This window comes from Pseudomonas sp. BF-RE-22, assembly GCF_019956155.1.
GTDB lineage: Bacteria > Pseudomonadota > Gammaproteobacteria > Pseudomonadales > Pseudomonadaceae > Aquipseudomonas > Aquipseudomonas migulae.
Genome location: NZ_JAHBDD010000044.1, coordinates 57672 through 173014, shown reverse-complemented (window position 1 = coordinate 173014; position 115343 = coordinate 57672). Strand labels below are relative to the sequence as shown.

91 protein-coding genes, 1 other RNA gene and 1 pseudogene (2 of these 93 cut by a window edge) are annotated in these 115343 nt (G+C 60.1%); 47 read left to right on the top strand and 46 right to left on the bottom strand.

Going from position 1 to position 115343, the window contains the following annotated elements:
* Together sthA and KGA82_RS20655 are read right to left on the bottom strand one after the other, a co-directional pair.
* Positions 1-643 carry the 5' end (the start) of a Si-specific NAD(P)(+) transhydrogenase gene (gene sthA / locus KGA82_RS20660; RefSeq protein ID WP_008028455.1) on the bottom strand. Its footprint begins 752 nt before the window's first position, so 643 of the gene's 1395 nt are visible here — the first part of the coding sequence; it begins with the start codon at positions 641-643; its stop codon lies off the left edge, out of view.
* Positions 644-850: 207 nt separating this feature from the next.
* A complete protein-coding gene (locus tag KGA82_RS20655; protein ID WP_008037702.1) occupies positions 851-1837 on the bottom strand; it encodes an FAD:protein FMN transferase in 987 nt (328 codons plus the stop codon).
* 118 nt (positions 1838-1955) lie between these two features.
* On the opposite strand from KGA82_RS20655, the gene KGA82_RS20650 reads away from it, so the two are divergent.
* Positions 1956-3254 (top strand): MFS transporter, encoded by a 1299-nt coding sequence (locus tag KGA82_RS20650; RefSeq protein ID WP_008028459.1) that lies wholly within the window; start codon positions 1956-1958, stop codon positions 3252-3254.
* A 171-nt stretch (positions 3255-3425) separates the two neighbouring features.
* On the opposite strand, the gene KGA82_RS20645 is transcribed toward KGA82_RS20650, so the two are convergent.
* Complete coding sequence (locus KGA82_RS20645; RefSeq protein ID WP_008028461.1) at positions 3426-4889, bottom strand: glyceraldehyde-3-phosphate dehydrogenase; 1464 nt, start codon at positions 4887-4889, stop codon at positions 3426-3428.
* Between the two features lie 363 nt (positions 4890-5252).
* Here KGA82_RS20645 and mfd point away from each other — a divergent pair, with 363 nt between their 5' ends.
* Genes mfd through KGA82_RS20630 form a run of 3 tightly spaced genes read left to right on the top strand, consistent with a single transcriptional unit; the run spans position 5253 to position 11981 of the window.
* Positions 5253-8702, top strand: a complete 3450-nt coding sequence (gene mfd, locus KGA82_RS20640; RefSeq protein ID WP_008028463.1) for a transcription-repair coupling factor — start codon at positions 5253-5255, stop codon at positions 8700-8702.
* A 10-nt stretch (positions 8703-8712) separates the two neighbouring features.
* Complete coding sequence (locus KGA82_RS20635; protein WP_008028464.1) at positions 8713-9279, top strand: CsiV family protein; 567 nt, start codon at positions 8713-8715, stop codon at positions 9277-9279.
* An 11-nt stretch (positions 9280-9290) separates the two neighbouring features.
* Positions 9291-11981, top strand: coding sequence for a DEAD/DEAH box helicase (locus tag KGA82_RS20630; protein ID WP_223452190.1), 2691 nt, complete (start codon positions 9291-9293; stop codon positions 11979-11981).
* Between the two features lie 136 nt (positions 11982-12117).
* On the opposite strand, the gene KGA82_RS20625 is transcribed toward KGA82_RS20630, so the two are convergent.
* From KGA82_RS20625 to KGA82_RS20615, 3 genes are all read right to left on the bottom strand, one after another.
* On the bottom strand, positions 12118-12855 hold the full coding sequence (locus tag KGA82_RS20625; protein WP_008028469.1) for an S-methyl-5'-thioinosine phosphorylase: 738 nt from the start codon (positions 12853-12855) through the stop codon (positions 12118-12120).
* Positions 12856-12867: 12 nt separating this feature from the next.
* Positions 12868-13878 carry a beta-N-acetylhexosaminidase gene (gene nagZ / locus KGA82_RS20620; RefSeq protein WP_223452188.1) on the bottom strand — a complete coding sequence of 337 codons (1011 nt, stop codon included), beginning with the start codon at positions 13876-13878 and terminating at the stop codon, positions 12868-12870.
* Positions 13879-14036: 158 nt separating this feature from the next.
* Positions 14037-14744 carry a TetR/AcrR family transcriptional regulator gene (locus tag KGA82_RS20615; RefSeq protein ID WP_008028474.1) on the bottom strand — a complete coding sequence of 236 codons (708 nt, stop codon included), beginning with the start codon at positions 14742-14744 and terminating at the stop codon, positions 14037-14039.
* 229 nt (positions 14745-14973) lie between these two features.
* Between KGA82_RS20615 and lexA the strand changes: the two genes are divergently transcribed.
* Together lexA and sulA are read left to right on the top strand one after the other, a co-directional pair.
* A complete protein-coding gene (gene lexA, locus KGA82_RS20610; protein WP_007944149.1) occupies positions 14974-15582 on the top strand; it encodes a transcriptional repressor LexA in 609 nt (202 codons plus the stop codon).
* Between the two features lie 10 nt (positions 15583-15592).
* Positions 15593-16066, top strand: coding sequence for an SOS-induced cell division inhibitor SulA (gene sulA, locus KGA82_RS20605; protein WP_008028477.1), 474 nt, complete (start codon positions 15593-15595; stop codon positions 16064-16066).
* Between the two features lie 86 nt (positions 16067-16152).
* Here the strand turns inward: sulA and KGA82_RS20600 are convergent, their stop codons facing one another.
* The 7 genes from KGA82_RS20600 to KGA82_RS20570 all read right to left on the bottom strand — a co-directional run bounded on the left by KGA82_RS20600 (position 16153) and on the right by KGA82_RS20570 (position 24679).
* A complete protein-coding gene (locus tag KGA82_RS20600; protein ID WP_008028479.1) occupies positions 16153-16386 on the bottom strand; it encodes a hypothetical protein in 234 nt (77 codons plus the stop codon).
* A 154-nt stretch (positions 16387-16540) separates the two neighbouring features.
* Positions 16541-17065 carry a DUF6586 family protein gene (locus KGA82_RS20595; protein WP_008028481.1) on the bottom strand — a complete coding sequence of 175 codons (525 nt, stop codon included), beginning with the start codon at positions 17063-17065 and terminating at the stop codon, positions 16541-16543.
* A gap of 141 nt (positions 17066-17206) precedes the next feature.
* A complete protein-coding gene (gene topA / locus KGA82_RS20590) occupies positions 17207-19834 on the bottom strand; it encodes a type I DNA topoisomerase (RefSeq protein WP_008037710.1) in 2628 nt (875 codons plus the stop codon).
* Positions 19835-19948: 114 nt separating this feature from the next.
* Positions 19949-20185 (bottom strand): DUF1653 domain-containing protein, encoded by a 237-nt coding sequence (locus tag KGA82_RS20585; RefSeq protein WP_008028485.1) that lies wholly within the window; start codon positions 20183-20185, stop codon positions 19949-19951.
* A gap of 98 nt (positions 20186-20283) precedes the next feature.
* Entirely contained in the window at positions 20284-21459 is a 1176-nt protein-coding gene (gene fadA, locus KGA82_RS20580) for an acetyl-CoA C-acyltransferase FadA (RefSeq protein ID WP_008028488.1), read from the bottom strand.
* A 32-nt stretch (positions 21460-21491) separates the two neighbouring features.
* A complete protein-coding gene (gene fadB, locus KGA82_RS20575; protein ID WP_207285084.1) occupies positions 21492-23639 on the bottom strand; it encodes a fatty acid oxidation complex subunit alpha FadB in 2148 nt (715 codons plus the stop codon).
* Between the two features lie 602 nt (positions 23640-24241).
* Positions 24242-24679 (bottom strand): hypothetical protein, encoded by a 438-nt coding sequence (locus KGA82_RS20570; protein ID WP_008028493.1) that lies wholly within the window; start codon positions 24677-24679, stop codon positions 24242-24244.
* Between the two features lie 104 nt (positions 24680-24783).
* On the opposite strand from KGA82_RS20570, the gene KGA82_RS20565 reads away from it, so the two are divergent.
* Positions 24784-25224 (top strand): universal stress protein, encoded by a 441-nt coding sequence (locus KGA82_RS20565; protein ID WP_008028495.1) that lies wholly within the window; start codon positions 24784-24786, stop codon positions 25222-25224.
* Positions 25225-25395: 171 nt separating this feature from the next.
* On the opposite strand, the gene KGA82_RS20560 is transcribed toward KGA82_RS20565, so the two are convergent.
* On the bottom strand, positions 25396-27315 hold the full coding sequence (locus KGA82_RS20560) for an ATP-binding cassette domain-containing protein (protein WP_008028498.1): 1920 nt from the start codon (positions 27313-27315) through the stop codon (positions 25396-25398).
* Positions 27316-27528: 213 nt separating this feature from the next.
* Between KGA82_RS20560 and KGA82_RS20555 the strand changes: the two genes are divergently transcribed.
* Positions 27529-29457, top strand: coding sequence for a transglycosylase SLT domain-containing protein (locus tag KGA82_RS20555; RefSeq protein ID WP_223413920.1), 1929 nt, complete (start codon positions 27529-27531; stop codon positions 29455-29457).
* Positions 29458-29520: 63 nt separating this feature from the next.
* On the opposite strand, the gene KGA82_RS20550 is transcribed toward KGA82_RS20555, so the two are convergent.
* Together KGA82_RS20550 and KGA82_RS20545 are read right to left on the bottom strand one after the other, a co-directional pair.
* Entirely contained in the window at positions 29521-30555 is a 1035-nt protein-coding gene (locus tag KGA82_RS20550; RefSeq protein ID WP_008037719.1) for a Fic family protein, read from the bottom strand.
* A 67-nt stretch (positions 30556-30622) separates the two neighbouring features.
* Positions 30623-32398, bottom strand: a complete 1776-nt coding sequence (locus KGA82_RS20545) for an ABC transporter transmembrane domain-containing protein (RefSeq protein ID WP_411737735.1) — start codon at positions 32396-32398, stop codon at positions 30623-30625.
* Positions 32399-32644: 246 nt separating this feature from the next.
* On the opposite strand from KGA82_RS20545, the gene KGA82_RS20540 reads away from it, so the two are divergent.
* Complete coding sequence (locus KGA82_RS20540; RefSeq protein ID WP_008037721.1) at positions 32645-32824, top strand: PA1571 family protein; 180 nt, start codon at positions 32645-32647, stop codon at positions 32822-32824.
* Positions 32825-33015: 191 nt separating this feature from the next.
* Here KGA82_RS20540 and pdxB read toward each other — a convergent pair whose 3' ends face one another.
* Entirely contained in the window at positions 33016-34158 is a 1143-nt protein-coding gene (pdxB, locus tag KGA82_RS20535; RefSeq protein WP_223452187.1) for a 4-phosphoerythronate dehydrogenase PdxB, read from the bottom strand.
* 272 nt (positions 34159-34430) lie between these two features.
* On the opposite strand from pdxB, the gene KGA82_RS20530 reads away from it, so the two are divergent.
* On the top strand, positions 34431-35840 hold the full coding sequence (locus tag KGA82_RS20530; RefSeq protein ID WP_223452185.1) for an MATE family efflux transporter: 1410 nt from the start codon (positions 34431-34433) through the stop codon (positions 35838-35840).
* A gap of 45 nt (positions 35841-35885) precedes the next feature.
* On the opposite strand, the gene tusA is transcribed toward KGA82_RS20530, so the two are convergent.
* Both tusA and rlmM read right to left on the bottom strand, forming a co-directional pair.
* Positions 35886-36137 carry a sulfurtransferase TusA gene (gene tusA / locus KGA82_RS20525; protein ID WP_008037724.1) on the bottom strand — a complete coding sequence of 84 codons (252 nt, stop codon included), beginning with the start codon at positions 36135-36137 and terminating at the stop codon, positions 35886-35888.
* A 175-nt stretch (positions 36138-36312) separates the two neighbouring features.
* Positions 36313-37386 carry a 23S rRNA (cytidine(2498)-2'-O)-methyltransferase RlmM gene (gene rlmM / locus KGA82_RS20520; RefSeq protein ID WP_008028511.1) on the bottom strand — a complete coding sequence of 358 codons (1074 nt, stop codon included), beginning with the start codon at positions 37384-37386 and terminating at the stop codon, positions 36313-36315.
* Positions 37387-37608: 222 nt separating this feature from the next.
* On the opposite strand from rlmM, the gene acnA reads away from it, so the two are divergent.
* The 4 genes from acnA to KGA82_RS20500 all read left to right on the top strand — a co-directional run bounded on the left by acnA (position 37609) and on the right by KGA82_RS20500 (position 43739).
* Entirely contained in the window at positions 37609-40350 is a 2742-nt protein-coding gene (acnA, locus tag KGA82_RS20515) for an aconitate hydratase AcnA (RefSeq protein ID WP_223452183.1), read from the top strand.
* A gap of 229 nt (positions 40351-40579) precedes the next feature.
* On the top strand, positions 40580-41371 hold the full coding sequence (locus KGA82_RS20510; protein ID WP_223452179.1) for a CPBP family intramembrane glutamic endopeptidase: 792 nt from the start codon (positions 40580-40582) through the stop codon (positions 41369-41371).
* Between the two features lie 106 nt (positions 41372-41477).
* Entirely contained in the window at positions 41478-43043 is a 1566-nt protein-coding gene (locus tag KGA82_RS20505) for a methyl-accepting chemotaxis protein (RefSeq protein ID WP_008028517.1), read from the top strand.
* A gap of 234 nt (positions 43044-43277) precedes the next feature.
* On the top strand, positions 43278-43739 hold the full coding sequence (locus KGA82_RS20500) for a hypothetical protein (protein WP_223452177.1): 462 nt from the start codon (positions 43278-43280) through the stop codon (positions 43737-43739).
* Between the two features lie 146 nt (positions 43740-43885).
* Here KGA82_RS20500 and KGA82_RS20495 read toward each other — a convergent pair whose 3' ends face one another.
* The gene (locus KGA82_RS20495) at positions 43886-44593 is read right to left on the bottom strand and encodes an alpha/beta family hydrolase (protein ID WP_223452175.1); all 708 of its coding nucleotides are present in this window, start codon (positions 44591-44593) and stop codon (positions 43886-43888) included.
* A gap of 93 nt (positions 44594-44686) precedes the next feature.
* On the opposite strand from KGA82_RS20495, the gene ccoN (KGA82_RS20490) reads away from it, so the two are divergent.
* The 8 genes from ccoN (KGA82_RS20490) to ccoP (KGA82_RS20455) all read left to right on the top strand — a co-directional run bounded on the left by ccoN (KGA82_RS20490) (position 44687) and on the right by ccoP (KGA82_RS20455) (position 51599).
* On the top strand, positions 44687-46111 hold the full coding sequence (ccoN, locus tag KGA82_RS20490; protein WP_008028521.1) for a cytochrome-c oxidase, cbb3-type subunit I: 1425 nt from the start codon (positions 44687-44689) through the stop codon (positions 46109-46111).
* Positions 46112-46121: 10 nt separating this feature from the next.
* Positions 46122-46730: a cytochrome-c oxidase, cbb3-type subunit II gene (ccoO, locus tag KGA82_RS20485; protein ID WP_008028522.1), complete on the top strand. Its 609-nt coding sequence runs from the start codon at positions 46122-46124 to the stop codon at positions 46728-46730.
* Positions 46731-46733: 3 nt separating this feature from the next.
* Complete coding sequence (locus KGA82_RS20480; RefSeq protein ID WP_008028524.1) at positions 46734-46943, top strand: cbb3-type cytochrome oxidase subunit 3; 210 nt, start codon at positions 46734-46736, stop codon at positions 46941-46943.
* A complete protein-coding gene (gene ccoP / locus KGA82_RS20475; RefSeq protein ID WP_207285065.1) occupies positions 46940-47893 on the top strand; it encodes a cytochrome-c oxidase, cbb3-type subunit III in 954 nt (317 codons plus the stop codon). Before KGA82_RS20480 ends, ccoP (KGA82_RS20475) begins: the two co-directional genes overlap by 4 nt.
* Positions 47894-48377: 484 nt before the next feature.
* The gene (ccoN, locus tag KGA82_RS20470) at positions 48378-49820 is read left to right on the top strand and encodes a cytochrome-c oxidase, cbb3-type subunit I (protein WP_008028528.1); all 1443 of its coding nucleotides are present in this window, start codon (positions 48378-48380) and stop codon (positions 49818-49820) included.
* Positions 49820-50428, top strand: a complete 609-nt coding sequence (ccoO, locus tag KGA82_RS20465; RefSeq protein ID WP_008028530.1) for a cytochrome-c oxidase, cbb3-type subunit II — start codon at positions 49820-49822, stop codon at positions 50426-50428. The genes ccoN (KGA82_RS20470) and ccoO (KGA82_RS20465) overlap by 1 nt, the downstream gene beginning before the upstream one ends.
* Positions 50429-50433: 5 nt before the next feature.
* Positions 50434-50619 (top strand): CcoQ/FixQ family Cbb3-type cytochrome c oxidase assembly chaperone, encoded by a 186-nt coding sequence (locus KGA82_RS20460; protein ID WP_003175465.1) that lies wholly within the window; start codon positions 50434-50436, stop codon positions 50617-50619.
* On the top strand, positions 50616-51599 hold the full coding sequence (ccoP, locus tag KGA82_RS20455) for a cytochrome-c oxidase, cbb3-type subunit III (protein WP_008037742.1): 984 nt from the start codon (positions 50616-50618) through the stop codon (positions 51597-51599). The genes KGA82_RS20460 and ccoP (KGA82_RS20455) overlap by 4 nt, the downstream gene beginning before the upstream one ends.
* A 54-nt stretch (positions 51600-51653) precedes the next feature.
* On the opposite strand, the gene KGA82_RS20450 is transcribed toward ccoP (KGA82_RS20455), so the two are convergent.
* Positions 51654-52661, bottom strand: coding sequence for a metallophosphoesterase family protein (locus KGA82_RS20450; protein ID WP_223452173.1), 1008 nt, complete (start codon positions 52659-52661; stop codon positions 51654-51656).
* A 302-nt stretch (positions 52662-52963) separates the two neighbouring features.
* On the opposite strand from KGA82_RS20450, the gene KGA82_RS20445 reads away from it, so the two are divergent.
* The 7 genes from KGA82_RS20445 (at position 52964) to hemN (ending at position 61189) form a co-directional block, all read left to right on the top strand.
* Positions 52964-53893 (top strand): metallophosphoesterase family protein, encoded by a 930-nt coding sequence (locus KGA82_RS20445; protein ID WP_223452167.1) that lies wholly within the window; start codon positions 52964-52966, stop codon positions 53891-53893.
* A gap of 257 nt (positions 53894-54150) precedes the next feature.
* Positions 54151-55566 (top strand): cytochrome c oxidase accessory protein CcoG, encoded by a 1416-nt coding sequence (gene ccoG, locus KGA82_RS20440; RefSeq protein WP_008028537.1) that lies wholly within the window; start codon positions 54151-54153, stop codon positions 55564-55566.
* An 11-nt stretch (positions 55567-55577) separates the two neighbouring features.
* Entirely contained in the window at positions 55578-56117 is a 540-nt protein-coding gene (locus KGA82_RS20435) for a FixH family protein (RefSeq protein ID WP_008028539.1), read from the top strand.
* Positions 56118-56228: 111 nt separating this feature from the next.
* A complete protein-coding gene (locus KGA82_RS20430; RefSeq protein WP_223452166.1) occupies positions 56229-58679 on the top strand; it encodes a heavy metal translocating P-type ATPase in 2451 nt (816 codons plus the stop codon).
* Between the two features lie 24 nt (positions 58680-58703).
* Positions 58704-58922 carry a cbb3-type cytochrome oxidase assembly protein CcoS gene (ccoS, locus tag KGA82_RS20425; protein WP_008028543.1) on the top strand — a complete coding sequence of 73 codons (219 nt, stop codon included), beginning with the start codon at positions 58704-58706 and terminating at the stop codon, positions 58920-58922.
* Positions 58915-59598, top strand: coding sequence for a sulfite exporter TauE/SafE family protein (locus KGA82_RS20420; protein ID WP_008028545.1), 684 nt, complete (start codon positions 58915-58917; stop codon positions 59596-59598). The genes ccoS and KGA82_RS20420 overlap by 8 nt, the downstream gene beginning before the upstream one ends.
* Positions 59599-59806: 208 nt before the next feature.
* Positions 59807-61189, top strand: coding sequence for an oxygen-independent coproporphyrinogen III oxidase (hemN, locus tag KGA82_RS20415; protein ID WP_192226574.1), 1383 nt, complete (start codon positions 59807-59809; stop codon positions 61187-61189).
* On the opposite strand, the gene KGA82_RS20410 is transcribed toward hemN, so the two are convergent.
* Positions 61186-61665, bottom strand: coding sequence for a hypothetical protein (locus KGA82_RS20410; RefSeq protein ID WP_223452160.1), 480 nt, complete (start codon positions 61663-61665; stop codon positions 61186-61188). The two genes, hemN and KGA82_RS20410, sit on opposite strands and share 4 nt — an antisense overlap.
* Before the next feature lie 154 nt (positions 61666-61819).
* Here KGA82_RS20410 and fnr point away from each other — a divergent pair, with 154 nt between their 5' ends.
* Positions 61820-62554, top strand: coding sequence for a fumarate/nitrate reduction transcriptional regulator Fnr (gene fnr, locus KGA82_RS20405; RefSeq protein ID WP_008028550.1), 735 nt, complete (start codon positions 61820-61822; stop codon positions 62552-62554).
* Between the two features lie 79 nt (positions 62555-62633).
* Positions 62634-63182 (top strand): adenine phosphoribosyltransferase, encoded by a 549-nt coding sequence (locus KGA82_RS20400; RefSeq protein WP_008057870.1) that lies wholly within the window; start codon positions 62634-62636, stop codon positions 63180-63182.
* Positions 63183-63293: 111 nt separating this feature from the next.
* Here KGA82_RS20400 and KGA82_RS20395 read toward each other — a convergent pair whose 3' ends face one another.
* The 5 genes from KGA82_RS20395 to dnaX all read right to left on the bottom strand — a co-directional run bounded on the left by KGA82_RS20395 (position 63294) and on the right by dnaX (position 69087).
* Positions 63294-64442 carry an acyl-CoA dehydrogenase family protein gene (locus KGA82_RS20395; RefSeq protein WP_223452158.1) on the bottom strand — a complete coding sequence of 383 codons (1149 nt, stop codon included), beginning with the start codon at positions 64440-64442 and terminating at the stop codon, positions 63294-63296.
* A 182-nt stretch (positions 64443-64624) separates the two neighbouring features.
* Positions 64625-65227 (bottom strand): recombination mediator RecR, encoded by a 603-nt coding sequence (gene recR / locus KGA82_RS20390; protein ID WP_008028557.1) that lies wholly within the window; start codon positions 65225-65227, stop codon positions 64625-64627.
* Positions 65228-65292: 65 nt separating this feature from the next.
* A complete protein-coding gene (locus KGA82_RS20385) occupies positions 65293-66327 on the bottom strand; it encodes an NADP-dependent oxidoreductase (protein ID WP_223452150.1) in 1035 nt (344 codons plus the stop codon).
* A gap of 264 nt (positions 66328-66591) precedes the next feature.
* Positions 66592-66930, bottom strand: coding sequence for a YbaB/EbfC family nucleoid-associated protein (locus tag KGA82_RS20380; RefSeq protein WP_008028561.1), 339 nt, complete (start codon positions 66928-66930; stop codon positions 66592-66594).
* 66 nt (positions 66931-66996) lie between these two features.
* Entirely contained in the window at positions 66997-69087 is a 2091-nt protein-coding gene (dnaX, locus tag KGA82_RS20375; RefSeq protein ID WP_223452147.1) for a DNA polymerase III subunit gamma/tau, read from the bottom strand.
* Between the two features lie 144 nt (positions 69088-69231).
* On the opposite strand from dnaX, the gene KGA82_RS20370 reads away from it, so the two are divergent.
* Entirely contained in the window at positions 69232-69969 is a 738-nt protein-coding gene (locus KGA82_RS20370) for a substrate-binding periplasmic protein (protein ID WP_223434377.1), read from the top strand.
* Positions 69970-70086: 117 nt separating this feature from the next.
* On the opposite strand, the gene KGA82_RS20365 is transcribed toward KGA82_RS20370, so the two are convergent.
* On the bottom strand, positions 70087-71787 hold the full coding sequence (locus KGA82_RS20365) for a putative bifunctional diguanylate cyclase/phosphodiesterase (protein WP_223452144.1): 1701 nt from the start codon (positions 71785-71787) through the stop codon (positions 70087-70089).
* Positions 71788-72203: 416 nt separating this feature from the next.
* Here KGA82_RS20365 and KGA82_RS20360 point away from each other — a divergent pair, with 416 nt between their 5' ends.
* Positions 72204-72518, top strand: coding sequence for a helix-turn-helix domain-containing protein (locus tag KGA82_RS20360; protein WP_008028568.1), 315 nt, complete (start codon positions 72204-72206; stop codon positions 72516-72518).
* Between the two features lie 183 nt (positions 72519-72701).
* On the opposite strand, the gene ffs is transcribed toward KGA82_RS20360, so the two are convergent.
* The 6 genes from ffs to KGA82_RS20330 form a co-directional block, all read right to left on the bottom strand.
* An RNA gene (gene ffs, locus KGA82_RS20355) (signal recognition particle sRNA small type) lies at positions 72702-72798 on the bottom strand.
* Positions 72799-72935: 137 nt separating this feature from the next.
* The gene (locus KGA82_RS20350) at positions 72936-74102 is read right to left on the bottom strand and encodes a putative zinc-binding metallopeptidase (RefSeq protein WP_223452143.1); all 1167 of its coding nucleotides are present in this window, start codon (positions 74100-74102) and stop codon (positions 72936-72938) included.
* A 172-nt stretch (positions 74103-74274) separates the two neighbouring features.
* Complete coding sequence (gene ligA, locus KGA82_RS20345; RefSeq protein ID WP_223452142.1) at positions 74275-76632, bottom strand: NAD-dependent DNA ligase LigA; 2358 nt, start codon at positions 76630-76632, stop codon at positions 74275-74277.
* A gap of 191 nt (positions 76633-76823) precedes the next feature.
* Positions 76824-77678, bottom strand: a complete 855-nt coding sequence (gene zipA, locus KGA82_RS20340; protein ID WP_008027358.1) for a cell division protein ZipA — start codon at positions 77676-77678, stop codon at positions 76824-76826.
* A gap of 258 nt (positions 77679-77936) precedes the next feature.
* Complete coding sequence (smc, locus tag KGA82_RS20335) at positions 77937-81425, bottom strand: chromosome segregation protein SMC (protein ID WP_223452141.1); 3489 nt, start codon at positions 81423-81425, stop codon at positions 77937-77939.
* 2 nt (positions 81426-81427) lie between these two features.
* Positions 81428-82087, bottom strand: a complete 660-nt coding sequence (locus tag KGA82_RS20330; protein WP_008037757.1) for a GntR family transcriptional regulator — start codon at positions 82085-82087, stop codon at positions 81428-81430.
* A 266-nt stretch (positions 82088-82353) separates the two neighbouring features.
* Here KGA82_RS20330 and xdhA point away from each other — a divergent pair, with 266 nt between their 5' ends.
* From xdhA to guaD, 4 genes are all read left to right on the top strand, one after another.
* Complete coding sequence (gene xdhA / locus KGA82_RS20325; RefSeq protein ID WP_008037760.1) at positions 82354-83808, top strand: xanthine dehydrogenase small subunit; 1455 nt, start codon at positions 82354-82356, stop codon at positions 83806-83808.
* Entirely contained in the window at positions 83801-86200 is a 2400-nt protein-coding gene (xdhB, locus tag KGA82_RS20320; RefSeq protein WP_008037762.1) for a xanthine dehydrogenase molybdopterin binding subunit, read from the top strand. Before xdhA ends, xdhB begins: the two co-directional genes overlap by 8 nt.
* Positions 86201-86317: 117 nt before the next feature.
* Positions 86318-87163: a xanthine dehydrogenase accessory protein XdhC gene (gene xdhC / locus KGA82_RS20315; RefSeq protein ID WP_008027370.1), complete on the top strand. Its 846-nt coding sequence runs from the start codon at positions 86318-86320 to the stop codon at positions 87161-87163.
* A gap of 8 nt (positions 87164-87171) precedes the next feature.
* A complete protein-coding gene (gene guaD, locus KGA82_RS20310) occupies positions 87172-88476 on the top strand; it encodes a guanine deaminase (protein ID WP_008027372.1) in 1305 nt (434 codons plus the stop codon).
* Between the two features lie 154 nt (positions 88477-88630).
* Here the strand turns inward: guaD and KGA82_RS20305 are convergent, their stop codons facing one another.
* Positions 88631-89395 carry a GntR family transcriptional regulator gene (locus KGA82_RS20305; protein WP_223452134.1) on the bottom strand — a complete coding sequence of 255 codons (765 nt, stop codon included), beginning with the start codon at positions 89393-89395 and terminating at the stop codon, positions 88631-88633.
* Positions 89396-89755: 360 nt separating this feature from the next.
* On the opposite strand from KGA82_RS20305, the gene KGA82_RS20300 reads away from it, so the two are divergent.
* Positions 89756-90949 (top strand): benzoate/H(+) symporter BenE family transporter, encoded by a 1194-nt coding sequence (locus KGA82_RS20300; protein ID WP_223452132.1) that lies wholly within the window; start codon positions 89756-89758, stop codon positions 90947-90949.
* A 185-nt stretch (positions 90950-91134) separates the two neighbouring features.
* On the opposite strand, the gene KGA82_RS20295 is transcribed toward KGA82_RS20300, so the two are convergent.
* On the bottom strand, positions 91135-91479 hold the full coding sequence (locus tag KGA82_RS20295; protein ID WP_008027379.1) for a YggL family protein: 345 nt from the start codon (positions 91477-91479) through the stop codon (positions 91135-91137).
* A gap of 234 nt (positions 91480-91713) precedes the next feature.
* Between KGA82_RS20295 and dacB the strand changes: the two genes are divergently transcribed.
* Entirely contained in the window at positions 91714-93174 is a 1461-nt protein-coding gene (gene dacB / locus KGA82_RS20290; protein WP_223452130.1) for a D-alanyl-D-alanine carboxypeptidase/D-alanyl-D-alanine-endopeptidase, read from the top strand.
* A 129-nt stretch (positions 93175-93303) separates the two neighbouring features.
* Here the strand turns inward: dacB and KGA82_RS20285 are convergent, their stop codons facing one another.
* A complete protein-coding gene (locus tag KGA82_RS20285) occupies positions 93304-95694 on the bottom strand; it encodes a GGDEF domain-containing protein (RefSeq protein WP_223452128.1) in 2391 nt (796 codons plus the stop codon).
* Between the two features lie 143 nt (positions 95695-95837).
* Complete coding sequence (gene rlmKL / locus KGA82_RS20280; protein WP_008027386.1) at positions 95838-98108, bottom strand: bifunctional 23S rRNA (guanine(2069)-N(7))-methyltransferase RlmK/23S rRNA (guanine(2445)-N(2))-methyltransferase RlmL; 2271 nt, start codon at positions 98106-98108, stop codon at positions 95838-95840.
* Positions 98109-98639: 531 nt separating this feature from the next.
* Here rlmKL and rmf point away from each other — a divergent pair.
* The gene (rmf, locus tag KGA82_RS20275; protein ID WP_003223300.1) at positions 98640-98855 is read left to right on the top strand and encodes a ribosome modulation factor; all 216 of its coding nucleotides are present in this window, start codon (positions 98640-98642) and stop codon (positions 98853-98855) included.
* Positions 98856-99098: 243 nt separating this feature from the next.
* Here rmf and KGA82_RS20270 read toward each other — a convergent pair whose 3' ends face one another.
* Positions 99099-100118 carry a quinone-dependent dihydroorotate dehydrogenase gene (locus KGA82_RS20270; RefSeq protein WP_032832392.1) on the bottom strand — a complete coding sequence of 340 codons (1020 nt, stop codon included), beginning with the start codon at positions 100116-100118 and terminating at the stop codon, positions 99099-99101.
* A gap of 229 nt (positions 100119-100347) precedes the next feature.
* Between KGA82_RS20270 and KGA82_RS20265 the strand changes: the two genes are divergently transcribed.
* From KGA82_RS20265 to cobA, 7 genes and pseudogenes are all read left to right on the top strand, one after another.
* Entirely contained in the window at positions 100348-101559 is a 1212-nt protein-coding gene (locus KGA82_RS20265) for a CmpA/NrtA family ABC transporter substrate-binding protein (protein WP_223452119.1), read from the top strand.
* Positions 101560-101574: 15 nt separating this feature from the next.
* On the top strand, positions 101575-102150 hold the full coding sequence (locus KGA82_RS20260; RefSeq protein WP_008027390.1) for an ANTAR domain-containing response regulator: 576 nt from the start codon (positions 101575-101577) through the stop codon (positions 102148-102150).
* 314 nt (positions 102151-102464) lie between these two features.
* Positions 102465-103676, top strand: a complete 1212-nt coding sequence (locus tag KGA82_RS20255) for a nitrate/nitrite transporter (RefSeq protein ID WP_008027395.1) — start codon at positions 102465-102467, stop codon at positions 103674-103676.
* A 7-nt stretch (positions 103677-103683) separates the two neighbouring features.
* A complete protein-coding gene (locus tag KGA82_RS20250; protein ID WP_008037772.1) occupies positions 103684-105354 on the top strand; it encodes a bifunctional protein-serine/threonine kinase/phosphatase in 1671 nt (556 codons plus the stop codon).
* A 413-nt stretch (positions 105355-105767) separates the two neighbouring features.
* Positions 105768-106967, top strand: a pseudogene (locus KGA82_RS20245) (NAD(P)/FAD-dependent oxidoreductase); the annotation flags it as partial.
* Positions 106968-106987: 20 nt separating this feature from the next.
* On the top strand, positions 106988-109705 hold the full coding sequence (locus tag KGA82_RS20240) for a nitrate reductase (RefSeq protein ID WP_223452116.1): 2718 nt from the start codon (positions 106988-106990) through the stop codon (positions 109703-109705).
* A gap of 10 nt (positions 109706-109715) precedes the next feature.
* Complete coding sequence (cobA, locus tag KGA82_RS20235) at positions 109716-110486, top strand: uroporphyrinogen-III C-methyltransferase (protein ID WP_223452110.1); 771 nt, start codon at positions 109716-109718, stop codon at positions 110484-110486.
* Between the two features lie 125 nt (positions 110487-110611).
* Here cobA and KGA82_RS20230 read toward each other — a convergent pair whose 3' ends face one another.
* From KGA82_RS20230 to KGA82_RS20200, 7 genes are all read right to left on the bottom strand, one after another.
* Entirely contained in the window at positions 110612-111646 is a 1035-nt protein-coding gene (locus KGA82_RS20230) for an OmpA family protein (RefSeq protein WP_008027405.1), read from the bottom strand.
* Positions 111647-111753: 107 nt separating this feature from the next.
* Positions 111754-112344, bottom strand: coding sequence for an RNA polymerase sigma factor SigX (gene sigX / locus KGA82_RS20225; protein ID WP_017337463.1), 591 nt, complete (start codon positions 112342-112344; stop codon positions 111754-111756).
* 86 nt (positions 112345-112430) lie between these two features.
* Complete coding sequence (locus tag KGA82_RS20220) at positions 112431-113255, bottom strand: mechanosensitive ion channel family protein (RefSeq protein WP_008027407.1); 825 nt, start codon at positions 113253-113255, stop codon at positions 112431-112433.
* 2 nt (positions 113256-113257) lie between these two features.
* Complete coding sequence (locus KGA82_RS20215; protein WP_007944521.1) at positions 113258-113506, bottom strand: hypothetical protein; 249 nt, start codon at positions 113504-113506, stop codon at positions 113258-113260.
* Between the two features lie 63 nt (positions 113507-113569).
* Positions 113570-114565: a zinc transporter ZntB gene (locus KGA82_RS20210; protein WP_008027409.1), complete on the bottom strand. Its 996-nt coding sequence runs from the start codon at positions 114563-114565 to the stop codon at positions 113570-113572.
* Positions 114566-114591: 26 nt separating this feature from the next.
* Positions 114592-115083 carry a ribonuclease E activity regulator RraA gene (rraA, locus tag KGA82_RS20205; RefSeq protein WP_008037775.1) on the bottom strand — a complete coding sequence of 164 codons (492 nt, stop codon included), beginning with the start codon at positions 115081-115083 and terminating at the stop codon, positions 114592-114594.
* Positions 115084-115204: 121 nt separating this feature from the next.
* Positions 115205-115343: the 3' end of an alpha/beta fold hydrolase gene (locus tag KGA82_RS20200; protein ID WP_223452109.1), read on the bottom strand. 851 nt of this gene lie beyond the right edge of the window; the window shows 139 of its 990 coding nt (coding positions 852-990); the start codon falls outside the window, past its right edge — the gene reads right to left on this strand; it ends in the stop codon at positions 115205-115207.

Sequence of the window (115343 nt, the reverse complement as noted above, 5' to 3'; positions counted from 1 at the left end):
CGAGGAAGCTCAACAACTGACCGCGGTTGTCTACCAGCTCAACCAGTACGCCCAGACCACTGAAGATCGACGCGTATTCGCAACCGATCACGCCGGCGCCGTAAACGATGAGTTTGCGCGGGGTGTGGCCGAGGCTGAGGATGGTGTCGCTATCGTAGATACGCGGGTGATGGAAATCGATGTCCGCCGGACGATAAGGACGCGAGCCGGTGGCGATGATGATGTGCTTGGCCACCAGTTTTTCAACTACACCGTTGGCGCAGACCACTTCGATGGTTTGCTCGTCGGCGAAGCTGCCGGTGCCGAAGAACACGTCGACGCGGTTACGGGCGTAGTAGCCGGTGCGCGAAGCGACTTGTTTGGAAATAACTTTCTCGGCGCTTTTCAGCACGTCCGGGAACGAGAACCAGCGCGGTTCACCAATGGCCCGGAACATCGGGTTGGTGTTGAACTGCATGATCTGCCGGACGGAGTGACGCAGTGCCTTGGACGGGATGGTGCCCAGGTGGGTGCAGTTGCCGCCAACCTGGCGACGACTATCGACCATCGCCACCTTGCGCCCTGCTTTGGCGGCGTTCATTGCCGCGCCTTCTCCCGCCGGGCCGGAACCCAGCACCACCACGTCGTAGTTGTAGACAGCCATGCATACTCCTCAGAACAGGCCGCGGCGCTCTCGGCACCTGCGGCTAAATCACGCCGATCTGCGGCGTGAAGGAACAATTTGGGGCCAGTGCAGAACCCGGACACAGTCTATAGAAGCGTCAACGCCGCGCACATTAACCCTTGGTCGCGTCGTAGGCTACTTTTGCCTGCACTACAACGCCAGTTTTCAATGCGTGCATCACCGTAATCATTCGGTTTTACCGCCACTGAGACGCTCAAAAGCCTGATTGGTACGTATGACGAAACCTGTATCGGCACGAATCACAAAGAATGCACCAATGTTGTGGGTTTCGGCATAGTCCCACCCCCGTTCAGGACCGAGAATCAGCAACAGCGTCGATAGTCCATCGGCCATCAACGCTGAAGGATGAATGACCGTGACTGACGCCAGCGTGTGTGAGACCGGCGTACCGGTGTGAGCATCGAAGGTGTGGGAATAACGCCGCCCGTCCTGCAGAAAATAGTTGCGATAGTCGCCGGAAGTGGAAACGCCGTAGCCGTCGACCGCGATGATGCGTTCTGCAACTTGCTGATCGTCTCGAGGTTGTTCAAGCGCGATGCGCCACGGCGAGCCATCAAGTTTCTTGCCGGCAGCCTTGAGCTCTCCGGTGGCTTCGGCGAGGTAGTTGTGAATGCCCATCGCGTCGAGTTTTGCGGCAATCGTATCGACGGCGTAGCCGGCGGCGATGCTATTGAAGTCGACTTCGACGGCGGCGTCCTTGCACAACTGTTCGCCTTCGATGCGCAGATGCTGATAACCGACTCGCTGCCGCACCTCGGCAAGCGCTTGGGCATTGGGCACTTTTTCTTCACGCGCCCGGGGGCCGAATCCCCAGAGATTGAGCAGTGGCTCCACGGTCAGGTCGTAGGATCCTTCGCTTTGCTCTGACAGTTGCTCACCAACGCGGATCAATTTGAGGATGGACGCGGGCATTTTCTGACAGCGATTGGCGGGCAGATCGTTGAAGCGTTCGATGTCCGAATCGCTGCGATAGGTAGACATTTGCTTGTCGACCTCGGCGAGGATCTTCTCCACCTCGCTGCGCACCTGTGCGGGCGCGGGCAGATTGGCATGGCGCACGTATTTGATTGAATAAGTGCTTCCCATAGTCGGGCCGCCGACGCTTTCCATGGAATCGCCATTGCCGCAGCCAGCCAAAACACCAGCCAGCATCACAACCACCTTCCAACGTCCAGTTAACAAATCTTCATCTCCCAGTAAAAGCACGCCAGCCATTATGGGACACACGCGAAACGCTTTCTTACAAGATTTAAAAAGTGAGTATCCAGACATGTCCTCCACGACCGGCAAAGGCAAAGCGATTTTTCGCGTTGTCAGCGGCAACTTTCTCGAAATGTTCGACTTCATGGTCTACGGCTTTTACGCCACAGCCATCGCCAAAACCTTCTTCCCCGCCGACAGCGCTTTCGCTTCCCTGATGCTGTCGCTGGCCACTTTCGGTGCCGGCTTCCTGATGCGCCCTTTGGGGGCGATTTTCCTCGGCGCCTACATCGACCGTCATGGCCGCCGCAAAGGCTTGATCATCACCCTCGCGATGATGGCGGCCGGCACGGTGCTGATTGCCTGCGTGCCGGGTTACGCCACGCTGGGCGTGGCCGCGCCGCTGATCGTGCTGTTCGGCCGACTGCTGCAAGGTTTCTCTGCCGGCGTGGAACTGGGCGGTGTGTCGGTCTATCTCGCGGAGATTTCCACACCGGGGCGCAAAGGGTTCTTCGTCAGTTGGCAGTCTGCCAGTCAGCAAGCGGCGGTGGTGTTTGCCGGCTTGCTGGGGGTGGGTTTGAACCACTGGCTCAGCCCGGAAGAAATGGGTGAATGGGGGTGGCGCGTGCCGTTCCTGATCGGCTGCATGATCGTGCCGGTGATCTTCGTGATTCGCCGTTCGCTGGAAGAAACGCCTGAGTTCCAGGCACGAAAACACCGCCCTACCCTGCGGGAAATCGTCCACTCGATCGGTCAGAACTTTGGCATTGTCATCGCCGGCATGGCGTTGGTGGTGATGACCACGGTGTCGTTCTACCTGATCACCGCCTACACCCCGACCTTCGGCAAGGCCGAACTGCACCTGTCGGATCTGGATGCGTTGCTGGTGACGGTCTGTATCGGCCTGTCGAACTTTTTCTGGCTGCCGGTGATGGGTGCTGTGTCCGACAGGATCGGGCGAAAACCCCTGCTTCTCGCGGCGACCATTCTGGCGATTCTCACCGCCTACCCTGCCCTGTCGTGGCTGGTGGCGAACCCGAGCTTCAGCCATTTGCTGATCGTCGAGTTGTGGTTGTCGTTCCTGTATGGCTCGTACAACGGCGCCATGGTCGTGGCGCTGACCGAGATCATGCCGGTGGAAGTTCGTACGACCGGTTTCTCTCTGGCCTACAGCCTGGCGACGGCAACCTTCGGCGGGTTTACGCCGGCAGCCTGTACGTACCTGATTCATGTGCTGGATAACAAGGCTGCGCCGGGGATCTGGCTCAGCGGCGCGGCAGTGCTGGGGTTGATTGCGACGCTGGTGTTGTTCCGTGGTAACCGGCATGAGTTGCGGACGGCGCAGGCGGCGGTGGTTGGCGGCGCCTGACAGACCGCTTTCGCGGGCAAGCCTCGCTCCTACATTGGATCTGTGTCGTTCACAAGTCCCCTGTGGGAGCTAGCCTGCTAGCGATGAGGCCCGACCTGGCGACACGGCTCAAAAGCCTGCACATGAAAACGCCCCGACCAAAGTCGGGGCGTTTTCATGTGCAGCTAAGGCTTAGCGCGGGAATGCTGGCGGGTTTACACCAGCCATGTCTTCCATCACGCGAACCACCTGGCAGCTGTAACCGAATTCGTTGTCGTACCAAACGTACAGAACAACGCGGTTGTCTTGGGTGATGGTTGCTTCAGCGTCCACAACGCCAGCGTGGCGCGAGCCAACGAAGTCGGTGGAGACCACTTCCTGCGAATTGACGAAGTCGATTTGCTTGTGCAGATCGGAGTGCAGCGCCATGTAGCGCAGGTACTCGTTCATCTCTTCACGGGTGGCGGCTTTCTCAAGGTTCAGGTTGAGAATGGCCATCGACACGTTTGGCGTCGGAACACGGATCGCGTTACCGGTCAGCTTGCCGGCCAGCTCAGGCAAAGCCTTGGCAGCAGCGGTGGCAGCACCGGTCTCGGTGATCACCATGTTCAACGCGGCGCTACGGCCACGGCGATCGCCCTTGTGGAAGTTGTCGATCAGGTTCTGGTCGTTGGTGTACGAGTGAACCGTTTCAACGTGACCGTTGACGATGCCGAACTTGTCGTTGACAGCCTTAAGCACCGGCACAATGGCGTTGGTGGTGCAGGAAGCAGCCGAAACGATCTTGTCGTCAGCGGTGATTTCGCCGTGGTTGATGCCGTGAACGATGTTCTTCAGCTTGCCTTTGCCAGGCGCGGTCAGAACAACGCGGTCGATACCCGGGCAGGCCAAGTGCTGGCCCAGGCCGTCGGCGTCACGCCATACACCGGTGTTGTCCACCAGCAGCGCGTCTTTGATGCCGTACTGGGTGTAATCCACTTCAGTCGGGTTCTTCGCGTAGATAACCTGGATCAGGTTGCCGTTGGCGGTGATGGTGTTGTTTTCTTCATCGATGGTGATGGTGCCGTTGAACGAACCATGTACCGAATCGCGGCGCAGCAGGCTGGCGCGCTTGGTCAGGTCGTTCTCGGCGCCCTTGCGCACCACGATGGCACGCAGACGCAGGCCGTCGCCGCCACCGGTTTTTTCGATCAGGATGCGCGCCAGCAGACGGCCGATACGACCGAAGCCGTACAGCACAACGTCGGTGCCTTTGCGAGCGGAGGCGTTTTGCTGGCCAACCACTTCAGCCATTTCTTCACGGACGAACTGCTCGGCAGTACGGCCATTGCCTTCGACGCGGAATTTGTACGCCAACTTGCCCAAATCTACCGAAGCCGCGCCGAGCTTGAGCTCGCTCATGGCTTTCAGCAGAGGGAATGTTTCGTGGACGGAGAGTTCGCTATCGTCGGAAGAACGATGGCGAGCAAAGCGGTGAGCTTTGAGAATCGCGATGACAGACTGGTTGATCAGGCTGCGGCCATAGATCGAGCTCACCACGTTGTTATTGCGGTAGAGCTGACCGATAAGCGGAATCATCGCTTCTGCGAGTGCTTCACGGTCGATCCATTCACCAAGACACTGGTCGGGCTTCTGAGTCACGGGAACCTTCCACATGTAGGGGCAGAAAAAAGGGGCTACATTATGCCGCCGAGTGTCTCTCGTAGCAATGCGCGCCTGTCGTGCGATCCGTAACAATTTCTTCTTCAAAAAAATTACGCACCGCCGAAGCCCAGTAAAACCGCGGCTTTCAGCGAAGTCAATTTTTTGGAGACATCGCCGCCTTATCCGTAACCCTCCGTAACACTCAGTCGTTTTGCCACTACATAATCAGTAATTTTCAGCAAAAAACCGGCGTTTTTTGTCTTTACCACTACATTTCGCCAAACCTGCGTAATAGACACAGTCAGCAACTGACAGGCGGCACCCGGGGCCGCTACAATTACCGACTTTGTCGCAACGCTTGGAGCTCAACCTTCCGTGCCCGTTCTGCGTCTACCGCTTCTCCCTGCCGCGGCAGGTAAACAGCACTGGGGCAACCTGCCCGGTGCCGCCCTGAGCCTGGCCATTGCCGAGGCTGCCAGCGCTGCCAAGCGCTTTACCCTGCTACTGACCGCCGACAGCCAAAGTGCCGAGCGGCTGGAGCAGGAGCTGGGTTTCTTCGCCCCGGATTTGCCGGTGCTGCATTTCCCGGACTGGGAAACCCTGCCCTACGATCTGTTTTCGCCACACCAGGACATCATTTCCCAGCGCATCGCTGCTCTATATAGATTGCCGGAGTTGAGCCATGGCGTGCTGGTGGTGCCGATCACCACGGCCCTGCACCGCCTGGCGCCGACCAAATTCCTGCTCGGCAGCAGCCTGGTGCTGGACGTTGGCCAGAAGCTCGACGTCGAGCAAATGCGCACCCGACTGGAGGCCAGCGGTTATCGCTACGTCGACACGGTGTACGAGCACGGCGAATTCACCGTCCGCGGCTCGCTGATCGATCTGTTCCCGATGGGCAGCAAACTGCCCTTCCGGATTGACCTGTTCGATGACGAAATCGAGACGCTGCGTACCTTCGATCCGGAAAACCAGCGCTCCATCGATAAAGTCGACACCGTCCGCTTGTTGCCTGCACGGGAATTCCCGCTGCAGAAAGATGCGGTCACCCGTTTCAAGGCACGCTTCCGTGAGCGCTTCGATGTCGATTTCCGCCGTTGCCCGATCTTTCAGGACTTAAGCAGCGGGATTACACCGGCGGGTATCGAGTACTACTTGCCGCTGTTCTTCGACGAAACCTCGACCCTGTTCGATTACCTGCCCCAGGACACCCAGGTGTTTTCCCTGCCGGGCATCGAGCAGGCGGCGGAAAATTTCTGGAACGACGTGCGCAATCGTTATGAAGAGCGCCGTGTCGATCCGTCCCGTCCTTTATTACCGCCAGCCGAATTGTTCCTGCCGGTGGAGGACTGCTTCGCACGCCTGAAGAACTGGCCGCGCGTCGTCGCCAGTCAACAGGACGTGGAAACCGGTGTCGGCCGCGAGCGCTTCCCGGCGCGAGAACTACCGAACCTGGCCATCGAAGCCAAAGCCACTCAACCGCTGGCCGCGCTGGCCGGTTTCCTCGACGAGTTCCCTGGTCGCGTGCTGTTCACCGCCGAATCTGCGGGCCGTCGTGAAGTGCTGCTGGAACTGCTGGAACGCCTGAAGCTGCGACCGAAAACCGTCGACAGCTGGCCCGACTTTGTCGCGAGCAAGGAGCGCCTGGCGATCACCATCGCACCGCTCGATGAAGGCCTGGTGCTCGACGATCCGGCCCTGGCGCTGGTCGCCGAAAGTCCGTTGTTCGGTCAGCGTGTTATGCAGCGTCGTCGCCGTGAAAAACGCGCCGACGCCAACAACGACGCCGTGATCAAAAACCTCACCGAACTGCGCGAAGGCGCCCCGGTGGTGCACATCGATCACGGCGTTGGCCGCTATCTGGGCCTGGCGACGCTGGAAATCGACGATCAAGCCGCCGAGTTCCTGACCCTGCAATACGCAGAAGGCGCCAAACTGTACGTGCCGGTGGCCAACCTGCACCTGATCGCCCGCTACACCGGCAGCGACGATGCCCTGGCCCCATTGCACCGTCTCGGCTCGGAAACCTGGCAGAAAGCCAAACGCAAAGCCGCCGAACAGGTGCGCGATGTGGCGGCGGAATTGCTCGACATCTATGCCCGCCGCGCTGCTCGCGAAGGTTATGCCTTCGAAGATCCGAAAGCCGATTACGCCACTTTCAGCGCCGGGTTCCCGTTCGAAGAAACCCCGGACCAGCAAACCACCATCGAAGCCGTGCGCGCCGACATGCTCGCACCGAAGCCGATGGACCGGCTGGTCTGCGGCGATGTCGGCTTCGGCAAGACCGAAGTGGCGATGCGCGCAGCGTTCATTGCGGTGCACGGCGGCCGTCAGGTGGCGATCCTGGTGCCGACCACCCTGCTCGCCCAACAGCACTACAACAGTTTCCGCGACCGCTTCGCCGACTGGCCGGTGACCGTGGAAGTGATGAGCCGCTTCAAGTCGGCCAAGGAAGTGAATGCCGCCGTCGCCGACCTCGCCGAAGGCAAGATCGACATCGTCATTGGCACGCACAAGCTGCTGCAAGACGACGTAAAAATCAAAAACCTCGGGCTGGTGATCATCGACGAAGAACACCGTTTCGGTGTCCGCCAGAAAGAACAGCTCAAGGCCCTGCGCAGTGAAGTCGACATCCTCACGCTGACCGCCACGCCGATTCCGCGCACGCTGAACATGGCAGTGTCCGGCATGCGCGACCTGTCGATCATCGCCACGCCGCCGGCCCGTCGCCTGTCGGTGCGGACGTTCGTCATGGAGCAGAACAAGAGCACGGTCAAAGAGGCGTTGCTGCGGGAGCTGCTGCGTGGCGGCCAGGTCTACTACCTGCACAACGACGTGAAGACCATCGAGAAATGCGCCGCCGACCTCGCCGAACTGGTGCCGGAAGCGCGAATCGGCATCGGCCACGGGCAGATGCGCGAGCGCGAACTCGAACAGGTGATGAGCGACTTCTACCACAAGCGCTTCAACGTACTGATCGCCTCGACCATCATCGAGACCGGCATCGACGTGCCGAGCGCCAACACCATCATCATCGAGCGCGCCGACAAATTCGGCCTGGCGCAGTTGCACCAGTTGCGCGGCCGCGTCGGTCGCAGTCACCACCAGGCCTATGCTTATCTGCTGACACCGCCGCGCCAGCAAATCACCCCAGATGCAGAAAAGCGCCTGGAAGCGATCGCCAATACCCAGGACCTCGGTGCGGGCTTCGTGCTCGCCACCAACGACCTGGAAATCCGTGGCGCCGGTGAACTGTTGGGCGACGGCCAGAGCGGGCAGATCCAGGCGGTCGGCTTCACCCTGTACATGGAGATGCTCGAGCGTGCGGTGAAGTCGATCCGCAAGGGCGAACAACCGAATCTCGATCAGCCGTTGGGCGGTGGCCCGGAAGTCAATTTGCGTGTTCCGGCGCTGATTCCCGAAGACTATCTGCCGGATGTCCACGCGCGGCTGATTCTCTACAAGCGCATTGCCTCGGCCACCGATGAGGATGGTCTCAAGGACCTGCAAGTCGAGATGATCGACCGTTTCGGCCTGCTGCCGGAGCCAACCAAGAACCTGATGCGCATCACAGGGCTGAAGCTGCAAGCCGAAGTGCTGGGGATCAAGAAAGTCGACGGTGGCCCGCAAGGCGGCCGAATCGAGTTCGCGGCGCAGACACCGGTCGATCCGCTGACCCTGATCAAACTGATTCAGGGCCAGCCTAAACGCTACAAATTCGAAGGGGCCACGATGTTTAAATTCATGGTCCCGATGGAGCGCCCGGAAGAGCGCTTTAATACTGTAGAGGCATTGCTTGAATGCCTCATTCCGAAAACTGCTTGAAGGACGCCGCATGCGCCTGTTTCGTTTACTGACTTTGCTGACCACCCTGGTCGCCCCAACGGCATTTGCCGATGACCTGTATCAGATCGAAATGATTCTGGTCCGGCAAAACGCCGTGCCCGCCATCGTCAGCCGCGCCGCGCCGGAAGACTGGGCCGCCGGCGCCCAGCAAATCCGCCCCGAGAGCCTGCGTACGCCGAGCCTGAATGGCGAAGTGGAAAAACTCACCGCCAGCAATGAATACACGGTGTTGCTGCACAAGGCCTGGCAGCAAAATCTCGGCGAAGAAGCCAGCAAAGTTGCGGTCAGCGACGGCAAGGAACAGTTCGGCCAATTCCCGATCGAGGGCACGCTGAACCTGAAACTGGGGCGTTTCACCGACGTTGACGCCGACTTCTGGGTCAACCAGATCGACGCCAACGGCATGGTGACCGCCAGCGAACGCCTCAAACAAGAAAGCCACACCAAGAACGGCCAGTTGAACTTCCTCGACAACGGTCACCTCGGCCTGCTGATCAAGATCACCTCGCTCACCGCCCCTGCGCCTCGGCCAGTCCCCGAACAAATTCCGGACTGATTGAAGTCCCTATGCCCGCGACCCTGAGCAAACCCCTGGCACCTTCATGGGTCAGTCGATTCAAGGAACAAAGCCTGGAGCGCGGCCGCCGCTATGCGCTGGAGAACCGCGTCAGGATCGTGGAAGTCGGCGACGCAACCATTACGGCCGCGTGCGAAGGTTCTGGCGGTAACGTTTACCGTCAGACCATTCGCCTGCGCGAGTCAGCCAAAAGCACGCTGCTGATGGTCGATGCCACGTGTACATGCCCGGTCCGCAGCAACTGCAAACATTGCGCAGCCGTGCTGTTGAAGGTGCAGGAAACCCTCGCCTACCCCGCCGCCGCTCAAGACGCCGAATTGCTGGAAAAACTTCAGGCCGTACTGGAAAATCGCAACCCGAAAGCACCGCCGCAAGTGCTGGTGGACAACGTGCAACCGGTGCCGCGCCTGTGGCTGGCAAGCATTGAGTTCAGCGCCTTCGAGCCGCGCAACGGCAAGATGCAGCGTTACATCCAGCATCGCGCTGCGTTGTCCTTCAGCTATCTGGATGAATACGTTTGCGGGCAGAAAAACGCCGACATCCTGATACGTCAGGAGGCGCAGACATTACGGATAAAACGCCACCCGGAAGTCGAACAGGCCTACAGGGAACAGTTACGAATCCTTGGCTTCAAGATCGCCACCCGGCAAAGTAAAGCCTTGCCGGAAAGTGCCGGCGAACTCTATGAAATGGTCAATGACAGTGCCTGGCTGACCTTCACGCTCAACGAGCTGCCGAAGCTGCGCACCCAAGGCTGGGAGTTGCAGATCGATGAGGATTTCGGTTTCGACCTGACCGCCGTGGACGACTGGTACGCCACCGTCGAACAGGCGCCGGAGCGCGACTGGTTTGATCTGGAACTGGGGATCATCGTCAATGGTGAGCGGTTGAGTCTGCTGCCCATCCTGTTGAACCTGATGCGCTCCCACACCGAGATCCTCAACCCGGAACGCCTCGCACGGCGTCGCGACGATGAATTGATTTTGGTGAACATCCCCCATCGCCCGAACTCCGAGCATGGGCCGTTGCAAGTCGCCCTGCCCTTTGGCCGATTGAAACCGGTGCTGGCGACCCTCGGCGAGTTCTATCTGCAAGAGCCCGGAGAAACCACGCTGCGCCTGAGCAAGGCCGACGCGACACGCCTGAATCCGCTGGAAGACCTGCCGCTGCTCTGGGAAGGTGGCGAACAGATGCGCAGCTTTGCCCAGCGTCTGCGGGACATCAAGGACTACACCGCGACAGCACCGGAAGGCTTGAACGCGACCTTGCGCCCCTACCAGCTGGAAGGCTTGAGCTGGATGCAGTCGCTGCGGCAACTGGAAGTTGGCGGGATTCTCGCGGATGACATGGGCCTGGGCAAAACCCTACAAACCCTGGCGCATGTTCTCAGTGAGAAAAACGCCGGGCGCCTCGATCGTCCGTGCATGGTGGTGATGCCCACCAGCCTGATTCCCAACTGGCTCGACGAAGCGGCGCACTTCACGCCGCAACTGAAGGTGCTGGCACTGTACGGCGCCAGTCGTAAAAAGCATTTCGACAGTCTGGCCGATTACGACCTGATCCTCACCACCTATGCGCTGCTGCCCAAGGACGTCGAACGCCTGGCCGCACAGCCACTGCACGTGTTGGTGCTGGACGAAGCGCAATACATCAAGAACCCCAACAGCAAAGCCGCCCACGCCGCGCGCGAACTGAATGCACGCCAGCGTTTGTGCCTGAGCGGTACGCCACTGGAAAACCACCTGGGTGAGCTGTGGTCGCTGTTTCACTTCCTGCTGCCCGGCTGGCTCGGCGATGTGAAGAGTTTCAACCGTGATTACCGCGTGCCGATTGAAAAGCGCGCCAGCGAAGTACGACTTCAACACCTCAACGGCAGGATCAAACCGTTCCTGCTGCGCAGGACAAAAGAGCAGGTAGCGACGGAGTTGCCGCCGAAAACTGAAATCATCCATTGGGTCGAGCTCAACGAAGCCCAGCGCGATGTGTACGAAACCATGCGCTTGGCGATGGACAAGAAAGTCCGCGACGAAATCACCCGCAAAGGTGTGGCACGCAGCCAGATCATCATCCTTGAGGCGCTGCTGAAGCTGCGTCAGGTCTGCTGCGACTTGCGCCTGGTCAACGACGCGGCCCTGCCGACGCGCGCAAGCACCTCGGGCAAGCTCGACAGCCTGATGGAAATGCTTGAGGAGTTGTTCGAGGAAGGCCGACGGATTCTGCTGTTTTCGCAGTTCACTTCGATGCTGGCGTTAATCGAGGTCGAACTGAAGAAGCGCGGCGTGGAGTATGCGTTGCTGACCGGACAGACTCGCGACCGACGCTCCCCGGTGAAAGACTTCCAGAGCGGCAAGCGTCAGATCTTTCTGATCAGCTTGAAGGCAGGTGGTGTTGGCTTGAACCTGACGGAAGCGGATACGGTGATTCACTACGACCCGTGGTGGAACCCGGCGACGGAAAACCAGGCAACCGACCGCGCATATCGCATCGGCCAGGAGAAACCGGTGTTCGTTTACAAGATGATTGCCCGGGGCACGGTGGAAGAGAAAATTCAGCACCTGCAGAAGGAAAAATCCGACTTGGCGGCAGGCGTGCTGGATGGGCGCAAGGCTGGGGACTGGAAGTTGCAGAGTGATGATATCGAGGCGTTGTTTGCGCCGCTGCCGGAGAAGATCGATAAGTAGTTGCCGGCTTGAAATCGCCTTCGCGGGCAAGCCTCGCTCCTACAGTCTTTGAGTCGATCGCAATATTTGCGATCTGCATAAAACCTGTAGGAGCGAGGCTTGCCCGCGAAGGGAGCGACTCGGCCTAAAGGCTATCTCAGCCCTTCAACACCCGCGCCAACGTCGACTTCACCTTGCCCATTCCGTCATGCAACGCCTGCTCGATCTCGGCCATGGTAATCACAGCCGTCGACTTGCCCGCCGCTGGGTTCACCACCAACGCCAGGCACGCGTAATCCAGCTCCAGCTCACGCGCCAATGCCGCTTCCGGCATACCGGTCATGCCGACGATGTCGCAACCATCGCGCTCCAGTCGCGCAATCTCCGCCACCGTTTCCAGACGCGGTCCCTGCGTGCAGGCGTACACGCCATGACTGCTGTAGCCAACGCCTTCAGCTGCCAATGCCGCGATCAATTGCTCGCGCAGCGGTTCGCTGTAGGGATAGCTGAAGTCGATGTGGGTGACCTGTTCCAGGTCATCGGCAAAATAGGTGTGTTCGCGACCGCTGGTGTAATCGATCAGTTGATGCGGCACGCAGAAATGCCCGGTGCCCATCGCGGCATGAATCCCACCGACTGCGTTGACCGCAAGAATCGCTTCGGCGCCGGCCTGCTTAAGTGCCCAGAGGTTGGCGCGGTAGTTCACCTGATGCGGTGGGAAACGGTGCGGGTGACCATGACGCGCGAGGAACAGCACTTCCTTGCCGGCGTACTCACCGATCTGCACCTCGGCCGAAGGCGTGCCATAAGGGGTGTCCACCGCCAGTGACTGACGAATGCTCAGGCCTTCCAGTTGAGTCAGGCCGGTGCCACCGATAATCGCGTAAACCGTCATAACGTAAAGTCCTTATTCAATCAGTTGAGCGTCTTTGAGCGCACCAATGGCCGTCAGCCAGCGCGGGTCTTGACGGTATTCAGTGCCGGCGTACGACTGGCCGCGCATCCGCGCAATGCGCTCGGACGGCTTGACCTTCAGACGCTGGGCGGCACTCAGCGCGAGCTCCGCAGCGGCGCGGTCGTTGCACACCAGGCCCATGTCGCAACCAGCGCTCAGCGCGGCTTCGATACGGCTGGCAGCATCGCCGACCACGTGAGCGCCGGCCATCGACAGGTCATCGCTGAAGATCACGCCGTCGAACTGCAACTCGCCGCGCAGGATGTCCTGCAACCAGCGGCGGGAGAAGCCGGCCGGCTGGGAATCGACTTGTGGATAAATGACATGGGCCGGCATCACGGCGGCCAGTTGCTTGCTCAATTTGGCAAACGGCACCAGGTCGTTGGCGCGGATTTCATCGAGGCTGCGCTCGTCATTCGGGATCGCGACGTGGGAATCGGCCTCCGCCCAGCCGTGGCCGGGGAAGTGTTTACCGGTGGCGGCCATGCCGGCGCTGTTCATGCCACGGATAAATGCACCCGCCAGCAGCGCGGCGCGTTCCGGGTCACCTTCGAAAGAACGGGTACCGACCACGGCGCTGCGCTGGTAATCCAGATCCAGCACCGGGGCAAAGCTCAGGTCGAGGCCGACGGCCAACACTTCGGTCGCCATGATCCAGCCGCACTGCTCGGCCAGGTATTCGGCGTTCGGGTTGTCGGCAATGGCGCGCATGGCCGGCAGTCGCACGAAGCCCTGGCGCAGGCGCTGCACCCGCCCGCCCTCCTGATCCACTGCCAGCAGCAGATCAGGTCGAACGGCGCGGATGGCGGCGCTCAGTTCGCGCACCTGACGCGGGTGTTCGATGTTGCGGGCAAAAATGATCAGGCCGCCCACTTCCGGTTGGCGTAACAATTGGCGATCTTCAGCCGTCAGCCAGGTACCGGCGACGTCCACCATCAACGAGCCTTGCAGGCCAGCAGTCATAGAGATTCCTTGATAACGATAAACCCGGCTCGCACGCGTTCGCCGCCGTGGGCTGTGCCCGGCAGGTCGGCGATATCTATGGGGAGCGGGTTCAGAACGAGAGTCGGCATGGGCGGCTAGCTTAGCGGATGTCAGCTGCCGCGCCCACCCGTGCGCGGTTAAACCTTAGCGGCAACCTGTGTCGATTTGCTGCGCGGACGCAATTGCGCGGTGGCCATGGCCGTGTCGGTCACGCCGGTTTCTGCGCGCATGCCAGCAGCCAGAAATGGCACCATCAGGCGCATCACTTGCTCAATGGAGGTGTTGACGCCGAAATCGGTCTCGGCAATCGCACGCAAGGCCTTGATACCGGACATGCTGAACGCTGCCGCACCCAGCATGAAGTGCACGCGCCAGAACAGCTCGATCGGTGGAATGCGTGGCGCGGCTTCGTTGACCAGCATCATGTAGCGACGGAATACCTTGCCGTACATGTCTTCCAGATAACGACGCAGGTGACCCTGGCTCTGACTGAACGCCAGCCCCAGCAAACGCATGAAAATCGAGAGATCGTTGCCGCTGCGTGGCTGTACCACCAGGGCTTGCTCGACGAGGATTTCGAGCAGCTCTTCAAGTGTCGGCTTGTTCTCGGGCTTGGCCTGACGCCGCTCCAGCTCTTTATCAAGGCTTAAACAGAATGGCCCGAGAAAACGCGAGAAGACGGCTTGAATCAGCGCCTTCTTCGACCCGAAGTGATAGTTCACCGCCGCCAGATTGACACCGGCCTTGCTGGTGATCAGACGCAACGAGGTTTCTGCGAAACCTTTTTCCGCGAACAACTGCTCGGCAGCATCAAGAATGCGTTCAACGGTTTCCGACTGGGCCATGGCTACTCCGCCTGACAAACACTTGTTTGAAACATACGTTTCAGTCCAGGCCTTGTCAAGTCTGGCGGTTCGTTTTGGGAATGGCCGGTCAGCTATTTAACCATACAACGACGACGCTTTAATCAGCCGGCTGATCGACCGTCTGGCGGCCGGTAAAAAAAGGGGCATTGCCAAGTCGCTTTCACTGTATATAATCCCAGTCACTGTATAAAAAGACAGAGCGATCAATATGCTAAAGCTGACGCCACGCCAAGCCGAGATTCTGGCCTTCATCAAACGCTGCCTGGAAGACAACGGCTACCCGCCGACCCGCGCGGAAATCGCTCAGGAACTGGGTTTCAAGTCGCCCAACGCAGCGGAAGAACACCTCAAGGCGCTGGCTCGCAAGGGTGCAATCGAGATGACGCCGGGCGCATCCCGCGGCATTCGCATCCCTGGTTTCGAAGCCAAGGCCGACGAATCCACCCTGCCCATCATTGGCCGAGTGGCTGCCGGCGCACCGATCCTTGCCCAGCAGCACATCGAAGAATCCTGCAACATCAACCCTGCCTTTTTCCATCCTCGCGCTGACTATTTACTGCGCGTTCATGGCATGAGCATGAAGGACGTGGGCATTTTCGACGGCGACCTGCTGGCTGTCCATACCACCCGTGAGGCCCGCAACGGCCAGATCGTGGTGGCGCGGATCGGCGACGAAGTAACGGTCAAACGCTTCAAGCGTGACGGCAGCAAAGTCTGGTTGATTGCAGAAAACCCTGAATTCGCCCCCATCGAAGTGAACCTGAAAGATCAGGAACTGGTGATCGAAGGCTTGAGTGTCGGCGTCATTCGCCGCTAAAGGAGGCTTTATGCAGTTCCCACACACATCACAGCAAGCCCAACTGCCGTTGTTCGAGGCGTTCATGGTGCAGCCGATGGCACCGATTCTGAAGGATGTGGTCGAGTCGCCCTGGAGCGCCGAACCTGAAGTTTTCAGTGAGCTGTCATTGCGTGGTGCGGCCGGGAACTGCCTGAGCCTTCTGGCACCGATCCTCAGGGAACTGAGCGAGGATCAGGACGCGCGCTGGCTGACATTGATCGCCCCGCCGGCCAGCCTGACACAAACCTGGCTTCGAGACGCCGGCCTGAATCGTGAACGCATTCTGTTGCTGCAACCGCGCGGCACCCAGAGTGCACAACAGCTGACCTGCGAAGCGTTGCGTCTGGGTCGCAGCCACACGGTCGTCAGCTGGCTCAATCCACTGAGCACCACTTCACGACAACAGTTGATCAGCGCCGCCCGGACCGGGGACGCACAAAGCCTGAACATTCGACTGGGTTAAACGAAGCACGCACTGAACTGCGCGGGGCTTCTCCAAGGATAGAGAAGCCGGTCTGTAGCGGTATCAGGAAAAAGCGACGAACGGGATCAATGAAGGACCCGTGAGCTCTCATCCGTATTGAAATCACCTTCAACCAAGCGGCCAGCCATCTGAACGCCGACGCTCAACATCGCCTTGGCGACTTCCACGTGTTGGCCCTGCAGGAACGCTTTGGCATCCTCAGAGAAATCCAAAGTAACCAGAGAACCCTCGTCCTCGGCCCTGCGCAGCTCGATTCGGCCGTCTGGTAACTCGACAATTTCTAGAAAGGACGTTGGCATAAAGGTCTGTTCTCCACGAAAGGCGGCGATTATATAGGCATCGGACAGGCTTCGCTCAGGATCTTGACCAGATGCCATTACGAAGAGACATTTCTCACAGCACTCATCCCTGAAACGGACAGCCCGTCGGCCCCTCCGTTAAACACTCAACCCTTCAACACTCGTTCAACCCTTCGCGAAAACGAATCGCCAGGCCTTTCAGGTTCTGACGCCAGCTCTCCAACTCCTCCCGGCTCAGCTCTTCCGGCGAATCTTCTTCATCCAGATTAACGGCCAGGATCAGCGGCTGCGTCACGTCGCCCTTGGGTTTGTGCGGTGCACGCGGCGGCTGGAACAACGCAGCATGAGCCGACAGCAGCTTGGCCAACCAGGTTTCCGGGTTTTGCGCCAACTCGACCATCTCGGCCATTTCGGGAATGGCAATGGCTTCCAGTACTTCCCGAGTCAGCAACATCTCTGCCCGAGGCGCATTGGCCTGAGGCAAGCGATAGAAACCGGCAATTTCATGGCACAGCCCCAGCAACGCACCGTACAAGTGAAACAACGCCGATTCGCGCCCGGCCTGAATCAGCGCCAGGGAGTTCATCGCCCGCCCCTCTTCAGCCTTGGCAAGCGCTTCCAGTGACAGGCCGGCGAAATAAATCTTCTGATTGGTACGGGTATAGAGTTCGTGGGCCATGACGGCAGCCTCCACAACGAAATAATTGCTTCACGCAGGTCAGACAGTGTCGTGGATCACCCAAGCACACCGCAAGCCCCAAACAAAAAGGCCGCATGAAAACCCGAGGGTTGTCATGCGGCCTTTCAAGTACAGCGCCGTTTAAGCTTTGGCTGCCGGGCGCTTGTCTTCAACCGTCCACTTGCCGCCGTCGTAATACGCTTTCCAGCCAGTCGGCTTACCGTCGACTTCCGTCTGCACGTACTGCTCTTTGGTCTTGCGGCTGTAACGGATCACGGCAGGGAGACCGTCCGGGTCCTTTTTCGGCGCTTCACAGAGGAAGTGGTACTTCGGATCGATCTCATCCTTGTGCGGGATGATTTCCATGACCAGCGGCGCACGGGTCTCGCGGTTTTTCGGGAACTGGCTGGCGGCCAGGAACAGGCCGGAAGCCCCGTCGCGCAGGATGTAGGTGTCGTTGACCTTTTCGCATTTCAGCTCAGGCATCTTCACCGGGTCCATCTTCGGCGGCGCCGCATCACCGCTTTTCAGCAGTTTGCGGGTGTTCTTGCACGTTGCGTTGGTGCAACCGAAGAACTTGCCGAAACGGCCCGTCTTGAGCTGCATCTCGCTGCCACACTTGTCGCATTCCAGGCTCGGACCTTCGTAGCCCTTGATGCGGTAAGTGCCCTCTTCGATTTCGTAGCCGTCGCAATCCGGGTTGTTGCCGCAGATGTGCAGCTTGCGCTTTTCGTCGAGCAGGTAAGCGTCCATCGCCGTGCTGCAGATCGGGCAACGATGCTTGCCACGCAGCACCAGCGATTCCGATTCACCCTCGTCGTCCGCGGCGATTTCATCACCCGGCACCAGGTTGACGGTGGCCTTGCAGCGCTCTTTCGGCGGCAGGCTGTAACCCGAGCAACCGAGGAAAACGCCGGTCGATGCGGTACGGATCTGCATCGGACGGCCACAGGTCAGGCACGGAATGTCGGTCATCACTGGCTGGTTGGCACGCATGCCGCTTTCCGGGCTTTCGGCCACTTCGAGCTTCTTCTTGAAGTCGCCGTAGAACTCGTCCAGCACGTTTTTCCAGTCGCGCTCGCCCTGGGCCACGTCATCGAGATTCTCTTCCATGCCGGCGGTGAAGCCGTAGTCCATGAGATTGGAGAAGCTCTCGGACAGACGCTCGGTGACGATGTCACCCATCTTTTCCGAGTAGAAACGACGGTTGTGCAGCGCTACATAACCACGGTCCTGGATGGTCGAAATGATCGCCGCGTAGGTCGAAGGACGACCGATACCGCGTTTTTCCATTTCTTTCACCAGGCTCGCTTCCGAGTAACGCGCCGGCGGCTTGGTGAAGTGCTGGGTCGGATCAAGCTTGATCAGCTTCATCGCGTCGCCCTGGGCCATGTCCGGCAGCACGTCGTCATCGCCAGGCTTGGCGATTTGCGGCATGACGCGGGTGTAACCGTCGAACTTGAGGATACGGCCCTTGGCGCGCAGCTCGAAATCGCCGGCACCGACGGTGACCGTGGTCGACAGGTATTGCGCCGGCAGCATCTGGCAGGCAAGGAACTGGCGCCAGATCAGCTCGTAAAGCCGCTCTGCATCACGCTCCATGCCCGACAGCTTGCTTGGCTCGGTGTTGGCGTCAGACGGACGAATCGCTTCGTGAGCCTCTTGTGCGCCTTCCTTGCTGCTGTAGACGTTCGGGGTTTCCGGCAGGTACTTCTTGCCGAATTCGCCTTCAATATACGTACGCGCCATCGTCACGGCATCGGCCGAGAGGTTGGTGGAGTCAGTACGCATATAAGTGATGTAGCCGGCTTCGTACAAGCGCTGGGCCATCATCATGGTTTTCTTCACGCCGAAGCCCAGGCGGTTGCTCGCAGCCTGCTGCAGGGTGGACGTGATGAACGGTGCCGACGGCTTGCTGCTGGTCGGTTTGTCTTCGCGCTTGACGATGCTGTAGCTGGAAGCCTTGAGCTTCTCCAGCGCAGCCATGGCCTGGGCTTCGTTCAGCGGCTTGAACGCTTCGCCCTTCTCGCGAGCGACGTCGAAACGCACGGTAGCGCCCTTGGCGGTGCCGAGGTCAGCGTGGACTTCCCAGTACTCTTCCGGGATAAACGCGCGGATTTCACGCTCACGCTCCACCACCAGCTTCACGGCAACCGACTGCACGCGACCGGCGGACAGGCCACGGGCGATCTTGGCCCACAGCAGCGGCGAAACCATGTAACCCACCACACGATCGAGGAAACGACGCGCCTGCTGGGCGTTGACGCGGTCGATGTCCAGTTCGCCTGGTTTGGAGAAGGCTTCCTGAATCGCTTTCTTGGTGATTTCGTTGAACACCACGCGCTTGTAGCGGCTGTCGTCACCACCGATGGCTTCGCGCAGGTGCCAGGCAATGGCTTCCCCCTCGCGATCCAAGTCGGTTGCGAGATAGATGGTGTCAGCATCCTTGGCGAGCCGGCGCAGCTCTTCGATAACCTTTTCCTTGCCCGGGAGGATCTCGTACTTGGCTTTCCAGCCATGATCGGGATCGACACCCATGCGCGAGACCAGCTGCTTGCGCGCTTTCTCTTTAGGCGAGAGCACCGGACCTTCACCCGCAGCGGCTTTGCCGCGCTTGGCGGCTGGCTCTTTGCTGGCGCTAGCCGAACCGCTGGTGGGCAGGTCTCGGATATGGCCGATACTCGACTTCACCACGTATTGGTTACCCAGATACTTGTTGATGGTCTTGGCCTTAGCCGGGGATTCCACAATGACCAGCGATTTGCCCATGGATCAGAAAATTCCTGAATTCTAGAAGTGAAAGGCGGTTGGCGCCTGACGCGGCACCGCTATATATAGTGGCTGCAAGGTGAGGTCAAGCGCAGGGTTCTGCGCGCTCTCAGCTTATGGCTTGGTAAAAAGGCTCGGTTCGGCTTGCACCAAAGCAAAGCGTGGCACCTGTTCACCGTCAACCTCGACCGACTCCAGGAACATGCTCAAGGGGCGCACCCAAAAGCCGTAATCGCCATACAGGGCTTGGTAGAAGACCACTTCTTCTTCCGTTTCCGAATGCCGCGCAATACTGAATACGCGGTACTGCGGACCTTTGTAATGTTGGTAGAGCCCAGGTTGTATCGGCATGGTTTGGCCCTCACTCAAATTTTTTCAAAATAAAAACAAAATAAATCCGGAAAAACAAAAACCGGGGCACTTGGCCCCGGCTTCCGTCATCGGAACGCTTAAACGCGTTCGAAGACGGTGGAGATGCCTTGGCCGAGACCAATGCACATGGTGGCTACCCCGAAGGTGCCGCCATTTTGCTTCATCACGTTCAGCAAAGTGCCGGAGATACGCGCACCGGAGCAACCGAACGGGTGACCCAGGGCGATCGCGCCGCCGTGCAGGTTAACCTTCTCGTTCATCTTGTCGAGCACTTTCAGATCTTTCAGCACTGGCAGGGCCTGTGCGGCGAAAGCTTCGTTGAGCTCGAAGAAGTCGATATCGTTGATGCCAAGGCCCGCGCGCTTCAGTGCTTTCTGTGTTGCCGGTACTGGACCATAGCCCATGATTGCCGGATCCACACCTGCCACTGCCATCGAACGAATCACCGCCAGAGGCTGGATACCCAGGTCCTGTGCACGCTGCGCCGACATCACGATCATGCACGAAGCACCATCGGTGATTTGCGACGAAGTACCGGCTGTCACGGTGCCACCCTTCGGGTTAAACGCTGGCTTCAACGCCGCCAGGCTTTCCAGGGTAGTTTCCGGACGAATGGTTTCGTCGTAGTCGAACAGTTTCAGGAAACCGTTCTCGTCGTAGCCCTGCATCGGGATGATTTCGTCTTTGAACTTGCCTTCCACAGTCGCCTTGTGGGCGAGCTGGTGGGAGCGCACGCCGAAAGCGTCCTGCTGTTCGCGAGTGATGCCGTGCATTTTGCCCAGCATTTCAGCGGTCAGGCCCATCATGCCCGAGGCTTTCGCCGCGTACAGCGACATGTGCGGGTTCGGATCGACACCGTGCATCATGCTCACGTGGCCCATATGCTCGACGCCGCCGACGACGAATACGTCACCGTTGCCGGTCATGATCGCTTGCGCAGCAGTGTGCAGAGCGCTCATCGACGAGCCGCACAGGCGGCTGACGGTCTGGCCGGCAGCGGTGTGCGGGATCTGAGTCATCAGCGACGCCATGCGAGCGATGTTCCAGCCCTGCTCCAGGGTCTGGTTCACACAGCCCCAGATCACGTCTTCGACTTCGTTCGGGTCGACCTTGACGTTGCGTTCCAGCAATTTGCTGATCAGGTGTGCCGACATATCTTCAGCACGGGTGTTGCGGTGCATGCCGCCCTTGGAGCGGCCCATCGGAGTACGACCGAAGTCGACAATCACGACGTCTCTTGGATTCAAGCTCATAAAATTTCACTCTCGCTCAAAAGTTGGGACGCTTAACCGAAGAACCGTTGGCCGGTTTTGGCCATTTCACGCAGTTTTGCGGTCGGGTGGTACAGCGCGCCCAAATCAGCGTACTGGTCAGCCAGGGCAACGAACTCGGCAACACCGATCGAATCGATGTAGCGCAGCGCACCGCCACGGAATGGAGGGAAACCAATACCGTAGACCAGACCCATGTCGGCTTCGGCAGCGGTTTCGACGATGCCGTCTTCCAGGCAGCGCACGGTTTCCAGGCACAGCGGGATCATCATCCAGTTGATGATGTCTTCGTCAGTCACTTCGCGCTGTTCAAAGACGATTGGCTTGAGCACTTCCAGTACCGACGGGTCGGCAACTTTCTTCTGCTTGCCCTTCTTGTCGGTCTCGTAGGCGTAGAAGCCCTTGCCATTCTTCTGGCCCAGGCGCTTGGCTTCGTAGAGCACGTCAACAGCCGAACGGCGGTCGTCTTTCATGCGGTCCGGGAAGCCTTCAGCCATAACGTCGCGACCGTGGTGGCCGGTGTCGATGCCGACCACGTCCATCAGGTACGCCGGGCCCATCGGCCAGCCGAATTTTTCCATGACCTTGTCGATACGGACGAAGTCCACACCGGCGCTGACCAGCTTGGCGAAACCGCCGAAGTACGGGAACAGGACGCGATTGACCAGGAAGCCCGGGCAGTCGTTGACGACGATCGGGTTCTTGCCCATTTTCTTGGCGTAGGCAACGGTAGTGGCAACGGCCAGCTCGCTGGACTTCTCGCCACGAATCACTTCAACCAGCGGCATCATGTGCACCGGGTTGAAGAAGTGCATGCCGACGAAGTTTTCCGGACGCTTGAGGGCTTTGGCCAGCAAGGTGATGGAAATGGTCGAGGTGTTGGACGCGAGGATGGTGTCCTCTTTGACCTTGTCTTCCACTTCAGCCAGCACAGCCTGCTTGACCTTAGGGTTCTCGACGACCGCTTCAACCACCAGATCCACGTGACCGAAGTCGCCGTAGGACAGGGTCGGACGAATGCCGTTGAGCACTTCGGCCATTTTCGCCGCGGTCATGCGACCTTTATCAACGCGACCGACCAGCAGCTTGGCGGCTTCAGCCAGGCCTTGCTCGATGCCGTGCTCGTTGATGTCTTTCATCAGGATCGGCGTGCCTTTGGAGGCCGACTGATAAGCGATACCGCCACCCATGATGCCGGCGCCCAATACGGCAGCCTGCTTCACGTCTTTGGCGATTTCGTCGTAGGCCTTGGCCTTTTTCTTCAGTTCCTGGTCGTTCAGGAACAGACCGATCAAGCTCTGCGCGGCAGAGGTCTTGGCCAGTTTGACGAAACCAGCGGCTTCGACTTCCAGCGCTTTGTCGCGACCGAAGTTCGCGGCTTTCTGGATGGTCTTGATCGCTTCGACCGGTGCCGGGTAGTTCGGGCCAGCCTGGCCTGCCACGAAACCTTTGGCGGTTTCGAAAGCCATCATTTGTTCGATGGCGTTCAGCTTCAGCTTTTCCAGCTTCGGTTGACGCTTGGCCTTGTAATCAAACTCGCCGGAGATGGCGCGCTTGATCAGTTCCAGAGCGGCTTCCTGCAGTTTCTCAGGTGCAACCACTGCATCGACGGCGCCGACTTTCAGCGCGTCTTCAGCACGGTTTTCCTTACCGGCGGCAATCCACTCGATGGCGTTGTCGGCACCGATCAGGCGCGGCAGGCGTACAGTGCCGCCGAAACCTGGGTAGATGCCCAGCTTGACTTCCGGCAGACCGATCTTGGCCGTGACGGACATGACGCGGTAGTCCGCCGCCAGGCACATTTCCAGACCGCCACCCAGGGCGATGCCGTTGATCGCGGCGACAGTCGGGACGTTGAGGTCTTCGAAATCGCTGAAAATCTTGTTGGCTTCGAGGTTGCCAGCGACAAGCTCTGCATCCGGCAGCTTGAAGTTCTCGACAAATTCGGTGATGTCGGCGCCGACGATGAACACGTCCTTGCCGCTGCTGACGATCACACCCTTGATCGAAGCATCTGCCTTGATGGTGTCTACGGCCTGACGCAGTTCGTTCAGGGTTAGACGGTTGAACTTGTTGACGGACTCACCCTTGAGGTCGAATTTCAATTCGACGATGCCACTTTCAAGAGCCTTAACCGTGATGGCTTTACCTTCGTAAATCATCAACTGATCTCCACGATATGGAAGCTGAACAGTACACGTCGGAAGCAGGCGAATGGCTTGGCAGTGACGTTTATCGTCGATGCTACGCCAATCCACCCGGCACACCCGCCAACGCGATAGTCGGGATTCTGTAGGAGCGATCTGAAATACAAACGCTCAATTCATACGCCCGTTTGATTTGGGTACGTCACCTTCACGGAATTTCCGACAATTGTCAATCGCCCAAAACACGGGTTGAAACGCGACTTTCCGGTCATTTCCGTAACACGAAGACCTGCAACACCCGGCTGCATGTGAGGCCATTCATAGAATCAATAGTTAGAAAAGTCGCCCTAATTCACGGCAGCCTTTGTTTAACGGGCTACGCTGGGCGGGAGGTTGAGGAAAAAATATGAACGCGTCGGCGAATGCCCGGCGTAAGATCAGCGCACAGCGAATTACCGGCCTGCCTGGCCAACTCCAGCCCGATGTTGAATGTCGGGCTTTTTATTGCCTGGACAATCGTAGGAGCGAGGCTTGCCCGCGAAAGCGGTGTGTCAGGTTGGACGCCTTCGCGGGCAAGTCGGATCGCCGCACCGCTCGCTCCTACAGGGGATCGAGAGTCAGGCTAATGCTTTGAGGGTTGCATCGATTTGTTGCAAAACTGTCGCTTCGCCCTTCTCGCCCCAGTACAACGTGATCATCTGCTTGTCCGCTTCGACCTTGTAGACGTTGGCCGGCAACTTTTCGAAATGAATCAGCAACGCCGGATCCTCGCAGACCTCCTGCCACTGATTCACCCAAACACCTGGCGACTTTTGCCAGTAACTCCAGCACGCAGGCTGATTGCCGCGACGCGGTCGATGGTACTGCGCGCAAGGGCTCGGCGGTTCCTGGCTCAGCCAGTGCGGCCACTCCTGAGGCGCCAGCTGCATGGCCAGCCCGATGCGTCGCGCCTCCATGCGCAGGGCCATGCGGCCGCTCTGCCCACGGGACGGACGCAACCACGCCAGCGGACTGAGAACCACCAACAGGATTGACACCACTATCCAGACCGTCATATCTGTACTCCCGATTCTTGATGAGCGCTTTGAGTCACTTTGAAAACACTGCGCTTGAAACCAGCCATACTTACCAATATTGCAATCCTCAGGAGGAGCACCTCATGCCCTACAACCACATTCTGGTCGCTGTAGACCTGACCGAAGAGTGCGACCCTGTCATCCACCGAGCTCGCGAACTGTCGGTGAGCAACGGCGCGAAACTGTCCCTGGTGCACATTGTCGAGCCGATGGCCATGGCCTTTGGCGGCGACGTGCCGATGGACCTTTCCCAGTTGCAGCAGCAACAGTTCGATCAGGCCAAGGAACGTCTTGACCGGCTGATCGTGAAGTACCCGGAACTCTCCAAAGAGTACAGCCACCTGACCTACGGCCAGCCACGCCAGGAGATTCATCACCTGGCCAAAGAGCAAACCTGCGACCTGATCGTGGTGGGCAGCCATGGCCGGCATGGCCTGGCATTGCTGCTGGGTTCCACCGCCAATGACGTACTGCACGGCGCACCTTGCGACGTACTTGCCGTGCGCCTGCAAAACAAAAGCTGATAACCGATCCTTGTAGGAGCCGGCTTGCTGGCGATCACGATGCATCAGTCGACATCAATGCCAGCTGACAAACCGCGATCGCCAGCAAGCCGGCTCCTACAGTAGATTGTGTTGCATACGAAAAGCCCGGCGTTCATCACTGAGCGCCGGGCTTTTTTATTGCAGGATCAATCAGGCATCCAGCTCGGCCCAACGCTCGACCATCACGTCGAGCTCAGCCTGCAACTGCTCCAACTGAGCGATCACCGCGGCCGTCTCGGCAGCAGGACGCTGATAGAAGCCAGCATCGGCCATCTGGGCCTCAACGACGGCGATCTGCTGCTCCATGGCTTCGATCTGGCTCGGCAACATTTCCAGCTCACGCTGCAACTTGTAGCTGAGTTTCTTCTTCGCCACCGGCGCTTCGACCGCCGCCGCAACCGGTGCAGGCTCAGCCGTCACGACCGCCGACGTCAGGTCGGCCTTGCCGGACTTGCTCTCGGTCACGCCCAGCAGGCGCGGCGAACCGCCCTGACGCAGCCAGTCCTGATAACCACCGACGTATTCGCGAACCTTGCCTTCACCTTCGAAGACCAGTGTGCTGGTGACCACGTTGTCGAGGAATGCCCGGTCGTGGCTGACCATCAGCACGGTGCCGTTGAAGGTCAGCAGGACCTCTTCCAGCAGTTCGAGTGTTTCCACGTCGAGGTCGTTGGTCGGTTCGTCGAGGACCAGCAGGTTGGCCGGCTTGCTGAACAGTTTCGCCAGCAACAGACGCGCACGCTCACCACCTGACAGCGCCTTGACCGGCGTGCGGGCACGCTGCGGGCTGAACAGGAAGTCGCCGAGGTAACTCAGCACGTGACGGCTCTGACCATCGATGTCGATGAAGTCGCGACCTTCGGCCACGTTGTCGATCACGGTCTTTTCCAGGTCCAGTTGGTGGCGCAACTGGTCGAAGTACGCCACGTCGATGCGCGTGCCCTCTTCCACTTTGCCGCTGGTCGGTTGCAGACCGCTGAGCATCAGCTTCAACAGCGTGGTCTTGCCGGTACCGTTGGCGCCAAGCAGACCGATACGGTCGCCGCGCGTCAGGACCATCGAGAAATCCTTGATCAGGAACGGACCGCCCGGGTGAGCGAAACTCACGTTCTCGAGGACCATCACCTGCTTGCCGGACTTGTCAGCGGTATCCAGCTGAATGTTGGCCTTGCCGGTGCGCTCACGACGCTCGCTACGTTCGACGCGCAATGCTTTCAGTGCACGGACGCGGCCTTCATTACGGGTGCGACGGGCCTTGATGCCCTGGCGGATCCAGACTTCTTCCTGGGCCAGTTTCTTGTCGAACAACGCGTTGGCGGTGGCCTCGGCGGCCAGTTCGGCTTCTTTGTGCACCAGGAAACTGGCGTAGTCGCCATTCCAGTCGATCAGGCCACCGCGATCCAGTTCAAGAATGCGGGTCGCGAGGTTTTGCAGGAAGGAACGGTCGTGCGTGATGAACAGCACGGCACCCTGAAAATCCTTCAGCGCTTCTTCGAGCCAGGCAATCGCACCGATGTCCAGGTGGTTGGTTGGTTCGTCGAGCAGCAGCAGATCGGGCTCGGACACCAGCGCCTGCGCCAGCAGGACGCGACGACGCCAGCCACCGGACAATTCGGCGAGGGTCTTGTCGGCCGGCAGTTGCAGGCGGCTGAGGGTGCTGTCGACCAGGGTTTGCAAACGCCAGCCGTCGCGGGCTTCAAGGTCGTGCTGGACGTGCATCAGCTTGTCCAGGTCGGCGTCGGTGACGATGTTCTGGCTCAGGTGGTGATACTCGGCAAGCAGCGCACCGACACCGTCCAGGCCTTCAGCCACTACGTCGAACACGGTCCGCTCGTCGGCTACCGGCAATTCTTGCGGCAATTCGCCAATCTTGAGGCCGGGTGCGCGCCACACGGAGCCGTCGTCAGGCTTCTGGTCGCCCTTGACGAGCTTCATCATGCTGGACTTGCCAGTGCCGTTGCGGCCGATGATGCACACCCGCTCACCACGGGCGATCTGCCAGGACACCTTGTCCAACAACGGCATAGCGCCGAAAGCAAGGGACACATCGCTGAATTTGAGCAGGGTCATGAGCTTCTCCAAAAACCGGGCGCGCATTCTACCTGACTTGAGGCTTCAGAAGGCCGGCAATTTCACCTTCGGGGCACTCTGCATGACAAATGTTGCGAACTGATGCTGACAGGCCCGCAAAGCTTTCGCCGGTTGCTGGCAAAAGGCTAAGCTACAGATTATTCAGTGCGGGCATGCCTCGCACTTGTCATGATTTCTCTGCCCGGACGTCTCATGCGCAGTCGCCTTTTCAGTCTTTTATCCTGTTTTCTTCTCTCTGCCGCTGCCGTTCAAACTGCCCAGGCGGTGGACCTGTCCACCCAACGCCAGTATTACGATGAAGCCAAGCGCGCCCTGGCCAAGGGTGATACCGGCCCGTACTTCCGTTACAGCAAGGCGCTCAGCGACTACCCGCTGGAGCCGTACCTGGCCTATGACGAACTGACCGCACGCCTGAAAACGGCGAGCAACGCCGAGATCGAAAAATTCCTCGCCGAACACGGTGACTTGCCGCAAGCCAACTGGATGAAATTGCGCTGGTTGCGCTGGCTGGCCGATCGCGGCGACTGGGCGACCTTCGTCAAGTACTACGATCCCAAGCTGAATTTCACCGAGCTGGACTGCCTGAACGCGCAGTACCAGATCGGGCACAACCTGAAATCCGAAGGCTACGCCAACGCCAACAAGCTCTGGCTGACTGGCAAATCCTTGCCTTCGGCGTGCGACGGCTTGTTCGGAGTCTGGGCTGCCGAAGGCCAACTGACTGAACAGAAACGCTGGGAACGCACCAAGCTTGCCGCCCAGGCGCGCAACTATCCGCTGGCCAACAGCCTGGTCAACGGCCTGACCACCCTCGCCCCTCGCGGCCGTTTGCTGGTGGACGTGGCGCAGAAACCCGAACTGCTCAACCAGCCGTCGCGCTTCACACCGGCCGACGAACCGATGTCCGACATCGTCAGCCTCGGCCTGCGCCGCCTGGCCAAGCAAGACCCGGACAAGGCCATGGCGTTGCTCGACGGTTACGCCAGCAGCATGCATTTCTCCCGTGACGAAAAAGTCGCGATCGCCCGGGAAATCGGCCTGACCCTCGCTCGCCGTTTCGACAGTCGCGCGCTGGATGTGATGACCAAGTACGACCCGGAATTGCGTGACAACACCGTGTCCGAGTGGCGCTTGCGCCTGCTGCTGCGCCTGGCCCGCTGGGACGATGCCTATCAGTTGACCCGCCGTTTGCCCCAGGACCTGGCGACCACCAACCGCTGGCGTTACTGGCAGGCCCGTAGCCTGGAACTGGCGCAACCGCAGAACCCGGAGGCGCAGACGCTTTATAAAGGCCTCGCTCGTGAACGTGACTTCTACGGTTTCCTCGCTGCCGACCGTTCGCAACTGCCTTACTCGCTGAACAACAAGCCGCTGGTATTGAGCCAGGCGCTGATCAACAAGGTTCGCAACACGCCGGGCGTGCGTCGCGCCCTGGAATTCCATGCGCGCGGGCAGATCGTCGATGGGCGTCGTGAGTGGTATCACGTCAGCCGCCACTTCAACCGTGACGAAATGGTCGCCCAGGCCAAACTGGCCTACGACCTGAAATGGTATTTCCCGGCGATTCGCACCATCAGCCAGGCGCAGTATTGGGACGATCTGGACATCCGCTTCCCGATGGCCCACCGCGAAACCCTCGTGCGTGAAGCCAAGGTTCGCGGCCTGCATTCGAGCTGGGTATTCGCCATTACTCGCCAGGAAAGCGCGTTCATGGCCGACGCCCGCTCAGGCGTAGGCGCCAGCGGCCTGATGCAACTGATGCCGGGCACCGCCAAGGAAACCGCACGCAAGTTCAGCATCCCATTGGCCTCGCCACAGCAGGTGTTCGATCCGGACAAGAACATCCAGCTCGGTGCCGCGTACCTCAGCCAGGTGCATAGCCAGTTCAACGGCAACCGCGTCCTCGCCTCCGCCGCCTACAACGCCGGCCCGGGGCGCGTGCGTCAGTGGCTGCGCGGTGCGGATCACCTGAGCTTCGACGTCTGGGTGGAAAGCATTCCGTTCGACGAAACCCGCCAGTACGTGCAAAACGTGCTGTCGTACTCGGTGATCTACGGCCAGAAGCTCAACTCGCCACAGCCGTTGGTGGATTGGCATGAGCGGTATTTTGATGATCAATAAGCCTGTCTGAGGCGAAAACGAAAATGCCCGCATTGAGAAATGCGGGCATTTTTTATGGCGCATCTACCTGGATCTGCACCGTGCTGCAACAAGCTCGCCCTGCGCGGTCAAGCGGTAGCGTTGCACCGGGCTACGGGGGGAATCAGGATCAGTCATCTCAATCAAGCCTTCTACCAATGCAGGCTTGAGGTAGTTGGCCCGAAATGTCGCCTTGTGAGCCAATCCGAGCTCGGCCATCAGATCGTTAACCTTCACAGGAGCGCTTCCGCAAAGAGCACGAAGCAGTTTCGCTACTTGGTCGGTTACTTGGTCGGCTACTTGGTCGGTTACCGGCTCGGTTCTAACCGCCTCATCAAGCGCAAGGCTCAACGCTTGCAGCATGAACTCGACAAAAGGCGTCGACTCGGCCATTTGGTCGGCTGCCGATAACGCCGCGTAATACGCATCCTGCTGCTCTCGAATCACGGCTTCGACCGGCAGATAAGCCAACACCGGGCGCCACCGACTGAGAATCAATGTCTGCCAAAGACGCCCCATACGTCCATTGCCGTCGGCGAAGGGATGGATGAACTCGAATTCATAGTGGAAGACACAACTGATAATCAACGGATGCCAATCAGAATCGCCGAGCCACGCCAGCAAATCATCCATCAAATGCGTAATGCGGCTCGGTGGCGGTGCCATATGAACCAATTTCTCGCCACGGTAAATGCCCACACCGGCTCGGCGAAACTGCCCACAGTCGTCAATCAAGCCGCCCATCAGTAACTCATGCGCCCGAAGCAGATCAACACGACTACTCGGCTGCCAATCCGGCATGGCTTCGTAAGCCGTGAAGGCATTACGCACCTCCTGGATTTCCCGAGGCAATCCCAGCACTCGCTGCCCTGCCAAAACAGCAGTCACCTGCTCGATGCTCAAGGTATTGTTCTCGATCGCCAATGAAGCCTGAATCGTGCGAATCCGATTACCCCGCCGCAGTTGAGGCGTCTGCCGTCGATCATCCACAGCCGAAAGCTGACCGATCCGCTCACTGATTTCGGCAATCAACGTGAGCATCTTAGTGGTCAGGGTCAACGGTGGTTGATAACGGCTCATATCCTCATCCATGCTTGCACTGAGCTCGACATAATGCCCGAACCCGGCAGTATTCAGCAGCGTTCATTCATGCTGCTTCATGCCCGTCGTTGAACTGCAACGCCGCCAACCGCGCATACAGCGCATTGCTCGCAATCAGCTCTTGGTGCGTGCCCACCGCCACCAGTTTCCCCTGGTCCATCACCGCAATCCGGTCGGCGTTTTTAACCGTGGCCAAACGATGAGCGATGACCAGGGTGGTGCGATTTTTCATCAGGCTGGGCAGGGCTTGCTGGATCAGGTGTTCGCTCTGGGCGTCGAGGGCGCTGGTGGCTTCGTCGAGCAGCAGGATGGGCGCATCCACCAGCAGCGCTCGGGCGATGGCCAGGCGTTGGCGCTGACCGCCGGACAAACCGAGGCCTGCGTCCCCCAAATGAGTCTGATAACCGTGGGGCATGGCCTCGATAAAGTCATGGGCGTAGGCGATTTTCGCCGCTTCCTGAACCTGTTCCAGCGTCGCTGTCGGGTTACCGTAGCGGATGTTCTCTTCAATGCTGCCGAAGAACAGCGCCGGGCTTTGTGAAACCAGCGCGAAGCAACGGCGCAAGTCCAATGGATCGAGTTGAGTCAGCGGCACACCGTCAAGCAGGATGCGCCCTTCGGCAGGATCGTAAAAACGCAGCAACAGATCGTACACCGTCGATTTGCCAGCACCGGACGGCCCGACCAGCGCGAGGGTTTCGCCAGCCTTGATGGTCAGATTCAAACCATCGACGGCGTAGCTTTCCGGGCGCGACGGGTAGGAAAAACGCACGTCCTGCAAAACGAGATTGCCCGTCACCCGCTCGGGCAACGTCACCAGGCCAGTCGCCGGTGGCTGGATGATGTTTTCCGAGCGCAGCAATTCGGCAATCCGCTCGGCGGCCCCGGCGGCGCGCTGCAACTCACCAATGACCTCACTCAAGGTGCCGAATGCACTGCCGACAATCAGGCTGTAGAAGACGAACGCCGCCAGTTCCCCCGCCGAAATTCGCCCGGCCATCACGTCCATGCCGCCCACCCAGAGCATCACGCCGACCGCCCCCAGCACCAGCACGATCACCAGGGTGATCAGCCAGGCCCGCTGGAAAATCCGTTTGCGTGCTGTGTTGAACGCCTCTTCCACGGTCACGGCAAAACGCTGTTCGTCCTGGGTCTGGTGGTTGTAGGCCTGCACGGTTTTGATCTGGCCCAGGGTTTCGGAAACATAACTGCCGATATCGGCAATCCGGTCCTGACTCAGGCGCGACAGGCTGCGCACCCGGCGACCGAAAATCAGGATCGGCGCAATCACCAGCGGCAAAGCCACAACGACGATGCTGGTGAGTTTCGGATTGGTGATAAACAGCAACACAATCCCGCCGATCACCATCAGCAGATTGCGCAGGAACAGGGACAGCGATGAACCGATCACTGATTGCAGCAACGTGGTATCGGCGGTCAACCGCGACTGGATTTCGGAGCTGCGGTTGTCTTCATAAAACCCGGGATGCAGATAAACCAGATGATTGAACACCTGACGGCGGATGTCGGCGACCACGCGTTCACCGATCCACGACACCAGGTAGAAACGCGCGAAGGTGCCAATCGCCAGGCCTATCACCAGCAACATGAACAAACCAATCGTCTGGTTGAGCAGGTGCGGGGACTGGGTCATGAACCCCTGGTCCACCAGCAGGCGAATCCCCTGCCCCATGGACAAGGTAATGCCGGCCGTGACGACCAGCGCGAGCAAGGCGCCGAAGGCCTGCCAACGATAGGGCGCGAGAAAAAGGCTGGTCAGGCGAATCGCGCGGCGGTGACGGGCAGAGAGCATCGGGTTCATCCAGTTACGCATTGATAGGGCCAGCCTGACGGTTCAATGGGGTTGAACGCTGTAAATCACAATGAGTCAGGTTAATTATGACCGCGATGACTAGCTCCTAGACGCTATTGGTCTAAAGTCCGGGTGGCAACGTCTGGGTATTTCTGGTGGACTGGTGTTGCCGCTCTGGAAAGATCGCAGGGAGTTGTCATAGCCCGGTCACCTGACGGTTCTACAGTAAGCACACACCTGAAGAGGAGACAGGCCATGTCCTTGCAAAATAGCAGCGATGACAAGATTCAAGTGATCCGCACACAGCCAGATCAGTCTCTGGGTTGCTCAATCATTGACGAAAAAGGCCGCGAAGTACCGATCACTGAGGGCATGATCCAGGACGCTTGCCGCGAACTGGAAAAGCGATTGGTCAAGCCTGCCAAACAAGATTGATATAGCCCCGTCTTCTTGACCCGGCCCTAATGGCCGGGTTTTTTGTGGGTGTTGATCCGGAATTGTGGTGTGACCATTCGCGGGCAAGTCGGGATGCCGCACCACTCGCTCCTACAGCGATCGGCGCCATTTTCAACATTACGCCTAACCTGTAGGAGCGAGGCTTGCCCGCGAATGGGCCAACTCGGTTTTCAGACAGCCGATGCGCCCAACGCCGCCACAATCTTCAGCAACTCAGGCGAATCCCCCTCAATCCGCACCTGCAACCCGTCAATCTCGCGCCGCGATGGATAATTCTTGCGCAGCGCATCAAACGCCGCGCGCTGCTCACTCACACTGCCCACAAGACTGCGGCGGAAATCCGCGTCGTCGCGGCGCGGGTCGTACACGCCACGACACAACATCGCCAGCGCCCAGGCAGGATCGCTCTCAGCGTTCAAGGTCACCTGCGACAACCACGGTGCCGGCAGCAAATCGCTCAAGCGGACCTGCGCCGGTTGCCCGAGAAAATCGCAGTAGGCCTGGTAGATCTGCGCCGTCCCGCGTTGCTTGCCGTCGAGGCTGTAACCGGCAATGTGCGGCGTGGCCAGCACACAGAGCTCGGCCAGTGCCACATCGACCTCAGGCTCGCCCTCCCAGACATCCAGCACCGCTTGCAGGTCTTCGCGTTGCAGCAGCACCTCGCACAGGGCGGCGTTGTCCACCACCGGGCCACGGCTGGCATTGATCAGCCAGGCACCGGGCTTGAGCTGGTTCAAACGGTTCTGGTCGAACAAATGCCAGGTCGAACCGGCCCCGTGTTTTTTCAGCGGTGTGTGCAGGCTAATGACATCGCACTGTTCGATGATCTTCTCAAGGCTGACGAAATCGCCCCCTTCAGCAGCTTGCCGTGGCGGATCGCAGACCAGCACGTTCCAGCCCAGCCCTTGCAGAACCTTGACCAACCGTCCGCCCACTTCACCGGCACCGACCACGCCGTACGTGCGCCGGGTGAGATCGGCGCCTTCGATTTCGGCGAGGGTCAGCAAACTGCCCAGCACGTAGTCGACCACGCCACGAGCATTGCAGCCGGGGGCGCTGGACCAGGTGATGCCGGCCTGTTGAAAGTAATCGAGGTCGAGGTGATCGGTGCCGATGGTGCAGGTGCCGACGAAGCGCACCTTGCTGCCTTCGAGCAACCCGCGATTGACGTTGGTCACCGAGCGCACCAGTAGCACATCGGCCTGCTCGACGGTGGCGCGGTCGATTGAACGTCCCGGCACCCGGCGGATTTCGCCGAAACCTTCGAAGAAGGCATCGAGCAGCGGAATATTTTCGTCGGCAACAATCAGCATGGCAGGCTCCTTTGGCGGATCGGCAGTGTAGGCGCAGATGACACTTCACGCCTAGCACACACAATTTGCAGGAGCGGGCCTGCTCGCGAAAAACGCACGAGCACTGCGGTGATTCAGGCAGCCCTCGTCATCGTTGACGTCCATCGCGAGCAGGCTCGCTCCTACAGGTTTTTGTGTGATTACAAATGGGTAACACAGGACTTTTCCTGACCGTTGCGTCAACGCGTAGAATGCGCCGCCTCGCGCATCAAAACCTTTTGGACGTTTTGCCTTTGAATTCCGTGACTGACCGCCCCGCCGCCATTTCCCTCAACCGCCCCGCCCGGGTTCGCCTCGAGCTGAAGAACCTGCTCGGCCTGGCGTTGCCGATCATGATCGCGCAACTGGCCACCACGGCGATGGGCTTCGTCGATGCGGTGATGGCCGGTCGCGTCGGGCCACGGGATCTGGCGGCGGTGGCATTGGGCAACTCGATCTGGGTCCCGGTGTTTCTGTTGATGACCGGCACGCTGCTGGCCACCACGCCAAAAGTCGCCCAGCGCTTTGGTGCCGGTACCCACAGCGAAATCGGCCCGATCGTGCGCCAGGCGTTGTGGCTGGCGCTGGTGGTGGGCGTGATGGCGACTGGCATGCTGTTCAGCGCCGAACCGATTTTGCACCTGATGAAGGTCGATCCCGAGCTGATCGGCCCGTGCATGCAATACCTGCACGGTATCGCCAGCGGACTGCCCGCCGTCGCGCTCTACCATGTGTTGCGCTGTTTCAGTGACGGCCTGGGACGCACGCGCCCGGCGATGGTCCTGGGGTTGTGCGGGCTCGCGCTGAACATTCCGCTGAACTATGTCTTCATTTATGGCCACTTCGGTGTGCCGGCCATGGGCGGCGTCGGTTGTGGCTGGGCCACGGCGATTGTGATGTGGGTGATGGCGCTGGGCATGGCCGGCTGGGAGCGCTGGGCGCCGGCGTATCAGTCGAGCCAGTTGTTCAGCCGTTTCGACTGGCCACAATGGGCGGTGATCAAACGCCTGCTGAGCATCGGCTTGCCGATCGGTATCGCGGTGTTTGCCGAATCGAGCATCTTCGCGGTGATTGCCCTGCTGATCGGCAGCCTCGGCGCCACGGTGGTGGCCGGGCATCAGATTGCCCTGAATGTCAGCTCGCTGGTGTTCATGATCCCTTACTCCCTGGGCATGGCCGTGACCGTGCGCGTCGGTCAGGCACTGGGACGTGAAGAGCCGCGCGAAGCGCGTTTTGCGGCGGGTGTCGGCATGGGCACCGCGCTGGCCTACGCCTGCCTGTCGGCAAGCATGATGTTGCTGATGCGCGAGCACATCGCAGCGATCTACACCGCAGACCCGACGGTGATCCATATCGCGGCGATGCTGATTGTGTACTCGGCGCTGTTCCAGTTTTCCGACGCCATCCAGGTGACAGCGGCCGGCGCCCTGCGCGGTTTTCAGGACACTCGGGTGACGATGATCCTCACCCTGTTCGCCTATTGGGGCATCGGTTTGCCGGTGGGTTACGCCCTCGGCCTGACCGACTGGTTCGGCGAACCCCGTGGCCCGAGCGGGCTGTGGCAGGGTTTGATCGTCGGCCTGAGCTGCGCCGCCCTGATGCTGTCGATTCGCCTGACGCGCAGTGCACGCAAGCGGATCCGCATCAGCCATTCGATGGGTTGACCGCACAAAAAAGGCCTGCAAATGCAGGCCTTTTTTTCGAATCGATTAATCCGATTTCTTGCGAATCCAGTACAGGTAAGTGCCGGCCTCTTCATGCTGCGCGATCAGCTCGTGGTCGAGGAACACGCAGAACTTGGGAATGTCGCGACGGGTCGACGGGTCGGTGGCGATCACCTTGAGCAGGCCGCCGGGCGCCAGGTCACGGATGTGCTGGTGCAGCATCATCACCGGTTCCGGGCAGTTGAGGCCGGTGGCGTCGAGGGTGCCGTCTACCGGCGTATCAAGCATTTCACTCATGATTCACTCCTGAAACTGGCCGGCATTGTCGCGCATTACCGGGTGTTCGGTCATCTGTGGCATGACGCCATCCCTGTAGGAGCGAGGCTTGCCCGCGAAGTTTTTGGCGTCCTTAAGGGCCTCTTCGCGGGCAAGTCGGATCGCCGCCCGCTCACTCCTACACGGTTTGTGTACATCAGCGGGACTTGGGTTTTTTCACGTCCAGGCGGCGCAGGTGGCACGTCACTTCTTCGCGGTCGTGATACAGCTGTTTGCAGCCGATCTCGACGCGAATCCCGCGCTCCTTGAAACCGTCGGCAATGCGCTCCAGCAAGCGTTTCACCTCGGCGTAACGCTGCTTCATCGGCAACTTGAGGTTGACCACCGCTTCGCGGCAATGCCCTTCACCAATCCACTCTTCCAGCATCGCCGCGTTGCGTGCCGGTTTCTCGACGATGTCGCAGACCATCCAGTCCACCGGCTGCCGTGGCTTGAAGGTGAAACCGTCGGCCATCAAATGCTGCACCAGACCAGTATCCATCAGGCTTTCAGCCATCGGGCCATTGTCGATGGCGGTCACCAGCATGCCACGATTGACCAGTTGCCAGGTCCAGCCGCCCGGCGCCGCGCCGAGGTCGACGCCGGTCATGTCGCTGTGCAGACGCTCGTCCCACTGATCGCGCGGGATGAAATGGTGCCACGCCTCTTCCAGCTTCAACGTCGAACGGCTCGGCGCCTCGCGCGGAAACTTCAGGCGTGGAATGCCCATCGGCCACATGGCCGAGTTGTTCGACTCGGCCAGGCCCATGAACACTTCGCGACCACTCTTGAACGTCAGCAACAAACGCGGCTTGTTCGCGTCTTCCACCAGTTTGCCGGCCGCCATCAGCGCCTTGCGCAGGTGCACTTCGAATTTCTTGCAGAAGTTCGACAGCTCTTTGCCGTCGTTGGTGTCGACCATTTCCAGCCACAGGCTGCCGCACAGCGGGAAGTCGGCCATGTGCGCAAGAATCACGCTGATACGGTCGGTTTCCGGCAGGTCGATGAAAATCCCCCGCGCCCATTGGCGCGGGAAGATCAGATCGGCGAAACGCTGACCGCGCATCAGGCGCTCGGCGCCGTCTTCTTCGGTGCAGATGAATTCGGCGCAGGCGCTGGCGGTTTTTGCCTTGGCATAACCGGCCACGTTCAGCCGTGCGGCGTGTTCGGAAATCTCGGAACAGACTTCGCCTTCGAAGCCCGGCCGGCAATGCATAAAGAGGGTGTTCATTCTTACTCCTGGGCAGTTGGCGAAGAATTCAGCCACTGCGCGATGCCCAGACTTGCGTTGAAGCAAAGCCTGTCACGAAAACCGGCGCATGATAGCCGAGTTCGGAACCTCGGACTTGCCCATAGAGTCCGGTTATTAGCTTTAACGTTCAAACGGGGCTAGGTTGAAAGCTCTGTCCGTCCCCTCAGTCCGTAGCCGTGCGGACTTTAAGGAGTGATCGTAATGCCGTCCCTCGATAGCCTGAAAACCCTTAAAACCCTGCAAGTCGACGACAAGACCTACCATTACTTCAGTCTGCCCGATGCCGCCAAAAGCCTCGGTGATCTCGACAAGCTACCGATGTCGTTGAAAGTGCTGCTGGAAAACCTGCTGCGCTGGGAAGACGAAAAAACCGTGACCGGCGCCGACCTGCGAGCGATTGCCGCCTGGCTCAAGGAGCGCCGCTCCGACCGCGAGATCCAGTACCGCCCCGCCCGCGTCTTGATGCAAGACTTTACCGGCGTTCCCGCCGTGGTCGACCTGGCCGCCATGCGCGCCGCCATGGCCAAGGCCGGCGGCGACCCGCAGCGGATCAATCCACTGTCGCCGGTGGACCTGGTGATCGACCACTCGGTGATGGTCGACAAGTTCGGCAGCGCCAGCGCCTTCGAACAGAACGTCGACATTGAAATGCAGCGCAACGGCGAGCGTTACGCCTTTCTGCGCTGGGGCCAGAGCGCCTTCGACAACTTCAGCGTGGTGCCGCCGGGCACCGGGATTTGCCATCAGGTGAACCTCGAATACCTCGGCCGCACGGTCTGGACCAAGGATGAAGACGGCCGCACCTACGCGTTCCCCGACACGCTGGTCGGCACCGATTCCCACACCACCATGATCAACGGCCTCGGCGTGCTCGGCTGGGGTGTCGGCGGGATCGAAGCGGAAGCGGCGATGCTCGGCCAACCGGTGTCGATGCTGATCCCGGAAGTGATCGGCTTCAAACTCACCGGCAAATTGAAGGAAGGCATCACCGCCACCGACCTGGTGCTGACCGTGACCCAGATGCTGCGCAAGAAAGGTGTGGTCGGCAAATTCGTCGAGTTCTACGGCGACGGCCTTGCCGACCTGCCGCTGGCCGACCGCGCGACCATCGCCAACATGGCCCCGGAATACGGCGCCACCTGCGGCTTTTTCCCGGTGGATGACATCACTCTGGATTATCTGCGCCTGTCCGGTCGTCCACTTGAAACGGTGAAACTGGTCGAGGCCTACAGCAAGGCGCAAGGCCTGTGGCGCCAGTCGGGCAAGGAACCGGTGTTCACCGACAGCCTGGCGCTGGACATGCGCAGCGTCGAAGCCAGCCTCGCCGGGCCGAAACGCCCACAGGACAGGGTGTCGTTGCCGAACGTCGCGCAAGCATTCAGTGACTTCACCGACCTGCAATTCAAACCTGCCAGCAAGGAAGAAGGTCGCCTCGAAAGTGAAGGCGGCGGTGGCGTTGCGGTGGGCAATGCCGACTTGGCCGGTGAAGCCGACTACGATTTTGAAGGTCAAACCTATCGCTTGAAAAACGGCGCGGTGGTCATCGCCGCAATCACCTCCTGCACCAACACCTCCAACCCGAGCGTAATGATGGCCGCCGGCCTGGTGGCGAAGAAAGCCGTGGAAAAAGGCCTCAAGCGCAAGCCGTGGGTGAAAAGCTCGCTCGCTCCCGGTTCCAAAGTGGTGACCGACTACTACAAGGCTGCCGGGCTGACGCAATACCTGGATCAACTCGGTTTCGACCTGGTCGGTTATGGCTGCACCACCTGCATCGGCAACTCCGGGCCGCTGCCGGAGCCGATCGAAAAAGCCATCCAGAAAGCCGACCTGACCGTCGCTTCGGTGCTGTCGGGCAACCGCAACTTCGAAGGCCGCGTGCATCCACTGGTGAAAACCAACTGGCTGGCCTCGCCGCCGCTGGTCGTCGCGTTTGCGCTGGCCGGCACGGTGCGCATTGATATCAGCAGTGAGCCATTGGGTGACGACAAGGACGGCAACCCGGTTTACTTGCGGGACATCTGGCCAAGCACCCAAGAAATCGCCGACGCGGTGAATCAGGTCAACACCGCGATGTTCCACAAGGAATACGCCGAAGTGTTTGCCGGCGATGAGCAATGGCAGGCGATTGAAGTGCCTCAAGCGGCGACTTATGTCTGGCAGAACGATTCGACTTACATCCAGCACCCACCGTTTTTCGACGACATCGGCGGACCGCCGCCCGTGGTCAAGGACGTCGCGGGCGCACGGGTCCTTGCGCTGCTCGGCGACTCGGTGACCACCGACCACATCTCCCCCGCCGGCAACATCAAGACCGAGAGCCCCGCCGGCCATTACCTGCGCGATAAAGGTGTGGAGCCGCGGGATTTCAACTCCTACGGTTCCCGTCGCGGCAACCATGAAGTGATGATGCGCGGCACCTTTGCCAACATCCGCATTCGCAACGAGATGCTCGGCGGCGAGGAAGGCGGCAATACGATTTACATTCCTACCGGGGAAAAACTGGCGATCTACGACGCGGCCATGCGTTACCAAGCCTCGGGCACGCCGCTGGTGGTGATTGCCGGGCAAGAATACGGCACCGGTTCGAGCCGCGACTGGGCGGCCAAGGGCACCAATCTGTTGGGCGTGAAAGCGGTCATCGCCGAAAGCTTCGAGCGGATTCACCGATCCAATCTGGTCGGCATGGGCGTGTTGCCCTTGCAGTTCAAGCTGGATCAGAACCGCAAGAGCCTCAATCTGACTGGCAAGGAGACCCTGGACATTCAGGGCCTGAGCGGCGTCGAGCTGACGCCGCGAATGAACCTGACGCTGATCATCACCCGTGAAAACGGCAGCCGCGAGAAGATCGAGGTGTTGTGCCGGATCGATACGCTGAATGAAGTCGAGTACTTCAAGTCAGGGGGGATTTTGCATTACGTGTTGCGGCAGTTGATTGCGTCGTAAGTGTTTGCAGAAAAAGACACCGCCTTCGGGCGGTGTTTTTGTTTGCGGACACGCCTCTATAATCGCCGCGCTTTTATAGCCCCACACAAGACCACTGTGGGAGCGAGCCTGCTCGCGATGGGGCCGTAACATCCAATATCAGTGCCGCCTGACACTCCGCCATCGCGAGCAAGCTTGCTCCTACAGTGGACCGAGGCGCCCCGCAGAATTTCGAACACAAGGACTTCAGATGTTTGCTTTGCCATGGACCTTCCTGGCCCTGCTCTCCCTCGGTTATGCCATGGCGCTGTCCTACGGCCATCTCGGCTGGCTGGCGCTTATCTCGGTCGCATTGCTACTGATCGCCGGTTTCGCCGTGCGTCAGCAACAGGTCCGGATCGGCCATTACCTCGGTCACGGCCTGTTTATTTTCATGGCGCTGGCACTGGCGATGCACTGGCTCCCCGGCTTCTACAACGGTCGAGGTATCAATCCGCATCGTATTACCGACGATGCCGTACCGTTTGTGCTGTACCTGAATCTGGACAAACCGCTGATTGGTTTCTGGCTGTTGCTGGTCTGCCCGTGGATTGTCGGCCGGCATTCGCTGCGGCTTTCCATTCCCGCCGCGCTGCTGGGGCTGACACTGAGCAGCGTGCTGGCATTGGGTGGCGCGCTGCTGTTGGGTGTGATCAGTTGGGCCCCCAAATGGCCTGATCAGGCCTGGTTGTGGCTGTTCAACAACCTGTTGCTGGTGACGCTGGTGGAAGAAGCGCTGTTTCGCGGCTACCTTCAGGGCGGCCTCAGCCGGTACTTTAAACACCTGCCTTATGGTGAAAACCTGGCGCTGCTGCTCGCCTCGCTGTTATTTGGCCTGGTGCATGCGGGTGCTGGCTGGCAATGGGTGTTGCTGGCGAGTCTGGCAGGTGTCGGCTATGGTCTGGCCTACCGTTTCGGCGGGTTAGGTGCGGCCATTGCCACGCATTTCGGTTTGAACCTGCTGCATTTCAGCCTGTTCACCTATCCGATGCTGGCGGACTGACGCAACGGTCGTTTTGCGACGCGCCGCTGATTATTGAAAAAATATTCTTCAATAAATCCCTGACGGTGCCGACAACCTCTCAAAGCCTTGCGGATTGAAAAAAGCCATGCGTAACAACCAGCCCATTACACAACGCGAACGGACCTTCCCGGCTCAGCAACGGTTGATCTCCACCACCGATGCCAAGGGCGTGATCACCTACTGCAACGACGCTTTCGTCGAAATCAGTGGGTATTCCCGCGAGGAACTGATCCGTGCACCGCATAACCTGGTTCGTCACCCCGACGTACCGGCCGCGGTGTTCGCGCACATGTGGGGCACATTGAAACAAGGCTTGCCATGGATGGGCATTGTCAAGAATCGCTGCAAGACCGGTGACCACTACTGGGTTAACGCCTACGTCACACCGGTGTTCGATGGCAACCAGGTGATCGGTTACGAGTCGGTGCGGGTCAAACCCACCGCCGAGCAGATCCAGCGTGCCGAAGCGCTCTACCAACGCATCAACCAGGGCAAGTCAGCGATTCCTTCCACCGATAAATGGCTGCCGGTCCTGCAGGACTGGTTGCCGTTCATTCTGGTCAGCCAGCTGAGCTTCATGATCGGTGCCACGCTCAACTCCCAATGGGGTTTCGCCTTGGCCGCCGGTCTTTCGGTGCCACTGGGCCTGCTGGGGTTGAGCTGGCAACAGCGCGGCCTCAAGCGCTTGCTGCGCCTGGCCGAGCAGACCACCTCCGACCCGCTGATCGCACAGATGTACACCGACAGCCGTGGTGCCCAGGCGCGTCTGGAGATGTCGATCCTCAGCCAGGAAGCCCGCCTGAAAACCTGCCTGACCCGTCTGCAGGACACCGCCGAGCACCTGAGCGACCAGGCGAAACAGTCCGACACCCTGGCTCACAGCAGCTCCACCGGCCTGGAACGTCAGCGCGTCGAAACCGAGCAGGTGGCCACCGCCGTCAATCAGATGGCCGCCACCACCCAGGAAGTCGCCAGCCACGTGCAACGCACGGCGGACGCGACTCAGGAAGCCAATCGCCTGACCGGGCGCGGCCGTGACATCGCCGGGGAAACCCGCGAAGCCATTCAGCGCCTGTCGGAGGTGGTCGGCGAAACCGGTCTGACCGTGACGCAACTGGCCAAGGACAGCGATGAAATCGGCGGCGTGGTCGACGTGATCAAAGGCATCGCCGACCAGACCAACCTGCTGGCGTTGAACGCCGCCATCGAAGCGGCGCGTGCCGGCGAGATGGGTCGCGGCTTTGCGGTGGTTGCCGACGAAGTTCGCCAATTGGCGCAGCGCACCAGCGAATCCACCGGGCAGATTCACGCCCTGATCGCCAAGCTCCAGCAAACCGCCAGCACCGCCGTGCAAACCATGGAATCCGGGCATCGCCAGGCGGAAGAAGGTGTGGCGCGGGTACTCGAAGCGGATCAGGCACTGGTCGGGATCAGCGAAGCGGTGGCACACATCACCGACATGACCACCCAGATTGCGGCCGCGACCGAAGAGCAAAGCTCGGTGGCCGAAGAAATCAGCCGCAACATCAGCAACATCTCGCAACTGGCCGACCAGACGTCGGAACAGGCGCAACACTCGGCGTTGTTGAGTGAAGAGCTGACCAAGACCGCGAATACCCAGTATTCGTTGGTGGAGCGGTTTAACCGCTGATTGATGCTGGAAAGACAAAAACCCGGACGGTGAAAGCCTCCGGGTTTTTTATTGCCTGATGAAAGTCAAAAATCGACAGCGCGCATTTGGCCGCCACTGCGCGAAACTCAGCTGAAAGTACGCACCCAACTGTCAGTTATGACAGTAGACACGCCAGTACGGTGGGGTAGCATTTAAATGCCGTTACACCCGGCATTTACTTCCTTCGACTTTAAACTGAAAAGGATTTTTTCGATGAGTGCTTTTCCTATTTTTTTCCCGGACGACCATAAAAGTCAGGCAGCTGGTGACGATTTTCACTGGAGCTTCACAGGGGAACCGATCAACGCTGAATTTACTTTATTTAGGGCGTTTCTTGGCGGACCTGGTATCGACAATTGGGTTTTCTACGGCTCTACCGGCTCGACTGAAGACGGTACGTTCTTCGCGCTTCAATTCTTAGTGCCTTATGAGGGTGAAGACCTGCTAGAGAAAACCTACAAGATTGGGGATGGGCAGCAGCTTACCGTATTCCATTTCCATTCAGTTCCCCCCGCACCTAACTTCACATCCACCCTGGCAGAGAAGGCGGAACTTACTATCAGGCTCGATCCAGTCAAGGGGACAGTGCATGGCGATTTCAATGCAAATTTTGATAGAGGGGGCTATCGAATGAATCCGATAGGCACATTCGATTTGAAAAGAGCCGACCAATAACACATGAAGCAGGAAGGCAAAAGTGCCGATCCAAGAACGATGGCTCTCATGACCTCTTCGTGATCAGGCTCCTCGCACGTTTTTGTTGAGCACACATGTGTGTGTGTGTGCGTGGCAAAACTTCAGAGCACCTGCTCGCGATGAGGTCATTTCTGTAAGGAATGACCTCGCTGAAGAAACTCAGCCACCCTCCCCGCCGCAGCCGCCAAATGCTGCTCATGCGTAAACCCCGAAGCCTTCAACGGCTTCAAATCATGATCCCCCGCCACCAGCCAGAACACTTCGATGCTCGGCGCCAACGCATAAGCCTCGACCGCCTCACGACTCCCCAACGCATCGCGCTCGCCCTGGACAATCAGCGTCCGGGTCTTCAGCGCAGCCAGATGCTCGACCCGTGGCTTCTCCGGCTTGCCTACGGCATAAAACGGATAGCCGAGGCACACCAACGCATCGGCTTCGAGCTCATCGGCCAAAAGACTCGCCATCCGTCCGCCCATGGACTTGCCGCCAATGGCCAGGCGGCCAGTGACATGGCGTCGCACCACGGCGTACACCTCACGCCAGCACTCCAGCAGTTTCGGTGCCGGGTTCGGGGGACGCTTGCCGCCATCGACACGCCGTTGCGCCATGTAGGGGAACTCGAAGCGCAGCACGTTGACGCCCTGCGCAGCAAGGCGCGCGGCCATGTCGTTCATCCAGGCGCTGTCCATCGGTGCCCCGGCGCCATGCGCAAGAATCAGCGTCACAGGCTCACCCGAAACCGTTGAAGCGGCCTCGTTCCACAGCCATCCATGCTCCCGCACACACTGCGCCCATTGATCCCCGTCAATACTGGCCTTGTGCTCTTTGTCCATGCTTGCCTCGCTTTTAGTCTGCCTATAACTCCAGGCGAAGGGAGCGTCTGCCTTGCGCGAACGCCCTTTCGGCTGAACCGTGGATGGGGAACCATGAACACTTCTATCAGTACCGCCTACAACTACAAGGTGGTCCGCCAATTCGCCATTATGACGGTGGTGTGGGGCATCGTCGGCATGGGGCTCGGGGTTTTTCTCGCGGCTCAATTGGTCTGGCCCGAACTCAACTTCAATTTGCCGTGGACCAGTTTCGGCCGCTTGCGCCCGCTGCACACCAACGCGGTGATCTTCGCGTTCGGCGGTTGCGCCCTGTTCGCCAGTTCGTTCTATTCGGTGCAACGCACCTGCCAGACGCAACTGTTTGCGCCGAAAATCGCCGCGTTCTGCTTCTGGGGCTGGCAACTGGTGATTCTGCTGGCGGCGATCAGCCTGCCGCTGGGTTACACCAGTTCCAAGGAATACGCCGAGCTGGAATGGCCGATCGACATCCTGATCACCATCGTCTGGGTCGCCTACGCCATCGTGTTTTTCGGCACGCTGGCCAAGCGCAAGACCAAGCACATCTATGTGGGCAACTGGTTCTTCGGTGGTTTCATCATCACCGTGGCGATTTTGCACATCGTCAACAACCTTGAGCTGCCGGTGAGTTTCACCAAGTCCTACTCGCTGTACGCCGGTGCGACCGATGCCATGGTGCAGTGGTGGTACGGCCACAACGCCGTAGGCTTTTTCCTCACCGCCGGTTTCCTCGGGATGATGTACTACTTCGTGCCGAAACAGGCCGAGCGTCCGGTGTATTCCTATCGCCTGTCGATCGTGCACTTCTGGGCGCTGATCACCCTGTACATCTGGGCCGGCCCGCACCACTTGCACTACACCGCGCTGCCGGACTGGGCGCAGTCGCTGGGCATGGTGATGTCGCTGATTCTGCTGGCGCCAAGCTGGGGCGGCATGATCAACGGGATGATGACGCTCTCGGGCGCCTGGCATAAGTTGCGCAGCGACCCGATCCTGCGCTTCCTCGTGGTCTCCCTGGCGTTCTACGGCATGTCGACCTTCGAAGGGCCGATGATGGCGATCAAGACCGTGAACGCCCTCTCCCACTACACCGACTGGACCATCGGCCACGTACACGCCGGCGCACTCGGCTGGGTGGCGATGATTTCCATCGGCGCGCTGTACCACATGATCCCGAAAATCTTCGGTCGCCCGCAGATGCACAGCATCGGCCTGATCAACGCGCACTTCTGGCTCGCCACCATCGGCACCGTGCTGTACATCGCCTCGATGTGGGTCAACGGCATCGCCCAGGGCCTGATGTGGCGCGCAGTCAACGAAGACGGCACGCTGACCTACTCCTTCGTCGAAACCCTGGTGGCCAGCCACCCAGGCTTCATCGTGCGACTGGTGGGCGGTGCGATCTTCCTCAGCGGCATGTTCCTGATGGCTTACAACACCTGGCGCACCGTGCGGGCCTCGCAGCCTGCCGAAGTCGCCGCTGCCGCGCAGATGGCCTGAGGAGTCCGAGATGAAACACGAAACAATCGAAAAAAACGTCGGCCTGCTGATGCTGCTGATGGTCCTGGCCGTGAGCATCGGCGGCCTGACGCAGATCGTCCCGCTGTTCTTCCAGGACGTGACCAATAAACCGGTGGAAGGCATGAAGCCCTACACCGCGCTGCAACTGGAAGGTCGCGACATTTACATCCGCGAAGGCTGCGTCGGTTGCCACTCGCAGATGATCCGGCCGTTTCGTGCCGAGACCGAGCGCTACGGTCACTACTCGGTGGCCGGGGAAAGCGTCTGGGATCACCCGTTCCTGTGGGGTTCCAAGCGTACCGGTCCGGACCTGGCCCGTGTCGGCGGCCGCTACTCCGAAGACTGGCACCGCGCGCACTTGTACAACCCGCGCAACGTGGTGCCGGAATCGAAGATGCCGGCCTATCCATGGCTGGTGGCCAATCAGCTCGACAGCAGCCACACCGAAACCAAGATCAAGGCGATGCGCACCCTCGGCGTGCCGTACACCGATGCCGACATCGCAGGCTCGGTCGAATCGCTCAAGGGCAAGACCGAAATGGACGCGCTGGTCGCCTACCTGCAAGTGCTCGGCACTGCCATCAAGAGCAAGAGGTGAGCCATGCCCTTTGAAATAATGAGCGTAATGAGCAGTGGATTGATTCGCGGCCTGGGCACGGTCGTGGTGTTCGTGGCCTTTGTCGGCCTGACGTTGTGGGTGTTCAACAGCAAGCGCAATCCGGAGTTCGCCGAAGCACGTTTGCTGCCGTTCGCCGATGAGCCACAAGCCGATAGCACCCAAGAACCTGAAGCAAGGAGTACCCGGTCATGACCACTTTCTGGAGTACGTGGATCTGCGTACTGACCATCGGCAGCCTGATCGGCCTGACCTGGCTGCTGATCGGCACCCGCAAGGGCGAAACCAAGGGCAGCGTCGACCAGACCATGGGCCACAGCTTCGACGGCATCGAGGAGTACGACAATCCGCTGCCGCAGTGGTGGTTCATGCTGTTCGCCGGCACGCTGGTGTTCGCCGTGGGCTACCTGATTCTTTACCCGGGCCTGGGCAACTGGAAAGGCATCCTGCCGGGTTACGAGAACGGCTGGACCGGCGTTCACGAATGGGAAAAGGAGATGAACAAGGCCGACGCGAAGTTCGGACCGATCTTCGCCAAATTCGCCGCCATGCCGGTGGAAGAAGTGGCCAAGGACCCGCAAGCGCTGAAAATGGGCGGTCGCCTGTTCGCCTCGAACTGCTCGGTGTGTCACGGCTCGGATGCCAAGGGCGCTTTCGGCTTCCCGAACCTGGCCGACAGCAACTGGCGCTGGGGCGGTGACGCCGAGATGATCAAGACCACGATCATGGGTGGACGCATGGCGGCGATGCCGGCCTGGGGTGAAATCCTCGGTGAAGCCGGCGTGAAAAACGTTGCCGCGTATGTGCGTCATGAACTGGCCGGCCTGCCATTGCCGGCTGGCGACACCGCCGACCTGCAAGCCGGACAGCAAGCATTCAGCACCACCTGCGTAGCCTGTCATGGGGCAAACGGCAAGGGCACTGAAGCCATGGGTGCGCCGAACCTGACGCAACCGGCCGGTTTTATCTACGGTACAAGCCTGGCGCAACTGCAACAAACGATCCGCCATGGCCGCCAGGGCCATATGCCGGCGCAGAACGAACTGCTCGGCAACGACAAAGTGCAACTGCTGGCCGCTTATGTGTACAGCCTGTCCCACGGTCTGAATACAGAGCGTTTGCAGGCCGAAGGCAAAAGCGAATAATTCTTGACCGCTCTGCTGCCGCATTCTTCTCGGATGCGGCAGTTCCCTGCCCCTTTGCGACCCATTGTCGCACCCCTCCGTTAGTCCGCCTTTCGGTTCACCAGATTCGGGTCTAAGCTTGCCCCGATGCGGACTGGCTTGAGCCGGTTCCAGGTCGACCCGACCCGATGTGTTCGACGAATCAGCTCGATGACAAGCCGCAAAGGCTGGTAGATACCGGCTGTCGTGCCAATTGCCATCGGTCACCCGATCGTTGCGTTTGAACACACCCCGTTACAACTGACCTGACCCTCTCATCATTTTCGTTCGCTGCGACATTTTGTCCGAGGGCGATTTTGTCCTTACGCGGCGCATGGAAAGGCCGCAGAATCAGCTTTTGAAAGCATTGACCCAGGTCATGGCGCGTTGCAATGACCCCCTGCTTTCTCCATACTTGCGGCCGATTTTTACTCCTAATAAAACACCCAAACCGTGGAACCTTAGAATGAGCACAGCAATCAGTCCGACTGCTTATAACTATAAGGTAGTCCGCCAGTTCGCCATCATGACGGTGGTCTGGGGGATCCTTGGCATGGGGCTCGGTGTCTTCATCGCCTCGCAACTGGTCTGGCCGGAGTTGAACTTCGGTCTGCCGTGGACGAGCTTTGGACGCCTGCGCCCGTTGCACACTAACCTGGTGATTTTCGCCTTTGGTGGTTGTGCACTGTTTGCCACTTCTTATTACGTCGTGCAGCGAACCTGCCAAACGCGACTGATTTCCGACAGCCTCGCGGCCTTCACCTTCTGGGGTTGGCAAGCGGTGATCGTCGGCGCCATCGTTACCTTGCCGCTGGGTTACACCACCACCAAGGAATACGCTGAGCTGGAATGGCCCCTGGCTATTCTGCTGGCCATCGTCTGGGTCACCTACGGTCTGGTGTTCTTCGGCACCATCACCAAGCGCAAGACCAAGCACATCTATGTGGGCAACTGGTTCTACGGTGCCTTCATCGTCGTGACGGCGATGCTGCACATCGTCAACCACGCCTCGCTGCCGGTCAGTTTCTTCAAGTCCTACTCGGCCTACGCCGGTGCGACGGATGCGATGATCCAGTGGTGGTACGGCCACAACGCCGTAGGTTTCTTCCTGACCACCGGCTTCCTCGGGATGATGTACTACTTCGTTCCGAAGCAGGCCGAGCGTCCGATCTACTCCTATCGCCTGTCCATCGTGCACTTCTGGGCGCTGATCACCCTGTACATCTGGGCCGGTCCGCACCACCTGCACTACACCGCGCTGCCGGACTGGGCGCAGTCGTTGGGCATGGCCATGTCGATCATTCTGCTGGCACCAAGCTGGGGCGGCATGATCAACGGCATGATGACCCTGTCGGGCGCCTGGCATAAGCTGCGCACCGACCCGATCCTGCGTTTCCTCGTGGTATCGCTGGCGTTCTACGGCATGTCGACCTTCGAAGGTCCGATGATGGCGATCAAGACCGTCAACTCGCTGTCGCACTACACCGACTGGACCATCGGCCACGTACACGCCGGCGCTCTTGGCTGGGTAGCGATGATCTCGATCGGCGCGATCTACCACATGATCCCGAAACTGTTCGGTCGCGCGCAGATGCACAGCATCGGCCTGATCAACGCACACTTCTGGCTCGCGACCATCGGTACCGTGCTGTACATCGCTTCGATGTGGGTCAACGGCATCACCCAGGGTCTGATGTGGCGTGCAATCAACGACGACGGCACCCTCACCTACTCGTTCGTCGAAGCGCTGCAAGCCAGCCACCCGGGCTTCATCGTTCGCGCATTGGGCGGCGCATTCTTCGCCACCGGCATGCTGCTCATGGCCTACAACGTATGGCGTACCGTACGTGCCTCGAACCCGGCCGAAGCTGAAGCCGCCGAACAGATTGCTGTAGTTGGAGCTCACTGATGAAGCATGAAGCAGTCGAGAAGAATATTGGCCTGCTGGCCTTCTTCATGGTCATCGCCGTCAGCATCGGCGGCCTGACCCAGATCGTTCCGCTGTTTTTCCAGGACGTCACCAACAAGCCGGTCGAAGGCATGAAGCCTCGTACCGCCCTTGAACTGGAAGGCCGCGACATCTACATCGCCAACGGTTGTGTCAGCTGCCACTCGCAGATGATCCGCCCGTTCCGTGCTGAAACCGAACGCTACGGCCACTACTCGGTTGCCGGTGAAAGCGTCTGGGACCACCCGTTCCTGTGGGGTTCCAAGCGTACCGGTCCGGACCTGGCCCGTGTCGGCGGTCGTTACTCCGATGACTGGCAGCGTGCGCATTTGTACAACCCGCGCAACGTAGTGCCCGAGTCGAAAATGCCGGCCTACCCGTTCCTCGTGGAAAACAAGCTCGACGGCAAAGACACCGCCAAGAAAATGGAAGTCTTGCGCACGCTCGGCGTCCCTTACACCGACGAAGACATCGCCGGTGCCAAGGATGCTGTGAAGGGCAAAACCGAAATGGACGCGCTGGTGGCCTATCTGCAAGGCCTGGGCACCATCATCAAAAGCAAACGGTGATTTAGATGGATATCGGGATGATTCGTGGCCTGGGCACCGTTGTTGTGATGGTGGCCTTCATCGGTCTGGCGCTGTGGGTGTTCAGCCCCAAGCGCAAGTCGGAGTTTGAAGACGCGACCTTGCTGCCTTTCGCGGATGATCCCGAAGCCATCAAGCACGTCGAGCAAGCTTCTAGGAGTAACAAAGAATGACTACGTTCTGGAGTCTGTACGTCACAGTCCTCAGTCTCGGCACCATCTTCGCCCTGACCTGGCTGTTGCTGTCCACCCGCAAGGGCCAGCGCAGCGAAGCCACCGAAGAAACGGTTGGCCACTCCTTCGACGGGATCGAGGAGTACGACAACCCGCTGCCGAAATGGTGGTTCATGCTGTTCGTGGGCACCATCATTTTCGCCCTGGGTTACCTGGTGCTGTACCCGGGCCTGGGCAACTGGAAAGGCCTGCTGCCAGGTTACAACTACCTGGATAACGAGAAGCAGACCGCGTTCGCCAACGGCCAGAGCGGCTGGACCGGCGTTCACGAGTGGGAAAAGGAAATGGCCAAGTCGGACGCCAAGTTCGGCCCGATCTTCGCCAAATTCGCTTCCATGCCGATCGAAGAAGTCGCCAAGGACCCGCAAGCCCTGAAGATGGGTGGCCGCCTGTTCGCCTCCAACTGCTCGGTTTGCCACGGCTCCGACGCCAAAGGCGCTTATGGCTTCCCGAACCTGACCGACGCCGACTGGCGTTGGGGTGGCGAAGCACAAACCATCAAGGCCACCATCATGGGCGGTCGTCACGCGGTCATGCCGGCATGGGCTGAAGTGATCGGCGAGCAAGGCGTTGCGGACGTTGCTGCGTTCGTCCTGACCAGCCTCGATGGCCGCAAGCTGCCGGAAGGCACCAAGGCTGACCCGGCTGCCGGGCAGAAACTGTTCGCCGCCAACTGCGTGGCGTGCCACGGTCCGGCCGGCAAAGGGACGCCAGCGATGGGCGCACCTGACCTGACCCACCCGGGCGCGTTCATCTACGGTTCGAGCTTCGCTCAACTGCAGCAGACCATCCGTTACGGCCGTCAGGGCCAGATGCCTGCGCAAGAACAGCTGCAAGGCAACGACAAGGTTCACCTGCTGGCCGCTTACGTCTACAGCTTGTCTCACGGCGAGAAAGCTCCGGCGGCGGATGCCCAGTAAGGCAAACGCTTGATGCAAAAAAACGGCCCCGCCAGTGATCTGGCGGGGCCTTTTTTATGGGCGACTGACCCAAACCGATTCCACCGGCACCGTCGCGATCAGCTCACGTTTTTGCCACTGGTTGTTGTCGACCGCATAGACGTGCATTTTTTTGCGATCCTCGGAAAAACTGGCGATCAGATAGGTCTGCTGGGATGCACTGCCGCTGATGAAGCCGGGCACGCTGCCCGTGTACCACATGGAGCCGCTGTTCCTATGGAGATGACCGGCGAATATTGCAGTCACTTCATACCTCTCGATCATATCCCTGAAGCGTTTTTCCTGGCTCCAGTCACCCATAAACTCACTGGGTTTGTGCATGTTCAACAGAATTATTTTCCCCTGCGCGCGTGCCTGCTGAAGGTCACGTTCAAGCCAATCGAGTGCCGGGGTAATTTCAAAAACCGTCGGACTGAAAAAAGTCCCCGAAGAGAAGGTCACCGAGTAAGTTGGCTCGTTATGTAACTGCACCAAGTGCACATCGCCATAATCCCTGGAGTACGCGAGACTGCCGTAATAAGTGGTGCTCGGCCATGAAGCCCGCGCCGCCAGATCCATACTGCCGACTTTCCCCCAATAGCGCTCCTTCAAACTTTCAATGCTTCCAGCGGCGCAATTATTCAGAAAACAATCATCCACGTTATTTTGATAGTCATGATTACCCAACCCGTAGTCATAATCCCCTTGAAGTTTCGCATCCAGCGTCTGCTGGACATAGGAACGCTCATCCGCATGACCGAAGGCAGTCATATCGCCATTGATCATCACGGGGACCGCCGCGCTCCCACCCTGTTGCCGCCTGAAGTCGGCAATACTGTCGTACTGCGTTTCGATCAGCCACCGGGAGCGCTCCCGCTTCTGCGAATCGGACTCCGGCAACTGGGCGTCAGTGTTATCGGTCCAGGGAAACTGCGGGTCCGAAGCGAACACAATATGCCGCGGCATTTCCGCCGACGACACAACAGGAACTACCCACACACCTACCAGCAACACCAACAACTGCCATCCTTTGCTTAATTCCATCTTGTCTTTTTCCCTAATACTTAATAGTGAGCACACTTACACAAGCTCAATTTAAAAAAATTACTTGCGACGAGCAAACTACAACAACACCCACCCAGACACCAACAAACAACATATTTGGAATCATGAAACATTAACTATAAAAACAAACGAACTTACCAGTTGAGCCCACCAACTTATTTAATCTAAATTCTGCCAAACCTTCAACGCAACCATCACATCAATGAAAATGGACTTCTATGAACTTTTATACATTACCGACCGCCCTGATATTGGCGCTCTCTGTAACGACCACCTTTTCCATGGCATCTGATTTCACACCGCAACATATCGTCTTTGCCTCGGACCCCAAGTTCCCTTCAAGTGAAAAGTCCGACAATGGCGAAAGTGAATCCACCTCAAGCAAAGAGGAGCGTTCACGCTGGCTGATCGATGCGCAGTACTCCAGCATCGCTGACTTGCGCAAACAATCGGGCGGCGCCTCCGCCGTTCCCGTCATGATCAACGGCAACATGACTGCGTCGGGACAACCCGGCGAACGCACCTACCTCAACGCGGTATTGCAGAACAAACTGAGCAACCTCTATGACTACGGCCTGGGCAATCACGACTACGACTTCAATGTCGCCAGTTGCGCAAGTTGCGCCGCTGGAAGCGTGGACGACCTCAAGGACCGGTACTGGGGAAAAGTCGCCAACATGGACCTCGCCGCGCGGGCTTCCGGCCTGACGAAAACCTGGTATGGCAGCCTGGCTTACTCCCGGGATTACGGTGATGTTCACGTGGTTCAGTTGCACAACGAACCCACTTACACCACCAACTTTTCCACCAGCTCGTTCTTCCAGACCACCGCCTATGAAATCACGGCATCCCTCGACTGGCTGGAACGCGATCTGCAGCGGGCACGGGCGCAAGGCAAAATCATTTTGCTGAACTTGCATCAGCCGTTTCACTGGCCGGTCAGGGAGACCGAGATTTTCCGGTTCACAAAGATGATCGAGGACTATGGCGTGACCGCTGTGTTTTCCGCGAATGCGAACAAGCAAAGCGGGAATTACGAGTCGAGCAACTACATCTACGGCGACATTCCCTTGTTCATGAGTGGCTCGGCGGTTCAGCAAAGCTGGTTGTATGCCACGTTCTCTGCCGACAGAACGCAAATGACGGTGAACGTCGTCGCGGGCAATGACTGGCGCAACCCCGTCGCGACTCACACTGTCCCGGTCAAGTAAGCGGCGATCGGCGCCAGGCATACAAGATGCTGGCGCCGATGAACAACCCCCAGCCGGCTATACTCCACAAGTCAATTGACCTGAATCATGTTTTGTTACATCTGCTACACCATTCATGATTTTTCCCCAACGCGACCAAAGGTCGCACCCTTGATCTAGAGCTACAGGCGTATCATTGCGCCACTGCAACACCCCTTTTTGACCGCGGTCGGCATGTACTGACCGAGGCATTTTTCCACTGCCGTGGGATGCAACTGATGAGCAACCAGATTCCGGTACACGACGTTACCCCGCCTGCCAAGAACGCGAACAACAGCGTCGACCTCTACGCCTCTCGAGAAAAGATCTACACCCGCGCCTTCACTGGCCTGTTCCGTAACCTGCGGATGATGGGCGGCGCGTTTTTGTTTCTGTTGTATTTCGGCACGGTCTGGCTGAACTGGGCCGGTCATCAAGCCGTCTGGTGGAACCTGCCGGAGCGTAAATTCTTTATTTTTGGCGCAACGTTCTGGCCGCAGGATTTCATCCTGCTCTCGGGCATTCTGATTGTCAGCGCGTTCGGCCTGTTCTTCATTACCGTGTACGCCGGTCGCGTCTGGTGCGGTTATACCTGCCCGCAGAGCGTCTGGACGTGGATTTTCATGTGGTGCGAGAAGGTCACCGAAGGCGACCGCAACCAGCGCATCAAGCTCGACAAGGCGCCGATGAGCGCCAACAAGTTCCTGCGTAAATTCAGCAAGCATTCGATGTGGCTGCTGATCGGCTTCGCAACCGGCATGACCTTCGTCGGTTACTTCTCGCCGATCCGCGAACTGACCATCGAATTCTTCACTGGCGAAGCGGATGGCTGGTCGTATTTCTGGGTCGGTTTCTTCACCCTCGCCACTTACGGCAACGCCGGCTGGTTGCGCGAGCAGGTGTGCATCTACATGTGTCCGTATGCACGCTTCCAGAGCGTGATGTTCGACAAGGACACGCTGATCGTTTCCTACGATCCGCGTCGCGGTGAAAGCCGCGGGCCGCGCAAGAAAGGCATCGACTACAAGGCTCAGGGCCTGGGCGATTGCATCGACTGCACCATGTGCGTCCAGGTCTGCCCGACCGGCATCGACATCCGCGACGGCCTGCAAATCGAATGCATCGGTTGCGCTGCGTGCATCGATGCCTGCGACAGCATCATGGACAAGATGGATTACCCGCGCGGCCTGATCAGCTACACCACCGAGCACAACCTGTCCGGGCAAAAAACCCATAAACTGCGCCCGCGCCTGATCGGCTACGCCGCTGTATTGCTGGCGATGATGGCGTTGCTGGCGACGGCGTTCTTCATGCGTTCGCTGGTCGGTTTCGACGTCAGCAAAGACCGCGTGCTGTACCGCGAGAACGCCGAAGGCCGGATTGAAAACGTCTACAGCCTGAAGATCATGAACAAGGATCAGCGCGACCACACCTACGTGCTGGAAGCCGCCGGCCTGCCGGATCTCAAGCTGCAAGGCAAACGCGAGATCAAGGTCGCCGCCGGCGAAATTTTCAGCCAGCCGGTGGAACTGTCCATCGCGCCGGAAAAACTGCCATCGAGCACCAACGAGGTAAAATTCATCCTCAAGGATGCCGATGACGAGAGCATCCACGTTGAAGCCAAGAGCCGGTTCATCGGCCCACAAATTCGTTAAGAGAAGTGATCATGCCCGCAGCAAACGCCGCAAGTCCCTGGTACAAGCATCTTTGGCCGTGGATCATCATTGCCATCCTCGCCTGTTCGGTGACCTTGACCTTGTCCATGGTGACCATCGCGGTGAACAACCCGGATAACCTGGTCAACGACAACTACTACGAGGCCGGCAAAGGCATCAACCGCTCCCTCGACCGTGAACTGCTGGCGCAAACCCTGCTCCTGCGCGCCAGCGTGCACCTGGATGACGTGACCGGTGAAGTCGACCTGCGCCTGAGCGGCAACAGCCAACCGAAAACCCTCGAACTGAACCTGATCTCGCCGACCCAGCCGGAGAAGGATCGCAAGATCACCCTCGCTCAAAGCGAAACCGAACAGGGCCGCTACATCGGCCAGTTGAGCGACAAGGTTGAAGGTCGTCGTTTTGTCGAACTGCTGGGTACTCAGGACGACCACATCTGGCGTATGTTCGAAGAAGAGCTGGTCAGCCATGACAAGGATCTGCTGCTGGGTGACGAACCGCTGCAGGGCGCCGAAGACCTGAAAAAGTAAAGTCGCGCTTCGCGCATCGCCGGCAAGCCGGCTCCTACAGGATCGTGCGACCCATTGTAGGAGCTGGCTTGCCAGCGATGAGGCCCTTCCAGACGACATAGATCCAACATCATGACCACCCCAACCCCCTGCTACCACTGCGCCCTGCCCGTCCCGGCCGGCAGCCGCTTCACCGCGGCCGTCCTCGGTGAAACCCGCGAGTTCTGCTGCCCGGGTTGTCAGGCGGTGGCCGAAGCGATTGTCGCCGGTGGGCTGGAAAGCTATTACCAGCACCGCAGCGAAGCCTCGGCCAACCCCGAAGCGTTGCCGGTGCAGTTGGTGGATGAACTGGCGCTGTACGATCGCGCCGACGTGCAAAAACCCTTCGTGCGCCACGAAGGCGAACTCGCCGAGACCACGCTGCTGATGGAAGGCATCAGTTGCGCGGCCTGTGGCTGGCTGATCGAGAAACACCTGCGCGGCTTGCCGGCGGTGGCCGAAGCGCGCCTCAACCTGTCCAACCATCGCCTGCACGTACGCTGGGCCGATGCGCAATTGCCGCTGAGCCAGGTGCTCAGCGAGTTACGCCACATCGGTTACGCCGCCCATCCTTATCAAGCCGACCGCGCCAGCGAACAACTGGCCAGCGAAAACCGCCTGGCCCTGCGCCAACTCGGGGTTGCCGGGCTGCTGTGGTTCCAGGCGATGATGGCGACCATGGCCACCTGGCCGGAATTCAACATCGACCTCAGCCCCGAGCTGCACACCATCCTGCGCTGGGTCGCGCTGTTCCTCACCACGCCGATCGTGTTCTACAGCTGCGCGCCGTTCTTCAAAGGGGCGATGCGCGATTTACGTACCCGCCACCTGACCATGGACGTCTCGGTATCGCTGGCGATTGGCAGTGCCTACATCGCCGGGATCTGGACCTCGATCACCGGGGTCGGCGAATTGTATTTCGATGCCGTCGGCATGTTTGCGCTGTTCCTGCTGGCCGGGCGTTATCTGGAGCGTCGCGCCCGCGAACGCACCGCCGCCGCCACCGCACAGCTGGTCAATCTGCTGCCCGCCTCGTGTTTGCGCCTGAGCGCCGACGGCCAGAGCGAGCGGATCCTGCTCAGCGAACTGCGCGTCGGCGATCAGGTTCTGGTGCATCCCGGTGCGATCCTGCCGGCCGACGGCAAGATCCTCGACGGCCAGTCGAGCATCGACGAATCCCTGCTGACTGGCGAATACCTGCCACAGCCGCGCACGCTTGGTGACGCCGTCACCGCCGGCACCCTGAACGTCGAAGGCGCGCTGACCGTGGAAGTCCTCGCCCTCGGCCAGGACACCCGGCTGTCTGCCATCGTCCGCCTGCTGGACCGCGCCCAGGCCGAGAAGCCACGACTGGCGGAGATCGCCGACCGCGCCGCGCAATGGTTCCTGCTGCTGACGCTGATCGCATCCGCTTGCATTGGTCTGCTGTGGTGGGAGCTGGACTCATCGCGCGCCTTCTGGATTGTCCTGGCGATGCTCGTCGCGACCTGCCCGTGCGCCTTGTCCCTCGCCACACCGACCGCCCTCACCGCCGCCACTGGCACGCTGCACAAACTGGGTTTGTTGTTGACCCGCGGACATGTGCTGGAGGGCCTGAACCAGATCGACACGGTGATTTTCGACAAGACCGGCACCCTCACCGAAGGGCGCCTGGCGCTGCGCTCGATCCGCACCCTCGGCGCGCTCGACAGCGATCAATGCCTGGGCCTCGCCGCCGCCCTCGAAAACCGTTCCGAACACCCCATCGCCCGTGCGTTTGGCCGCGCGCCATTGGCCGCTGAAGAAGTCCACAGCACGCCGGGGCTGGGCCTGGAGGGCGTGGTCGGTGAGCAACGCCTGCGCATCGGCCAACCGGGTTTTGTCTGCGAACTCAGTGGCGCTGCCATCCCGTTGATGCCGAATGAAGCCGGCCAATGGCTGCTGCTCGGCGACAATGCCGGACCGCTGGCATGGTTCGTCCTCGACGACCGCTTGCGCAGCGATGCGCCCGCGTTGCTGGAAGCCTGCCGGGCGCGCGGCTGGCGCACATTGCTGCTGTCGGGTGACAGCTCGCCGATGGTCGCCAGCGTCGCCGCCGAGCTGGGCATCGACGAGGCCCGTGGCGGTTTGCGTCCGGACGACAAATTGCAGGTCCTGCAACAGTTGCACAAAGAAGGACGCAAGGTGTTGATGCTCGGTGACGGCGTGAATGACGTGCCGGTGCTGGCCGCCGCCGACATCAGCGTCGCCATGGGTTCGGCCACCGATCTGGCAAAAACCAGTGCGGATGCGGTGCTGTTGTCCAACCGCCTGGACGCGCTGGTGCAAGCCTTCAGCCTCGCTCGGCGCACCCGTCGGGTCATCATCGAGAACCTGTTGTGGGCCGGGCTGTACAATGGCCTCATGTTGCCGTTCGCCGCCCTCGGCTGGATTACGCCAGTGTGGGCGGCGGTCGGCATGTCCATCAGTTCGTTGACCGTGGTGCTGAACGCCCTGCGCCTGACTCGCCTGCCGAGCACGCCGGCCGCCAGCGCCACGCCAGAAACCCGCCCGCTGCCGGCCTGAGCCGCGCGGGCATGGAGCCTCACCATGCCAGCTCTCTACGTGATGATCCCGGCTGCACTGCTGATCGTCGCCATCGCGGTCTACATCTTCTTCTGGGCGGTCGACAGCGGTCAGTACGACGACCTCGACGGCCCGGCCCACAGCATCCTGTTCGACGACCAGGACCCGAACCACACCGCAGCGGTCGACGAGGCCAGCGGCCATCCGGCCAAACCGGACGACAAGGCGCCCCCGCATGTTTGAGCTGGCGCCACTGCTGGTGTCGGCGGTCATCCTGGGCCTGCTCGGCGGCGGGCATTGCCTGGGCATGTGCGGCGGTTTGATGGGCGCGTTGACCCTGGCGATTCCCAAGGAACAGCGCAGCCGCCGGTTTCGATTGCTGCTGGCCTACAACCTCGGGCGGATTCTCAGTTACGCAGCGGCCGGCCTGCTGATCGGCCTGGCGGGTTGGGCGGTGGCGAACAGCCCGGCGGCGATGTTCATGCGTATCCTCGCCGGATTGCTGCTGATCGCCATGGGGCTTTATCTCGCCGGATGGTGGAGCGGCCTGACCCGCATCGAAAGCCTCGGTCGCGGTCTGTGGCGGCATATCCAGCCTGTCGCGAACAAGCTGTTGCCAGTGTCGAGCCTGCCGCGAGCCTTGTTGCTCGGCGCGCTCTGGGGCTGGCTGCCGTGCGGGCTGGTTTACAGCACGTTGCTGTGGTCGGCGAGCCAGGGCAATGCGCTCGACAGTGCATTGCTGATGCTCGCGTTCGGCCTCGGCACCTGGCCGGTGTTGCTTGCCACGGGGCTGGCGGCCGAGCGGGTCACGGCGCTGTTGCGCAAACGGTACGTACGCATGACGGGTGGCTTGCTGGTGATGCTGTTTGGCATCTGGACCTTGCCGGGGCCGCATCAGCATTGGCTCATGGGGCATTGATCGGCGGCGCGGCCTTCGCGGGCAAGTCGAATCGTCGCACCGCTCGCTCCTACAGGGGAATGTAATTCAATGTAGGAGCGAGGCTTGCCCGCGAAAGGGCCCGCACCGACAACACAAATCCTGACCGTTGATGCAAATCAAGATGCCCCAACGCCGCACCCCATAGACTTGCCGACACTGCCAGCCTATCCGGGGGAATGCCCGCATGATGCTCGACGCCATTCGTTGGGATACCGATCTGATCCGCCGTTATGACCTGGCGGGACCGCGTTACACCTCCTACCCGACCGCCGTGCAGTTCGATGGTCATGTCGGCACCTTCGACCTGTTCCATGCGCTGCGCGAAAGCCGCAAGGCCCTGCGGCCTTTGTCGCTGTATGTGCACGTGCCGTTCTGCGCGAACATCTGCTACTACTGCGCCTGCAACAAAGTCATCACCAAGGATCGCGGCCGCGCCCTGCCCTACTTGCAGCGCCTGGAGCAGGAAATCCAGCTGATCGCCTGCCATCTCGACCCGGCGCAGAAGGTCGAGCAATTGCATTTCGGTGGCGGCACACCGACCTTTCTCAGTCATGACGAACTGCGTCAACTGATGGCCCAGTTGCGTAAAAGCTTCAATTTGCTGGAGGACGATTCCGGCGACTACGGCATCGAGATCGACCCGCGCGAAGCCGATTGGTCGACCATGGGCCTGCTGCGCGAACTGGGTTTCAACCGGGTCAGCATCGGCCTGCAAGACCTCGACCCGGCCGTGCAACGCGCGGTGAATCGCCTGCAAAGCCTGGAAGAAACCCGGGCGGTGATCGACGCCGCACGAACGCTGCAATTTCGCTCGATCAACATCGACCTGATCTACGGTTTGCCAAGGCAGACACCGGAGAACTTCGCCCGCACGGTCGACGAAGTGATCAACCTGCAACCGGACCGCCTGTCGGTGTTCAACTACGCGCACTTGCCGGAACGCTTCATGCCGCAACGGCGAATCAACAGCGACGAATTGCCGACACCGGCACAGAAGCTGGAAATGCTCCAGCGCACCATCGAACAACTGACCGCCGCCGGCTACCGTTACATCGGCATGGATCACTTCGCCCTGCCCGACGATGAGCTGGCAATTGCTCAAGAAGAATCAACCCTGCAACGCAACTTCCAGGGCTACACCACTCACGGCCATTGCGACCTGATCGGCCTCGGCGTCTCGGCCATCAGCCAGATTGGCGACTTGTACTGCCAGAACAGCAGCGACCTGAATCAGTACCAGAACGCCCTGGCCTCAGCACAACTGGCCACCAATCGCGGCCTGCTGTGCAATGCCGATGACCGCCTGCGGCGGGCGGTGATTCAACAATTGATTTGCAGTTTCAACCTGGAGTTCGCTGAGATCGAGAAGGCTTTCAACATCGATTTTCGCGGTTACTTCGGCGAATTGTGGCCGCAACTGCAACGCATGGCCGAAGACGGACTGATCGAACTGAACAATGAGCGGATCACCGTATTGCCGGCCGGACGATTGCTGGTGCGTTCGGTGTGCATGGTGTTCGACGCGTACCTGGAGCAACAGAATCGCCAGCGGTTTTCGCGGGTCATCTAACGCTCCAGCAGCAGGGAAGTCGTCTTCAGCACTTGCTCAGGGGTCAGGCTCGCCTGCGAGATGGCTTTGGACAGCACCATATTGGCCGTGATCAGCCCGCCATTGAGGGTGGTGATGGTCGCTTGCAGCGCGCCGAGCTTGGCCCTGCGTTCTTCGGCCGAAAGTCGCTTGTCTGCCATTACCGCTTGCATGCTCGCGACTTTCTCGGCGATCTGCTTCTGTATTCGGCGAATCATTTTCAGGATCTGTTGAATGTTTTCCGGCAACCCGCTTTCTTCAATGTCCTTGTTGTCACCGTGGGAACTGGCAGCCTTGGTCAAACCAGCGCCAGACAATGAGACTTTGATGCCTTCAGCCACGGGCGAAGTGCCCGGGCCAATGGCGATTGCCGAGTCTTCGCCGGCCAGGCCGTTTGCGGGCTCATGCAGTGTTTGCACACCACTGTTGCCGGGGTTGAGCACGCCGATGGTGGCCATGAAACGAGTACCTGCGCATGGGTTGATGCCAGTTTATCGGCCACCGACAGCGGCGCTTTACCATGGCGTGACAAATCGGCACAGCGCTGGCCTGAACGTCTTCCGGTGAGGTACCCTTACGTCTTATGTGTGCTTTCCCACAAGGATTTAAGAAATGTCCGAGCCAGTAAAACTGCGCGCTCATAACCAGGCCCATTGCAAGGACTGCAGCCTGGCTCCCCTCTGCTTGCCACTTTCTCTGAATCTGGAAGACATGGATGCGCTGGACGAAATCGTTAAACGTGGCCGCCCACTGAAGAAGGGCGAGTTCCTGTTCCGTCAGGGCGACGTTTTCGACTCCGTTTATGCAGTACGTTCTGGCGCCCTGAAAACCTTCAGTCTCAGCGATGGCGGTGAAGAACAACTCACCGGTTTCCATCTGCCGAGCGAGCTGGTTGGCCTGTCGGGCATGGACACCGAAAAGCATCCGGTCTCGGCGCAGGCGCTGGAAACCACCTCGGTTTGCGAAATTCCGTTCGAACGCCTCGACGAACTGGCGCTGCAACTGCCACAACTGCGCCGTCAGTTGATGCGCGTGATGAGCCGTGAAATCCGCGATGATCAACAGATGATGTTGCTGCTGTCGAAAAAAACCGCTGACGAGCGCATCGCCACCTTCCTGGTCAACCTGTCGGCACGCTTCCGCGCTCGCGGCTTCTCGGCCAATCAGTTTCGCCTGAGCATGTCGCGCAATGAAATCGGCAACTACCTGGGCCTGGCGGTGGAAACCGTGTCGCGGGTGTTTACGCGCTTCCAGCAGAACGAGCTGATCGCCGCCGAAGGCAAGGAAATCCACATCCTCGACCCGATCCAGCTCTGCGCCCTCGCCGGCGGTTCGATCGAAGGCTGATTACGACCACGGCGGCTGAGCGAAACGGTTCAGCCGCCGTTATACTGCGACGTTTGCAGCCTGCCAGGACACCTAGACAATGGTCTTCGACTCCTTCGACATCAAATCCCTGATCCGCCCGGTGATCGACTTCCCGAAACCGGGCGTCATTTTTCGCGACATCACCCCGCTGTTCCAGTCGCCCACGGCTCTGCGCCTGGTGATGGACAGCTTTGCCCACCGTTACGTCGAGGCTGATTTCACCCACATCGGCGCCATGGATGCCCGTGGTTTCCTGATCGGTTCGGTGCTGGCCTATCAGTTGAACAAGCCGCTGGTGCTGTTCCGCAAGCAAGGCAAACTGCCGGCGGATGTGCTGGCCGAAGGTTATGCGACCGAGTACGGCGAAGCCTTCCTCGAAGTCCACGCCGACAGCTTGTGTGAAGGCGACTCGGTGGTGATGTTCGATGATTTGATCGCCACCGGCGGCACGCTGATTGCGGCGGCGAACCTGATTCGACGCATGGGCGCGCGGGTGCATGAAGCGGCGGCGATTATTGATCTGCCGGAGTTGGGTGGGTCGCAACGCCTGGAAGACATGGGGATTCCGACGTTTTGCCTGACGCAGTTTGCCCTGAGCGATAAATAAGCGGCGTCTGTACCGGCCTATTCGCGGGCAAGCCTCGCTCCTACAAGGGAACGCATAATCCTGTAGGAGCGAGGCTTGCCCGCGAAGGCGTCAGCAGCAACACCACAACACTCAAAACCCCATCTGCTTACTGATAATCTCGTTCATCACTTCCCGCGTCCCGCCACCAATCGACAAAATCCGGTTATCCCGGTACAGCCGCTCCACCAGGCTTTCACGCATATAACCCAAGCCCCCCAGAATCTGCACCGCATCCGTGGTAATCCGATCCGCCGTGTCCGTCGCGAAATTCTTCGCCATGGAAATCTCCTTGATCACACTCTGCCCCGCCGCCATTTTCGCCGCCTGGCGGTAGGTGAACTCCCGTGACACTTCCAGCGCCGTAGCCATTTCGGCGAGGCGATGCTTGAGCACCTGAAACTTGCCAATGGGCTTGCCGAACGCTTCACGCTGTCGGGCCCATTTCAGGCTTTCCTCCAGCGCCAGTTGCGCGGTCATGTTGGCCATCAGCGCCAACGCCAGGCGTTCGCTCTGGAAGTTGCCCATGATGCAAGCGAAGCCCATGTTCTCCGCGCCGATCAGATGGCCTACAGGTACGCGGCAATCATCGAAGAACAATTCAGCGGTGTCCGACGCCCACCAGCCCATTTTCTTCAACTGACGGCCTACGGTGAACCCTGGTGTGCCCTTCTCGATCAGCAAAAGGCTGATGCCACCAAAACCGGGCGCACCGGTGCGCACCGCGACGGTGTAGTAATCCGCACGCACGCCACTGGTGATAAAGGTTTTGCTGCCACTGACCCGGTAGACGTCGCCGTCACGCACGGCGCGGGTTTGCAGGTTGGCCACGTCGGAGCCACCGCTGGGCTCGGTGACGGCCAGGGCGCTGATCTTCTCGCCAGCCAGCACGGCCGGCACGATGCGATCGCGAACGTCCGGCCTGGCCCATTTGAGAATGGGCGGCAGACCGATGTCCAGCGAACCCAACCCGGCGACCAGACCGCCAGAACCGCAGCGCATCAACTCTTCGCTGGCGGCGATCTTGGCGAACAGATCACCTTCATGGCTGCCGCCCAGGGTTTCGGGGTAACCGATGCCCAGGATCCCCGCTGCACCGGCCTTGAGGTAGAGTTCGCGGGGAAAGCTTTCGGCTTCTTCCCACTGGTCGATGTCCGGAAGAATCTCGCGCTCGACGAAACGTCTGACGCTGTCGCGGACCAATTGGTGGCTGGGGTCGAAGTATTCCTGGAAGGCAGGCATCGGCGAACTCCATGGAAGGGTTCAGCGACGTTAACCGAGCGCTTGCTTGGTTTTCAACAGGATTGTGTGAATCAGATGGACCGAGGCGCTCCCTTCGCGGGCAAGCCTCGCTCCTACAGGGGATCACATTTCCCTGTAGGAGCGAGGCTTGCCCGCGAAGGCGTCAGCCCAAACACCAAAAATTACAAAGCAATCGGCTTACGCCCCGCAAACGAATGCGCCAACGTCCCGCCATCCACCAGCTCCAGCTCGCCACCCAACGGCACGCCGTGGGCAATGCGCGAGGCGATCAGGCCTTTGTTGCTGAGCAACTGGGCGATGTAGTGCGCCGTGGCTTCACCCTCGACCGTCGGGTTGGTCGCCAGGATGACTTCGGTAAAAGTGCCCGCTTCTTCGATCCGCGCCATCAATTGCGGAATCCCGATGGCTTCCGGCCCCAGCCCGTCGAGCGGCGACAGGTGGCCCTTGAGCACAAAGTAACGACCGCGGAAACCGGTCTGCTCCACCGCGTAGACGTCCATCGGCCCTTCCACCACGCACAGCAAGGTGTCGTCGCGGCGGTTATCGGCGCATTGCGGGCACAGGTCGTCTTCGGTCAGCGTGCGGCACAACCGGCAATGCCCCACCCCTTCCATCGCCTGGCTGAGTGCCAGGGCCAGTCGCGAGCCACCGCTGCGATCACGCTCGAGCAGCTGCAACGCCATGCGTTGGGCAGTTTTCTGACCCACACCTGGCAAAATTCGCAGGGCATCGATCAGTTGGCGAATCAAAGGGCTGAAGCTCATGGGGAAACGTCCGACAAAACAACGAGACGCGGTTTATACCCGCGCCTCTCTTTAGCGTCAAATACTCAGTCCTGCGCGACGCGCACCACCAGTTTGCCGAAGTTGCGTCCCTCCAGCAGGCCGATGAACGCCTCGGGTGCATTCTCAAGACCCTCGACCACATCTTCGCGGAATTTCACCTTGCCGTCGCGCACCCACGGCGCCATGGCGCTGACGAATTCCGGCTGACGATCACCGTAGTCGTCGAACACGATGAAGCCCTGAATCCGCACGCGCTTGGTCAGCAAGGTGCGCTGCAACTGTGGCAGGCGATCCGGACCGGTCGGCGCCTCGCTGGCGTTGTAGGAAGCGATCAGGCCGCACAGTGGAATCCGCGCCTTGGGGTTGAGCAACGGCACCACCGCGTCGAATACCTTGCCGCCGACGTTCTCGTAATAAATGTCGATGCCCTGGGGACACGCCTGAGCCAGCTCACCGGCGAAGTCGGGACTCTTGTGGTCGATGCAGGCGTCGAAACCCAACTCATCCACCACATAGCGGCACTTGTCCGCGCCACCGGCCACGCCGACCACACGCAGGCCTTTGATCTTCGCCACTTGCCCGACCACTGAACCCACCGCACCTGACGCCGCCGCGACCACAAGGGTTTCTCCGGAGGCTGGCTGGCCGATGTCCATCAAGCCCATGTAGGCAGTCATGCCCGGCATGCCGAGCACACCCAGCGCCATCGACGGGCTCGGCAGCCCGGACGGCACCGGAATGATATTGCGACCGTCGCTGATGCTGTGGCTCTGCCACCCGGTAGCGCCAACGACCAGGTCACCTTGCTGAAATTTCGGATTCAGCGAGCGCTCGACACGGCTGACGGCGCCACCGGTCATCACTTCGTCGATTGCCACCGGCGCCGCGTAGGACGGCGCGTCACTCATGCGGCCGCGCATGTAGGGATCCAGCGACAGGTACAGGGTTTTGAGCAATATCTGGCCATCCGCCAGGTCCGGCAGTGCTTCCCGCTCCAGGCGAAAATTCTCCGGCGTCGGTGCGCCCACCGGGCGGGACGCCAGGACGATACGTTGGTTGAGGGTCAATGCTTGTGGCATGTGAGCGTCTCCTTTGATCGATGAATTTGGCGGTATAGGGAAGCAGACCTTTGTGGCGGTCGGGTGTTCGATGTTTCTGTCGGGGACCGCGTCGCTTTCTTCGCGGGCAAGCCTCGCTCCTACAGGTATTGCATAGCACTTGTAGGAGCGAGGCTTGCCCGCGAAGGCAGCGTATCAGGCGCCGCATGACCAACAGACAGAAACAAAAATGCCAGGCGCAATGCCTGGCATTTTTTTGTAGCTCATCCGACGCGCTTTGGCGAATCAGAACGGCAGCTTCATCCCCGGTGGCAGTTGCATGCCAGCGGTCATGCCGGACATTTTGTCCTGGCTGTTGGCTTCGATCTTGCGCACGGCGTCGTTGACGGCGGCGGCGAATACGGCCTCCAGCATCTCTTTGTCGTCTTCACTCAGGCCTTCGACCAGGCTCGGATCGATGGTCACGCGCTTGACGTCGTGACGACCGGTCATCACCACGGTGACCATATCGCCACCCGCCTTGCCGGTGACTTCGGCGTTGGCCAGCTCTTCCTGCATCTTGGCCATTTTTTCCTGCATCTGCTGCGCCTGCTTCATCAGGCCGGCCATGCCACCTTTCATCATGGGAATCACCTCAAAGTACTTGGATAAAAACAGCGCCCGGCCCTTTCGGCCGAACGCCTTCAGTTATTAGCCCTGACTGACCAGGGCTTCGACAGGTTCAATAGTATCGTTACGGACCACCGCACCGAACTGCTGCATCATTTGCTGGATGAACGGATCACCGTGGATCGATTCTTCCGCTTCGCGCTGACGGTTGGCACGACGCCGGGATGCAGCCTGGGCCGGGGTCTCCTGCTCGGGCTTGATCAGCTCCATGCTCAGGGTCAGCGTGCGCCCGTGAAACTGGTTCAGCGCATCGTTGAGACGACGTTGCTGGGTCGCGTTGAACAAGGCGCTATGGGCCGGGTCCAGGTGCATCAGCCAGTGGTCACCTTCCACGGAGATCAGCGTGCAGTTGGCGGCGATGCTCCCGGTCATGCCGGAAATCGGCAGTTTCGGGAACAGTTCCAGCCATTGCAGGGCCAGACCGGTGGCGGGCATCGCGGCCGGCTCAGGCTCGGGTTCCGGCGCGGGTTCGGCGGCGTGTTCACTCGCCAGTTCGTCGAGATAGCTGTACGCCGAATCCATGTCCGGTTCGATGTAGTCCTCGTCCAGCGGCGGCTCGTCGTCGGGGTCGATGCCCCGTGTCGCGGCGTCGACGTCGGCCACGGAAGGTTCCGGGATCGGCGCAGCGGCCCATTCCGGCGCGTCTGGCACAACGCTGTCAGGCGTCGGCAACGGCATCGGGGGCAATTCGGGTTGTTCAGCGGCGGTTTCCAGCACCGGCTCGACGGCTGGCTGCTGGACGACTTCGGGCTCTACCGGATCATTCCACGGCAGGTCGACGACGGCTTCAACCGCTACCGGCTCAACAACGGGCTCCGGCACGATGACCGGTTCCGGCACGACAACGGCCGCAACCGGCTCAGGCTCGGGAGCAACCACCGGCGCGACCGGCGCGGCAACAACCGGTGCAACTGCCGCAGCGACTACCGGCGCAACAACCGGCGCGGCAGCCACTGAGTTTGCGGAATCAACTGTGGCCTGGCTGATCCCCACTGGCTTTAGCGGTTGCCTCGGCGCATCCGCGGTGTCTGCCGGGCGGAACGCGAGCATCCGCAGCAAGACCATTTCGAAGCCGCCGCGCGGGTCCGGCGCCAGCGGTAAATCGCGGCGGCCGATCAGGCCCATCTGGTAATAAAACTGCACGTCTTCGGCCGGCAAGGCCTGGGCCAGCGCCAGCACCCGATCACGGTCGCCGTGACCGTTGTCGACGCCTTCAGGCAAGGCCTGGGCGATGGCGACACGGTGCAGCACGTTGAGAATTTCCGAGAGCACGCCGTTCCAGTCCGGACCCTGTTCCGCCAGATGGCGGACGGCTTCGAGCAACGCCTTGGCGTCGCCTTCGATCAGCGAGTGCAGAACGTCATAGACCTGACCGTGATCGAGCGTGCCAAGCATCGCCCGTACATCGGCGGCCATGACCCGACCTTCACCGAAGGCAATCGCCTGATCGGTCAGGCTCATGGCATCGCGCATCGAACCGTCGGCGGCACGGCCCAGCAGCCACAGCGCGTCGTCTTCGAACGGTACGTTTTCGACGCCCAGCACGTGGGTCAAATGCTCGACCACCCGTTCAGGGGTCATGTTCTTCAGCGAGAACTGCAGGCACCGCGAAAGAATCGTTGCAGGAAGTTTCTGCGGGTCGGTGGTCGCCAGGATGAACTTGACGTAGGGCGGCGGCTCTTCGAGGGTTTTCAACAGCGCATTAAAGGAATGGCTGGAGAGCATGTGCACTTCGTCGATCAGGTAGACCTTGAAGCGACCGCGGCTCGGGGCGTACTGCACGTTGTCGAGCAGCTCGCGGGTGTCCTCGACCTTGGTCCGGCTCGCGGCGTCGATCTCGATCAGGTCGACGAAACGGCCTTCATCGATCTCGCGGCACACCGAACACTCGCCACACGGCGTCGAAGTGATACCCGTTTCACAGTTCAGGCATTTGGCGATGATCCGCGCGATGGTGGTCTTGCCGACCCCGCGCGTGCCCGTAAAGAGGTAAGCGTGGTGCAGCCGCTGGCTGTCCAAGGCATTGATCAGAGCCTTGAGCACATGGGTCTGGCCGACCATTTCGCGGAACGAGCGCGGACGCCATTTACGTGCAAGAACCTGATAACTCATCGAAAACCATCGCCACTGGGAAGCAGAAGCGGCTAATGCTAGCGGAGCAAGGCCAAAATTGCATCCGGCGCGCTCGTCTAATCTGGCTAAGCTGCACTTGCGGTGATTTTTATCGGCTCGATTTTCATCGATAGCGGAGCGTTTATGCGGCTGGCCTTGGGGGCACTGCTGTTGATGAGTCTGAACGTCATGGCTGCCAACGCGCCGCTGCGCTTCGTGGTGCCCGACAGTTGGGCGATGCCGATGGTGCAGCTTTATCAAGGCCAGCCGACCCAGGGCATCCTGCATGACGTGATGGTCAGCCTCGCGACCCAGGTTGGCGTTCCGGCCGAGTTTCACGTACTGCCGCGGGCCCGGGTGCAAAATGCCATGGAGCACGGCGAGATCGATGTCCGCTGCTACGCCGCGCAAACGTGGTCGCCAAACCAGTCCGGGGACTACATCTGGAGCATTCCGCTCTGGACCCAGCCGGACGTGCTGATCAGCCGGCACGAGTTGCAGGCCTCAATCGATCCGGCGAATTTGCCGCAACAATCCATCGGCACAGTGCTCGGCTACAGTTACCCCACCCTGCAACCGCTGTTCGACGCCGGGCGCCTGCTTCGCGAGGACGCGCGCAATCAGGAACAGGTCCTGGAAAAACTCATGGCCGGACGCTACCGCTATGCCGTGAGCAACCAATGGACGCTGGACTGGTTCAATCAGCGCCTGCTGCCTGAGCAGCAACTGCAAGGCGTTGCGGTGCTGCAAGTGCAGAGTGTCGGTTGTTACGTGCGCAACGACCCGAAAGTGCCCGTGCAACGCATCCTGCGCACGCTGCTGAGAATGAAAATGTCCGGGGAGATCGATGACATCATCCGCCTCTATGTCGGCAAACCCTGAACCTGTGGGAGTGAGCCTGCTCGCGATTGCGTACTTTCAGCCAGCACTTGCGTGATAGACACACCGTCATCGCGAGCAGGCTCGCTCCCACATTTGATCTTCATAGGTCTGACAGCCTCAGGCTGTTTGATCGAGCGCTCGCCACTGCGCTGGCGCGACAAAACCTTCAACCCAGCCCGGCACATCATCCGCCGGCATCGGCCGGGCAATGAAATAGCCCTGGGCAACGTCGCACCCCAACTGCATCAACAGCTCGCCATGCTCGATACTTTCCAGCCCTTCGGCGATCACTTGTCGGCCAAACGCGCGGGCCAGGCCAATCACTGCGGTGGTGAGGGCCAGGTCGTCGCGATCATGCAGAATGTCGCGGATAAACGACTTGTCGATCTTGATGGTCTGGGTGCGCAAGCGCTTGAGGTAGTTCAAGGACGAATAACCGGTGCCGAAGTCGCCCAGTGAAAACTGCACGCCGAGCGCCTGACAGGCCTGCAGACAGGCGCTGACATGCTGGATGTTTTCTATCGCCACCGACTCGACGATTTCCAGATCCAGCATCTGCGGCGCGACCCGGGCATGCCGGGCGAGCACCTGTCTGAGCCGGTCGACGAAATCCGCTCGCTGGAAATGCCGGGCGGCGATGTTGACGCTGATCGGCCAGCCCTGCCCCGCTTGCTGCCAACGGTCCAACTGCATCAACACCTGATCCATCACCCATTCACCGATATCGATGATCAGGTCCGTCTCCTCCACCATCGGCAAAAACTCTCGGGCCGGCACCATGCCATTTTGCGGATGCTCCCAACGCAAGAGCGCCTCGAAGCCGACGACGACACCACGACGCATGTTCACTTTTGGCTGGAAATGCACACGCAGCTCGCCGGCGGCCAACGCCTGCCGAACCCGTTCGACGGTCTGGTGAGTGGCCTTGACCTCTCGATCCCGGAACACGTCGAACAAATGAAAGCGATTGCGCCCGCTCTGCTTGGCCACGTACATCGCCTGATCGGCGTGACGCAGCAAGGTTTCGGCATCTTGATTGTCATCGGGGAACAGGGTGACGCCGATGCTGGCAAATACATTCAGGGTCTTGCCCCGCAGCTGGTACGGCGCCGAAATCGCACCCAGCACACGGTTCAGCGCCGCGCGCAGCTCCGGCACATCACGCACATAGCGCAACACCAGCACGAACTCGTCACCGGCCAGCCGCGCCACCACATCCTCGCCGCGAACAATGTCGCGCAAACGCTTGGCCACCTCCACCAGCAACAGATCGCCACTGGCATGCCCGTAACCGTCGTTGACCGCCTTGAAGCCGTCGAGGTCGAGCATGCACACCGCCAGCGGGATGTTTTCCTCACGCGAGAACGCCAGCGCCTGATCCAGCAGGTCCGAGAGAAACGCGCGATTGGGCAGCCCGGTCAGCACGTCATGGCCGACCCGCCATTGCAGGGAATGCAGCAGTTGGCGCTTTTCGCTGATGTCGAAACGGATCGCCAGGTAACGATGAATCCGCCCGGTGGCGTCATCCAGCAGCGGCACCAGCGTACTTTCGACCCAATACAGACTGCCATTCTTGGCGCGATTGCAGATCTCGCCCTTCCAGACATTGCCCAGCGCAATGGTGCGCCACATGCCGGCGAAGAAATCAGCGGAGTGCAGGCCGGAATTGAGCAGGCGATGGTTCTGCCCGAGCAGTTCTTCGCGGCTGTAACCGGAGACGGCGCAGAACTGATCGTTGACGTAGGTAATCCGGCCGGTCAGATCGGTCTCGGAAAAAATTGCGGCGGCGTCCACGGCCCTGCGGTATTTCTCATCCATGAGTCAGGCTCACTGTCGCTAGCGGTGGTACCGCTCGACCAGCGCAAAATGCCCGGAAGAGATGTTTTGATTCGTACTGCGCAGAGCCACGTGATCACTCCAGGAACAGCGATTGATGGCCCTTTGGCCGCCGAAGATCAACTAGGCTCAAAGACCCGGACAAAGGGCAGCAACAACGATTTCGATAACATTTTGCAAGGCTTCAGGGAGGCTTCGGCACTCCACTTATTGTTCAAGGGAGCACCGTACTGGCTCTTTCGCATCAGCCAAACTTACGCAAACAGGTCACAAAATACCCTTTGGAGGAGGCAATTCTACGAAATGCATCACATTTTGCAAAGCAAGGTGATGGATCATGCAGTTGTCTAATGCAAAAATCTATCGTTAAGTTCTTGATTCTAAATGGGAATTGAGCGATGCAAATTTCAAGTTTGGGTTCAGCCATTCGGCGTTACCGCAAGGTCGCGGGGCTTACTCAGGCTGAACTCGGCGAAAAAACCGGTTTTGACCCGAAAACCATCAGCCGTTTTGAAACCGGCACCTACACCCCCAGCGTGGAAGCCCTGTTCCTGCTTGCCGGCGTGCTGGGGGTGAAACTGAAAGCCTTCTTCGCAGATTTGGGCGATGAGGATGAACAGCGGGCGTACCTGTTCGGAGTCATCCACAAAGCCACCCCGAAGGATCTGGGAAAGCTGATTGCAGCGGTTGACCAGGCCATGTCCAAGCCTTAGTGGCAGAAATGAAAAAAGGAGGCCGACTTGTCGTGATTCGACAGGTCGGCCTCCTTTTTTGCGCCTGTTTTCAAAACGGAAACGACGAAAAATCCGCCCTGGACGAAATCCATGGCAGAGCAACAAGACGGTATTTTTTGATGAAAAACGCGAGAGAAGGCTCGCGGTGCGTTATGGAGGCAACCCCACCAGCCACACCCCGGCACACAATGTTCCCGCTGTGGCTGCTTCCTTCCGGATCTGACCAGGTTCACGGGTAATCGTTGCGGGGGGACCGATGGGGTCACCATAACGACGCTCACCTGACGGCGAGCCGCGCCATTGTACCTATCTGAGGCGAAGTTACAACCGTTCGGGCGGATTAAAAAATATGAGCGGCTTCAAGGACATGCGCAGTCCTGAAAAGAGCGCAGGCGCCTACAGGTCCTGCACCACTTCATCCGCCCTGCCGCCCTCCTGCTGGATCACCAGATGAATGAAGTGCAACTTGGCAATCACCGCCGGCGGCAATACGAACGGGTAGAAATCCGGCTGGCCCATGCTGCGCGACAGTTCGTTGAGCATGCCGGCGAGTTCGATCCACGCATTGACGAATGACAGGAACGCCGCGCCGCCGGGATGCTGCGGATCATAGAGGGTGCTGGACGGGAATGGCTGGTAGTCGAAATCCATTTCCCGCGCACTCATGCCGAAGCCGAGGGCGGTGTCCACCGCGTCCATCATGTGCAGGTAATGCGCCCAGGTTTCGGCCCAGTCTTCCCAGGGATGCATGGTGGCGTAGGCGCTGACGAAATGTTGCTGCCAGTCGAGCGGCGCGCCTTGCTGGTAATGCCGGTCGAGCGCCTCGGCGTAACTCGCGCGCTCGTCGCCGAACACGTCACGAAACGGTTCCAGCCACTGGCTGCTGGCGATCAGCCGGTCCCAATAATAATGCCCGACCTCATGACGAAAGTGCCCGAGCAACGTGCGATACGGTTCGTGCATCTGCACCCGCACCTGCTCGCGGTGCGCGTCGTCGGCTTCTTTGATATCGAGGGTGATCAGGCCGTTGGCATGGCCCGTGGTCGGCGGCTTGCCTTCGAGGTCGACGCCGATGAAATCGAAGGCCAGCCCGCTCTCTTCGTCCACGGTTTTGGGGATGACCTGCAAACCCAGGCTGACCAGTTGCGCGACCAGCCGACGCTTGGCGATTTCGACCTTGCGCCAGCGATCGTGATTCTCGGGAAGCGATAAATCAGGAATGGTGTGATTCAGGCTACAGGCGATGCACAAGGTTTCGTGATCATTGGCCGGCAATAGCCAGTTGCAGGCGGCCGGGGTGTCGAGATTGGCGCAGCGCCGGAAGATACCCGCGCCGGGATCGGCATCGAGAATCCAGGTATCGGCCTGCGAAGCGGGCTGTAACGATGATAAGCGACTCTGCTCAGGCTGATAGCCCAAGGCCGCTAAACAGGCCAGGCACTGGCTGTTGCGAAAGAACAGCGACTGCCCGCAGCGACAATGCCAGACCTTGCTGTTGCGCGAGCTTTCGCCAATGAAAGGCGCGGCGATGCGTGAGCTGAGCTGTTCGAAGAAGCGGTGCATGGCGATCTCTCCCTGGGCTTGCCAAGACTAGATCATGATTGGTTACCGATCGTTCCCGGATTTTGCGTGATGGCGAATATCGCCTTCGCGAGCAGGCTCACTCCTACAGGTAACCGCGTTCTTCCAGTAGGAATGCGGTCAAATGTGGGAGCGAGCCTGCTCGCGATTGGCATCACACAGAAATACCGTGGTTGCTCAAAAACGCGACAAACGCCTCTTCATCCAGCACCTTCAACCCCAGCTCATTGGCCTTGGCCAACTTCGAACCAGCCCCCGGCCCGGCCACCACGCAATGGGTCTTGGCCGACACCGAACCGGCCACTTTGGCGCCGAGGCTTTCGAGCTTGTCCTTGGCAACATCGCGGCTCATCAATTCCAGCGAGCCGGTCAGCACCCAGGTCTGCCCTGCCAGCGGCAAGCCTTCGACGACCTTCTTCTCGCTCTGCCAATGCATGCCGAAATCGCGCAGCTGCTTTTCAGCAGCTTCAGCGATCTGACGATTTTCGGCGATGGCAAAGAACTCGCGAACCGAATTGGCCTGTTTCTCTGGCAAGGCCTGGCGCATGTCCAGCCAGTCAGCAGAAAACACACCCTCCAGCGAACCGAATTTTTCCGCCAGCTTCTGCGCCCCGCCCGGCCCGACCGAAGGAATGTGCAGCTTATCGAGGAAACCGCCCAGCGTGGTGCTTGCCGCAAACTCGGCGCCCAACTCGCCCTGATCCTGAATCTGCAGGCCATGCTTGAGCAGTTCGGCGATCACCTGCTGGTTATGCGCATCTTCGAAGAAGCTGTGAATTTCGTGAGCCACTTCCAGGCCGACATCCGGCAAGTACGTGAGCACTTGCGGCAACGCCTGCTGAACCCGCTCCAGCGAGCCGAGGGAGCGTGCCAGCACCTTGGCCGTCTCTTCGCCGACATCGGGAATGCCGAGGGCGTAGATGAAGCGCGCCAGGCCCGGCTTTTTGCTGTCTTCGATGGCGCTGAGCAGGTTCTTGCTCGACAGCTCGGCAAAGCCTTCGAGATCGACGATTTGCTCGAACGTCAGGGCGTACAGATCGGCCGGCGAACTCACCAGGCCTTCGTCCACCAACTGCTCGACGCTCTTCTCGCCCAAACCTTCGATGTCCATCGCTCGACGGGAAACGAAGTGAATGATCGCCTGCTTGAGTTGCGCACCGCAGGCCAGGCGACCGACACAGCGATACACCGCGCCCTCGCTGATGGTCTCGCGCCCCTTGCTGCGCTTGACCAATTGTGTGCGTTCGACATGCGAACCGCACACCGGGCACTGTTCAGGAATCTGCACTGGCCGTGCGTTTTCCGGGCGGCGCTCCATGACCACTTGCACCACCTGCGGAATCACGTCGCCCGCGCGGCGGATGATCACGGTGTCGCCGATCATCAGCCCCAGACGCGCCACTTCGTCCATGTTGTGCAGCGTCGCGTTGGCCACGGTGACGCCCGCCACCTTGACCGGTTTCAAGCGCGCCACCGGCGTTACGGCACCGGTTCGCCCGACCTGGAATTCCACGTCGAGCAATTCGGTGAGTTCTTCCATCGCCGGGAATTTATGGGCAATCGCCCAGCGCGGTTCGCGGGCGCGGAAGCCCAATTCACGTTGGGAGGCGATGCTGTTGACCTTGAACACCACGCCGTCGATTTCATAGGCGAGGCTGTTGCGGCGCTCACCGATGTCGCGGTAGTAATCCAGGCATTCATCGATGCCGTGTGCCAGTTTCAGCTCGCGACTGATCGGCATGCCCCATGCCTGAAGCTGCTTCAGATTGCCGATGTGAGTGTCGGCAATCTCCGCCGAAACCTGGCCGATGCCGTAGCAGCAGAATTCCAGCGGACGGTTGGCAGTGATCTTCGAATCCAGCTGCCGCAAGCTGCCCGCCGCCGCGTTGCGCGGGTTGGCGAAGGTCTTGCCGCCGACTTCCAGCTGCGTGGCGTTGAGCCGTTCGAAACCGGCCTTGGACATGAACACTTCGCCGCGTACTTCCAGGGTCGCCGGCCAGCCGGTGCCTTGCAGTTTGAGCGGAATATTACGCACGGTGCGTACGTTGACACTGATGTCTTCACCGGTGGTGCCGTCACCGCGCGTTGCGCCGCGCACCAGCACACCGTCCAGATAAAGCAGGCTGACCGCCAGGCCATCGAGCTTCGGTTCGCAGCTGTACTCCACCGCCGCCCCGCCGCCAAACAAGTCGCCGGCTGGCAGGTCGAGGCCTTCAGTCACCCGACGATCGAACTCGCGCATGTCGGTTTCTTCGAAGGCGTTGCCGAGGCTGAGCATCGGCACTTCGTGACGCACCTGGGTGAACGCCGACAGCGCCGCGCTGCCGACGCGCTGGGTTGGCGAGTCGCTGGTGATGAGGTCAGGGTTGGCTGCTTCGAGGGCCTTGAGCTCATGGAACAACCGGTCGTACTCGGCGTCCGGAATGCTCGGCTCGTCCATCACGTGGTAGCGATAGTTGTGCTGATCCAGCTCAGCGCGCAGCTCTAGAATGCGGGTTTTGGCGGCGGTCATGGGTGTTCTCTCATAAAGCAAAAGAGCAGCCGAGGCTGCTCAATCTGTGGTGCGGCGTAGATTCAATGTAGGAGCCGGCTTGCTGGCGATGGTGTGTCAGTAGACATAGATGTATCTGATCCACCATCGCCAGCAAGCCGGCTCCTACAAAGTGCGGGAGTCGCGTCATGAACGCCCGCACATTGCCAATATCAGCGCTTCTGGGTCAGGGCGCGGCGTTCGAATTCGACGATGCGCTGACGGTAATGCTCGATCGTCTGGGCGGTCAGTACGCTGCGCTGGTCGTCTTTCAGTTCGCCGTTCAGCTCCTGGGACAGTTTGCGCGCCGCAGCCACCATCACGTCGAAGGCCTGCTTCGGATGACGCGGGCCTGGCAGGCCGAGGAAGAAGCTCACGGCCGGTGTGCTGAAGTGGTCGATGTCGTCCAGATCGAAGACGCCCGGCTTGACCGCATTGGCCATGGAGAACAGGACTTCGCCGTTGCCAGCCATGCTTTCGTGACGGTGGAAAATGTCCATCTCGCCGAAGCGCAGACCGCTTTCGAGGATGTTCTGCAACAGCGCCGGGCCTTTGAAGCCAGCAGCGTCGCGGCAGATCACGCTGATCACCAGCACTTCTTCGGCTTGCGGTTGTTCTTTGTCGCTGACCGAAGGCGAAGACTTGGCGTCAACCGGGAAATCGTCGTCACGGCTGCTGAAGCTCGGGCCGCCGTCCAGGTCCAGGCTGAGGTTCATATCGCCTTGCGACGGCTCGCCATGGCCACGCTTGCCGCGCTTGGAACCCGACTCACGGGGCTCACGGGCAGGCATGCTCACCGACGGCAGATCGTGCTCGTCCAGTTGCGGTTCTTTGTGGGTATCCAGAACGCGCGGCGGGCCCAACAGCTCGGCGCTGGTGTCCTCGTCCGGCAAATTGGACAGACTTCGATCAAGACGGAACTTCAATTTTCCCTTGCCGCCGCGCATACGGCGCCAGCCATCGAAAAGAATACCGGCAATGACAATAATGCCGATGACGATCAGCCACTCGCGCAGACCGATTTCCATGTAATCCCGTGCCTCTATAAAAAATGCTGAAAAATAAGGGGTTTACAACTCGTAAACCGCTTTAAAACGTGGCGCCAACTCTATGTTCTGACAGGCGTTTTGCCCACGTATACGAAAAATTGACATTAAACTAGCACGACCAAAGGCAACTTTACACCGTCTGTCACAATGGCTTGCGCGAATATGTCGATTAGCCAGCAAGTAGAGGAAGGTAAATAAGTCCTACGGACAAAAAATACTCAACCTACAGACGCCGACTCAGGCATCCACCATCGCCATCGCCTCCTCGACATCCACTGCCACCAGACGCGAGCAACCCGGTTCGTGCATCGTCACCCCCATCAATTGATCGGCCATTTCCATGGCGATCTTGTTGTGGGTGATATAGATGAACTGCACCGTCTGCGACATCTCTTTCACCAGCCGGGCGTAGCGTCCAACGTTAGCGTCATCCAGCGGCGCGTCAACTTCATCGAGCATGCAGAACGGCGCCGGATTCAACTTGAAGATCGCAAAAACCAGGGCCAATGCGGTCAGGGCTTTTTCGCCACCGGAGAGCAAATGGATGGTGCTGTTCTTCTTTCCGGGCGGCTGCGCCATGATCGTCACCCCTGTATCGAGTAGATCTTCGCCCGTCAGTTCCAAATACGCGCGCCCTCCACCGAAAACTTTTGGGAAAAGCGCCTGTAAACCGCCATTGATCTGATCAAAGGTATCCTTGAAGCGGTTGCGGGTTTCCTTGTCGATCTTGCGGATCACGTTCTCGAGGGTGTCCAGCGCTTCGACCAGATCGTCGTTCTGCGCATCCAGATAACGTTTACGCTCGGATTGTTGCTGATATTCGTCGATGGCCGCGAGGTTGATCGCGCCGAGGCGCTGAATGCGTGCGGCAATGCGTTCGAGTTCCTCTTCGGCGTCCTTCTCGCTGGCTTCGGTGGTCAGCGTGGCGAGTACGCCGTGCAGGTCGTAACCGTCTTCCAGCAACTGATCTTCCAGGGTCTTGCGGCGCACGGTCAGGGCTTGCCATTCCATGCGCTGGGTTTCCATCTGGCCACGAATCAACTGCGATTGCTGCTCGGCCTGGTGGCGGCGTTTTTCGGCGTCACGCAATTCGCGGTCGGCGTCTTCGAGGGCAATCTGTGCGGTCTTGAGTTCTTCGTCGACGGTCATGCGCTTGTCGAGCAACTCTTCAAGCTTCAGACGCAGCTCTTCCAGCGGCGCCTCGCCCTCCTCCAGATTGAGGCTGAGCTGTTCGCGTTTTTCGGTCAGGCGCTCGGACTGCATTTCCAGCCGTTCCAGCGCCTGACGCGTCGAGTCGTGTTGCGCCTTGAGCGAACCCAGGCGCACCGCCAATTGATGCGCGTGATCCTTGTGCTGCCGGGCTTCCTGACGCACGCGATCAAGGCGCTCGCGCAGGCTGTCGCGCTGGGCCAGCAGCAGCTCACGCTGCTCGGTGTCCAGTGCCATGGCGTCGAGAGCTTCCTGCAATTGCAGGCGCGCTTCGCCGATGTTTTCGTGTTCCAACGCGCGCTGCTCGGCCAGCTCGGTGAGTTCTTCATCGAGCCGTGTACGGCGCAAGGTCAGTTGCTCGACCTTGGCTTTGCCGGCGGACAACTGGGCTTTCAATTCGCCTTGCTGACGCGCTTCGTCCTGCAGCAAACGGCGCAAATGTTCGCGACCGTTTTCCTGCTGTCGTTGCTGCGCCCGCAGATTCTGAAGTTGGGTTTCGAGGGTTTCGACCGTGGCTTCACGCTCTTCGCGCTCAACGCTCAAGCGCTGGATTTCCTGACCGCGAGCCAACACGCCACTTTCCGCTTCGCTGGCGCGGCGCACCCGTAAAAAGTGCCGGCCGACCCAGTAACCATCACGGCTGATCAGGCTCTGACCGGCGGTTAACTGACTGCGCATTGCCAAGGCCTGTTCGAGGTTTTCAACCGGCTTGACCTGCCCCAGCCACGGCGACAGATCGATCTGCGCCTCGACCTTGTCGAGCAAGCTGCCTGGCACGCGCACGCCATCGCTGGCGGGGCTGAGCAATCGCAAATCGCCTTGGGCAAAACCGGCCAGGTCGAAACCGCCGAAATCGTCCACCAGCACCGCTTGCAGATCGGCGCCGAGCACGGTTTCCACCGCCAGCTCCCAACCGGCTTCAACCTTGAGGCCTTCGGCCAGGCGTGGACGATCCGCCAGGTGTTGTTCGCGCAACCATTCAGCGGTGCCGGTGCCCGGATCGAGCGCGGCTTGCTGCAAGGCTTCAAGCGAAGCGAGACGGCCGTTGAGACGCTGCAAATCGCCCTGCGCCTGTTGCTGCGCCGACAACGCTTGCTGCAATTCCTGACGCAGTTGCTCAAGTCGCTCGACCTGCGCTTCTTCACTGGCCTGCAAGTCTTCGAGCGTGGCCTCGGAAGCGGCCAACTGCTCGCTGAGTTCCATGATCGCCGCGTCTTCCGGGTCCGCCGAAAGCAAGGCGCGTTCTTCGCCGAGACGCTTCTGTCGATCAGCCAAACGCTCCATGCTGGTTTCCAGCTGCTGGATGCGCGACTGCTGGACTTCGGACTGGCGACGCGGCTCGGCGGCGGTCAGGTTGAACGTGTCCCACTGCTCCTGCCAGCCGTGCATGGTGGTTTCGGATTCTTCCAGCGCGGCGGCGGCTTCTTCGGCGGCGGCGCTGGTGACTTCCTGCTCCGGCGTGAGCATGTCCAGCTCTTCGCCGAGGGTCAGCAGCAACGTGCGGTCGTGACCCAGGTGAGATTCGGTTTCCAGACGCGCGCGCTCGGCTTCTTTCAGATCGTCTTGCAGCTGACGCAAGCGCTGCTGGCCGTGCTGGATGCTCTGCTCGACCCGGGCGATGTCGCCACCGACCGAATAGAAACGCCCCTGCACCAGATTGAAGCACTCCGACAGGTCATGGTGCCCGTCGCGAAAGCGTTCGATGCTCGCGTCGGCGTTGCGCTGCTCGGCCACCAGCGCTTCGAACGTGACTTCCTGGGTGCCAATGATCGCTTCGCGCTGGCCGACCTGTTCGTTCAAGGCCTGCCAGCGCAGGGCCGACAGTTGCGCCTTGAGTTGACGCTCCTCGCCCTTGTATTCCTGATACTTCTTGGCCGCTTCCGCTTGGCGGTGCAGGCGTTCAAGCTGACGCGTCAGCTCTTCGCGCAGGTCCGTCAGGCGCTCCAGGTTTTCGTGGGTGCGACGAATGCGGTTTTCGGTCTCGCGCCGGCGCTCCTTGTACTTGGAGATGCCCGCCGCTTCTTCAATGAAGTTGCGCAAGTCTTCGGGCTTGGACTCGATCAGCTTGGAGATCATCCCCTGCTCGATGATCGAGTAGCTGCGCGGGCCCAGGCCGGTACCGAGGAAGATGTCGGTGATATCGCGGCGACGGCACTTGGTGCCGTTGAGGTAATAGGTGGTCTGGCTGTCGCGGGTCACTTTGCGGCGAATGGAAATTTCCGCATAGGCGGCGTATTCGCCAAGCAGGGTGCCGTCGGTGTTGTCGAACACCAGCTCGATGCTGGCCTGGCTCACCGGTTTGCGGCTGGTCGAACCGTTGAAGATGACGTCGGTCATCGACTCGCCGCGCAAGTTCTTGGCCGAGCTCTCGCCCATCACCCAGCGCACGGCGTCGATGATGTTCGATTTGCCGCAGCCATTGGGCCCGACCACCGCCGCCATGTTACTGGGGAAGTTCACCGTGGTCGGATCGACGAAGGATTTGAACCCCGCCAGCTTGATGCACTTGAGCCGCACGCTTAAGCGTCCGTCAGGGCAGAAATCACCAGATCGCAACTGCGCTGGCAATACGCGGTCAGCACGGTGCGAATCAGCGCATGGTCACGGGCGATCACGGCCGCGAGCAAGCGTTCGAACAGTTCCAGATACTCGCTCATCGAGGCCTTGCGCTGCTCCAGGGCAAGGAAATACGCACGGCTCATGGCCGGTTGCAGATTCTCGACGGTTTCCTGCAAGTACGGGTTGTTGGCAAACCCGTACGTGGCGCGCATCACATTGAAACTGTCGTCGACGAAGGCATGGATGTCCTGGCGCTCGTAGCTCGCGGTCAGGCGCTGCTGGATCTGCACGAACGGCGCCAGGTCGGCTTGGACTTGCCAGCCAGTGGCCACGGCATTGGCGAGCAGGATGTACATCTCGCCCATCAGCGCGCACAGGCTCTGCACCTTGTGGGCGGTGAGTTCGGTCACATGCGCGCCGCGTCGCGGCAGGATCGCGATCAGGTGGCGACGCTCGAGGATCAGCAAGGCTTCGCGGACCGAGCCGCGGCTGACATTGAGGGCCAGCGTGACCTTCTGTTCCTGGATGCGCTCCCCGGGCTTCATTTCGCCACGAATGATGCGTTCGGCGAGGTGGTGAGCAATTTGCTCGGCGAGGCTGTCCGGCGCCTTGAACGTCATGGGTGTCCTTCAAATTCTTCGATCTGTACAAGCGGCGCAGTGTAGCGCACATGAGGGGTCATGGCGGAGTGCCCACTCGGCGGTTTTTGGCACGAATCCCGCAAAAAGCAGGCTAACCCGCAAGGGTCAATAATGAAGGAACGAGTCGTTGATCGACAAAATGCTATTTCCTGACCTTTAAGTCAGAAAATCATTGACCGCAAAGTCAGACCTGATAAATTCGGTCCAAGTCGGTTAACAACAATAATGAGTCTGCGAGGCCTTCCGTGATCCAGTTTTTACTTAACCAGGAACTCCGTAGCGAGCACGCCCTGGACCCAAACCTGACCGTGCTCAATTATCTGCGCGACCATGTGGGCAAACCCGGCACCAAAGAAGGTTGCGCCAGCGGTGACTGTGGCGCGTGTACCGTGGTGGTCGGCGAGTTGCAAACGGATGACGATGGCCGCGAACACATTCGCTATCGCAGCCTCAACTCGTGCCTGACGTTTGTTTCGTCGCTGCATGGCAAGCAACTGATCAGCGTCGAAGACCTCAAGCACCAAGGCGAACTGCACAGCGTGCAGAAAGCCATGGTCGAATGCCACGGCTCGCAATGCGGCTTCTGCACCCCCGGTTTCGTGATGTCGCTGTTCGCGCTGCAAAAGAACAGCGAACAACCGGACTCGCATAAAGCGCACGAAGCACTGGCCGGCAACCTCTGCCGCTGCACCGGCTATCGGCCGATTCTGCAAGCTGCCGAGCAATCCTGCTGCGGCAAGCAACCCGATCAATTCGACGCTCGCGAAGCCGAGACCATTGCACGTCTGAAGGCCATCGCGCCGACCGATATCGGCGAACTCAACAGCGGCGACAAGCGCTGCCTGGTGCCGCTGACCGTCGCCGATCTGGCCGACCTCTACGACGCTTATCCACAGGCCCGGCTGCTGGCCGGCGGCACGGACCTGGCGCTGGAAGTCACGCAGTTCCACCGCACGCTGCCGGTGATGATTTACGTCGGCAACGTCGCCGAGATGAAGCGCATCGAACGCTTTGACGATCGCCTGGAAATCGGCGCCGCCACCGCCCTCTCCGATTGCTATGAAGCCTTGAACGCCGAGTACCCGGACTTCGGCGAATTGCTGCATCGTTTCGCTTCGTTGCAGATCCGCAACCAGGGCACCCTCGGCGGCAACATTGGCAACGCCTCGCCGATCGGTGACTCGCCACCACTGCTGATCGCCTTGGGCGCGCAGATTGTGCTGTGTAAGGGCGAAACCCGCCGCACCCTGGCCCTGGAAGATTACTTCATCGATTACCGCGTCACCGCGCGCCAGGAAAGCGAGTTCATCGAGAAGATCATCGTGCCCCGTGCCAGCGCCGAACAACTGTTCCGTGCGTACAAGGTTTCCAAGCGTCTGGACGATGACATTTCCGCCGTTTGCGCCGCCTTCAACATCCGCCTGGAAAACGGTGTGATCGCCGACGCACGCGTTGCCTTCGGTGGCATGGCTGCCATCCCCAAACGCGCCGCCAACTGCGAAGCCGTGTTACTCGGTTCACCGTTCAACAACGCCACCGTCGAACGCGCCTGCGCCGCACTGGCCGAAGATTTCACGCCGCTCTCGGACTTCCGCGCCAGCAAGGAATACCGCCTGCTCAGCGCGCAAAACCTGCTGCGCAAATACTTCATTGAACTGCAAACGCCGCACATCGAGACTCGGGTGACCGCTTATGTCTAATCATCACGCTGTAGAGAAGACCCAAGCCGAATTGGCTGAACTGTTCGCCAAGGACCTGACCACCGGCGTCGGCCGCAGCGTCAAGCACGACAGCGCCGCCAAGCATGTGTCCGGTGAGGCGCAGTACATCGACGACCGCCTGGAATTTCCGAACCAGCTGCACGTTTACGCACGGCTGTCGGACCGCGCCCACGCGAAAATCATCAGCATCGACACCAAGCCTTGCTACGCCTTCGAAGGCGTGCGCATCGCCATCACCCACGAAGACGTGCCGGGCCTGAAAGACATCGGCCCGCTGATGCCCGGTGATCCATTGCTGGCCATCGACACGGTGCAGTTCGTCGGTCAGGTCGTCATGGCCGTGGCCGCCCGCGACCTGGAGACCGCACGCAAAGCCGCCATGGCCGCAGTGATCGAATACGAAGACCTGGAACCGGTACTGGACGTGGTCGAGGCCTTTCGCAAAAAGCATTTCGTGCTGGACAGCCACACCCATGAACGCGGTGATTCAGCGGGCGCGTTGACGACAGCGAAAAATCGTATCCAGGGCACGCTGCACATTGGCGGCCAGGAGCACTTCTACCTCGAAACACAGATCTCGTCGGTGATGCCCACTGAAGACGGCGGGATGATTGTCTACTGCTCCACGCAAAACCCCACCGAAGTACAGAAACTGGTGGCGGAAGTGCTGGACGTGTCGATGAACAAAATCGTCGTCGACATGCGCCGCATGGGCGGTGGTTTTGGTGGCAAGGAAACCCAGGCAGCGAGCCCGGCCTGCCTGTGCGCGGTGATTGCGCACCTGACCGGCCAGCCAACCAAAATGCGCTTGCCGCGTGTCGAAGACATGCTGATGACCGGCAAGCGTCACCCGTTCTATGTCGAGTACGACGTGGGCTTTGACGACAGCGGGCGCCTGCACGGCATCCAGCTGGAACTGGCGGGTAACTGCGGCTGCTCGCCGGACCTGTCGAACTCGATTGTCGACCGTGCGATGTTCCACGCCGACAACTCGTACTACCTCGGCGATGCAACCATCAACGGTCACCGCTGCAAGACCAACACCGCGTCGAACACCGCTTACCGTGGCTTCGGCGGCCCGCAAGGCATGGTCGCCATCGAAGAAGTCATGGACGCGATTGCCCGGCATCTGGCCCTTGATCCGCTGGCGGTGCGCAAGGCCAACTACTACGGCAAGACCGAACGCAACGTCACCCATTACTACCAGACCGTCGAGCACAACATGCTCGAGGAAATGACCGCCGAACTGGAAGAAAGCAGCCAGTACGCCGAGCGCCGCGAAGCGATCCGCCGCTACAACGCCAACAGCCCGATCCTGAAAAAAGGCCTGGCGCTGACCCCGGTGAAATTCGGTATTTCCTTCACCGCCAGTTTCCTCAACCAGGCCGGTGCGCTGGTGCACGTCTACACCGACGGCAGCATCCACCTGAACCACGGTGGCACGGAAATGGGCCAGGGCTTGAACACCAAAGTCGCGCAGGTCGTGGCCGAAGTGTTCCAGGTGGAAATGGACCGCGTGCAGATCACCGCGACCAACACCGACAAGGTGCCGAACACCTCGCCGACCGCCGCCTCCAGCGGTGCCGACCTGAACGGTAAAGCCGCGCAAAACGCGGCGGAAATCATCAAGAAGCGCTTGGTGGAATTCGCCGCGCGGCAATACAAGGTCAGCGAAGAAGACGTGGAATTCCACAACGGTCACGTACGGGTTCGCGATCACATCCTGACGTTCGAAGCGCTGATTCAGCAGGCGTATTTCGCTCAGGTCTCGCTGTCGAGCACCGGCTTCTACAAGACCCCGAAAATCTTCTACGACCGCAGCCAGGCACGTGGTCGGCCGTTCTACTACTACGCGTTCGGCGCGGCGTGCTGCGAAGTGATCGTCGATACGCTGACCGGCGAGTACAAAATGCTGCGCACCGACATCCTCCACGACGTCGGCGCCTCGCTGAACCCGGCCATCGACATCGGTCAGGTCGAGGGCGGTTTCATCCAGGGCATGGGCTGGCTGACCATGGAAGAGCTGGTCTGGAATGCCAAGGGCAAACTGATGACCAACGGCCCGGCGAGCTACAAGATTCCGGCGGTCGCCGACATGCCGCTGGACCTGCGGGTGAAGCTGGTGGAAAACCGCAAGAACCCGGAAGACACGGTGTTCCATTCCAAGGCTGTGGGCGAGCCGCCGTTCATGCTCGGCATCGCGTCGTGGTGTGCGATCAAGGACGCCGTGGCGAGTCTGGGTGATTACAAACATCAACCGAAAATCGATGCGCCGGCGACGCCGGAGCGGGTGTTGTGGGGCTGTGAGCAGATGCGGCAGTTGAAGGCGGCGAAGGCCGTTGAAACCGAAACCGAGTTGGCTTCGCTCTAAGACCGAGGCGCGGCCAATCGCTAGCAGGCTAGCTCCCACAGGGGAATGCGATCAACTGTGGGAGCTAGCCTGCTAGCGATGAGGCCCGGATAGACAACACAGATGTCGAGGTGAAACATGTACAACTGGATCGACGCCCTCGCCGACCTGCAAAACCGCGGTGAACCCTGCGTGTTGGTGACCATCATCGAAGAGCTCGGCTCGACGCCGCGCAATGCCGGTTCGAAAATGGTCATCAGCGCCAGCCAGACCTTCGACACCATCGGTGGCGGGCATCTGGAATACAAGGCCATGCAGATCGGCCGCGAAATGCTCGCCAGCGGCAAACAGGACACGCACCTGGAGCGCTTCAGCCTCGGCGCCAGCCTCGGCCAGTGCTGCGGCGGCGTGACCGTGCTGCTGTTCGAACCGATGGGCCAGGTCCAGGCGCAGATCGCCGTGTTCGGCGCCGGCCATGTCGGTCGCGCACTGGTGCCGCTGCTCGCCAGCCTGCCCTGCCGGGTGCGCTGGATCGACTCGCGGGAAGATGAATTCCCTGAACAGATCCCCCACGGCGTGCGCAAAATCGTCGCCGAAGAGCCGGTGGATGAAATCGACGACCTGCCCGCCGGCAGCTACTGCATCGTCATGACCCACAACCACCAGCTCGACCTCGAACTCACCGCCGCGATCCTCAAGCGCAACGACTTCGCCTACTTCGGCCTGATCGGTTCGAAAACCAAACGGGTGAAGTTCGAACATCGCCTGCGCGACCGTGGTTTTGACAGCAGCGTGCTGCAACGCATGCGCTGCCCGATGGGCATCGGCGAAGTCAAAGGCAAATTGCCTGTGGAAATCGCCATCTCCATCGCCGGCGAAATCATCGCCACCTATAACGCGAATTTCGGCCAGCACACCGCCAGCGCCGGATCGTCGATTGCCAAACTGCTGCCTGCTTCACGCCGCAGCCAAGCCTCTAATTGAGAACGCCCATGCCTCTGACTCGCAAAGCCTACCGCGCCGCCATCCTGCACAGCATCGCCGACCCCGCTGAAGTGGGTATCGAAGCCTCGTACGAGTATTTCGAAGACGGTTTGCTGGTGGTCGATAACGGCCAGATCAGTGCCCTCGGTCACGCCAGCGAATTGCTGCCAACCCTGCCCGCCGATATCGAGATCACTCATTATCAGGACGCGCTGATCACCCCCGGTTTCATCGACACCCACATCCATTTGCCGCAAACCGGCATGGTCGGTGCCTACGGCGAGCAATTGCTGGACTGGCTCAACACTTACACCTTCCCGTGTGAAAGCCAGTTCGCCGACAAGACTCACGCCGACGAAGTCGCAGACATTTTCATCAAGGAACTGCTGCGCAACGGCACCACCACCGCGCTGGTGTTCGGCAGCGTGCACCCGCAATCGGTGAACTCGTTCTTTGAAGCGGCTGAACAGCTGGACCTGCGGATGATCGCCGGCAAGGTGATGATGGACCGCAACGCGCCGGACTACCTGACCGACACCGCCGAATCCAGCTACGTCGAAAGCAAGGCGCTGATCGAGCGCTGGCACGGCAAGGGTCGCTTGCACTACGCCGTCACGCCGCGTTTCGCCCCGACCAGCACCCCGGAACAACTGACCCTCGCCGGTCAGTTGCTGAGTGAATATCCGGACCTGTACATGCAGACCCACATCAGCGAAAACCTCAAGGAAATCGAGTGGGTCAAGGAACTGTTCCCGGAGCGCAAAGGCTACCTGGACGTCTACGATCACTACCAGTTGCTCGGCGAGCGCTCGGTCTTCGCCCACGGTGTGCACCTGTGCGATGACGAATGCGCGCGATTGGCAGAAACCGGCTCGGCCATCTCGTTCTGCCCGACTTCGAACTTCTTCCTCGGCAGCGGCCTGTTCAACCTGCCGATGGCCGAGAAGCACAAACTCAATGTCGGCATCGGCACCGATGTGGGCGGCGGCACCAGTTTCTCGCTGCTGCAAACGTTGAACGAGGCGTACAAGGTCATGCAGTTGCAAGGTGCGCGACTGAGCCCGTTCAAATCGTTGTACCTGGCGACGCTGGGCGGCGCACGGGCACTGCGGCTTGAGGACAAGATCGGCACACTGCAACCGGGCACCGACGCGGACTTCCTGGTGCTGGATTACAACGCCACGCCGTTGCTGAGCTACCGCTTGAAGCAGGCGAACAACATTGCCGAGACGTTGTTTGTGTTGATGACGCTGGGGGATGACCGGACGGTGTTGCAGACGTATGCGGCGGGGAATCAGGTGCATCAGCGCTAGGGTTTTTCGGGCATAAAAAAATCCCCCGCAATCGATGGTTGCGGGGGATTTTTATTGGCTTTGAGGTCGCCTTCGCGGGCAAGCCTCGCTCCTACAGGTACAGCGTAAACCCCGTAGGAGCGAGGCTTGCCCGCGAAGGCAGCGACGCGGTCTATCAGATTTTCGCCGGCGAACGCCCTGGCTTCTTGGTCTGCAACAAATGCGAGAACACCGCGTGCAAATCATCCGACGCGCTTTCTTCGTCAAGGTTGAGTTTGCTGTCGATGTGGTCCATGTGGTGCATCATCAGGTTCACCGCCAGCTCACCGTTGCGCGCTTCGATCGCGTCGATCAGTTGGGTGTGTTCGTCATAGGAACAGTGCGAACGGTTGCCGCTTTCGTACTGCGCGATGATCAACGAAGTCTGGGACACCAGGCTGCGCTGGAAGCTGATCAGCGGTGCATTCTTCGCCGCTTCGGCCAGTTTCAGGTGGAATTCGCCCGACAGACGAATGCCGGCACCGCGATCGCCACGGGAGAAGCTGTCGCGTTCGTCGTTGACCATCTGCCGCAACTCGGCGATTTGCTCGGAGGTGGCGTGCTGCACGGCCAGTTCAGTGATCGCACGTTCGACCAGACGGCGGGCGAGGAACACTTGGCGCGCTTCCTCGACACTCGGGCTGGCAACCACGGCGCCGCGATTCGGCCGCAACAGCACGACGCCTTCATGAGCCAGGCGCGACAGCGCGCGGCGAATGATGGTGCGACTGACCCCGAAAATTTCCCCCAGCGCTTCTTCGCTCAACTTGGTGCCGGGCGCCAGGCGCTGTTCGAGGATGGCCTCGAAGATATGCGCGTAGACAATATCGTCCTGGGTACCGCTGCGGCCGGCTTTGCCTGCTCGCGGTTGTTTCTTGAGGGGTTGCAACTGTTCGTTCATGGGCACTCGAGTCGGGAGAACTGCGGCGAATTGACCGTGACTGTAATACGGCACAGTGGGTCGCTGGCAAGTATCGCGTAAAAAACACCGCGATTGTACACAATGGATGGTGGCAACACGACTGTACGGCTGTTTGTCGCCTTTGCTGTATCGCAACGATTGCTTACGTTTGAGTTTAGGCTTATCCGCAGAATCCGCAGCGAATACGATCCCCTGTAGGAGCGAGGCTTGCCCGCGAAGGCGTCGTGTCAGTTGACATCAATGTTGAATGATATGACGCCTTCGCGGGCAAGCCTCGCTCCTACATTGGGGATTGCGTTGCTTTGGGTATTTTCGTACGTATTAAGGAACACCGTTGTCATGAACGACGCCACGCACACGCAGCTCCGCCCATTGGCGGACACGTCCCCTTCCGCCATCGTCGCCGGGTTCATCGCGATGATGACCGGCTACACCAGCTCCCTGGTGTTGATGTTCCAGGCCGGGCAAGCGGCAGGCCTGACCAGCGGGCAGATTTCGTCGTGGATCTGGGCGATTTCCATTGGCATGGCGGTGTGTTCGATTGGCCTGTCCCTGCGTTATCGCACGCCGATCACCATCGCGTGGTCGACACCCGGCGCGGCGTTGCTGATCACCAGCCTGGGCGGTGTGAGTTACGGCGAAGCCATTGGCGCCTACATGACCTGTGCGGTGCTGGTCACCGTGTGTGGCATGACCGGCAGCTTCGAACGCCTGGTGAAGAAGATTCCAGCCTCATTGGCCGCCGCGTTGCTGGCCGGGATTCTGTTCAAGATCGGCAGCGAAATTTTCGTCGCCGCCCAACATCGCACCGCGCTGGTGCTGGGGATGTTTTTCACCTACCTGGTGGTCAAGCGCCTGTCGCCGCGCTACGCGGTACTCGCTGCGCTGCTGATCGGTACGGCGCTGTCAGGGTTCATGGGGCTGCTGGATTTCAGCGTGTTTCACCTGGAAGTGGCGACGCCGGTCTGGACCACGCCGCACTTCTCCCTGGCCGCGACCATCAGCATCGGCATTCCATTGTTCGTGGTGGCGATGACCTCGCAGAACATGCCGGGCATTGCGGTGCTGCGCGCCGACGGCTACACCGTGCCGGCCTCGCCGCTGATTACTACGACGGGCATCGCCTCGCTGCTGCTGGCGCCGTTCGGTTCCCACGGGATCAACCTGGCCGCCATCAGCGCAGCGATCTGCACCGGGCCGCATGCCCACGAAGACCGCAACAAGCGTTACACGGCCGCCGTGTGGTGCGGGGTTTTCTACGGGATTGCCGGGGTATTCGGCGCGACGCTGGCGGCGCTGTTTGCCGCGCTCCCCAAAGAACTGGTGCTGTCGATTGCGGCACTGGCGTTGTTCGGCTCGATCATCAATGGCTTGAGCATTGCGATGGCCGAAGTGAAGGAACGCGAAGCGGCGCTGATCACCTTTATGGTCACGGCGTCGGGGTTGACGCTGTTTTCCGTGGGTTCGGCGTTCTGGGGGATTGTGGCGGGGGTGTTGACGCTGGTGATCCTGAATTGGCGCAAGGCTGCTTGATACACACCGTCCCCTGTAGGAGCGAGCCTGCTCGCGATGGACGTTAACGATTACGCGGGGAATCTGATACCCCGCGGTGCTCTGAAGTCCATCGCGAGCAGGCTCGCTCCCACAGGGGAGCGGGCGGTGGTTTCTGACAGGCATAAAAAAACGGCGACCCTTGGGTCGCCGCTTCTTTTATGACATCAAGCTACCGGATTGATCGGCTTTTCCGGGTACCAGACGTCGATCAGCGGGCTGACGGTGACTTCAGTCAGTTCGCTGCGGCCTTTGAGCCAGGCCTCAACAGCTGCACGCTGCTCTTCGGACACCGAGCCACGTTTCTGCAGGCAAACCAGACCGAAGTCGTCGCCGCCAACATAGCCCAGACCGTTGGCTTCCATGGCTTCTTTCAGGAACGCGTCGAGGAAAGCATCAATGGCTTCATCAGCCAAATCTTCTTTGAAATCCAGGTTCAGCTCGAAACCCAGCTCTTGAAATTCATCGACGCACAGTTTTTTGCGCAGACGCTGGGAACGGTTAGTCGCCATTGGAACAATCCTCATAAGTAATAACGGGCGGCACTTTAGCAGTTTAAGCCGCCAATTGCCCGACTCTCTGGGCGCAACGCGTTACCGCCGGTAAAAAAATAGCGGATTAGAAGGCGCGGGCACGGCACAAGCCGCTACACCTTGGGGCATAATGCCGACACTTTCATGACCACTGAGGGAAATTATCTTCATGCCCTCGTCTTTTTTCCCCTCGCCTGTAGGGTTTTATTTCAGATGATCAAATCTTTGCGTCCACTGCTGCTGGCCAGTCTTCTTCTCCCGCTGGCCCTCCCCGTTTCCGCCGCCACCATCAACACCGCGCTGTCGCCCAACGTCGAAAAAGCCCTCAAGGCCAGCAAGCTGCAGGACAACGCCCTGTCGCTGGTGATGATCCCGCTCAATGGCCCTGGCACCCCGACCATTTTCAACGCTGACGTCTCGGTCAACCCGGCGTCCACCATGAAACTGGTGACCACCTATGCGGCGCTGGAAATGCTCGGCCCGAACCACCAGTGGAAAACCGAGTTCTACACCGACGGCACCCTCAGCGGCGGCATTCTCAACGGCAACCTCTACCTCAAGGGTGGCGGCGATCCGAAGCTGAACATGGAAAAACTCTGGCTGCTGATGCGCGACCTGCGGGCCAACGGCGTGACGCAAGTCACCGGCGACCTGGTGCTGGATCGTGGCTTCTTCGTGCAACCGCAACTGCCGGAGTTCAACGATGACGGCAATGACGAGAACAAACCGTTCCTGGTCAAACCCGATTCGCTGCTGGTCAACCTCAAGGCCCTGCGCTTCGTCGCGCGCAACGACAACGGCCGGGTGCTGATCTCGGTAGAGCCGCCGATTGCCAGCATCCGCATCGAAAACCAGGTCAAGGCCGTCAACGGCAAGCAATGCACCGGTGGCGTGCGTTACAACCCGGTGACCCAGGCCGACGGCAGTGTCACCGTGACCGTCGGCGGGCAGTTGGCCGATGGCTGCAGCTCGCAGACTTACCTGTCGCTGCTCGATCACGCGACGTACACCGCCGGTGCCGTCCGGGCGATCTGGAAGGAACTGGGCGGCAGCATTCAGGGCAGGGATGTTCTGGCGCCCACGCCGAAAGACGCCAAGGTCCTGGCTCGCGCCTTCTCGCCGGACCTGGCGGAAGTCATCCGCGACATCAATAAATACAGCAACAACACCATGGCGCAGCAGTTGTTCCTGAGCCTGGGCCAGAAATTCCGCACCGACGCCGACGCCGATGACGCCAAAGCGGCCCAGCGCGTGGTGCGTCAGTGGCTGGCGAAGAAAGGCATTACCGCGCCGCACCTGGTGATGGAAAACGGTTCCGGCCTGTCCCGCGCAGAACGCGTGAGCGCCCGTGAAATGGCGGCGATGCTGCAAGCCGCGTGGCATAGCCCGTACGCTGCCGAGTTCATCAGTTCGATGCCGATTGCCGGCACCGACGGCACCATGCGCAAACGCCTGAAGACCACCGCGATGCGCGGCGAAGCCCACGTCAAGACCGGCACCCTGAACACCGTGCGCGCGATCTCCGGCTTCAGCCGCGACGTCAATGGCAACACCTGGGCGGTGGTGGCGATCCTCAACGACAAGGCCCCGTTTGGCGCATCGTCGGTGCTGGATCAGGTGCTGCTGGACTTGTATCGCCAGCCGAAACTGCCTGATACCGCTTCGGTGTTGTAAGCACACCTCAAATCCAATGTGGGAGCTAGCCTGCTAGCGATAGCGGTGTGTCAGTCGGCACATGTATTGACTGACACACCGCTATCGCTAGCAGGCTAGCTCCCACAGGGGGGTTGTGTGTAGCCCGACTTAACCCAACTCGCCCTGAACCCGATCCCGTCCCGCCTGTTTCGCCGCATACACCCCCGAGTCCGCCCGCAACAGCAGCGCATCCGCGCCCTCGTCCGCACGCCAACTGGCAATGCCGAAACTCGCCGTGACGACCCCGACATCGTCGATCGGTGAACTGCGCAAGCCCTGCCACAACTCCAGCGCCAGCCCATAGGCTTGTTCGCCATCGATGTCCGGGCAGAGCACCATGAACTCTTCACCGCCCAGGCGACAGAACACATCGGTGCGACGCAGGCGATTGCCGATGCGCTCGCACACCGCCTGCAACACCCGATCGCCCACGGCGTGGCCATGCTGGTCATTGATGCGCTTGAAATGGTCGATGTCGAGCATGATCACCGACAACTCGCCGCCACCGCGCTCCACACGAACCATCTCGGTGGTCAGGCGCTCCTGGAAGTAGCGCCGGTTGTGGATCCCGGTCAGCGAGTCGGTGATCGACAGCGCCCGCAGCTCTTCTTCGACGCGCTTGAGGTCGGAGATGTCCGAGATATAGCCATGCCAGAGCACGCCGCCGCCGGGCAGTTCCTCCGGGGTCGCTTCGCCACGGACCCAGCGCACCCCCCGCACCGGTAATTGCACGCGGTATTCCTCGCGCCACGGACTGAGCGTGTCCGCCGACGCCCGGATCGAAGCGCGGACCCGGGTGGTGTCCTGGGGGTGAATCCGGGTGAAAATCGCTTCGGCATTGAGCAGCAAGACATCCGGCTCGAGCTCGTAGATATCGCGGATGCCGTCGCTGGCGTAGATCACACTGAAGCGCCCGTCGAATTCCATCTTGAACTGGTAAATTCCGCCGGGCACATGGGCGCTGAGTTTCTTCAAGAGCAAATCCCGTGCGGCAAGCGCTTCGTACACGCGCTTGCGCTCGGTGACGTCGATGCAGATCGCCAGGTGCCCGACCCACAAACCTTGCTCGTCGAGCACCGGGGTCGCCAGCATGTTCACCGTCAACTGGCTGCCATCGCCACGCACCAGCGTCCACTCCCGCGCCTCGTGACCGCCCTCCTCGCCGCCCTCGACCAACATCGCCTGGCAGGTCGGAATCGGTTTGCCATAACGTGCACTCAACTCGGCCGAACGCGCGGCAAGTTCCCGGGGCAGGTGCAGGTTTTCCAGGGTCATGTGCCCCACCACTTCCACGCTTGAGTAGCCGAGCATCTGCTCCGCCCCGGCGTTGAACGTGCTGATGACGCCGCGCAGGTCGGTGGCGATGATCGCCACCTGGGTCGCGGCATTCAATACGCCACGCAGTTGACCATGGGTACCGCGCAGCTCCTGCTCTCGGGCGCGCAACTCCTGGGTCCGCTGCTCGACCATTTTCAGCGCGCGTTGCCGCTGACTGACCAACACATAAAGCAGCGAGCTGAGCAGCAGACTGAGCAAACCACCCAGCACCACAAGGCTGCTGACCGAAGAGTGGTTGGCTTGCAGGAAGGCCTCGCTGGGCTGGATGTCGACCTGATAGTCATGGTCGGCCAGCCGCAGCAGCCGGGTCGCGGACAACTCACTGACGGCGGGGCCGTTGGGCGATTCGTAAAGCACTTCGTGCTGTTCTTCGATGGACAGGTCGAGGATTCGCACTGACAGATAATCACGGCCCGCTTCCGGCAAGCCATCGGCCAGCAACTGCCGCATGCTGATCACCGCCATCACATAACCGTAAGGTTTCGTGTCTGGACTTTTGCGTGGCATGACCGGCGCCACCAGCAACACGCCCCGTGCATAAGCCGGCTCGATAGCGACAAGATGCATCGGCTGCGACACCGCCATCCGGCCATGCTGGTCCGCCCGGTCCAGGGTGGCACGGCGCAGGGGCTGCGCGGCCAGATCGTAGCCCAACGGTGAGCCGAGCTTGCTCTGGGTCTGGCTGTACAGCACCGCGACATACTCATCGCGCTCCGCCGCCAATTGCAGCTGACCGTCGGCATTGAGCTCACGAATGTTGAAATCGGGTACCCCCTCTTTCCGCACCCGACGCTCAAACTCCGCCCGCTCGGCACGACTGACCCGCAGGGCGAACGAATAGGCCTGAGTCCGGTGCAGCAAAGGTTGGGTGTAACCGTCGAATTCCTCGCGGGCAACCGAAGCGGAATTGACAAAGAACCGGCGCAGGCCATCGAGGCGCTGCTCCTGATCTTCGAAGCGTTCTTCGATACGGCTGTAACGTTCACTGGCCAGCAGTTGGAAACGTTGCCGCAATTGTTGGTGAAACAGATTCAGGGTCGACCAGGCGAGCAACCCGGTGAGAACCCCGCCGACGACCAATACAAACAGCGCGACCAGCCAGGCCGAGACGTCTTCACTGATAAAACCCAGGATCTTTGGGCGCACGGCGTGCAACGACATAGAGGCAACTCAAAACGCCAGGTGCCGGAAAAGCCCATTGGCCATGCGATGAGTTATAGCTATTAGCCATCAATTTGACCAGCACTGAAAGAAGCCAAGAGCCTTTAAAAATCAAGGCTCTGTGGATCCAATGCAAAAAACTGTCAACGCGCAGTGATTTTCCAGGCCCGGTGGATCTTGCCGTTGCGGGCGAAGTCCGGATCGATGGTCTGGGTCGTGATCTCCTCGACCGCGTAACGCTCGGTGAGGTTTTCCTCGAGCGCGAACTTGCGGAAGTTGTTGGAGAAGTACAACACGCCACCCGGCGCCAGTCGCGCCATGGCCAGGTCAATCAACTGCACCTGATCGCGCTGCACGTCGAAGATCCCTTCCATGCGCTTGGAGTTGGAGAAGGTCGGCGGGTCGATGAAGATCAGGTCGAACTCGTCACGGCAGGCATCCAGCCAGACCATCACGTCGCTCTGCTCCAGACGGTTCTTGTCGGAGAAACCGTTCAGCGACAGGTTGCGACGCGCCCAGTCGAGGTAGGTTTTCGACAAGTCGACGCTGGTGGTGCTGCGCGCGCCGCCCTTGGCTGCGTGGACGCTGGCCGTCGCGGTGTAGCAATACAGATTGAGGAAGCGCTTGCCGGCCGCCTCTTTCTGGATGCGCATGCGCATTGGCCGGTGGTCGAGGAACAGCCCGGTGTCGAGGTAGTCGGTGAGGTTCACCAGCAGCTTCACGCCGCCTTCGTTGACCTCGACGAACTTGCCTTGCGCCGCCTGGCGTTCGTACTGCTTGGTGCCGCTCTGACGCTCGCGACGCTTGACCACTACGCGGTTCTTGTCGATGTTCAACGCCTGTGGAATGGCTGCCAGTGCATCGAACATGCGCGCCGAGGCTTTTTCCGGGTCGATGGATTTCGGCGCGGCGTATTCCTGGACGTGAACCCAATCCTGATACAGGTCGATGGCCATCGAGTATTCCGGCATGTCGGCATCGTAGACGCGATAGCAGTCGATGCCTTCACGCTTGACCCACTTGCCCAGCGCCTTGAGGTTCTTTTGCAGACGGTTGGCAAACATTTGCCCGCCTTCGCTCAAACGCGGTTGCTCGATCACCGGAGCGGGTGCCGCGGCCGGTTTGATCGGGTTACCGTTTTTGTTGTACTGGCGTTCCTGCGGCTCGTTCGGTGCCTGATCGTATTCCGCCTGTTCGCGCTCGACCTGACGCTGTTCCGGGGTGCGACGCTCGCCGGTGACGAACTGATCCGGCGTGACCTTGATCAGCAGCAGCTTGCACGGCAGCGCGCCGTTCCAGAACGAATACTGTTTGTGGCTGCGGATGCCCATGCGCTTGCCCAGGTCCGGCGCGCCGGTGAACACCGCCGCTTCCCAGTTCAGGCAGGCCTGACGCAGACGCTCGCCGAGGTTCTGGTAGAGGTAGAGCAAGCTCGCCTCGTCGCCCAGACGCTCGCCGTACGGTGGGTTGCAGATCACCAGACCTTTCTGGTTCTGGTCAGGACGCGGCTCGAAGGTGCCGACTTCGCCCTGGTAGATCTTGATCCACTCGCTCAGGCCGGCACGCTCGACGTTGTTGCGGCCCGGTTGAATCAGGCGCGGGTCGGCTTCGTAGCCACGAATCCACAGCGGTGGCTTGGCCAGACCGGCCGCAGCGCGCTCGGTGGCTTCTTCGTGAAGCTTTTTCCACAGCGCCGGCACGTGGCCAAGCCACGCGGTGAAACCCCACTGCTCGCGACGCAGGTTCGGTGCCATATCGGCGGCGATCATCGCCGCTTCGACGAGGAACGTACCAACACCGCACATCGGGTCAGCCAGCGCGCCGCCGTCGGCAGCAATGCGCGGCCAGCCGGAACGGATCAGGATGGCGGCCGCGAGGTTTTCCTTCAGCGGCGCCGCGCCTTGCTGCAGGCGGTAACCGCGCTGGTGCAGGCTGTGGCCGGAGAGGTCGAGGGACAGGATCGCTTCGCCACGGTCCAGGCGCAGGTGAATGCGCAGGTCCGGGTTGAGTTTGTCGATGGACGGACGGTCGCCCTGCGGAGTGCGCAGTTTGTCGACGATGGCGTCTTTGACTTTCAGGGCGCCGAAGTGCGTGTTGTCGATGCCCGAACCATGACCGCTGAACTCGACGGCCAGGGTGCCGTCGTTGAGCATGTGGTCTTGCCACTCGATATCGAGCACGCCGTGATACAGGTCTTCGGCGTCCTTCATCGGGAAACGCTTGAGCACCAGCAGCACCCGGTTCGCCAGACGCGACCACAGGCACAGGCGATAAGCGGTTTCCATGGTCGCCATGCCGCGCACGGCAGAGGTGTGCTCACGCGCTTCTTCAAGGCCAAGCCCGACGGCTTCCTCGATGAGCAGGCCTTCGAGGCCTTTGGGGCAAGTGAGGAAGATTTCGAATTGATCGGACATTGGAATTTCAGAGCCTTTGGCTAAGTGAACCGACAACGCATTGCCGGCCCGGTTTTCAATCAGGCGCTTTTCTAAAAGAGCGCCCGCGTGGCACGAAGGTGTGCCGTCCCACCCGTGCTGCTCAGGTTAGAAGAGCTTAGATGCACGGGCAGATAAAAAAGTTGATGCAACAAAATGTCATAACTCGACCCTTCGTCGAATAATGCCCGAGACCAACGCGAGGCATTCTCACTAAAGGATTAACCCCATCATCCTGCGGGGGGCCGATCATACAGGGCTTTGGCTAATAAACACGGGACAAACATCGTGTTACTTATGGCCATAGCATCTTTATGGTTACGTCCTTATGACAAAACGATCATTCCCTCGATGTGACGCATTGGTTAGAACTCAATACAGGTTGGCGCCACAACGGACGTCAACACCTTGGCTCGCCACGCCGGCAGCGAGCCCCCCAACGGCAGACATTTCTGCCAGACCTCGATTGAGGTCAACGCGATACATACAGTCAACAAGTGAGGGCAACACCCTATGAGAAGACTTAAGCGTGATCCGTTGGAAAGAGCATTTTTGCGCGGATATCAATATGGCGTTGGTGGCAAATCCCGTGAGCTTTGCCCATTTACTCTACCGTCAGTACGCCAAGCCTGGATTAACGGCTGGCGAGAAGGACGCGGCGACAACTGGGACGGTATGACCGGCACTGCGGGAATCCATAGACTCAACGAACTTCACGCCGTCGGCTAACACAGGGCACACACTCCGACACGACAACCTGATTACGTAACGACTTACCACGCACGCCCCATCCGGGCGGCGGGCTTCGGCCCAGGGGCTCCTTCGAGGGGCCCTTTTTTATGCCTGCAGTTTGGCCAAACACGCCCCCTGTAGGAGCACGGCTTGCCGGCGAAGGCGATTTTGAGGACGCCTTCGCTGGCAAGCCATGCTCCTACAGGATTTACGCAAGGCGGCGAGCCAGCCCTACAGGGTTTAGCGCAGGGCGGCGATGGCGTCCACGGACTCGCGAATCAGCGCCGGGCCTTTGTAGATGAAGCCGGAATAGAGCTGCACCAGGCTCGCACCCGCCGCGATTTTCTCGGCGGCATGCTTGCCTTCGGTGATGCCGCCCACGGCGATGATCGGCAAACGACCCGCCAACTCGGCCGCCAGCACCTTCACGGTGTGGGTGCTCTTGTCACGAACCGGCGCCCCGGACAGACCGCCCGCCTCGTCACCGTATTCCATGCCTTCGACGCCAACGCGGCTCAGGGTGGTGTTGGTGGCGATCACCGCGTCCATCCCGGTTTCGATCAGCGCTTGAGCGACTTGCGCGGTTTCTTCGTCGGTCATGTCCGGTGCGATCTTGATCGCCAACGGAACATGTTTACCGTGACGCAACGCCAGCTCGGCACGACGAGTCGCCAGGTCAGCCAGCAATTGCTTGAGCGAATCACCGAACTGCAGGCTGCGCAGGCCCGGGGTGTTCGGCGAGCTGACGTTGACCGTCACATAGCTGGCGTGGGCGTAGACCTTGTCGAGGCAGATCAGGTAATCGTCGACCGCACGCTCGACCGGGGTATCGAAGTTCTTGCCGATGTTGATGCCCAGCACGCCCTTGTACTTGGCCGCAGCCACGCGGGCCAGCAGGTGATCGACGCCGAGGTTGTTGAAACCCATGCGGTTGATGATCGCCTCAGCTTCCGGCAAACGGAAAATCCGTGGTTTCGGATTGCCCGGCTGTGGACGCGGCGTGATGGTGCCGATTTCGACAAAACCAAAACCCAACTGGGCAAAACCATCGATGGCCGCGCCATTCTTGTCCAGACCGGCCGCCAGACCCACCGGGTTCGGGAAGTCCAGGCCCATGACGCTTACCGGCATTTTTGCCGGCGCCTTGCACAGCAAGCCGTTGAGGCCCAAACGCCCGCCCGCGCCGATCAGGTCCAGGGACAGATCGTGGGAGGTTTCCGGGGAAAGTTTGAACAACAGCTGACGGGCCAGGGTGTACATGGGCGGCGTTGACTCGAATGGCGGCGAAATGAGGCGGCGATTATAGCCGGGCATCGGGGTCGCAAGCGAGGCGCGCGACAAAATCAGCAAGCGATGGCATATGCCTTGCACCAACACAGGCATCAGCACTCATGCCAACGACGGGATGAGTGGAAGGACAATGGCGTCGTCACCCGGCTTTGCTTGCGCGAAGGCCTGGGACGACGTTTTTTTTGGAAGGTGTTTTGCCATGAATGAAACCACAGCGGGCCCTCTGGCCTGGGTCAACGGCAGCGATGCCCCGGAAAAGACCGACATCAACCTCGGTTTCATGGCCTTGAGCGATTGCGCCTCGGTGGTGGTCGCCGCCACTCAGGGCTTCGCCCAGCCCTACGGCCTGACCTTGAACCTCAAGCGCCAGTCTTCCTGGGCCAACCTGCGGGACAAACTGGTCAGCGGCGAACTCGATGCCGCCCACAGCCTGTACGGTTTGATCTACGCCGTGCACCTGGGCATTGGCGGCGTGGCGCCAACCGAGATGGCGGTGCTCATGGGCCTGAACCAGAACGGCCAGAGCATCAACCTTTCCCACGGCTTGCAGGCGTTGGGCGTGACCGGTCCTGAAGCACTGGACCGCCACGTGCACCAAACTCGCCCAAAACTCACCTTCGCCCAGACTTTTCCGACCGGCACCCACGCCATGTGGCTGTATTACTGGCTGGCGAGCCAGGGCATTCATCCGCTGCATGACGTCGACAGTGTGGTGGTGCCGCCACCGCAAATGGTCGCGCACCTGCAAGCCGGGCGAATCGACGGTTTCTGCGTCGGTGAACCGTGGTCCGCCAGCGCCGTGAAACACAATCTCGGCTTCACCATGGCAACGACCCAGACCATCTGGCCCGATCATCCGGAAAAAGTCCTCGGCTGCACCCGCACCTTCGTCGAGCAATACCCCAACACCGCACGGGCGCTGGTGAAGGCGATTCTGGAGGCCAGTCGCTTCATTGAAGAAAGCGTCGAGAATCGCCGCAGCACCGCGCAGTTGCTGAGCGCCCCCCAATACCTGGACGCGCCGCTCGACTGCATCGAACCGCGCCTGCTCGGCGACTACGCCGACGGCCTCGGCAACCGCTGGCAAGACCTGCACGCGCTGCGCTTCCATGGCGCCGGCGAGGTCAATCAGCCTTATCTGTCCGATGGCATGTGGTTCATGACCCAGTTCCGTCGCTGGGGTTTGCTGCGCGACGACCCGGACTACCTCGCCGTGGCCCGTCAGGTCCAGCAACTAGACTTGTATCGAGAGGCCGCCAGCGCGGTCGGTGTCGATTCTTCGGCCAGGGAAATGCGTAGCAGCCAGTTGATCGACGGCAAAATCTGGGACGGCTCGGACCCGGCCGGGTATGCCCGCAGCTTCAAACTGCACGCCATGAGCGACAGCTCGCCCCTACTCGCCAGCCGCTGACAGGAGACTACGAACATGCTGCGTATCCTGCTGATCAACGACACCGCGAAGAAAGTCGGCCGCTTGAAGGCCGCCCTGACCGAAGCCGGATTCGAGGTCATCGACGAGTCCGGCCTGACCATCGACCTGCCCGCGCGCGTCGAAACGGTGCGTCCGGATGTGATTTTGATCGATACCGAGTCACCGAGCCGCGATGTGATGGAGCAAGTGGTGCTGGTGAGTCGAGACCAGCCACGGCCGATTGTGATGTTTACCGACGAACATGACCCCGACGTGATGCGTCAGGCGATCAAGTCCGGGGTCAGCGCCTACATCGTCGAAGGCATCCACGCACAACGCTTGCAGCCGATTCTCGACGTGGCCATGGCACGCTTCGAAAGCGACCAGGCCCTGCGCGCGCAACTGCACGCCCGCGACCAGCAACTGGCCGAGCGCAAGCGCATCGAGCTGGCCAAGGGGCTGCTGATGAAGATGAAGGACTGCAACGAAGAAGAGGCCTACACGCTGATGCGCCGCCAGGCCATGAGCCGGCAGCAGAAGCTGATTCAGGTGGCGGAGCAGATCATTGCGATGAGTGAGCTGCTCGGCTGAAGGCCCCTTCGCGGGCAAGCCTCGCTCCTACAGAGGAATTGCGTTCGAACTGTAGGAGCGAGGCTTGCCCGCGAAAGGGTCGACTCGATCTCGGACTGTTGGCACAAATCTCGCTAAGCAATCACTACAGGTAACCAACGGCGGTTGCCCCACCTACGACAAAGACGTCGCTCACCTCATTTGCCCATGGCGAATCGGGTGGCGGCGTTTTTTTGTTTTGGCCCCACAGACCGGGGCCGGTGGTGCGGCCGTTGCGGCCCCCCACCTGCAAGCTCATGACTCCTTCTCGAGACGACTCACAGCTGAGGTGCGCGATGAATTCAAGCTTCTGGAAATCCGGCCATACCCCGACCCTGTTCGCGGCCTTCCTCTATTTCGACCTGAGTTTCATGGTCTGGTACCTGCTCGGCCCTCTGGCGGTGCAGATTGCCGCCGACCTGCACCTGACCACCCAACAACGCGGGCTGGTGGTGGCCACGCCGATTCTGGCCGGGGCCGTACTGCGCTTTATCATGGGCATGCTGGCGGATCGCCTGTCGCCAAAAACCGCCGGGCTGATCGGCCAGGTGATCGTCATCTGCGCCCTGTTCGTCGCCTGGAAGCACGGCATCCAAAGTTACGAACAAGCGCTGCTGCTGGGCCTGTTCCTCGGCATGGCGGGCGCGTCGTTCGCCGTGGCCCTGCCGCTGGCGTCGCAGTGGTATCCGCCGCAGCATCAAGGCAAGGCCATGGGCATCGCCGGGGCCGGTAACTCGGGCACCGTGCTGGCCGCGCTGATCGCTCCGGTGCTGGCCGCCGCGTTCGGCTGGAGCAACGTGTTCGGCTTCGCGCTGATCCCGCTGATCCTGACCATCATCGTCTTCGCCTGGCTGGCCAAAAACGCGCCTGAACGGCCAAAAGCCAAGTCGGTGTCCGACTACTTCAAAGCCTTGGGCGACCGCGACAGCTGGTGGTTCATGTTTTTCTACAGCGTGACCTTTGGCGGCTTCATCGGCCTGGCCAGCGCCCTGCCCGGCTACTTCAACGACCAATACGGCCTGAGCCCGGTGACTGCCGGTTACTACACGGCGGCCTGCGTGTTTGGCGGCAGTTTGATGCGTCCTCTGGGCGGCGCACTGGCCGACCGCTTCGGCGGGATTCGCACATTGCTGGCGATGTACACGGTGGCAGCGATCTGCATTGCGGCGGTGGGTTTCAACTTGCCGAGTTCCTACGCGGCGCTGGCACTTTTCGTCTGCACGATGCTCGGCCTGGGTGCCGGTAACGGCGCGGTTTTCCAATTGGTCCCGCAACGTTTTCGTCGCGAGATCGGTGTGATGACCGGTTTGATCGGCATGGCCGGTGGCATCGGTGGCTTCGCCCTCGCGGCAGGCATGGGCGCGATCAAGCAAAGCACCGGCAGTTATCAACTGGCGCTGTGGTTGTTCGCCAGCCTCGGCGTCCTCGCCTGGTTCGGTCTGCACGGTGTGAAGCGTCGCTGGAGAACCACTTGGGGTTCGGCGGCCGTCACTGCTGCGCGGGTGTGAGGGCTGAATGAGCCTGCAACTGAGTTTTGCCGAAGCCAGCGCCATCGGTCCGCGCGAGGAGAACCAGGACGCCCTGCGCCTGGTGACGCCGGCCCCGGCGCTGGCGGCGAGCAAGGGCTACCTGTTCGCCATCGCCGACGGCGTCAGCCAGTGCGCCGATGGCGGCCTCGCGGCACGTTCGACCTTGCAGGCGCTGGCGCTGGACTACTACGCCACCCCGGAAACCTGGGGTGTCGCCCAGGCACTGGATCGTTTGCTGCTGGCGCAAAATCGCTGGTTGCAGGCCAATGGCGGTGGGCAACCGCTGCTGACCACGGTCAGTGCCTTGGTCGTGCGCGGCAGGCGTTTTACCTTGGCGCATGTCGGGGACTGCAGGGTTTATCGCTGGCATGCCGATCAATTGCAGCGGGTCACGGAGGACCACGTCTGGGATCAACCGGGCATGCAGCATGTGCTCAAACGGGCGCTCGGCCTCGATCAGCATCTGGTGCTGGATTTTCTCGATGGCGAACTGCGGCTGAATGAGCATTTCGTGCTGCTCAGCGACGGCATCTGGGCCGTGCTGGGCGACACCGCGATTGCGGCGATTCTGCGCGATCAACCGGATCTGCACAGCGCCGCGCAGACCCTGGTGAATGCGGCGCATCTGGCGGGCAGTCAGGACAACGCCAGCGCGTTATTGGTGCGGGTCGATGCCCTCGGTGAAACGAGCATCGGCGATGCGTTGATTCACGTGCAGCAATGGCCACTGCCGCCAGCGCTGAAACCGGGCCAGACGTTTGAGGGCTGGCACGTCGAAGGAATACTCGGCCAGAGCCAGCAGTCGCTGCTCTATCGGGTGCGCGACGCACAGCAACAACCCTGGCTGCTGAAAACCCTGCCCGGCGCGTTGCGCGACGATCACCTGGCCGGGCAAGCCTTGCTGTCGGAGGAATGGTTTCTCAAGCGCGTGGCCGGCCGGCATTTCCCTGAAGTCCATGCCGCCAGTCAGCGTCAGCATTTGTACTACGTGATGCGTGAATATTCCGGTTCGACTTTGGCGCAACTGGCTGAGCGAACCACAACGCTGCCGCTGGCCCAATGGCAGGATCTGGCGGAACGTTTGCTGCGGGCGGTCGGGATGTTGCATCGACGGCAGATTCTGCATCGCGACATCAAACCGGAGAATCTGCTGCTGGGGGATGACGGCGAACTGCGGCTGCTGGATTTCGGTCTGGCCTACTGCCCTGGTCTGTCTGAAGATCAGGCCTCGACCCTGCCCGGAACGCCCAGTTACATTGCGCCGGAAGCTTTTCGCGGTGACGCGCCGAGCCCGCAACAGGATCTGTATGCGGCCGGCGTGACCTTGTATTTCCTGCTCACCGGGCATTATCCCTACGGCGAAATCGAAGCGTTCCAGCGTCCACGGTTTGGTGTACCGGTCAGCGCCAGTCGCTACCGCCCGGACCTGCCCGAGTGGATCGCACAAAGCCTGGAACGCGCGGTGGCGGCGGACCCGGCAGAGCGATTCGAAACTGCGGAAGAATGGTTATTGGTGCTGGAACAGGGTGAACGACGCAGTTTGAGCGTGCGGCCCCGGCCGCTGCTGGAGCGCGAGCCAGTGAAGGTCTGGCGGACGCTGGCGTTGGTGGCGCTGCTGGTGAATGTGGTGCTGCTGGTTTTGCTGTTTCGCGGCTAGACCGAGTCGCGCCTTTCGCGAGCAAGCTTCGCTCCTACAGGTTGCGGGTTGATCGACCTGTAGGAGCCGAGCTTGCTCGCGAAGGCGGACTGACAACCAGCACAAATCCATCAGCAACCCGCTCCATTAGCGGGCACCACGCTTCGATTCGGTGCAGAAGCCCCCTTTGATTAAGCACTCCGAGCCAACAAAACCGGGTGTAGGTCAACTTGGCACAACCACTGCATTACCTCTCTCAACAGACATAAAGCCCAGCCTTCAACGACGAAGGATGCGCTTCCCGAGAGAACGGGACCAGGACAAAGGCGTCCTCGCTAGGCAACTAGCGGGACGCCTTTTTTTGTTTGCGCAAAATTTGTCGAGCACGACCTGAACGCCCTGTCGAGGCGGGTCCGAGCTCCCCGGAGAACCTGATGAAAAAACTAAAACTGGTGATGATCGGCAACGGCATGGCCGGGGTTCGCACCCTGGAAGAGCTGCTCAAGCTGAGCAACGAGCTGTACGACATCACGGTCTTCGGTGCCGAACCCCATACCAACTACAACCGCATCCTGCTGTCGCCGGTACTGGCCGGCGAGCAAACCTTCGAAGAGATCGCGCTCAACGACCTGGACTGGTACCTGGACAACAACATCAAGTTGCTGCTCAACCGCAGAGTCGTAGAGATCGACCGGATCAAACGTCGGGTCATCGCCGACGACGGCACCGAGGCCGAATACGACCGCCTGCTGATTGCCACCGGCTCGACCCCGTTCATCCTGCCGATCCCGGGCAACACGTTGCACGGCGTGATCGGCTACCGCGACATCGCCGACACCCAAGCCATGATCAACACCGCAAAAACCCACAAGCACGCGGTGGTCATCGGTGGCGGCCTGCTCGGTCTGGAAGCGGCCAATGGCCTGATGCTGCGCGGCATGCACGTCACCGTGGTGCACAACGGCGAATGGTTGCTGGAACGGCAACTCGACAGCGTCAGCGGCCGCTTGCTGCAAACCGCGCTTGAGGACCGTGGCCTGCACTTTCGCCTGTGCGAGCAAACCCAGGCCTTGCACGATGCCGGCAATGGCCGGGTCGGCTCGGTCGAGTTCAAGAACGGCGACCGCATCCCCGCCGACCTGGTGGTGATGGCCGCCGGCATCCGCCCCGCGACCGAACTCGCGGAGCGCTCCGGCCTCCCGTGCAACCGTGGGATTCTGGTCAACGACACCCTGCAAACCTACGACCCACGGGTTTACGCCATCGGCGAATGCGCCAGCCATCGCGGCATCGCCTACGGCCTGGTGGCGCCGCTGTTCGAACAGGCCAAGGTCTGCGCCAACCATCTCGCACAGCTTGGCTTCGCCAGCTACAAAGGCTCGGTGACCTCGACCAAATTGAAAGTCACCGGCATCGACCTGTTCTCCGCCGGCGATTTCATGGGCGGCGAAGGCACCGAAACCATCACCCTTTCCGACCCGATCGGCGGGATCTACAAAAAACTGGTGATCAAGGACGACGTGCTGGTCGGGGCCTGCCTGTACGGCGACACGGCCGATGGCGGTTGGTATTTCCGGCAGATTCGAGAGAACCGGAACATCGACGAAATCCGCAATCACCTGATGTTTGGTGAAGCCATGCGGGAAGCCAGCTGATGAACCGCCAGATCACCGCCTCCACCTGTTGCTACTGCGGGGTCGGCTGCGGCGTGCTGATCGAGCATGACGGCGAGCGCATCCTCGGCGTCAGCGGCGATCCGGCCCACCCGGCCAACTTCGGCAAGCTGTGCAGCAAGGGCTCGACCCTGCACTTGACCGGCGACCTCGCGGCCCGAGCGCTGTACCCGGAACTGCGCCTGGGCAAAGGCCTGGCCCGCAGCCGCACCGACTGGGACACCGCCCTTGATCACGCCGCCAGCGTATTCGCCGAAACCATCGCCGAACATGGCCCGGACAGCGTGGCGTTTTACATCTCCGGGCAGTTGCTGACCGAGGACTACTACAGTTTCAACAAACTGGCGCGAGCGTTGGTCGGCACCAACAACATCGACAGCAATTCGCGCCTGTGCATGTCATCGGCAGTGGTCGGCTACAAGCGCAGCCTCGGTGCCGATGCACCGCCATGCAGCTACGAAGACCTTGAGACAAGCGACTGCGTGATGATCGTCGGCAGTAACATGGCCTACGCCCACCCGGTCCTGTTTCGCCGCCTGGAAGAGGCCAAATCCCGCCGACCACAGATGAAAGTCATCGTCATCGACCCGCGTCGTACGGATACCTGCGACTTGGCTGACCTGCATCTGGCAATTCTTCCGGGCACCGATGTCGCCTTGTTCCATGGGATTTTGTACCTGCTGCTGTGGGAAGACTGGATCGACCGCGACTTCATCGAGGCCCACACCGAAGGCCTGGCTGAACTGAAAAACCTGGTGCGCGATTACACGCCGCCAATGGTCTCGCAGCTGTGCGGGATCAGCGTTGAGCAACTGCAGCAATGCGCCGAGTGGGTCGGCACCTCGCCAAGCTTTCTGTCGCTGTGGTGCATGGGACTGAACCAGTCCACCGCCGGCAGTGCGAAAAACAGTGCGCTGATCAACCTGCACCTGGCCACCGGGCAGATCGGCCGTCCCGGCGCAGGACCTTTCTCCCTGACCGGTCAGCCGAATGCCATGGGTGGCCGCGAAACCGGCAGCCTGTCGAACCTGCTGCCAGGCCATCGCGAAGCGGCCAATGCCGAGCATCGCGCAGAAGTCGCAGCCTACTGGGGCGTGGATCAACTGCCGGCAAACACCGGGCTCACTGCGATCGAATTGTTTGAGCAGGTTCGTAACGGAACCATCAAAGCCCTGTGGATCGCCTGCACCAACCCCGCGCAATCGATGCCGGACCAGAGCGCCGTGCGCGAGGCGCTGCAAGCCTGCCCGTTCGTGGTGTTGCAGGAAGCCTTTCGCACCACCGAAACCGCCGCGTTCGCCGATCTACTGCTGCCTGCTGCCAGTTGGGGTGAAAAAGACGGCACGGTGACCAACTCCGAACGGCGGATTTCCCACGTTCGCCGGGCGATTGTCGCCCCCGGAGAAACGCGTTCCGACTGGGCAATTACAGTGGATTTCGCACAGCGCCTGGAAAAATACCTGCGCCCCGGACAACCCAGTCTGTTTGCGTTCGACACCCCGGCGCAGGTCTTCGATGAGTACAAACTCCTGACGCGCGACCGGGACCTGGATTTGTCCGGTATCAGTCATGAGCTGATTGATCGTCTCGGTCCACAGCAATGGCCGTTTCCCGCCGGCGCCCGAGAAGGTACGGCCCGACTGTATCGGGACGGAATTTTCCCGACCGCCAACGGGCGTGCCCGGTTCGTGGCCGATCCGTACCTTGCCGCCAAGGAACAGCGCGATGGGCAATTCCCGCTGACCCTGATCACCGGCCGCCTGCGCGATCAATGGCACGGCATGAGCCGCACCGGCACGGCCGCGCAGTTGTTCGGTCATGTCAGCGAGGCCGTGCTGAGCCTGCACCCGGATGATTTGCATCGCCATGGACTGCAACCGGGAGAACTGGTCAGTTTGAAAAGCCGTCGCGGCGCGGTGATTGTCGCCGTCGGCAGCGATGACAGCGTGCGTCCGGGCCAGGCGTTTCTGCCGATGCACTGGGGCGACCGGTTCCTGAAGGGCGGGGTCAATGCGCTCACCCAACCGGCATTCGATCCGTTGTCGAAACAACCGGAACTCAAACACAGCGGCGTACGAATCGACCCCGTGCATTTGCCCTGGAACCTTTTCGTACTGATTGAGGGCGATGTTCAACAGCATTTTGAGACGCTACGACCACTCTGTGAGGCGTTTTCCTACGTCAGCCTCAGCCTCACTGGTCGTGAGCGCCCTGCGCTGCTCATACGCGCTGCCAGCGCCACAGCGCCAGATCCGCAATTGTTATGCGATATCGACCGTTGCCTTGGGCTCAATGAAGGTCCGGTCCTGGCGTACGACGACCCACGGCGCGCCATCGGCAAACGGGTGCGGATCGAGCACGGCCGGATCACCGCGATTCGCCTGGCCGGCGAAACCCTGGCACAGCACTGGCTGCAGGACCTTTGGCAAGAAGGTCGCGCCGATGAACAACTGCGACGCTGGCTGCTTGCACCGCTGAGCGCTCCACCGGGCAACGCCGCCACATCGGTTGCCGGCACTAAAACCTTGTGCAACTGCAAAAACGTCAGCCAAGGCGCGGTCTGTGCCGGTATCCGTCGAGGCCTGGATTTGCAGGGGTTGAAACAGGAATTGGGCTGCGGCACGCAATGCGGCTCGTGCGTCCCGGAAATCAAGCGTTTGCTGGCCGCCACGGCGCAGCCGATCGCCGTCATCTCGTGAGGAAAACACTATGAACGCAAAAGTCTGGCTGGTGGGTGCGGGTCCTGGTGACCCGGAATTGCTGACCCTCAAAGCCGTCAGGGCGCTGAGCGAAGCGGATGTGGTGCTGATCGACGATCTGGTGAATGGCGCCGTGCTGGAACATTGCCCGCAGGCGCGGATCATTCCGGTGGGCAAGCGCGGTGGTTGTCGCTCGACGCCTCAGGCGTTCATTCATCGATTGATGCTGCGTTATGCCCGCCACGGTAAATGCGTGGTGCGGCTCAAGGGTGGCGATCCGTGCATTTTTGGGCGGGGCGGTGAAGAAGCGCAGTGGCTGCGCGAACGCGGGGTCGATGTGGAGCTGGTCAATGGCATCACCGCCGGGCTGGCCGGTGCGACGCAATGCGATATTCCGCTGACCCTGCGGGGCGTGGCGCGCGGCGTGACGCTGGTCACCGCCCACACTCAGGATGGCAGCAGCCTGAATTGGCAAGCCCTGGCGCAAAGTGGCACAACGCTGGTGGTGTACATGGGTGTGGCGAAGCTCAGTGAAATTCGCGAGCAACTGCTGGCCGGAGGGATGGCGGCGGATACGCCGGTGGCGATGATTGAAAACGCTTCCCTGCCGCATCAACGGGAATGTCGGAGCGATCTGACAGCGATGGAGGAAGATGCCTGCGCCTTTGAGCTGAAAAGCCCGGCGATTCTGGTGATCGGTGTTGTAGCGGCACACCCCGAAACCTGTAGGAGCCAGCTCGCTGGCGATGATTCTGTGATCACCGCGGGGTGTCAGGCATAAAGCGTCATCGTTGACGACCATCGCCGGCAAGCCGGCTCCTACAGGGGGCCGGTGATTCGAAAACCCAAATCGCAGACAAAGAAAAGCCCGGCCTAAGCCGGGCTTTTCTCAGAGCTGCGGGCTAATTACTTAGCTTGAGCTTCAACCTGCGCTTCTACGCGACGGTTTACAGCGCGGCCAGCGTCAGTTTTGTTGTCAGCAACTGGGCGGGATTCGCCGTAGCCAACAGACTGAACGCGGGACGATTCAACACCGTACTGGTTGGTCAGAACTTGCTTAACGGCGTTTGCACGACGCTCGGACAGTTTCTGGTTGTAAGCGTCCGGACCGACGTTGTCAGTGTGACCTTCAACAGTAGTGGTGGTGGATGGGTACTGCTTCATGAAGTCAGCCAGGTTCTTGATGTCGCCGTAGCTGTTGGTTTTAACAACAGATTTGTCGAAATCGAACTTAACGTCCAGCTCAACACGAACGACTTCGGCAACTGCTGGGCAGCCATCAGCGTCAACAGTTACGTTGGCTGGGGTGTCCGGGCACTTGTCAACGTTGTCGCAAACGCCATCGTTGTCGCTGTCGGAGCAGACTTCAGCTGGTGCTGGAACTGGAGCAGCTGCAGGCTTGGAGCCGCCACCGAAGTTCACACCGATACCGACGCTTGGAGCCCACTCGGTGTCACCTTGGTCGATGTTGTACTGAGCTTCAACGCCGGCACGGGCGTAGAAATTGTCAGTGAAGTACAGCTTGGCACCGCCGCCAACGTTGGCGAAGGTGGAACCGTTACGACCACCGCGATCGTTCTGACCGATGCTCTGATCGGAGAAGCCGGCCGAAACGTACGGACGCAGCATGTCGCCTGGGTTGTTGAAGTGGTACAGAGCGTCCAGGGCAGTGTTGGAGCCCTTGATGTTCTTGCCCGACTCGCTACGAACGTTGTGCACTTCGTCGTAGCCCAGACGCAGTTCAACGTCGTCGGTCAGGAAGTAACCAACCGAACCACCGAACAGGTTGCCGTCGTTTTTGAAATCGCGCTGGCTATCGTAATACTCTTTCTTTGCAAAGCCTTCGATTTCAACTGCGCCTTGGCCTTGTGCCAATGCGCCGAACGAAGTGGCCGCAATAAGAGAACCAATGGCCAAGCCCAAGGTGTTTTTCAGTTTCATCCGTTAAATCCCCATCTGGTGATTGTGAAGCAGTCCCGCAAACCGGGGGACAACTCGGCGGCAAGTCTATCAGAACTTGCCTACACGTAAGAGATATTTGCGCCGAACTAAGTTTCAGCAATGCCTGCAAATTTCTCACGCAATTTGTCTAGAGCGCGTTTGTAACGCATTTTTGTCGCACTCAAACCCATGTGCATGATGTCTGCGATCTCCTGAAACTCTAGCTCTGCGACAAATCGTAGCACCAGAATTTCACGGTCAATCGGGTTCACATACACTAGCCAGCGATCAAGCCCGCCCTTCTCCTCGGGTTTCGGCGCCTTTTCTTCAGACGCTTCCTCGAGGGGGTCCAGACTCAATGCGTCCATCAAGCGACGCTTTCGCCGTTCTTTCCGATACTGTGTGATGCACTCGTTGTACGTGATGCTATATAGCCATGTCTTGAACTTCGATTTACCTTCGAAGTTCTTCAAGCCATACAACACCTTCAACATCACTTCCTGACAGACATCGTCTGCATCGCGATCGTTCCCAAGATATCGTGCACAAACGTTAAATAATGTTCGTTGGTAACGGCGCATCAATTCTTCATAGGCGCGCGTTACGTGAAACAGCTCGGTATGCGAGCGCGCGACCAACTCCTCATCAGAGAGCTCGCGGGGGTCGTAGCGCGTGGAGAGCGATTGAGCTTTATTCAAAACAAGTCTGGCCGACAGTCAGGTCAATGTCCGCCGCAGCCCTTCAGGGCATTTTGCGGCGGCATACATTAGCAGGGTTTGCCGGGTTAGCGGCTACTCACATGCTGCTCCAGGAGAATCCGATTAGAGAGAGAGACTAGCTCACCCTCATCGGTCAGCAATGTGGTCTTAACCGTGCCGATCTCTTCGATCTGACCTTCGACCTCGCCAACACGCACTTGTTGCCCAACCTGATACAACTCACGCACATAGATTCCCGCAAGAATCTGACCGGCAATTTCCCGGCTTCCCAACCCCATGGCCAGCGCTACCGCCAGACCAACGGTAATCAAAACAATCACAATCACATGGTTGAGCAGGTCAGTCTTGACCTCCAACTGGCTGATTGCGACCGAAATACTGATGATAATCACCAGGCCCTGGGCAATTCTCCCCAGCCCGGCGGCGTAATCCAGCCCTACGCCCTCTGCCGCACCTCGCACCAGCCCATTGGCCAGTTGTGCCAGCAAAACACCTACCAGCAGCACCAGCGCGGCGCCAAACACTTTCGGCAAATACAGCGCAAGCATGTCCAGCGTAGCCGAAACTCGCTCAAGTCCAAGCGATTCTGCTGCAGAAACCAGAAAAATCAGCAAAACGAACCAATAGACAATTTTGCCTATCAGCGTCGAAATCGGCACTTGAAGGCCAGCCCGGGACAGCAATTTCGTCAGACCGGTGCCGCCCATCAAGCGGTCGAGACCGAGCTTGGCGAGCAACTTGGACAGCAAAGTATCCAAAAGTTTCGCCACGACGAAACCCAACAGCAGCACGACCAGTGCGCCGAACAGGTTCGGAATGAAATTCGCAACCTTGGTCCATAACGCAGTCATTGCAGTGACGAGGCTCTGAGTCCAGAGATCAAGTTCCATATTCAATCAGCCTTATCAGCAGTGCGAACGGTAGGTTTACGGTGACGGGAAACCGGTGAGACGTGAGCCGATCCGTTGTTCAAGGCAATCATCAGCGCGGGCAACCAGCGGCCCAGCAGGCTGAACAGATCACCAGCGCCGACCTGGCGGTTGGCGGTTTTCAGGACGCGCCCAAGACACGCATCGTCGTCGCGGGTGGACGGCGAAGCGTTCAGCATGTCACGCAAAGACTGTTCAAACGGATCGTGCATACGCACCTCTCGTGATGTCTGTGAAAGACGCGGTCAAATTTACCCGGGTCACATGGCGCATCGTCATACCCAGCGCAAACGTCGGAATAACCACCACTGCCCCAGTGCCACCGAGATCATCATCAGGCAGGCAATCAGGAAGCCATACGGGCTGGCAGAGAACGGAATACCGCCGACGTTGATACCCAAAAGACCGGTCAGAAAACTCATCGGCAAAAAGATTCCGGTGATGATCCCGAAGCGGTACATCGTGCGATTCATACGCACGCTCAAACGTCTGTCCTCGGCCTCGAGGACCAGCCCCACCCGCTCCCGGGTCAATTCCAGCTCTTCGAGATAGCGGGTCAGGCTGTTGTTCAATTCGTTCCAGTAGTCGCCGTCATCTTCGACAAACCAGGGTAGTTTTATCCGGGTCAGTTGTCCGAAAATATCCCGCTGCGGTGCCAGGAAACGTTTCAGCGCAGCAGCCCTGCGACGGATCTGCAAAATGGAGTCATGCTCGGGTGAATACCGTTCGTCGGCATCCAGTTTTTCTTCTTCCTCATCGACCACTTCCGAGAGGCAACTGACCAGATCCTGCACTTTGTTGGTGAGGTACTGGGCCATATAAAGAATCAGTTCGGAGGCAGTCTTCGGCCCCTTGCCTTCCGCGAGCTGCACCAGCAACTCGTCGGTGGCGCGCAATGGACGCAGGCGCAGGGAAATAACCCGCTGTGCCGAGGCGAAGATCCGCACCGAGACCATGTCTTCCGGCTCGGCCCCGGGGTTGAGGTTGACCCCACGCAAAAATAGCAGCAGTTCGCTGTCGGAAAGCTGTAAGAGACGCGGACGGGTGTTCTCTTCAAGCAGCAGATCACAGCTGAATTCGCTCAGACCGCTGGATTTGCGCAGCCAGGTCTGGGTTTGCGGGTGACTGCGATCCCAGTGCAGCCACAGGCTTTCATGGGCCTGAAGCTGCAAGTCATCGAGTTCAGTCCGGGCTATCGAACGCGCGCCGCCTTTACCATCCAGCACCAGGGCATGCACCAGCCCCCACTGCGCGTTTTCTTCCTCGAACATCCTCACCCCTTCGGTTGGCGCAACGCTTATTCAGGCATCTTCAGCGGGCTTGGCGAGATGATCACGCCATTATTGTCCGCATAAATGTATTCGCCTGGACGGAACGTCACACCGGCAAACGTCACCACAACGTTGAGGTCGCCAATGCCACGCTTGTCGGTTTTCATCGGGTGACTGGCCAGGGCCTGAACGCCCAGATCAGTCTGCGCGATGACATCGACGTCGCGGATGCACCCGTAGATCACCATCCCTTCCCAACCGTTTTTAGCGGCTTTCTCGGCGATCATGTCGCCCAGCAGCGCGCGACGCAGGGAACCGCCACCATCGACCACCAACACCTTGCCATTACCCTTGAGTTCGGCTTGCTCCTTGACCAGCGAGTTGTCTTCGAAGCACTTGATGGTCACGATTTCGCCGCCGAAGGAATCACGGCCGCCGAAATTGCTGAACATCGGTTCCAGCACCTGCACCAATTCCGGATAGGCGTCGCACAGGTCAGGCGTGAGGTAATGGTTCATCGAGAAACTCCTGTAAAGAGGAAGACAATCGAGGATGTCGCAAAGTGACCAGAAAAGCTCAATGCGTCATATCTTAGCCGCAAGCCGATCAGAGCGGAATGCCCTTGATAGAGCATCGGGCTCAGACTGCCGAGGCCAAATCCGCTTTTTCACCGAGCAAAGGCGTGTGCTGATCCGACAGCCAACGCGCCACCAACGGCCAGACTTCGGCTTGAGCGGCTTTGCTGACCAACATTTCCACGTGACCGAAATTGTCGCCA

Coding starts and splice junctions, on each gene's coding strand:
- KGA82_RS20655 (WP_008037702.1), bottom strand. CDS start 1,837: ATGCTGGCTGGTGTTTTGGCTGGCTGCGGCAATGGCGATTCCATGGAA.
- KGA82_RS20650 (WP_008028459.1), top strand. CDS start 1,956: ATGTCCTCCACGACCGGCAAAGGCAAAGCGATTTTTCGCGTTGTCAGC.
- KGA82_RS20645 (WP_008028461.1), bottom strand. CDS start 4,889: ATGTGGAAGGTTCCCGTGACTCAGAAGCCCGACCAGTGTCTTGGTGAA.
- KGA82_RS20635 (WP_008028464.1), top strand. CDS start 8,713: ATGCGCCTGTTTCGTTTACTGACTTTGCTGACCACCCTGGTCGCCCCA.
- KGA82_RS20630 (WP_223452190.1), top strand. CDS start 9,291: ATGCCCGCGACCCTGAGCAAACCCCTGGCACCTTCATGGGTCAGTCGA.
- KGA82_RS20625 (WP_008028469.1), bottom strand. CDS start 12,855: ATGACGGTTTACGCGATTATCGGTGGCACCGGCCTGACTCAACTGGAA.
- nagZ (WP_223452188.1), bottom strand. CDS start 13,878: ATGACTGCTGGCCTGCAAGGCTCGTTGATGGTGGACGTCGCCGGTACC.
- KGA82_RS20615 (WP_008028474.1), bottom strand. CDS start 14,744: ATGGCCCAGTCGGAAACCGTTGAACGCATTCTTGATGCTGCCGAGCAG.
- lexA (WP_007944149.1), top strand. CDS start 14,974: ATGCTAAAGCTGACGCCACGCCAAGCCGAGATTCTGGCCTTCATCAAA.
- sulA (WP_008028477.1), top strand. CDS start 15,593: ATGCAGTTCCCACACACATCACAGCAAGCCCAACTGCCGTTGTTCGAG.
- KGA82_RS20600 (WP_008028479.1), bottom strand. CDS start 16,386: ATGCCAACGTCCTTTCTAGAAATTGTCGAGTTACCAGACGGCCGAATC.
- KGA82_RS20595 (WP_008028481.1), bottom strand. CDS start 17,065: ATGGCCCACGAACTCTATACCCGTACCAATCAGAAGATTTATTTCGCC.
- topA (WP_008037710.1), bottom strand. CDS start 19,834: ATGGGCAAATCGCTGGTCATTGTGGAATCCCCGGCTAAGGCCAAGACC.
- KGA82_RS20585 (WP_008028485.1), bottom strand. CDS start 20,185: ATGCCGATACAACCTGGGCTCTACCAACATTACAAAGGTCCGCAGTAC.
- fadA (WP_008028488.1), bottom strand. CDS start 21,459: ATGAGCTTGAATCCAAGAGACGTCGTGATTGTCGACTTCGGTCGTACT.
- fadB (WP_207285084.1), bottom strand. CDS start 23,639: ATGATTTACGAAGGTAAAGCCATCACGGTTAAGGCTCTTGAAAGTGGC.
- KGA82_RS20570 (WP_008028493.1), bottom strand. CDS start 24,679: ATGACGGTCTGGATAGTGGTGTCAATCCTGTTGGTGGTTCTCAGTCCG.
- KGA82_RS20565 (WP_008028495.1), top strand. CDS start 24,784: ATGCCCTACAACCACATTCTGGTCGCTGTAGACCTGACCGAAGAGTGC.
- KGA82_RS20560 (WP_008028498.1), bottom strand. CDS start 27,315: ATGACCCTGCTCAAATTCAGCGATGTGTCCCTTGCTTTCGGCGCTATG.
- KGA82_RS20555 (WP_223413920.1), top strand. CDS start 27,529: ATGCGCAGTCGCCTTTTCAGTCTTTTATCCTGTTTTCTTCTCTCTGCC.
- KGA82_RS20550 (WP_008037719.1), bottom strand. CDS start 30,555: ATGAGCCGTTATCAACCACCGTTGACCCTGACCACTAAGATGCTCACG.
- KGA82_RS20545 (WP_411737735.1), bottom strand. CDS start 32,398: ATGAACCCGATGCTCTCTGCCCGTCACCGCCGCGCGATTCGCCTGACC.
- KGA82_RS20540 (WP_008037721.1), top strand. CDS start 32,645: ATGTCCTTGCAAAATAGCAGCGATGACAAGATTCAAGTGATCCGCACA.
- pdxB (WP_223452187.1), bottom strand. CDS start 34,158: ATGCTGATTGTTGCCGACGAAAATATTCCGCTGCTCGATGCCTTCTTC.
- tusA (WP_008037724.1), bottom strand. CDS start 36,137: ATGAGTGAAATGCTTGATACGCCGGTAGACGGCACCCTCGACGCCACC.
- rlmM (WP_008028511.1), bottom strand. CDS start 37,386: ATGAACACCCTCTTTATGCATTGCCGGCCGGGCTTCGAAGGCGAAGTC.
- acnA (WP_223452183.1), top strand. CDS start 37,609: ATGCCGTCCCTCGATAGCCTGAAAACCCTTAAAACCCTGCAAGTCGAC.
- KGA82_RS20510 (WP_223452179.1), top strand. CDS start 40,580: ATGTTTGCTTTGCCATGGACCTTCCTGGCCCTGCTCTCCCTCGGTTAT.
- KGA82_RS20505 (WP_008028517.1), top strand. CDS start 41,478: ATGCGTAACAACCAGCCCATTACACAACGCGAACGGACCTTCCCGGCT.
- KGA82_RS20500 (WP_223452177.1), top strand. CDS start 43,278: ATGAGTGCTTTTCCTATTTTTTTCCCGGACGACCATAAAAGTCAGGCA.
- KGA82_RS20495 (WP_223452175.1), bottom strand. CDS start 44,593: ATGGACAAAGAGCACAAGGCCAGTATTGACGGGGATCAATGGGCGCAG.
- ccoN (WP_008028521.1), top strand. CDS start 44,687: ATGAACACTTCTATCAGTACCGCCTACAACTACAAGGTGGTCCGCCAA.
- ccoO (WP_008028522.1), top strand. CDS start 46,122: ATGAAACACGAAACAATCGAAAAAAACGTCGGCCTGCTGATGCTGCTG.
- KGA82_RS20480 (WP_008028524.1), top strand. CDS start 46,734: ATGCCCTTTGAAATAATGAGCGTAATGAGCAGTGGATTGATTCGCGGC.
- ccoP (WP_207285065.1), top strand. CDS start 46,940: ATGACCACTTTCTGGAGTACGTGGATCTGCGTACTGACCATCGGCAGC.
- ccoN (WP_008028528.1), top strand. CDS start 48,378: ATGAGCACAGCAATCAGTCCGACTGCTTATAACTATAAGGTAGTCCGC.
- ccoO (WP_008028530.1), top strand. CDS start 49,820: ATGAAGCATGAAGCAGTCGAGAAGAATATTGGCCTGCTGGCCTTCTTC.
- KGA82_RS20460 (WP_003175465.1), top strand. CDS start 50,434: ATGGATATCGGGATGATTCGTGGCCTGGGCACCGTTGTTGTGATGGTG.
- ccoP (WP_008037742.1), top strand. CDS start 50,616: ATGACTACGTTCTGGAGTCTGTACGTCACAGTCCTCAGTCTCGGCACC.
- KGA82_RS20450 (WP_223452173.1), bottom strand. CDS start 52,661: ATGGAATTAAGCAAAGGATGGCAGTTGTTGGTGTTGCTGGTAGGTGTG.
- KGA82_RS20445 (WP_223452167.1), top strand. CDS start 52,964: ATGGCATCTGATTTCACACCGCAACATATCGTCTTTGCCTCGGACCCC.
- ccoG (WP_008028537.1), top strand. CDS start 54,151: ATGAGCAACCAGATTCCGGTACACGACGTTACCCCGCCTGCCAAGAAC.
- KGA82_RS20435 (WP_008028539.1), top strand. CDS start 55,578: ATGCCCGCAGCAAACGCCGCAAGTCCCTGGTACAAGCATCTTTGGCCG.
- KGA82_RS20430 (WP_223452166.1), top strand. CDS start 56,229: ATGACCACCCCAACCCCCTGCTACCACTGCGCCCTGCCCGTCCCGGCC.
- ccoS (WP_008028543.1), top strand. CDS start 58,704: ATGCCAGCTCTCTACGTGATGATCCCGGCTGCACTGCTGATCGTCGCC.
- KGA82_RS20420 (WP_008028545.1), top strand. CDS start 58,915: ATGTTTGAGCTGGCGCCACTGCTGGTGTCGGCGGTCATCCTGGGCCTG.
- hemN (WP_192226574.1), top strand. CDS start 59,807: ATGCTCGACGCCATTCGTTGGGATACCGATCTGATCCGCCGTTATGAC.
- KGA82_RS20410 (WP_223452160.1), bottom strand. CDS start 61,665: ATGGCCACCATCGGCGTGCTCAACCCCGGCAACAGTGGTGTGCAAACA.
- fnr (WP_008028550.1), top strand. CDS start 61,820: ATGTCCGAGCCAGTAAAACTGCGCGCTCATAACCAGGCCCATTGCAAG.
- KGA82_RS20400 (WP_008057870.1), top strand. CDS start 62,634: ATGGTCTTCGACTCCTTCGACATCAAATCCCTGATCCGCCCGGTGATC.
- KGA82_RS20395 (WP_223452158.1), bottom strand. CDS start 64,442: ATGCCTGCCTTCCAGGAATACTTCGACCCCAGCCACCAATTGGTCCGC.
- recR (WP_008028557.1), bottom strand. CDS start 65,227: ATGAGCTTCAGCCCTTTGATTCGCCAACTGATCGATGCCCTGCGAATT.
- KGA82_RS20385 (WP_223452150.1), bottom strand. CDS start 66,327: ATGCCACAAGCATTGACCCTCAACCAACGTATCGTCCTGGCGTCCCGC.
- KGA82_RS20380 (WP_008028561.1), bottom strand. CDS start 66,930: ATGATGAAAGGTGGCATGGCCGGCCTGATGAAGCAGGCGCAGCAGATG.
- dnaX (WP_223452147.1), bottom strand. CDS start 69,087: ATGAGTTATCAGGTTCTTGCACGTAAATGGCGTCCGCGCTCGTTCCGC.
- KGA82_RS20370 (WP_223434377.1), top strand. CDS start 69,232: ATGCGGCTGGCCTTGGGGGCACTGCTGTTGATGAGTCTGAACGTCATG.
- KGA82_RS20365 (WP_223452144.1), bottom strand. CDS start 71,787: ATGGATGAGAAATACCGCAGGGCCGTGGACGCCGCCGCAATTTTTTCC.
- KGA82_RS20360 (WP_008028568.1), top strand. CDS start 72,204: ATGCAAATTTCAAGTTTGGGTTCAGCCATTCGGCGTTACCGCAAGGTC.
- KGA82_RS20350 (WP_223452143.1), bottom strand. CDS start 74,102: ATGCACCGCTTCTTCGAACAGCTCAGCTCACGCATCGCCGCGCCTTTC.
- ligA (WP_223452142.1), bottom strand. CDS start 76,632: ATGACCGCCGCCAAAACCCGCATTCTAGAGCTGCGCGCTGAGCTGGAT.
- zipA (WP_008027358.1), bottom strand. CDS start 77,678: ATGGAAATCGGTCTGCGCGAGTGGCTGATCGTCATCGGCATTATTGTC.
- KGA82_RS20330 (WP_008037757.1), bottom strand. CDS start 82,087: ATGACGTTCAAGGCGCCGGACAGCCTCGCCGAGCAAATTGCTCACCAC.
- xdhB (WP_008037762.1), top strand. CDS start 83,801: ATGTCTAATCATCACGCTGTAGAGAAGACCCAAGCCGAATTGGCTGAA.
- xdhC (WP_008027370.1), top strand. CDS start 86,318: ATGTACAACTGGATCGACGCCCTCGCCGACCTGCAAAACCGCGGTGAA.
- guaD (WP_008027372.1), top strand. CDS start 87,172: ATGCCTCTGACTCGCAAAGCCTACCGCGCCGCCATCCTGCACAGCATC.
- KGA82_RS20305 (WP_223452134.1), bottom strand. CDS start 89,395: ATGAACGAACAGTTGCAACCCCTCAAGAAACAACCGCGAGCAGGCAAA.
- KGA82_RS20300 (WP_223452132.1), top strand. CDS start 89,756: ATGAACGACGCCACGCACACGCAGCTCCGCCCATTGGCGGACACGTCC.
- KGA82_RS20295 (WP_008027379.1), bottom strand. CDS start 91,479: ATGGCGACTAACCGTTCCCAGCGTCTGCGCAAAAAACTGTGCGTCGAT.
- dacB (WP_223452130.1), top strand. CDS start 91,714: ATGATCAAATCTTTGCGTCCACTGCTGCTGGCCAGTCTTCTTCTCCCG.
- KGA82_RS20285 (WP_223452128.1), bottom strand. CDS start 95,694: ATGTCGTTGCACGCCGTGCGCCCAAAGATCCTGGGTTTTATCAGTGAA.
- rlmKL (WP_008027386.1), bottom strand. CDS start 98,108: ATGTCCGATCAATTCGAAATCTTCCTCACTTGCCCCAAAGGCCTCGAA.
- rmf (WP_003223300.1), top strand. CDS start 98,640: ATGAGAAGACTTAAGCGTGATCCGTTGGAAAGAGCATTTTTGCGCGGA.
- KGA82_RS20270 (WP_032832392.1), bottom strand. CDS start 100,118: ATGTACACCCTGGCCCGTCAGCTGTTGTTCAAACTTTCCCCGGAAACC.
- KGA82_RS20265 (WP_223452119.1), top strand. CDS start 100,348: ATGAATGAAACCACAGCGGGCCCTCTGGCCTGGGTCAACGGCAGCGAT.
- KGA82_RS20260 (WP_008027390.1), top strand. CDS start 101,575: ATGCTGCGTATCCTGCTGATCAACGACACCGCGAAGAAAGTCGGCCGC.
- KGA82_RS20255 (WP_008027395.1), top strand. CDS start 102,465: ATGAATTCAAGCTTCTGGAAATCCGGCCATACCCCGACCCTGTTCGCG.
- KGA82_RS20250 (WP_008037772.1), top strand. CDS start 103,684: ATGAGCCTGCAACTGAGTTTTGCCGAAGCCAGCGCCATCGGTCCGCGC.
- KGA82_RS20240 (WP_223452116.1), top strand. CDS start 106,988: ATGAACCGCCAGATCACCGCCTCCACCTGTTGCTACTGCGGGGTCGGC.
- cobA (WP_223452110.1), top strand. CDS start 109,716: ATGAACGCAAAAGTCTGGCTGGTGGGTGCGGGTCCTGGTGACCCGGAA.
- KGA82_RS20230 (WP_008027405.1), bottom strand. CDS start 111,646: ATGAAACTGAAAAACACCTTGGGCTTGGCCATTGGTTCTCTTATTGCG.
- KGA82_RS20220 (WP_008027407.1), bottom strand. CDS start 113,255: ATGGAACTTGATCTCTGGACTCAGAGCCTCGTCACTGCAATGACTGCG.
- KGA82_RS20215 (WP_007944521.1), bottom strand. CDS start 113,506: ATGCACGATCCGTTTGAACAGTCTTTGCGTGACATGCTGAACGCTTCG.
- KGA82_RS20210 (WP_008027409.1), bottom strand. CDS start 114,565: ATGTTCGAGGAAGAAAACGCGCAGTGGGGGCTGGTGCATGCCCTGGTG.
- rraA (WP_008037775.1), bottom strand. CDS start 115,083: ATGAACCATTACCTCACGCCTGACCTGTGCGACGCCTATCCGGAATTG.